This window comes from Mesorhizobium sp. B3-2-1 (assembly GCF_006439515.1).
In the GTDB taxonomy this organism is placed as follows: Bacteria; Pseudomonadota; Alphaproteobacteria; order Rhizobiales; family Rhizobiaceae; genus Mesorhizobium.
On the sequence record NZ_VFTI01000004.1, the window covers coordinates 1 to 111,296 of the forward strand.

At 63.7% G+C, this 111,296-nt stretch carries 113 protein-coding genes, 1 tRNA gene and 1 riboswitch (1 of these 115 running past the window's edge); of the genes, 54 read left to right on the forward strand and 60 right to left on the reverse strand.

Annotated elements, in window-relative coordinates:
• Positions 1-441: 441 nt before the first annotated feature.
• Positions 442-2,412: a M23 family metallopeptidase gene (locus FJW08_RS05095; protein ID WP_181182842.1), complete on the forward strand. Its 1,971-nt coding sequence runs from the start codon at positions 442-444 to the stop codon at positions 2,410-2,412.
• Positions 2,413-2,415: 3 nt separating this feature from the next.
• On the opposite strand, the gene FJW08_RS05100 is transcribed toward FJW08_RS05095, so the two are convergent.
• Complete coding sequence (locus FJW08_RS05100) at positions 2,416-3,981, reverse strand: MFS transporter (protein WP_140809367.1); 1,566 nt, start codon at positions 3,979-3,981, stop codon at positions 2,416-2,418.
• A 151-nt stretch (positions 3,982-4,132) separates the two neighbouring features.
• Between FJW08_RS05100 and FJW08_RS05105 the strand changes: the two genes are divergently transcribed.
• On the forward strand, positions 4,133-4,765 hold the full coding sequence (locus tag FJW08_RS05105; RefSeq protein WP_140809369.1) for a TMEM175 family protein: 633 nt from the start codon (positions 4,133-4,135) through the stop codon (positions 4,763-4,765).
• Here the strand turns inward: FJW08_RS05105 and FJW08_RS05110 are convergent.
• The 8 genes from FJW08_RS05110 to FJW08_RS05145 form a co-directional block, all read right to left on the reverse strand.
• A complete protein-coding gene (locus FJW08_RS05110) occupies positions 4,739-6,250 on the reverse strand; it encodes a L,D-transpeptidase family protein (RefSeq protein WP_140809371.1) in 1,512 nt (503 codons plus the stop codon). The genes FJW08_RS05105 and FJW08_RS05110 overlap by 27 nt on opposite strands.
• A gap of 150 nt (positions 6,251-6,400) precedes the next feature.
• On the reverse strand, positions 6,401-6,766 hold the full coding sequence (locus FJW08_RS05115; RefSeq protein ID WP_140754182.1) for an MmcQ/YjbR family DNA-binding protein: 366 nt from the start codon (positions 6,764-6,766) through the stop codon (positions 6,401-6,403).
• 137 nt (positions 6,767-6,903) lie between these two features.
• Complete coding sequence (gene clpB / locus FJW08_RS05120) at positions 6,904-9,510, reverse strand: ATP-dependent chaperone ClpB (protein WP_140754184.1); 2,607 nt, start codon at positions 9,508-9,510, stop codon at positions 6,904-6,906.
• A gap of 220 nt (positions 9,511-9,730) precedes the next feature.
• A complete protein-coding gene (locus FJW08_RS05125; protein ID WP_140754186.1) occupies positions 9,731-10,726 on the reverse strand; it encodes a DUF4167 domain-containing protein in 996 nt (331 codons plus the stop codon).
• Between the two features lie 302 nt (positions 10,727-11,028).
• Positions 11,029-11,907, reverse strand: coding sequence for a peptide chain release factor N(5)-glutamine methyltransferase (gene prmC / locus FJW08_RS05130; protein ID WP_140809373.1), 879 nt, complete (start codon positions 11,905-11,907; stop codon positions 11,029-11,031).
• The gene (gene prfA, locus FJW08_RS05135) at positions 11,900-12,979 is read right to left on the reverse strand and encodes a peptide chain release factor 1 (RefSeq protein ID WP_140809375.1); all 1,080 of its coding nucleotides are present in this window, start codon (positions 12,977-12,979) and stop codon (positions 11,900-11,902) included. Before prfA ends, prmC begins: the two co-directional genes overlap by 8 nt.
• Before the next feature lie 9 nt (positions 12,980-12,988).
• Positions 12,989-15,259: a phosphoenolpyruvate--protein phosphotransferase gene (gene ptsP / locus FJW08_RS05140; protein WP_140809377.1), complete on the reverse strand. Its 2,271-nt coding sequence runs from the start codon at positions 15,257-15,259 to the stop codon at positions 12,989-12,991.
• 81 nt (positions 15,260-15,340) lie between these two features.
• Positions 15,341-16,594: an aspartate kinase gene (locus tag FJW08_RS05145; RefSeq protein WP_015315600.1), complete on the reverse strand. Its 1,254-nt coding sequence runs from the start codon at positions 16,592-16,594 to the stop codon at positions 15,341-15,343.
• A 217-nt stretch (positions 16,595-16,811) separates the two neighbouring features.
• Here FJW08_RS05145 and FJW08_RS05150 point away from each other — a divergent pair, with 217 nt between their 5' ends.
• Together FJW08_RS05150 and ubiG are read left to right on the forward strand one after the other, a co-directional pair.
• Positions 16,812-18,674 (forward strand): CHASE3 domain-containing protein, encoded by a 1,863-nt coding sequence (locus FJW08_RS05150; protein ID WP_246682214.1) that lies wholly within the window; start codon positions 16,812-16,814, stop codon positions 18,672-18,674.
• A gap of 102 nt (positions 18,675-18,776) precedes the next feature.
• Positions 18,777-19,526: a bifunctional 2-polyprenyl-6-hydroxyphenol methylase/3-demethylubiquinol 3-O-methyltransferase UbiG gene (gene ubiG, locus FJW08_RS05155; RefSeq protein ID WP_140809379.1), complete on the forward strand. Its 750-nt coding sequence runs from the start codon at positions 18,777-18,779 to the stop codon at positions 19,524-19,526.
• 56 nt (positions 19,527-19,582) lie between these two features.
• On the opposite strand, the gene FJW08_RS05160 is transcribed toward ubiG, so the two are convergent.
• Positions 19,583-20,497, reverse strand: a complete 915-nt coding sequence (locus tag FJW08_RS05160) for a DMT family transporter (protein WP_140809381.1) — start codon at positions 20,495-20,497, stop codon at positions 19,583-19,585.
• 97 nt (positions 20,498-20,594) lie between these two features.
• Here FJW08_RS05160 and FJW08_RS05165 point away from each other — a divergent pair, with 97 nt between their 5' ends.
• Entirely contained in the window at positions 20,595-21,122 is a 528-nt protein-coding gene (locus tag FJW08_RS05165; protein ID WP_140809383.1) for a MarR family transcriptional regulator, read from the forward strand.
• Here FJW08_RS05165 and FJW08_RS05170 read toward each other — a convergent pair.
• The 4 genes from FJW08_RS05170 to FJW08_RS05185 are packed head-to-tail and all read right to left on the reverse strand — an operon-like array spanning position 21,085 to position 23,497.
• Entirely contained in the window at positions 21,085-21,510 is a 426-nt protein-coding gene (locus FJW08_RS05170) for a DUF1178 family protein (protein WP_140809385.1), read from the reverse strand. The genes FJW08_RS05165 and FJW08_RS05170 overlap by 38 nt on opposite strands.
• Entirely contained in the window at positions 21,507-22,367 is an 861-nt protein-coding gene (locus FJW08_RS05175) for a carbon-nitrogen hydrolase family protein (protein WP_140809387.1), read from the reverse strand. The genes FJW08_RS05170 and FJW08_RS05175 overlap by 4 nt, the downstream gene beginning before the upstream one ends.
• A gap of 10 nt (positions 22,368-22,377) precedes the next feature.
• Positions 22,378-22,647 carry a glutaredoxin 3 gene (gene grxC, locus FJW08_RS05180; RefSeq protein ID WP_140809388.1) on the reverse strand — a complete coding sequence of 90 codons (270 nt, stop codon included), beginning with the start codon at positions 22,645-22,647 and terminating at the stop codon, positions 22,378-22,380.
• A gap of 25 nt (positions 22,648-22,672) precedes the next feature.
• On the reverse strand, positions 22,673-23,497 hold the full coding sequence (locus FJW08_RS05185) for a ComF family protein (protein ID WP_140809390.1): 825 nt from the start codon (positions 23,495-23,497) through the stop codon (positions 22,673-22,675).
• 65 nt (positions 23,498-23,562) lie between these two features.
• On the opposite strand from FJW08_RS05185, the gene FJW08_RS05190 reads away from it, so the two are divergent.
• Positions 23,563-24,435 carry a methyltransferase domain-containing protein gene (locus FJW08_RS05190; protein ID WP_140809391.1) on the forward strand — a complete coding sequence of 291 codons (873 nt, stop codon included), beginning with the start codon at positions 23,563-23,565 and terminating at the stop codon, positions 24,433-24,435.
• Positions 24,436-24,455: 20 nt separating this feature from the next.
• Here the strand turns inward: FJW08_RS05190 and FJW08_RS05195 are convergent, their stop codons facing one another.
• The 5 genes from FJW08_RS05195 to argJ all read right to left on the reverse strand — a co-directional run bounded on the left by FJW08_RS05195 (position 24,456) and on the right by argJ (position 27,616).
• On the reverse strand, positions 24,456-24,635 hold the full coding sequence (locus FJW08_RS05195) for a Flp family type IVb pilin (protein WP_140809393.1): 180 nt from the start codon (positions 24,633-24,635) through the stop codon (positions 24,456-24,458).
• Positions 24,636-24,745: 110 nt separating this feature from the next.
• A complete protein-coding gene (locus FJW08_RS05200) occupies positions 24,746-25,060 on the reverse strand; it encodes a hypothetical protein (protein WP_140809395.1) in 315 nt (104 codons plus the stop codon).
• A gap of 117 nt (positions 25,061-25,177) precedes the next feature.
• A complete protein-coding gene (locus tag FJW08_RS05205; protein ID WP_140809397.1) occupies positions 25,178-25,600 on the reverse strand; it encodes a (deoxy)nucleoside triphosphate pyrophosphohydrolase in 423 nt (140 codons plus the stop codon).
• The gene (locus tag FJW08_RS05210; RefSeq protein ID WP_140809739.1) at positions 25,593-26,345 is read right to left on the reverse strand and encodes a GNAT family N-acetyltransferase; all 753 of its coding nucleotides are present in this window, start codon (positions 26,343-26,345) and stop codon (positions 25,593-25,595) included. Before FJW08_RS05210 ends, FJW08_RS05205 begins: the two co-directional genes overlap by 8 nt.
• 29 nt (positions 26,346-26,374) lie before the next feature.
• The gene (argJ, locus tag FJW08_RS05215) at positions 26,375-27,616 is read right to left on the reverse strand and encodes a bifunctional glutamate N-acetyltransferase/amino-acid acetyltransferase ArgJ (protein WP_140809399.1); all 1,242 of its coding nucleotides are present in this window, start codon (positions 27,614-27,616) and stop codon (positions 26,375-26,377) included.
• A gap of 112 nt (positions 27,617-27,728) precedes the next feature.
• On the opposite strand from argJ, the gene FJW08_RS32305 reads away from it, so the two are divergent.
• Together FJW08_RS32305 and FJW08_RS05220 are read left to right on the forward strand one after the other, a co-directional pair.
• Positions 27,729-27,905 (forward strand): hypothetical protein, encoded by a 177-nt coding sequence (locus tag FJW08_RS32305; protein WP_181182843.1) that lies wholly within the window; start codon positions 27,729-27,731, stop codon positions 27,903-27,905.
• 16 nt (positions 27,906-27,921) lie between these two features.
• Entirely contained in the window at positions 27,922-28,518 is a 597-nt protein-coding gene (locus FJW08_RS05220; RefSeq protein WP_140809401.1) for a TetR/AcrR family transcriptional regulator, read from the forward strand.
• Positions 28,519-28,594: 76 nt separating this feature from the next.
• Here FJW08_RS05220 and FJW08_RS05225 read toward each other — a convergent pair whose 3' ends face one another.
• Positions 28,595-29,521, reverse strand: coding sequence for a peptidylprolyl isomerase (locus FJW08_RS05225; RefSeq protein ID WP_140809403.1), 927 nt, complete (start codon positions 29,519-29,521; stop codon positions 28,595-28,597).
• A gap of 260 nt (positions 29,522-29,781) precedes the next feature.
• On the opposite strand from FJW08_RS05225, the gene secA reads away from it, so the two are divergent.
• From secA to FJW08_RS05240, 3 genes are all read left to right on the forward strand, one after another.
• Positions 29,782-32,514: a preprotein translocase subunit SecA gene (gene secA, locus FJW08_RS05230; RefSeq protein ID WP_140809405.1), complete on the forward strand. Its 2,733-nt coding sequence runs from the start codon at positions 29,782-29,784 to the stop codon at positions 32,512-32,514.
• Positions 32,515-32,876: 362 nt separating this feature from the next.
• The gene (locus tag FJW08_RS05235; RefSeq protein ID WP_140809406.1) at positions 32,877-34,277 is read left to right on the forward strand and encodes a lipopolysaccharide biosynthesis protein; all 1,401 of its coding nucleotides are present in this window, start codon (positions 32,877-32,879) and stop codon (positions 34,275-34,277) included.
• Positions 34,277-35,557, forward strand: coding sequence for a GNAT family N-acetyltransferase (locus FJW08_RS05240; RefSeq protein WP_140754228.1), 1,281 nt, complete (start codon positions 34,277-34,279; stop codon positions 35,555-35,557). The genes FJW08_RS05235 and FJW08_RS05240 overlap by 1 nt, the downstream gene beginning before the upstream one ends.
• Positions 35,558-36,099: 542 nt before the next feature.
• On the opposite strand, the gene FJW08_RS05245 is transcribed toward FJW08_RS05240, so the two are convergent.
• Entirely contained in the window at positions 36,100-36,693 is a 594-nt protein-coding gene (locus FJW08_RS05245; protein WP_140809408.1) for an SOS response-associated peptidase, read from the reverse strand.
• Positions 36,694-36,950: 257 nt separating this feature from the next.
• Here FJW08_RS05245 and FJW08_RS05250 point away from each other — a divergent pair, with 257 nt between their 5' ends.
• On the forward strand, positions 36,951-37,154 hold the full coding sequence (locus FJW08_RS05250; RefSeq protein ID WP_140754230.1) for a CsbD family protein: 204 nt from the start codon (positions 36,951-36,953) through the stop codon (positions 37,152-37,154).
• A gap of 201 nt (positions 37,155-37,355) precedes the next feature.
• On the opposite strand, the gene FJW08_RS05255 is transcribed toward FJW08_RS05250, so the two are convergent.
• Positions 37,356-37,595, reverse strand: a complete 240-nt coding sequence (locus FJW08_RS05255) for a hypothetical protein (RefSeq protein WP_140754232.1) — start codon at positions 37,593-37,595, stop codon at positions 37,356-37,358.
• Between the two features lie 325 nt (positions 37,596-37,920).
• Positions 37,921-38,005: transfer RNA gene (locus tag FJW08_RS05260), tRNA-Leu, on the reverse strand.
• 231 nt (positions 38,006-38,236) lie between these two features.
• Here FJW08_RS05260 and FJW08_RS05265 point away from each other — a divergent pair.
• Positions 38,237-38,830 (forward strand): YqaA family protein, encoded by a 594-nt coding sequence (locus FJW08_RS05265; RefSeq protein ID WP_140809410.1) that lies wholly within the window; start codon positions 38,237-38,239, stop codon positions 38,828-38,830.
• A gap of 79 nt (positions 38,831-38,909) precedes the next feature.
• Positions 38,910-39,428, forward strand: coding sequence for a disulfide bond formation protein B (locus FJW08_RS05270; protein ID WP_140809412.1), 519 nt, complete (start codon positions 38,910-38,912; stop codon positions 39,426-39,428).
• Between the two features lie 152 nt (positions 39,429-39,580).
• Here FJW08_RS05270 and FJW08_RS05275 read toward each other — a convergent pair whose 3' ends face one another.
• Complete coding sequence (locus tag FJW08_RS05275) at positions 39,581-40,138, reverse strand: HNH endonuclease (RefSeq protein WP_027143453.1); 558 nt, start codon at positions 40,136-40,138, stop codon at positions 39,581-39,583.
• Positions 40,139-40,326: 188 nt separating this feature from the next.
• Complete coding sequence (locus tag FJW08_RS05280) at positions 40,327-40,968, reverse strand: DNA-3-methyladenine glycosylase (protein ID WP_140809414.1); 642 nt, start codon at positions 40,966-40,968, stop codon at positions 40,327-40,329.
• Positions 40,969-41,043: 75 nt separating this feature from the next.
• On the opposite strand from FJW08_RS05280, the gene gluQRS reads away from it, so the two are divergent.
• Positions 41,044-41,919, forward strand: a complete 876-nt coding sequence (gene gluQRS, locus FJW08_RS05285; RefSeq protein ID WP_140809416.1) for a tRNA glutamyl-Q(34) synthetase GluQRS — start codon at positions 41,044-41,046, stop codon at positions 41,917-41,919.
• A gap of 150 nt (positions 41,920-42,069) precedes the next feature.
• Positions 42,070-42,966, forward strand: coding sequence for an EamA family transporter (locus tag FJW08_RS05290; RefSeq protein WP_140809418.1), 897 nt, complete (start codon positions 42,070-42,072; stop codon positions 42,964-42,966).
• A 104-nt stretch (positions 42,967-43,070) separates the two neighbouring features.
• Here the strand turns inward: FJW08_RS05290 and FJW08_RS05295 are convergent, their stop codons facing one another.
• Positions 43,071-43,922 (reverse strand): YihY/virulence factor BrkB family protein, encoded by an 852-nt coding sequence (locus FJW08_RS05295; RefSeq protein WP_140754244.1) that lies wholly within the window; start codon positions 43,920-43,922, stop codon positions 43,071-43,073.
• A gap of 58 nt (positions 43,923-43,980) precedes the next feature.
• Here FJW08_RS05295 and FJW08_RS05300 point away from each other — a divergent pair, with 58 nt between their 5' ends.
• From FJW08_RS05300 to FJW08_RS05330, 7 genes are all read left to right on the forward strand, one after another.
• Positions 43,981-44,847 carry an SDR family oxidoreductase gene (locus FJW08_RS05300; RefSeq protein ID WP_140754246.1) on the forward strand — a complete coding sequence of 289 codons (867 nt, stop codon included), beginning with the start codon at positions 43,981-43,983 and terminating at the stop codon, positions 44,845-44,847.
• Positions 44,848-44,874: 27 nt separating this feature from the next.
• Positions 44,875-45,066: a twin transmembrane helix small protein gene (locus FJW08_RS05305; RefSeq protein ID WP_140754248.1), complete on the forward strand. Its 192-nt coding sequence runs from the start codon at positions 44,875-44,877 to the stop codon at positions 45,064-45,066.
• A gap of 18 nt (positions 45,067-45,084) precedes the next feature.
• Positions 45,085-45,666: a cob(I)yrinic acid a,c-diamide adenosyltransferase gene (locus tag FJW08_RS05310; protein ID WP_140809420.1), complete on the forward strand. Its 582-nt coding sequence runs from the start codon at positions 45,085-45,087 to the stop codon at positions 45,664-45,666.
• Positions 45,667-45,696: 30 nt separating this feature from the next.
• On the forward strand, positions 45,697-46,497 hold the full coding sequence (locus FJW08_RS05315) for a rhomboid family intramembrane serine protease (protein WP_140809422.1): 801 nt from the start codon (positions 45,697-45,699) through the stop codon (positions 46,495-46,497).
• 236 nt (positions 46,498-46,733) lie between these two features.
• A complete protein-coding gene (locus FJW08_RS05320; RefSeq protein ID WP_140754254.1) occupies positions 46,734-47,483 on the forward strand; it encodes an electron transfer flavoprotein subunit beta/FixA family protein in 750 nt (249 codons plus the stop codon).
• Positions 47,484-47,641: 158 nt separating this feature from the next.
• On the forward strand, positions 47,642-48,571 hold the full coding sequence (locus FJW08_RS05325) for an electron transfer flavoprotein subunit alpha/FixB family protein (RefSeq protein WP_140809423.1): 930 nt from the start codon (positions 47,642-47,644) through the stop codon (positions 48,569-48,571).
• Positions 48,572-48,779: 208 nt separating this feature from the next.
• A complete protein-coding gene (locus tag FJW08_RS05330) occupies positions 48,780-49,658 on the forward strand; it encodes a 3-hydroxybutyryl-CoA dehydrogenase (protein ID WP_140809425.1) in 879 nt (292 codons plus the stop codon).
• Between the two features lie 9 nt (positions 49,659-49,667).
• Here the strand turns inward: FJW08_RS05330 and FJW08_RS05335 are convergent, their stop codons facing one another.
• The gene (locus FJW08_RS05335) at positions 49,668-50,177 is read right to left on the reverse strand and encodes a GGDEF domain-containing protein (RefSeq protein WP_246682226.1); all 510 of its coding nucleotides are present in this window, start codon (positions 50,175-50,177) and stop codon (positions 49,668-49,670) included.
• Between FJW08_RS05335 and FJW08_RS32860 the strand changes: the two genes are divergently transcribed.
• Positions 50,085-50,285: a hypothetical protein gene (locus FJW08_RS32860; protein WP_246682216.1), complete on the forward strand. Its 201-nt coding sequence runs from the start codon at positions 50,085-50,087 to the stop codon at positions 50,283-50,285. The genes FJW08_RS05335 and FJW08_RS32860 overlap by 93 nt on opposite strands.
• Before the next feature lie 35 nt (positions 50,286-50,320).
• On the opposite strand, the gene FJW08_RS05340 is transcribed toward FJW08_RS32860, so the two are convergent.
• Both FJW08_RS05340 and FJW08_RS05345 read right to left on the reverse strand, forming a co-directional pair.
• Complete coding sequence (locus FJW08_RS05340; RefSeq protein ID WP_140809427.1) at positions 50,321-50,959, reverse strand: NrsF family protein; 639 nt, start codon at positions 50,957-50,959, stop codon at positions 50,321-50,323.
• A 1-nt stretch (position 50,960) separates the two neighbouring features.
• Entirely contained in the window at positions 50,961-51,512 is a 552-nt protein-coding gene (locus FJW08_RS05345) for a sigma-70 family RNA polymerase sigma factor (protein WP_140754260.1), read from the reverse strand.
• A gap of 227 nt (positions 51,513-51,739) precedes the next feature.
• Here FJW08_RS05345 and FJW08_RS32310 point away from each other — a divergent pair, with 227 nt between their 5' ends.
• The 6 genes from FJW08_RS32310 to FJW08_RS05370 all read left to right on the forward strand — a co-directional run bounded on the left by FJW08_RS32310 (position 51,740) and on the right by FJW08_RS05370 (position 58,318).
• On the forward strand, positions 51,740-51,877 hold the full coding sequence (locus FJW08_RS32310) for a hypothetical protein (protein WP_181182844.1): 138 nt from the start codon (positions 51,740-51,742) through the stop codon (positions 51,875-51,877).
• Positions 51,878-51,950: 73 nt separating this feature from the next.
• Positions 51,951-52,997, forward strand: a complete 1,047-nt coding sequence (locus tag FJW08_RS05350; RefSeq protein WP_140809429.1) for a hypothetical protein — start codon at positions 51,951-51,953, stop codon at positions 52,995-52,997.
• A gap of 9 nt (positions 52,998-53,006) precedes the next feature.
• Complete coding sequence (locus tag FJW08_RS05355; protein WP_140809431.1) at positions 53,007-54,359, forward strand: hypothetical protein; 1,353 nt, start codon at positions 53,007-53,009, stop codon at positions 54,357-54,359.
• A gap of 120 nt (positions 54,360-54,479) precedes the next feature.
• Complete coding sequence (locus FJW08_RS05360; protein WP_140809433.1) at positions 54,480-55,487, forward strand: iron ABC transporter substrate-binding protein; 1,008 nt, start codon at positions 54,480-54,482, stop codon at positions 55,485-55,487.
• Positions 55,488-55,703: 216 nt separating this feature from the next.
• On the forward strand, positions 55,704-57,239 hold the full coding sequence (locus tag FJW08_RS05365) for an iron ABC transporter permease (protein WP_246682228.1): 1,536 nt from the start codon (positions 55,704-55,706) through the stop codon (positions 57,237-57,239).
• Positions 57,236-58,318, forward strand: coding sequence for an ABC transporter ATP-binding protein (locus FJW08_RS05370; protein ID WP_140809437.1), 1,083 nt, complete (start codon positions 57,236-57,238; stop codon positions 58,316-58,318). Before FJW08_RS05365 ends, FJW08_RS05370 begins: the two co-directional genes overlap by 4 nt.
• A 42-nt stretch (positions 58,319-58,360) precedes the next feature.
• Here FJW08_RS05370 and FJW08_RS05375 read toward each other — a convergent pair whose 3' ends face one another.
• The 5 genes from FJW08_RS05375 to FJW08_RS05395 all read right to left on the reverse strand — a co-directional run bounded on the left by FJW08_RS05375 (position 58,361) and on the right by FJW08_RS05395 (position 63,778).
• Entirely contained in the window at positions 58,361-59,461 is a 1,101-nt protein-coding gene (locus FJW08_RS05375; RefSeq protein WP_140809439.1) for a sn-glycerol-3-phosphate import ATP-binding protein UgpC, read from the reverse strand.
• A gap of 14 nt (positions 59,462-59,475) precedes the next feature.
• On the reverse strand, positions 59,476-60,390 hold the full coding sequence (locus tag FJW08_RS05380; protein WP_140809442.1) for an ABC transporter permease subunit: 915 nt from the start codon (positions 60,388-60,390) through the stop codon (positions 59,476-59,478).
• A gap of 7 nt (positions 60,391-60,397) precedes the next feature.
• Positions 60,398-61,282: an ABC transporter permease subunit gene (locus FJW08_RS05385; protein ID WP_140754279.1), complete on the reverse strand. Its 885-nt coding sequence runs from the start codon at positions 61,280-61,282 to the stop codon at positions 60,398-60,400.
• A gap of 103 nt (positions 61,283-61,385) precedes the next feature.
• Positions 61,386-62,738 (reverse strand): extracellular solute-binding protein, encoded by a 1,353-nt coding sequence (locus FJW08_RS05390; protein WP_140754281.1) that lies wholly within the window; start codon positions 62,736-62,738, stop codon positions 61,386-61,388.
• Positions 62,739-63,082: 344 nt separating this feature from the next.
• Positions 63,083-63,778: a TlpA disulfide reductase family protein gene (locus FJW08_RS05395; protein WP_140754283.1), complete on the reverse strand. Its 696-nt coding sequence runs from the start codon at positions 63,776-63,778 to the stop codon at positions 63,083-63,085.
• A 35-nt stretch (positions 63,779-63,813) separates the two neighbouring features.
• Here FJW08_RS05395 and argH point away from each other — a divergent pair, with 35 nt between their 5' ends.
• The 5 genes from argH (at position 63,814) to FJW08_RS05420 (ending at position 70,631) form a co-directional block, all read left to right on the forward strand.
• On the forward strand, positions 63,814-65,214 hold the full coding sequence (gene argH, locus FJW08_RS05400) for an argininosuccinate lyase (RefSeq protein ID WP_140809444.1): 1,401 nt from the start codon (positions 63,814-63,816) through the stop codon (positions 65,212-65,214).
• Positions 65,215-65,307: 93 nt separating this feature from the next.
• The gene (locus FJW08_RS05405) at positions 65,308-65,514 is read left to right on the forward strand and encodes a lipoprotein (protein WP_015315543.1); all 207 of its coding nucleotides are present in this window, start codon (positions 65,308-65,310) and stop codon (positions 65,512-65,514) included.
• A gap of 64 nt (positions 65,515-65,578) precedes the next feature.
• Positions 65,579-66,847, forward strand: coding sequence for a diaminopimelate decarboxylase (gene lysA, locus FJW08_RS05410; protein ID WP_140809446.1), 1,269 nt, complete (start codon positions 65,579-65,581; stop codon positions 66,845-66,847).
• A 28-nt stretch (positions 66,848-66,875) separates the two neighbouring features.
• Positions 66,876-67,817: a threonine/serine dehydratase gene (locus FJW08_RS05415; protein WP_140754289.1), complete on the forward strand. Its 942-nt coding sequence runs from the start codon at positions 66,876-66,878 to the stop codon at positions 67,815-67,817.
• A 216-nt stretch (positions 67,818-68,033) separates the two neighbouring features.
• On the forward strand, positions 68,034-70,631 hold the full coding sequence (locus tag FJW08_RS05420; RefSeq protein WP_140809448.1) for a TIGR02302 family protein: 2,598 nt from the start codon (positions 68,034-68,036) through the stop codon (positions 70,629-70,631).
• Positions 70,632-70,657: 26 nt separating this feature from the next.
• Here the strand turns inward: FJW08_RS05420 and FJW08_RS05425 are convergent, their stop codons facing one another.
• On the reverse strand, positions 70,658-71,533 hold the full coding sequence (locus tag FJW08_RS05425) for a LysR substrate-binding domain-containing protein (protein ID WP_140809450.1): 876 nt from the start codon (positions 71,531-71,533) through the stop codon (positions 70,658-70,660).
• A 222-nt stretch (positions 71,534-71,755) separates the two neighbouring features.
• On the opposite strand from FJW08_RS05425, the gene FJW08_RS05430 reads away from it, so the two are divergent.
• Entirely contained in the window at positions 71,756-72,703 is a 948-nt protein-coding gene (locus FJW08_RS05430) for a DMT family transporter (protein ID WP_140809452.1), read from the forward strand.
• On the opposite strand, the gene FJW08_RS05435 is transcribed toward FJW08_RS05430, so the two are convergent.
• From FJW08_RS05435 to FJW08_RS05445, 3 genes are all read right to left on the reverse strand, one after another.
• The gene (locus tag FJW08_RS05435; RefSeq protein WP_181182846.1) at positions 72,704-73,075 is read right to left on the reverse strand and encodes a response regulator; all 372 of its coding nucleotides are present in this window, start codon (positions 73,073-73,075) and stop codon (positions 72,704-72,706) included.
• A 75-nt stretch (positions 73,076-73,150) separates the two neighbouring features.
• Positions 73,151-73,693 (reverse strand): hypoxanthine phosphoribosyltransferase, encoded by a 543-nt coding sequence (gene hpt, locus FJW08_RS05440; protein ID WP_140809456.1) that lies wholly within the window; start codon positions 73,691-73,693, stop codon positions 73,151-73,153.
• Between the two features lie 23 nt (positions 73,694-73,716).
• Entirely contained in the window at positions 73,717-74,361 is a 645-nt protein-coding gene (locus FJW08_RS05445) for a hypothetical protein (protein ID WP_140809457.1), read from the reverse strand.
• Positions 74,362-74,614: 253 nt separating this feature from the next.
• On the opposite strand from FJW08_RS05445, the gene ftsE reads away from it, so the two are divergent.
• The 3 genes from ftsE (at position 74,615) to FJW08_RS05460 (ending at position 77,088) form a co-directional block, all read left to right on the forward strand.
• Entirely contained in the window at positions 74,615-75,274 is a 660-nt protein-coding gene (gene ftsE, locus FJW08_RS05450; RefSeq protein ID WP_010911739.1) for a cell division ATP-binding protein FtsE, read from the forward strand.
• On the forward strand, positions 75,267-76,253 hold the full coding sequence (locus FJW08_RS05455; RefSeq protein WP_140809459.1) for an ABC transporter permease: 987 nt from the start codon (positions 75,267-75,269) through the stop codon (positions 76,251-76,253). Before ftsE ends, FJW08_RS05455 begins: the two co-directional genes overlap by 8 nt.
• 109 nt (positions 76,254-76,362) lie before the next feature.
• Positions 76,363-77,088 carry a YdcF family protein gene (locus FJW08_RS05460; RefSeq protein ID WP_140809461.1) on the forward strand — a complete coding sequence of 242 codons (726 nt, stop codon included), beginning with the start codon at positions 76,363-76,365 and terminating at the stop codon, positions 77,086-77,088.
• 7 nt (positions 77,089-77,095) lie between these two features.
• Here FJW08_RS05460 and FJW08_RS05465 read toward each other — a convergent pair whose 3' ends face one another.
• The 3 genes from FJW08_RS05465 to FJW08_RS05475 form a co-directional block, all read right to left on the reverse strand.
• Positions 77,096-77,728 (reverse strand): pyridoxamine 5'-phosphate oxidase family protein, encoded by a 633-nt coding sequence (locus FJW08_RS05465; RefSeq protein WP_140809463.1) that lies wholly within the window; start codon positions 77,726-77,728, stop codon positions 77,096-77,098.
• 25 nt (positions 77,729-77,753) lie between these two features.
• Complete coding sequence (locus FJW08_RS05470) at positions 77,754-78,224, reverse strand: DUF1348 family protein (protein ID WP_140809465.1); 471 nt, start codon at positions 78,222-78,224, stop codon at positions 77,754-77,756.
• A 61-nt stretch (positions 78,225-78,285) separates the two neighbouring features.
• Positions 78,286-78,837, reverse strand: a complete 552-nt coding sequence (locus tag FJW08_RS05475) for a carboxymuconolactone decarboxylase family protein (RefSeq protein WP_140809467.1) — start codon at positions 78,835-78,837, stop codon at positions 78,286-78,288.
• Between the two features lie 101 nt (positions 78,838-78,938).
• Between FJW08_RS05475 and FJW08_RS05480 the strand changes: the two genes are divergently transcribed.
• Together FJW08_RS05480 and FJW08_RS05485 are read left to right on the forward strand one after the other, a co-directional pair.
• Positions 78,939-79,844: a LysR family transcriptional regulator gene (locus tag FJW08_RS05480; protein WP_140809469.1), complete on the forward strand. Its 906-nt coding sequence runs from the start codon at positions 78,939-78,941 to the stop codon at positions 79,842-79,844.
• Positions 79,845-79,921: 77 nt separating this feature from the next.
• On the forward strand, positions 79,922-80,710 hold the full coding sequence (locus tag FJW08_RS05485; RefSeq protein WP_140809471.1) for a 1-acyl-sn-glycerol-3-phosphate acyltransferase: 789 nt from the start codon (positions 79,922-79,924) through the stop codon (positions 80,708-80,710).
• Between the two features lie 19 nt (positions 80,711-80,729).
• Here FJW08_RS05485 and FJW08_RS05490 read toward each other — a convergent pair whose 3' ends face one another.
• The 3 genes from FJW08_RS05490 to FJW08_RS05500 form a co-directional block, all read right to left on the reverse strand.
• A complete protein-coding gene (locus FJW08_RS05490) occupies positions 80,730-81,356 on the reverse strand; it encodes a LysE family translocator (RefSeq protein ID WP_140809473.1) in 627 nt (208 codons plus the stop codon).
• 93 nt (positions 81,357-81,449) lie between these two features.
• Positions 81,450-82,397 carry an aldo/keto reductase gene (locus tag FJW08_RS05495; protein ID WP_140809475.1) on the reverse strand — a complete coding sequence of 316 codons (948 nt, stop codon included), beginning with the start codon at positions 82,395-82,397 and terminating at the stop codon, positions 81,450-81,452.
• 119 nt (positions 82,398-82,516) lie between these two features.
• Complete coding sequence (locus FJW08_RS05500) at positions 82,517-83,038, reverse strand: gamma-glutamylcyclotransferase (protein ID WP_140809477.1); 522 nt, start codon at positions 83,036-83,038, stop codon at positions 82,517-82,519.
• A gap of 134 nt (positions 83,039-83,172) precedes the next feature.
• Here FJW08_RS05500 and FJW08_RS05505 point away from each other — a divergent pair, with 134 nt between their 5' ends.
• Positions 83,173-84,171 (forward strand): DUF2125 domain-containing protein, encoded by a 999-nt coding sequence (locus FJW08_RS05505; RefSeq protein WP_140809479.1) that lies wholly within the window; start codon positions 83,173-83,175, stop codon positions 84,169-84,171.
• Positions 84,172-84,293: 122 nt separating this feature from the next.
• Positions 84,294-85,223, forward strand: a complete 930-nt coding sequence (locus FJW08_RS05510) for a sugar kinase (RefSeq protein WP_140809481.1) — start codon at positions 84,294-84,296, stop codon at positions 85,221-85,223.
• Here the strand turns inward: FJW08_RS05510 and FJW08_RS05515 are convergent.
• Entirely contained in the window at positions 85,220-86,155 is a 936-nt protein-coding gene (locus tag FJW08_RS05515; protein WP_181178206.1) for a prephenate/arogenate dehydrogenase family protein, read from the reverse strand. The two genes, FJW08_RS05510 and FJW08_RS05515, sit on opposite strands and share 4 nt — an antisense overlap.
• Positions 86,156-86,160: 5 nt before the next feature.
• Positions 86,161-87,270 (reverse strand): histidinol-phosphate transaminase, encoded by a 1,110-nt coding sequence (hisC, locus tag FJW08_RS05520; protein WP_140809483.1) that lies wholly within the window; start codon positions 87,268-87,270, stop codon positions 86,161-86,163.
• Positions 87,271-87,407: 137 nt separating this feature from the next.
• Positions 87,408-87,485, forward strand: a riboswitch (SAM riboswitch).
• Positions 87,486-87,604: 119 nt separating this feature from the next.
• Between hisC and FJW08_RS05525 the strand changes: the two genes are divergently transcribed.
• Both FJW08_RS05525 and metW read left to right on the forward strand, forming a co-directional pair.
• Positions 87,605-88,774: a homoserine O-acetyltransferase gene (locus FJW08_RS05525; protein WP_140809485.1), complete on the forward strand. Its 1,170-nt coding sequence runs from the start codon at positions 87,605-87,607 to the stop codon at positions 88,772-88,774.
• A gap of 118 nt (positions 88,775-88,892) precedes the next feature.
• Complete coding sequence (metW, locus tag FJW08_RS05530) at positions 88,893-89,507, forward strand: methionine biosynthesis protein MetW (protein ID WP_140754331.1); 615 nt, start codon at positions 88,893-88,895, stop codon at positions 89,505-89,507.
• A gap of 20 nt (positions 89,508-89,527) precedes the next feature.
• Here the strand turns inward: metW and FJW08_RS05535 are convergent, their stop codons facing one another.
• Positions 89,528-89,848, reverse strand: a complete 321-nt coding sequence (locus FJW08_RS05535) for a DUF1330 domain-containing protein (RefSeq protein ID WP_140754333.1) — start codon at positions 89,846-89,848, stop codon at positions 89,528-89,530.
• A 373-nt stretch (positions 89,849-90,221) separates the two neighbouring features.
• Between FJW08_RS05535 and FJW08_RS05540 the strand changes: the two genes are divergently transcribed.
• On the forward strand, positions 90,222-91,145 hold the full coding sequence (locus FJW08_RS05540; protein ID WP_140754335.1) for a glycosyltransferase family A protein: 924 nt from the start codon (positions 90,222-90,224) through the stop codon (positions 91,143-91,145).
• Between the two features lie 9 nt (positions 91,146-91,154).
• On the opposite strand, the gene FJW08_RS05545 is transcribed toward FJW08_RS05540, so the two are convergent.
• From FJW08_RS05545 to FJW08_RS05555, 3 genes are all read right to left on the reverse strand, one after another.
• The gene (locus tag FJW08_RS05545; protein ID WP_140809487.1) at positions 91,155-91,958 is read right to left on the reverse strand and encodes a DUF1194 domain-containing protein; all 804 of its coding nucleotides are present in this window, start codon (positions 91,956-91,958) and stop codon (positions 91,155-91,157) included.
• 99 nt (positions 91,959-92,057) lie between these two features.
• Positions 92,058-93,875, reverse strand: a complete 1,818-nt coding sequence (locus FJW08_RS05550; protein ID WP_140809489.1) for an ABC transporter ATP-binding protein/permease — start codon at positions 93,873-93,875, stop codon at positions 92,058-92,060.
• A 137-nt stretch (positions 93,876-94,012) separates the two neighbouring features.
• Positions 94,013-94,789, reverse strand: a complete 777-nt coding sequence (locus FJW08_RS05555) for a methyltransferase domain-containing protein (protein ID WP_140809491.1) — start codon at positions 94,787-94,789, stop codon at positions 94,013-94,015.
• Positions 94,790-94,951: 162 nt separating this feature from the next.
• Here FJW08_RS05555 and gloB point away from each other — a divergent pair, with 162 nt between their 5' ends.
• Together gloB and FJW08_RS05565 are read left to right on the forward strand one after the other, a co-directional pair.
• Complete coding sequence (gene gloB / locus FJW08_RS05560; protein ID WP_140809493.1) at positions 94,952-95,719, forward strand: hydroxyacylglutathione hydrolase; 768 nt, start codon at positions 94,952-94,954, stop codon at positions 95,717-95,719.
• 22 nt (positions 95,720-95,741) lie between these two features.
• Complete coding sequence (locus FJW08_RS05565) at positions 95,742-96,170, forward strand: cupin domain-containing protein (protein ID WP_140809495.1); 429 nt, start codon at positions 95,742-95,744, stop codon at positions 96,168-96,170.
• On the opposite strand, the gene FJW08_RS05570 is transcribed toward FJW08_RS05565, so the two are convergent.
• Genes FJW08_RS05570 through FJW08_RS05580 form a run of 3 tightly spaced genes read right to left on the reverse strand, consistent with a single transcriptional unit; the run spans position 96,167 to position 98,606 of the window.
• Positions 96,167-96,841, reverse strand: coding sequence for a lysoplasmalogenase (locus FJW08_RS05570; protein ID WP_140809497.1), 675 nt, complete (start codon positions 96,839-96,841; stop codon positions 96,167-96,169). The two genes, FJW08_RS05565 and FJW08_RS05570, sit on opposite strands and share 4 nt — an antisense overlap.
• Positions 96,838-97,773, reverse strand: a complete 936-nt coding sequence (locus FJW08_RS05575; RefSeq protein WP_140809499.1) for an EamA family transporter — start codon at positions 97,771-97,773, stop codon at positions 96,838-96,840. The genes FJW08_RS05570 and FJW08_RS05575 overlap by 4 nt, the downstream gene beginning before the upstream one ends.
• A gap of 44 nt (positions 97,774-97,817) precedes the next feature.
• The gene (locus FJW08_RS05580) at positions 97,818-98,606 is read right to left on the reverse strand and encodes a DUF3108 domain-containing protein (RefSeq protein WP_140809501.1); all 789 of its coding nucleotides are present in this window, start codon (positions 98,604-98,606) and stop codon (positions 97,818-97,820) included.
• A gap of 259 nt (positions 98,607-98,865) precedes the next feature.
• Here FJW08_RS05580 and rpmB point away from each other — a divergent pair, with 259 nt between their 5' ends.
• The 3 genes from rpmB (at position 98,866) to FJW08_RS05595 (ending at position 100,687) form a co-directional block, all read left to right on the forward strand.
• Positions 98,866-99,162 carry a 50S ribosomal protein L28 gene (gene rpmB / locus FJW08_RS05585; RefSeq protein ID WP_027143515.1) on the forward strand — a complete coding sequence of 99 codons (297 nt, stop codon included), beginning with the start codon at positions 98,866-98,868 and terminating at the stop codon, positions 99,160-99,162.
• Positions 99,163-99,325: 163 nt separating this feature from the next.
• Positions 99,326-100,009: a queuosine precursor transporter gene (locus FJW08_RS05590; protein ID WP_140809503.1), complete on the forward strand. Its 684-nt coding sequence runs from the start codon at positions 99,326-99,328 to the stop codon at positions 100,007-100,009.
• A gap of 3 nt (positions 100,010-100,012) precedes the next feature.
• The gene (locus FJW08_RS05595) at positions 100,013-100,687 is read left to right on the forward strand and encodes a hypothetical protein (RefSeq protein ID WP_140809504.1); all 675 of its coding nucleotides are present in this window, start codon (positions 100,013-100,015) and stop codon (positions 100,685-100,687) included.
• Between the two features lie 21 nt (positions 100,688-100,708).
• Here FJW08_RS05595 and FJW08_RS05600 read toward each other — a convergent pair whose 3' ends face one another.
• From FJW08_RS05600 to FJW08_RS05625, 6 genes are all read right to left on the reverse strand, one after another.
• A complete protein-coding gene (locus FJW08_RS05600) occupies positions 100,709-101,194 on the reverse strand; it encodes an SRPBCC family protein (protein ID WP_140754359.1) in 486 nt (161 codons plus the stop codon).
• A complete protein-coding gene (locus FJW08_RS05605) occupies positions 101,191-101,559 on the reverse strand; it encodes a metalloregulator ArsR/SmtB family transcription factor (RefSeq protein ID WP_140809741.1) in 369 nt (122 codons plus the stop codon). Before FJW08_RS05605 ends, FJW08_RS05600 begins: the two co-directional genes overlap by 4 nt.
• Before the next feature lie 173 nt (positions 101,560-101,732).
• Complete coding sequence (locus tag FJW08_RS05610) at positions 101,733-102,752, reverse strand: esterase-like activity of phytase family protein (RefSeq protein WP_140754361.1); 1,020 nt, start codon at positions 102,750-102,752, stop codon at positions 101,733-101,735.
• Positions 102,749-104,647 (reverse strand): cobaltochelatase subunit CobT, encoded by a 1,899-nt coding sequence (cobT, locus tag FJW08_RS05615; RefSeq protein ID WP_140809506.1) that lies wholly within the window; start codon positions 104,645-104,647, stop codon positions 102,749-102,751. Before cobT ends, FJW08_RS05610 begins: the two co-directional genes overlap by 4 nt.
• A gap of 11 nt (positions 104,648-104,658) precedes the next feature.
• Entirely contained in the window at positions 104,659-105,645 is a 987-nt protein-coding gene (cobS, locus tag FJW08_RS05620; protein WP_140809508.1) for a cobaltochelatase subunit CobS, read from the reverse strand.
• A 123-nt stretch (positions 105,646-105,768) separates the two neighbouring features.
• Entirely contained in the window at positions 105,769-106,398 is a 630-nt protein-coding gene (locus FJW08_RS05625; protein WP_140754367.1) for a J domain-containing protein, read from the reverse strand.
• A 176-nt stretch (positions 106,399-106,574) separates the two neighbouring features.
• On the opposite strand from FJW08_RS05625, the gene FJW08_RS05630 reads away from it, so the two are divergent.
• Complete coding sequence (locus tag FJW08_RS05630; RefSeq protein ID WP_140809510.1) at positions 106,575-106,877, forward strand: BolA family protein; 303 nt, start codon at positions 106,575-106,577, stop codon at positions 106,875-106,877.
• Between the two features lie 31 nt (positions 106,878-106,908).
• Here the strand turns inward: FJW08_RS05630 and FJW08_RS05635 are convergent, their stop codons facing one another.
• Positions 106,909-108,462: an acetolactate synthase large subunit gene (locus FJW08_RS05635; RefSeq protein ID WP_140809512.1), complete on the reverse strand. Its 1,554-nt coding sequence runs from the start codon at positions 108,460-108,462 to the stop codon at positions 106,909-106,911.
• Positions 108,463-108,780: 318 nt separating this feature from the next.
• On the opposite strand from FJW08_RS05635, the gene FJW08_RS05640 reads away from it, so the two are divergent.
• Positions 108,781-110,730, forward strand: a complete 1,950-nt coding sequence (locus FJW08_RS05640) for a PrkA family serine protein kinase (RefSeq protein ID WP_140754373.1) — start codon at positions 108,781-108,783, stop codon at positions 110,728-110,730.
• Between the two features lie 19 nt (positions 110,731-110,749).
• Positions 110,750-111,296, forward strand: the start of a protein-coding gene (locus FJW08_RS05645; RefSeq protein ID WP_140809513.1) for a YeaH/YhbH family protein. Its footprint extends 767 nt past the window's final position; 547 of the gene's 1,314 nt are visible here — the first part of the coding sequence; it begins with the start codon at positions 110,750-110,752; its stop codon lies off the right edge, out of view.

Genomic DNA, 111,296 nt, shown 5'->3' on the forward strand with positions numbered 1-111,296 from the left:
GCCCTCGTTCGTGAGGCGTATATAGTCGCCACCCCGACAAACTGTCAACACCGCTTTCTCAAGTTTTTGAACTTTTTACGACAGAAATTTCGAGCGGGTCCTGTCGATAGCCGACTGCCGTAGGGGAACTGGGCACAACAGGAGGAGGAGGCACGAAGGAGCCCTATTGCCGCCGCATTGCCGTTCGACACCAAGGCCAACAAAGAGGCGCGAGCACAGCCGTGCAATGGCCTCTTTATGAGCCTCGTAAGGAAGCGCGCGACAAGCCTCATAGATAAAGGCACACCGCCCGCTTTTCACAGCGCTCTATAAGAGAAGTGCACGAGGGGAATTCGACCGGGGCCTGAGGCTTCGTTGACTTAACCTGCCGTGACAGGCAAATGTCATGGCCACAACAAAAGCGACAAGCCGTTCCGCCCGGGGAAGAAGCAGCCTTTCTGGATGCCAGATACGGAAGATGTCATAGCCGAACTCGGCAATGAGCCGCCGCTTATCGCGGACGGTCGCAGCGGCCCGCCCGATCGGCGCGAGGTTTCTGCGCGCTGGCTGTCGGGTACATTCCTCACTGGCGTGACCTCGAGCGTTCTGATGGGCGTCGCGCTGTTTGCCGCGCTTGACGGGCGCCAGCAACTGGCGACCCCACCCGAGATCGCGGAACTGATCGGCCTCGCCAGCAATGGCGATTCCGGCGAAGTGGCAAAAACGACCAGACTGGTGGCGCCGCGTCAGATCGCCAAGGCCAAGGACCGTCGTCGCATGGAAGTGTCGATGGTCACCAAGGTCGGCGACCGCGATGTCATCCACACCATGCCTTTCGTGCAGATCAAGATGGCACTCGCCGCCGGCCACACCACCAGCCGGCCCTACCCGCCTTTCGACCCGATGCAAGTGTTCGGCGACGACGGCGACGATACATCGGCGCAACCGGCGACGGCCTCGGCCGCTTCCGGCCAGATCTACGGCGCCAAGGTCGAAAGCGAAATGAGCCTGAAGACCGTCGACTTCCCGATCGAGACGGCTTCCTTCGACGAAAAGAGCGACCTGTCCGCCGACGAGGTGGAAAAGGTGGTGCGCGAGGCCGGCACCGACCTCAGCGACGGCGCCGTGCAGGTGGCTTCACTCCATTATGTCGATCCGCAGCGATTCGGCGAAGCCTTTGCCGAGAGCATGGCCGGCTCCTACGACGTGAAGATCGTGCCGGAAAACGTCTCCGTGTCGCCGCGCGCCAACGCAGACGACAAGGCGCCGGCTTTCGCCGAGGAAATCATCCCCTTCACCAAGGACACCGACCTCACCGAGGCCTTTGCCGACTCGGGCTATACGGGCGACGATGCCACCGGCATGGCCGAAGCGATCGCCAAGCTGCTCAACGCCCCGGCGCTCAAGGCAGGAACCGTGCTGCGTGTCGGTTTGGAGGTTCATGGCGACGCCGCCAAGGTCGTGCGCACCAGCGTCTACGACAAGACCACGCACATCGTGACCATCGCACTCGACGACCGCGGCCAGTACGTGCCGGCGCAGGAGCCGGAGCCCAATCCCGAATTGCTGACGGCGTTCGATGATTCGTCGGCGCCGGTGGTGGTGCGTGGCAATCTGCCCAACGTCTATGACGGAATCTACCGCGCCGCCTATTCCTACGGCATGTCCAAGGCGATGACCCAGCGGCTGATCAAGCTCCTGGCGTCCGATGTCGACTTTCAGTCCCGACTCAATCCCTCCGACCGCCTTGAAGTGCTGTTCTCGCAGCCTGATGGCGACGACCAGACGTCGGACAATTCCGAGCTTCTCTATGTCTCGGCGACGTTTGGCGGCACGACGCGCAATTTCTACCGCTTCCAGATGCAGGACGGCAGCACGGACTATTTCGACGAAGACGGCTCGAGCGCTAGGCAGTTCCTGCTGCGCAATCCGCTGCCCGCCGGAAAATTCCGCTCCGGCTTCGGCGCCCGCAAGCATCCGATCCTCGGCTATGTCCGCATGCACACCGGCGTCGACTGGGCAGCTCCGATCGGCACGCCGATCATCGCCGCCGGCAATGGCGCCATCGAGAAGGTCGGCTGGGCCGGCGGCTATGGCAAGCAGATCATCATTCGCCATGCCAATGGCTACGAGACCTCGTACAATCACCAGAGCGCCTTTGCCAAAGGTATGGAGCCCGGCGTGCACGTGCGTCAGGGCCAGACCATCGGCTATCTCGGCCAGACCGGCCTCGCCACTGGCCCGCACCTCCACTACGAACTGATCGTCAACGGCACCAAGGTCGATCCGATGCGTGTGCGTCTGCCGGTCGGCAAGGTGCTGAAGGGCGACGATCTCGTCGCCTTCAAGCGCGAGCGCGAGCGCATCGACGATCTGCTGAAACAGGAAGATGGCAATTCGCTGAAGGTCGCCAGCGCCAAGATCGAAGGCTGAGTCTCAGCCTTCGTCCTGCCGAGGTTCGGCGCGCCGCGACCACGGCAGCGCTTCGCCGGAAATGGTCGTCCATGCAACGACAGCGGAAAGTAGGCACAGCAGCGCCGTCACCGAGGAGACGGCGGAAAAAGCCGCGTCGCTGGCTGCGATCCTCGTCGCATCGAGTGCCGGCGAAAGTCCTGCTGGTGGCAGTTCGCCGAAACCAGGCACGCCGGGCGCGGCATTTGCCTCCAGAGCATAGGCGTAGATCCAGGCAGCAAGCGACCCCATCGCCGCCACCGCGATCAGACCGCCGATGCGTGAGACGGCGTTGTTGATGCCGGAAGCCGCGCCGGTGTCCTTGTCTTCCACCGCCGTCATGATCGCGGTCGACAATGGCGACACGACCAACGCCATGCCGAGCCCCATCAGCGCCATCAAGGGAAAGATGCCCGTCCAGAAATGGTGAAAGCCGGCATGGGCGAGCAAGGCAAGCCCGGCGAAGGCAATCGCCACGATCAGGCTGCCGCAGGCAATCGGCAAACGTGGCCCGATCCTGTCCGACAGCTTGCCGACGGGTCCCGACAAAAGCGCGATCGCTGCAGACAGCGGCAGGAAGATGAAGCCGACCTCGGCCGTGCTCACCTCCCAGCCGGCGATCAGCAGCATCGGCAAGTAAAAAAGATTGGCCGACAGCGCGAAATAGAGGAAGAAAGTCGCGACATTGGCGCCTGCGAAAGCACCGATGCGAAACAGGCTGAGGTCGATCATCGGCTCGCGTTGCCGCCGCTCGAACAAGATGAAGACGACAAGCAGCACGGCGCCGGCGGCAATGCTTGGACCGGCCATGCGGCTCTCGCCGCTGGCGCTCATCGAAGTCAGCCCATAGGCGAGCGCGCCGAAGGCCAGCGTCGCAAGCGCACCACCGGCAAGGTCGAGGCTGCGTTGCTCCGTCGGCGCATCGGCCGGAATCTTGGCAAGCAGCAGATAGATCGAGATCAGGCCGAGCGGCAGGTTGACGGCAAAGATCGCCCGCCAGATGCCATCGCCGAAGGCCGACAGCACCAGGCCGCCGAGCACGGGGCCGAGAGCGGTGGTCAGCGCCGAGGCCGCCGCCCAGATGCCGATCGCGCGGCCGCGTTCCTTCTTGGGATAGGCCTTGGCAATGATGGCGAGACTACCTGGCACCATGATCGCGGCACCGATGCCCTGGAGCGCGCGAAACGCGATCAGCACGACAGCGTTCGGCGACAGCGCGCAGGCAAGCGAGGTGGCGACGAACAGCGCAATGCCGGCAACGAAGGCTCGGCGCAGCCCGAACCGGTCGCCCGCGGCACCGCCGGCGAGGATTAGCGCCGAGAGCGTCAGCGCGTAGGCATTGGAAATCCACTGTGCCTCGACAAGGCTGGCGCCGAGGTCGACGCGGATCGCCGGCATGGCGATCGCCAGGATCGATCCGTCGATGAAGCCGAGCGCCGAGGCCAGGATCGCCGCGATCAACACATAACGCCGCTGCGATTGCGGGCAGAACGTGCCGTTCGCGACCGATGCGGTCAGCGGAATGGCGGCGGCTTTATCGGGTGAATGCATGCCATCCTAATTAGATTGCCGGCGCGCCGGCAACAACCAGCCAGAGGCTTGTTGTCCTTGAAACCAGCCATATTGCCAGGGATCGCATCTGCCCCGATGCAAACCGCGGCAGTCATGCTAGTTTCCCAGGAGCCGCGGGCAGGAGAAATCGATGAAGCGTCCACTCGAAGCATCGGTTGAAGGGCGCGGCCGTATTGTCGGTATCACCGATGGCGTGTTCGCCATCGCACTCACGCTGATCGTGCTCGAGATCAGGGTGCCGGCACATGAGGCCATCCATTCCGAACACGATCTTCTCGTCGCCGTCGCGGCATTGGCGCCCCGCTTCCTCACCTATGCCTTGAGCTTCCTGACCCTGACCATCTTCTGGTTCGGCCAACAGGCGCAGCATGGTTTGATCGCCAAATCCGACAGACGGCTGGCCACGCTGAACCTGTGCTTTCTCGCCTTCATCGCGCTGTTGCCGTTCTCCACCGATCTGCTGGCCGATTTCCTCGAATTCCGGACCGCGGTGCTGGTTTACTGGCTGAACCTGCTGATGCTCGGCATCACTCTGTTCGCCAGTTGGCACTATGCGGTGAAGTGCGGCTTTGTCGCGGAAGATGCCGGCGCGGAAACGAAACGCACGGTCTACCTGCGCATCGTCAAGGCGCAGGTTCTGTGGGCGGTCGGGACCGCACTCTGCCTGATCAACCCTTTGCTCAGCGTCGGCTTCATTCTGGTCGTGCAGTTGATCTATGCCGCGGCGCTACGCGGCTCATTGCTGCGCAACGTCATCGGCTGAAGGTCCGCCAACGAATTCCACGGTAACGCCTGGCGACACTAGCTTGGCGAGCTCGCGCGCGTCCCAGTTCGTCAGGCGCACGCAGCCATGGCTTTCAGTCTTGCCGATCTTCGACGGCTCGGGCGTTCCGTGGATGCCGTAGGTCGGTTTGTCCAAGGCGATCCAGACCGACCCGACAGGTCCGTTGGGGCCTGGTGGAACGGTAAGAATCTTGTCGTTCTCGCCCTGCTTGAAATTGATGTTCGGATTGTAGGTGTAGTTCGGGTCGAGCGCGATGCGCGACACGGCGTGGATGCCGGTGGGCGACGGCGTGTCCGCCGAGCCGATGGTGGCGGGATAGGCTGCTACCAGCTTGCCGCCCGCATCGTAGGCGTACACCTCCTTCTTGGTCTTGTCGGCGACGATGCGCGCGACCGGCGTCGACACCAGCTTGCCGAAATTGGCGACCTTGATGATCGTGCCGGGGCGGTTGAAGTCGAGGCCCTTGTTGATCGACTTCAGATAGTTCTCGTCCATGTGGAAGCGCTCCGCCAGCGCCTCGGTGACAGAGGTGTAGCACATGCAGTTGAGCTGCGCCTTCTGGCTGTAATCTTCCGGTATCGACGCGACATAGGGACCGGCTGCATCCTCTGCCGTGATGGTATAGTTGGCGAACGCGTCGCCGCCGGATTGCGAGAGTGCCGACTGGATGCCGACCGCATCGGTCGATTTGAGGCTGCTGCCGTTGATCTGGTTGTAGGCCGCCAGCGCCTTGTCGACATTCGAACCGAAGCGTCCGTCGATGACGCCAGGCGAAGCACCACCCCGGTCGAGCAGCACCTGCAGTGCCGCGACATCCTGGCGTGCGCCCAGCGAAAGCGACGGATCGACCGACGTCTTGCCGCCAACATTTGGCGGTAGTGCCGCCTGATCGGAGGGCGCCGCCTCTTCCGTCGGAACTGCCGGCTGGAGAGGGTTTATCGACGCCTCGTTCAGCGGCTGGCGCTGGATGGTGTGCGGCTGCGGCGCATCGGGATAGTTGCTGTCGTAGTTGCCGTCGTCCTGCGGCGCCGGCGGATAGGCATCGACGGAATTGTTGCTGTCAGGATCATATTCGTCGGCTGGCGGCGGGATGACTCGTCCTTCCTCTTCCAGTTGCTTGCGGCGGAAGCGGGCCATGTCCTGGGGATCGTCGAGATAATAGCGGTCATCGGCGGGGGCACGGCCTAGTTGACGCAGCCTTGTCTCGCGGCGTAGCGCCCGGCGGTCAAGCCGTGTCTGCGGCGGCTGGATGGCGATTACCTTGCCGGTATCCGCATCGACGATGACGCGATTGCCCCTGGCGTCGTAGTAAATATCGAGATTGCCGTCCTGGGCGAGCAGAATGCCGCCGCCCTCGGCCGTGCAGACAGGCTGGGCAGCGCCGTCATGCGTCGGCGCCGCGAACGCGTTGGAAAACACCAGTCCCGCAACAAGCGCCGAAAGGGTGAAGATAGTGCGCAGCATAGTGGCGAAACTCTCCGGTCCGTATGTGCCGCCGCCCGGCATTGTGCAGTTCGGCGAACCCCTTCGCCAGCAAACCAGTTGCCCACCATATGGTTCCAACATGAACCGGGCATGAAGATGGCGGTTTGCCAGCGCCTCGAGGAATATCAGCTAGCCTGCCGCCAAGCCCAATTCCTTGCGCGCCTGCTTGGTCAGCTTCAGGGCAACCAGGCGATGACTCTCGCGCAAATAGTCCTTCAGCGCACCATCATCCATGCTCTGGCTTGTCTGACGCTGGATCCACTTCATGCCGCGGGAGGCAAGATAAGGCGCTGGCCGCAGGCCTGGCTGCTCCTTGAGCACGTCATAGGCGATGTCGGAACATTTGAAAGTGACGAAGAGCTGCCGACCCTCATCCCAGCCACCGATCGCGAAAACCTTGGTCCCGACCTTCCAGACATGGGCGCCGCCCCATTGCACCACGTGGTTCGTTGCAGGCAGCGAGGCACAGAAGCCGTTGTAGTCGTCCAGCGTCATCCGGGCTCCAGTGACATGAAAACGCCGCGTGCCCACACTGGGCACGCGGCACTCTAAAGCGCGGCGCGCTGCAGATCTTTGGTTTAATGCATGTCGTCGTCCCAAAACCGAGGTCGCTTTTGGGCAACATGCACCGATCAGGCCGCCGCCTCGGCCGCCACGATCGTCGGCTTGGAGCGGAAATTCAGCCGGTCGGAACCGGCCGTGACCTTGACCGTCGAGCCGTCCAGGATCTCGCCGAGCAGGATCTTTTCCGCCAACGGATCCTGCAGCTCCTTCTGCATCACCCGCTTCAGCGGCCGGGCACCATAAGCGGGGTCGTAACCCTTGGCCGCCAGCCACTCGATCGCCTCGGGATCCAGGGACAGCGTGATCTTGCGATCAGTCAGCAGGCTCTCCAGCCGCTTGAGCTGGATCTCGACGATACGGTCCATGTCCTTGCGGCGCAGCCGGTGGAACAGAATGACCTCGTCGACCCGATTGAGGAACTCCGGCCGGAACGATGCCCTGACCACGCCCATCACTTCGTCACGCACGGCGTCGACATCCTGGTCCTCGCCGAGATTGACCAGATATTCGGCGCCGAGATTCGACGTCATGATGATCAGCGTGTTGCGGAAGTCGACGGTGCGGCCCTGCCCATCGGTGAGTCGGCCGTCATCGAGCACCTGCAACAGAACGTTGAAGACATCGGGATGCGCCTTTTCGATCTCGTCGAACAGCACGACCTGATAGGGCCGGCGCCGCACCGCTTCGGTCAGCGCACCGCCTTCCTCATAGCCGACATAGCCCGGAGGCGCGCCGATCAGCCGGGCGACGGAGTGCTTCTCCATGTACTCGGACATGTCGAGGCGCACCAGCGCCGTCTCATCGTCGAACAGGAAGTTGGCCAAAGCCTTGGTCAACTCCGTCTTGCCGACGCCGGTGGGCCCGAGGAACATGAACGAGCCGATCGGCCGGTTCGGATCCTGCAGGCCCGCGCGGGCACGCCGCACCGCCTTGGAAACCGCCTGCACCGCCTCGCCCTGGCCGACGACACGCTTGCCGATCTCGTCTTCCATGCGCAACAGCTTGTCGCGCTCGCCCTGCAGCATCTTGTCGACCGGAATGCCGGTCCAGCGCGACACGATATGGGCGACGTGGTCGGGTGTGACCACTTCCTCGACCATGCCGGCCTTGCCGTCCTGGGCCTCGGCCGCCTTCAGCTTCTTTTCCAGTTCCGGAATCTTGCCATAGGCAAGCTCGCCGGCGCGCTGGAACTCACCCTTGCGCTGGGCAATGGCAAGGTCGTTACGCGCCTCGTCGAGCTGCTTCTTCAAATCGGCCGCAAGCCCAAGCTTCTGCTTCTCGGCCTGCCACTTCGACGTAATCTCGGTCGATTCTTCCTCCAGGCCGACAAGTTCCTTTTCCAGGCGGGCGAGCCGGTCCTTCGAGGCTTCGTCCGTCTCGACCTTCAGCGCCTCGCGCTCGATCTTGAGCTGCATGATGCGGCGGTCGATCTCGTCCAGCGCCTCAGGCTTGGAATCGACCTGCATGCGAAGCCGCGAGGCGGCTTCGTCGACCAGGTCGATCGCCTTGTCCGGAAGGAAGCGGTCGGCGATGTAGCGGTTGGACAGCGTCGCCGCCGCCACTAGCGCCGAATCGGAGATACGCACCTTGTGGTGCTGCTCGTACTTCTCCTTCAGGCCGCGCAGGATCGAGACCGTGTCCTCCACCGTCGGCTCGTCGACGAAGACGGGCTGGAAACGGCGGGCAAGTGCGGGATCCTTCTCGACATGCTTGCGGTATTCATCGAGCGTGGTGGCGCCGACGCAGTGCAGTTCGCCGCGCGCCAGGGCAGGCTTCAGGAGGTTCGACGCATCCATGGCGCCGTCCGCCTTGCCGGCGCCGACCAGTGTGTGCATCTCGTCGATGAACAGGATGATGTTGCCACTGGCCGAGGTGACTTCGGAGAGCACGGCCTTCAGCCGCTCCTCGAATTCGCCGCGATATTTGGCACCGGCGATCAGCGCGCCCATGTCGAGCGCCATCAGTTGCTTGTCCTTCAGCGATTCCGGCACGTCGCCATTGACGATGCGCAGCGCCAGGCCTTCGGCGATCGCCGTCTTGCCGACGCCCGGCTCGCCGATCAGAACCGGGTTGTTCTTGGTGCGGCGCGACAGCACCTGAATGGTGCGGCGGATCTCGTCGTCGCGGCCGATGACCGGATCGAGCTTGCCCGCGCGTGCGTCCGCGGTGAGGTCGCGCGCATATTTCTTCAGCGCGTCATAGCCTTGTTCGGCACTCGCCGAATCGGCGGTGCGCCCCTTGCGGACGTCGTTGATGACCTGGTTCAGCGCCTGTGCGGTGACGCCGGCCTTGGCCAGGATTTCGGCCGTCTTTGCCGATTTCTCCATGGCAAGCGCCTGCAGCAGCCGCTCGACGGTGACAAAACTGTCACCGGCCTTCTTGGCCAGGTCCTCTGCGGTCGAGAACACCTTGGCCAGCGGCTGCGCCAGATAGAGCTGGCCATTGCCACCCTCCACCTTGGGCATCGCCTCGAGCGCCGTCTCGACGCCGAGTTTGACGTCACGGACATTGCCGCCGGCACGCTCGATCAGCGACGCGGCCAGACCCTCGTCATCGTCGACGAGGACTTTCAGAATGTGTTCGGGAGTGAATTGCTGGTGGTTCCGGGAGAGCGCCATCGTCTGCGCGGACTGGATAAAGCCGCGCACGCGCTCGGAGTATTTCTCAAGGTTCATATTTGTCTCCTTCCATCACCGGCCCGCTTTGCGGCACCGGATCAGATTGCGGTGACGGATCCGCCCATTCGAGCCGGATCCTGTTCAGGCCAGATATGGTGCATAGGACGGGGTGTCTCAAGACGCCTTGATGTCGGTCAATCCATATTATTCCCCGAGCATCCCAACCAAAACGGCGGAGATTGCTCCCCGCCGTTCGATGTCCTGCAGTGCCGCTCGATCAGTTGTCGATGTCGGCGATCACGGGTTCAGCGCTACCGCTTTCGCCCGGAGCCGCGGTCGTCTCACCGGCATCCGCATTGTCGCTGCCGCCCTCGACCTGATCGGGATTGGCGCGCGGACGGCGCGGGCGCCGTGGGCGGCGGGCCGCACCGCTCTCGGCGGCCGCCTCATTGAGTTCGGCCTGGGCGGCCAGACCGGCTGGCGAGAAATTCTCGAACCGTGGAGCCGGCTCTGCTGCCGCGACAGTCTCGGACGGTGAAGCGGGCACTGCCTGGACTTCTGTCTGCCCCGAGGCCTCGTTGCGCTGCTGCTGGCCGCCTTGTTCGGCTGAAGAAGCATAGTCGCGCTGGCTGTTTTGGCCGTAGCCGCCGTTAGGGCGGCGATCGCGATGACGCCCGCCATCGCGGCCGCCATTGTTGCGCCCGCCACCGTCACGCCCGCCACCGTCACGGTTGTCGCGACCGCTTTCCCGGTTCAGCGCAACTTCCGCCGGCATGCCCTCGATCACTGGCTGCGGGCCGGCGCCATGGTTGACCACCGGAATTTGCGGATCGGAACCGGCGTTGCCGCTGCTATTGCCCGCCCCGCTATTGCCAGCCCCGCTGTTGCCGGCCCCGCTGTTGCCGGCATTGTCGAACTCGTCGCGATCCTCATCGCCGTCCTCATCGAACTCGTCGCGCGACTGCTGGACGTTCTGGATCGGCATCTGCGCCTGTGCGGCGGCAATGATGCGGTTGTAGTGTTCGGCGTGCTGGAGGTAGTTCTCCGCCATCACCCGGTCGCCGGAGCTTTGCGCGTCACGGGCCAGGGTGGCGTATTTTTCGGCGATCTGCTGAGCCGATCCCCGGATCTTCACGTCCGGGCCGTTGCTCTCGTAATTGCGCGTTAGCGGATTCGGGCCCTTGCGGTTGTTGTTGTTGTTATTGTTGTTCCCACCGCCGCCGCCATTGTTGTTGCGACCGCGCATGCGCCTGTTCTGCTGTTGTGGCCTCATTCGACTCTCTTCATCTTGAAATTTTCGAAAAACTCTTCACGAACGGAGGCGCTCATGCAGCCAGCCGTTTCGTTTCTTCACCGGCGTTCGCCCGCATCGATTGCGTTGGCGCCACGTGCCATCCTGTTCCGGTTACATCACTTGCCGGACGATTCCCGCACGAAGCTTGGGCGTCGTTTGCGCAAGAAGGCAGCTATATCCAAGGAAACCGAATCGCTAAGAGCACTGCCTGCTTCGTCTCATCCGGTTAGGCGACCCTAGCCGCATTCCCCGGTATTGCCAAGCGCTTTTTTTGCACTGCGTCAAGACGTTGCCCGCTGAAAAACAAGAACCCTGTCGTTTCCGCCGAGATCGCCAAACACCTCGCCGCCCGCGTAACCGGCCGCGCGAAATATATCGTCGACGTCGTTGCTTTGTGTGTGGCCGATCTCGACCGCAATTCTGCCTTCGGCTTCCAGAAATCTTGCCGCCTCTGCGGCGATGACCCTATAGGGGTTCATCCCATCAACGCCACCATCCAGGGCAACATGCGGGTCGAAATCGCGGACCTCGTCCTGCAGATTTCCAATCTCTTGAGTTGGTATATAGGGAGGGTTTGCGGCAATTACATGGTACCGCCCGGAAACTTTTTCGAACCAGTCCGATTGGACCGTCGTGAACCGATCGCCGAGCCCGAGCTGCCCGGCATTGCGGGCCGCCATTGCCAGCGCGCCGGCGGAAATGTCGACACCGGTGGCCGTCGCGGCCGGCACGACGCTCAGCAGCGCCAGGGCGATGGCGCCCGTCCCGGTGCCGAGATCGAGGATGCGGCATGCACCCTCCCGCGCGACCATTGCCTTGACGAAGGGCAGCACCGCCTCGACCAGCGTTTCGGTGTCCGGCCGCGGCTCCAGCGTCTCCGGCGACAGCGACAGCCGCAAACCGTAGAATTCGCGATAGCCGAGGATGCGATGCACCGGCTCGCCACCGGCTCGCCGTCTCAGGGCGCCGTCGATCGCGGCGACGGCGCCGCCGTCGATCTTGCGCTCGGGGTCGGCAGTGGCCTGCGTGCGCGTCGTGCCGGAATAATGCTCGACGATCAGCCGCGCATCGAGCGCGGCATCATCGATACCGGCCGCGGCAAGCCTGGCCCGCGCCTTCCGCAGCAGCGGCCCCAGCGCCTCGGGCGGATGGTCAGCCATCGAGGCCTATATCGGCCAGCAGCTTCGACTGGTGATCGGCAATCAGCGCATCGATGACTTCATCGAGTTCACCCATCATCACCCGGTCGAGCTTGTAGAGCGTCAGGTTGATGCGATGGTCGGTGACGCGGCCTTGCGGAAAATTATAGGTGCGGATGCGCTCCGAGCGGTCGCCGGAGCCGACCTGCGACTTGCGCGATTCGGAACGCTCCTCGTCCGCCTTGCTGCGCTCCATGTCATAGAGCCGGGCACGCAGGATCTGCATGGCCTTGGCCCGGTTCTGGTGCTGCGACTTCTCCGCCTGCACCACCATGATACCGGTCGGCAAATGGGTGATGCGAACCGCGGAATCGGTGGTGTTGACGTGCTGGCCGCCGGAGCCTGAGGCGCGCATCGTGTCGATGCGGATGTCCTCGGCCCTGATGTCGATGTCGACCTCTTCCGCTTCCGGCAGCACGGCGACTGTGGCGGCGGAGGTGTGGATGCGCCCGCTGGCCTCGGTTGCGGGCACACGCTGGACCCGATGCACGCCGGACTCGAATTTCAGATGGGCAAACACACCCTTGCCTGAGATCGTGGCGATGATTTCCTTGAAGCCGCCGGCATCGCCGTCGCTTGCCGATACCGTTTCGAACCGCCAGCCGCGTTCGGCGGCGTAGCGCTCATACATACGAAACAGGTCGCCGGCGAAAAGTGCCGCCTCGTCGCCACCGGTGCCGGCGCGGATTTCGAGGATGGCGTTCTTGTCGTCGGCGGCATCCCTGGGCAGGAGCAGGATCTGGATGTCCTTCTGCAGCGCCTCGATGCGCTCCTCGACGCCGGATAGATCGGCTTCGGCGAGCGCCCGCATCTCGGCGTCGGTGCCCTTGTCGGCGAGCATCGCTTCGAGGTCGGCCTGCTCATGCTCGGCCGAGCGCAATTCCCTGACCTTGGCCACCATGTCCTGCAATTCGGCATATTCGGATGCCATCTTCACATAGGCATCCGGCGCCGGTCCGGCCGACATCTGCGCTTCGAGCATCTCGAAACGCTTGACGACTTGATCCATACGATCGCGGGGCAAATTGACCATGATGACGTGCTACAACGGGATCGAGCGGTCGTCGGCAAAGGCCTGCAGCAACGCTCGCATCGGCAGCCCTTGCGCCGGCGCCATCAGATTGTCGTCGAAGAAAGCCTCCAGTTCCTCCAGCGGCAGCTCGGTCAGCATCGCCTTGACCGGGCCGATCGAGGCTGGCGACATCGAGATCGAGCGGAAACCAAGGCCGATCAGCGCCATCGCCGAGATCGGCTTGCCGGCGAGTTCACCGCACAGGGTGACGGGCGTATGGTTGCGGGCGCCGGCGTCGGCGATCTGCTTGAGCACGCGCAGGAACGGCGCCGACAACGTATCGAAGCGGTTTGCCAGTTGCGTGTTGCCGCGGTCGACCGCCATGACGAACTGGAACAGATCGTTCGACCCGACCGAGACGAAGTCGACCGCCTTCATCAATTCGTCGAGCTGGAACAGAAGCGACGGCACTTCCAGCATGGCGCCCAGCTTGAGACTGGTCGGCAGATGGTGGGCGAAGCGTGAGAGGTGCCGCACCTCGCGGTCGACGATTTCGCGCGCCTGGGCGATCTCGCCAAGCTCGGTCACCATCGGCAGCATCAGCTTGAGCTCGCGCCCGCCGCTGGCCTTGAGCAAGGCGCGGATCTGGGTGCGCAACAAGCCCGGCCGGTCGAGCGTCAGGCGGATCGCCCGCCAGCCGAGCGCCGGATTCTCTTCCTGGATCGCGCCCTTGAAGTAGGGCAGCACCTTGTCGCCACCGATGTCGATGGTGCGGAAGGTGACCGGCTTGCCGCGCGCGGCCTCGAGCACGTCGCGATAGAGTTTTTCCTGGGCTTCGGCGCGTGGAAAGGTCGAGGCGACCATGAACTGCAGTTCGGTGCGGAACAGGCCAATGCCGGCAGCGCCCGACTCGACCAGCTGCGGCAGGTCGACGGCAAGCCCGGCATTCATCAGCAGATCGACCTGGACACCGTCCCTGGTCGTCGACGGCTTCTTGCGCAGCTCGCGGTAGACCTCCTGGCGACGCGCCCGGAACCGCACTTTTTCGGCATAGGCGGCTTCGAGATCGGATTGCGGCCGCAGATGGATCGCGCCTTCCTCGCCGTCGACGATGATGGGGTCGCCGTTTTCCGCCATGGAAACGGCGCCCTTCATCTGGCCGGCGACGGGTATTCCCATGGCGCGAGCGACGATGACGACGTGGCTGGTCGCCGCGCCATCCTCCAGCACCAGGCCGCGCAGCTTATCGCGGGGATAGTCGAGCAGTTCAGCGGCGCCCATCGAGCGGGCGACGATGATGGCGTCCTTCGGCAGCGAGGCCGCGACATCCTCGGGTCCACGTCCCATCAGCTGGCGCAACAGCCGGTTGGCGAGATCGTCGAAATCGCTCATCCGCTCGCGCAGATAGGGATCGGTCATGTGCAGCATGCGGGCGCGCATGTCGCTCTGCACCTTTTCCACCGCCGCCTCCGCTGTCAGGCCGTTGCGGATCGCCTCTTCCAGGCGTCGTACCCAGCCGCTGTCGTTGGCGAACATCCGGTAGGCTTCCAGCACCTGGCGATGCTCGCCCTCGAAGGCGACATCGCGGCGCTCCAGCATGTCGTCGATCGAGAGCCTGAGCGAACCGAGCGAGGCTTCGAGCCGCCGGACCTCTTCCTCGCTGTCCTCGTTGAACAAATTGGTGACGACGATGCGCGGCTCGTGCAACACGACATGGCCAAGCCCGACGCCGTCGTTGAAAGACAGGCCGGTGAAGCTGACGGGCCGGCGCAGGTCGAGTTCGAGGCCAGGCCGGGTCAGCCGCGCCAGATCGCCGGTGGCGATCATCTCGGCGATGACCATGGCGGTGGTTTCCAGCGCCTCGACCTCGTCGTCGCGGTAATGGCGCATGGTCTTGTTCTGGACGACCAGGACGCCCAGCGTGCGCCCTGCCCGCAGCACCGGGACGCCGAGGAAGGAATTGTAGATCTCCTCCCCGGTCTCCGGCAGGTAGGCGAAGGCCGGGTGTTCCTGCGCGTTGGACAGGTTGAGCGGCCTGGCACTTGCCGCGATCGTGCCGACCAGGCCTTGCCCCAGCCGCAGCTGCGCCAGGTGGACGGCGTTCGGGTTCAGACCTTCGGTGGCGTAGAGTTCGAGCACCGAATCGGCGCGCAACACGTAGAGCGAGCACACTTCGGCGACCATATTGGAGGCGATGTCGCGCACGATACGGTCAAGCCGCTCCTGCGGCTCCAGCGGCTCCTGCATGAGCTCGCGGAGCCGCTTCAGCAAAACGCGCGGGCCGCTGGCCTGGTCACGCATCGCGGCTTCTTCTCCAATGAAACACCTGCCGGCGCAGTTTCCGCCGCGGCCGGCATGCACGCAACAACTGATTCAGTCTTGCTACTGCTTATCCAGACCGTAGACGGAATGCAAAGTGCGAACCGCAAGTTCCGTATACGGACCGTCGATCAGTATCGAAATCTTGATCTCGGAGGTGGTGATGGCGCGGATGTTGATCGCCTTGTCCGCCAGCGCCTTGAAGGCGGTGGCGGCAACACCCGCATGGCTCCTCATGCCGATGCCGATGACCGAAACCTTCGACATGCCGGCCTCCGACTGCACGACATCGTAGCCGATCTCGGCTTTCAGCCGGTCGAGCACGGCCAGCGCCTTGTCGACATCGCCCGACGGCACGGTGAAGGTCATGTCGGTCAGCTTGCCGTCCTCGGAGATGTTCTGGACGATCATGTCGACATTGATGTTGGCCTCGGCCAGCGGGCCGAAGATGCCGGCGGCGACGCCTGGCCGGTCGCCGACACGGCGCAACGAAATCTGCGCCTCGTCCTTGGCGTAGGCAATTCCGGTGACGACCTGCTGTTCCACGATCTCTTCCTCGTCGCAAATGAGCGTTCCCGGAGGATTGAGCAAATCCCCCATTCCGGGCGCATCGGGATCGTCGAAGGACGACCGCACGAAGGTGCGCACCCTGTGCACCATGGCAAGCTCGACCGAACGCACCTGCAGAACCTTGGCGCCGAGCGAGGCCATTTCAAGCATTTCCTCGAAGGAGATCTTGGCCAGCCGGCGCGCCTTGGGCTCGATGCGCGGATCGGTGGTGTAGACCCCGTCGACGTCGGTGTAGATGTCGCAGCGGTCAGCCTTGACCGCCGCGGCTATGGCAACGGCACTGGTGTCGGAGCCGCCGCGGCCAAGCGTTGCGATGCGGTTGTCTGGCCCGATGCCCTGGAAACCGGCGATGACCGCCACCTGCCCTTCGCCGAAGCGCTTGACCAGGAAGGCGCCGTCGATGTCGAGAATGCGCGCCGCGCCATGGGCGTTGTCGGTCTTGATCGGGATCTGCCAGCCCTGCCAGGAGCGCGCATGCACACCCATGTTCTGCAAGGTGATGGCAAGCAGGCCGGCGGTGACCTGTTCGCCGGAAGCGACGACCGCGTCATATTCGCGTGCGTCATGCATCGGTGAGGCTTCGCGCGTCCAACCAACCAGTTCATTGGTTTTGCCGGCCATCGCCGAAACCACCACCGCCACCTCGTGGCCGGCGTCGACCTCGCGTTTGACGTGACGCGCCACATTGCGGATGCGGGCGATGTCGGCGACGGAGGTTCCGCCGAATTTCATCACGATACGCGCCATGGAAGCGAAATGCCTTTGACTGGAGTCGGCCCGAGGCCGAAAACGGGGAAAAGCGCCCGGCTGGCGCCGGCCGCTGAATGCGCGGCCTCCTTAACCAAATGAGGAAGGTTTCGCAAGGCTGACGGCGAATTGCGTAACAAAACGGCATATTGCCTTCCAGGCCGGCGCCGCTTACCAAATGCTGCCCGGGGGAATTCCTTTTGGTTCGGCATAACAGATGATTGCTCGTCTTCGGCGCGCCATTCGATTGCAGCCGCTCCCGATTATTGCCGGCTTCGCCACGCTGGCGCTGATCGTCGGCGCCCGTGCCGTGCTCGTCGAGAGCCAGAGGGCCAATCGTGCCGCCGCACGCGACACAATCGAATACCAAGAGCAGCTTTCCGGGCTGCTTTCACTGGCGCAAGACGCCGAGAGTGGTGAGCGCGGCTACCTGCTGACCGGTGAAAAATCCTATCTGGAGCCTTACCGGAGGGCCGTCGAGGCAATTCCGGGACAACTGGCACGGATCGACAGCGCGACTGCTCCCGACGATCAGATCGCCCAGCAGATCGGCCACATCAAGGCCGCGCTTTCAAAACAGCAGGCTGAGCTGGCCGAGACCATAGCTCTCTACGATCGAGGCGATGCGGCAAAGGCCCTGCAATTGGTCCGCAGCGGCCAGGGCAAGTCAGCCATGGACGACATCCGCGCCAGCATGGATACGATCCGGCGTATTGGCGCCGCCGCAGTGGCCGCGCGCGACGAGCATACCGACCAGGTCGAGGCCTGGTTGCGCATCGGCTCGCTGGCTGCGTTGCTGGGGATTTTCCTGCTTGGCGTCTACACCATCCGTCAATCCCGCCGCCGCTTCCGCGAGGTGGTCGTCGCCCAGGAAGAGCTGATGCGCAAGAACATCGAGCTCGGCAACGAGATCCAGACGCGTGAAAAGGCGGAATCCCAGATACGCCAGATGCAGAAGATGGAAGCCGTCGGGCAGTTGACCGGCGGGATCGCCCACGACTTCAACAACATGCTGGCGGTCATCCTCAGCGCCATGAACCTTGCCCAGCGCAAGCTGAAGCGAGGCGAACATGACATCGAAAAGCTCGTCGAAGCCGCGACGGACGCGGCCAGCCGTGCCGCCAACCTGACCTCGCGCTTGCTTGCCTTCTCCCGCCTGCAGCCTCTGGCGCCGCAGGTTGTCGACACCAACCGGCTGTTGACCGGCATGTCCGATCTTCTGCGCCGTGCCCTGGGTGAAGGCATCAGCATCGAAACCGTGCTGGCGGGCGGCCTGTGGAAAATCCACGCCGATCCCAACCAGCTCGAGAACGCGATCCTCAATCTGGCCGTCAATGCCCGCGATGCCATGGAGAATGATGGCAAGCTGACCATCGAGACCGTCAACAGCCACCTCGACGAGGCCTATGCATCGACGCACGCCGACGTCGCGCCTGGCCAATATGTGATGATCGCGGTTACCGACACCGGTGCGGGCATGTCGCCTGAGATCATCACCAGGGCCTTCGAGCCCTTCTTCACGACCAAGCCGGTCAGCAAGGGCACGGGACTTGGGCTGAGCCAGGTGTTCGGCTTCGTCAAACAGTCGGGCGGCCACGTCAAGATCTACTCCGAGCCCGGCGAAGGCACGACGATCAAGATCTATCTGCCCCGATTTTTCGGACCGGGAGAGCCGGCAGCGCCCGCCGGGCGCGAGAAGAGCGCTGTCAAGATCACCGAGACGATCCTCGTCGTCGAGGACGACGCCCGCGTGCGGGCTTCCACGACGGACGTCATGCGCGAACTCGGCTACACCGTCATCCATGCGGCGAGCGGACAAGAGGCCCTTCAGAAGCTCGCCGCGACACCCGGCATCGCCCTGCTTTTCACCGACATCGTCATGCCGGTGATGAATGGCCGCAAGCTCGCCGAGGAAGCGCTCGCGCGCAAGCCCGGGTTGAAAGTGGTCTTCACCACAGGCTTCACCAGGAACGCCGTGGTCCACAACGGCGTGCTCGATCATGACGTGCACTTCCTGGCCAAGCCGTTCACCATCGAGCAACTGGCGGCGAAGCTGCGCGAAGTGCTGGACACGAAATAGGCTGGCCTTTGGTTGGTCCAGTCACTTTGTCAGCATTCAAAATTGTTGCCTTGACATTCGATGCCTCACGCCCGACTTCCTAGCGTCCGAGGAGACCAACCGATGCCTGAGCCCCGACGATCGACGATCGATGCCGGAGAAGTGGAACGCTTTTCCGCCCTTGCCGCCGAATGGTGGAACCCGAACGGCAAGTTTCGTCCACTGCACAAATTCAATCCGGTTCGGCTTTCCTATATCCGCGACCAGATCGCGGCGCGCTTCGGTCGCGACCCGCGGGCTGCGCGGCCTTTCGAGGGCCTACGTATCCTCGACATCGGCTGCGGCGGTGGCCTTTTGTGCGAGCCGATGGCGCGACTCGGCGCCGATGTGGTCGGAGCGGATGCCTCCGGAATAAACATAGAAGTGGCGAAACTGCATGCCGCCGAAGGCAATGTGAGCGTGGACTATCGCGCTACGACGGCAGAAGATCTCGCCGACGCCAGCGAAAAATTCGATGTCGTCCTCAACATGGAAGTGGTCGAACATGTCGCCGACATCGACCTGTTCGTCGCCAAATGCGGCGAGATGGTCAAGCCCGGCGGCATCATGTTCGTGGCCACCATCAACCGCACGCTGAAGGCGCTCGGCCTGGCCATCATCGGCGCCGAATATGTGTTGCGCTGGTTGCCGCGCGGCACCCATCAGTTCGGCAAGCTGGTGCGCCCGGAGGAGCTGGAAAAGGCGCTTGGCGCCGCCGGCCTGACCATCATCGACCGCACCGGCGTCTCCTACAATCCGCTTGCCGACCGCTGGTCGCGGTCGAAGGACATGGACGTCAACTACATGGTGCTGGCGGAGAAGGGATCGGTCTGAACAGCCAATCCTCCCGCCGATACCCACGGCCGGAGCCGGAGGCGAGCTAAAGAAGCTTAGGCGGCCTGGTTCTGCGCCCTCGCAGCGGTCTGGCTCTGCGCCTTTGTGGTGATGAACACGCCGGCTGTGATGATGACGGCGCCGATCCAGGTCAGCGGCTGATAGTTTTCGCCAAGGAAGATCGTACCGGCAAACAAGCCGACGGCCGCCGCGACATAGCCGATCTGGCTGAGATAGACCGGACCGCCCACTGCCTGCAGCCGGAAGAAGAAAGCAAACATCGCCGATGCCGATGCCATCTGCGCCACTGCGGTGAGCGGCACGGTGCCAAGTTCGATGAAGGCCTTGCCTCCCAACAAGGTCAGGATGCCGACGAGCAGCATCGCCGCCGACGCCAGATGGCTGCCGACCGCGAGTTCGATAGGACCGGTCCCTTCCGGCCAGTCGATGGTGCGGTAGATGTTGCCGGCAGCGAGACTGACGGGAATGAGCAGGCCAATGATGACCCAGACGATTTCCGCCGGCTGGCCGGCCTCGCCACGCGTCGCCGCCACCATGACCGCGCCAACGAAGCCGACGGCGATGCCGGCGATGCCCAGCATGTTGGGGCGCCGGACACCGAGCAGGATCGAAAACACCAGCGTGACGACCGGCGACAGCGTGAACATGATCCCGGTGTAGCCTGCGCCCAGATGTGGAATGGCCGAAAACATCAGGAGATTGGGGACGGCATAGGACACGGCGGCGGTGACGAAGAAATAGCGCAGTTTATGCGCGGTGAGCCGGATGCGCTGGCCGCGCAGCAGCAATACGATAAGAAGCACGCCGCCGGCGCCGAGCGAGATGACGAAGGCCCAGACCATGGCCGGCACGCCGGCCGCCGTGGCGAGCTTGCCGAAAGGCAGCGTCAGGCCAAGCAGGCCGCCGGTGACGACCAACAGGCCGAGCGCCGAATCCCAGAGAAGTTTCATGATCGAGCCTTGTCGCGTGCGGCCCTTGGCCGGCATTGTGTCTTGGGGTAAGATAATGCAAAGATTCTTAACGTCAAGATACATTATGGTGAGATAGATGGATCGTGCAGGGAAAGCCATCGAGCAATGGCAGCGGGAACGGCCGGATCTCGACGTGTCGCCGATGGCGGTGATCGGGCGCTTGAACGAGGTCGCCTCGCTGATCGCGCGCGAGCGCCTTGCGCCGCTGTTTGCCCGTTTCGGACTGCAAGCCGGAGAGTTCGATGTGCTGGCGACGCTGCGCCGCTCCGGCTCGCCTTATGCGCTGACGCCGACAGCGCTCTACGAAGCCACGATGGTCACCTCCGGCGCCATGACCAACAGGCTGGACCGGCTCGAAGCATCCGGATTGATCCAGCGCGCGCCACACCCCAACGACCGGCGCGGCATCGTCGTTCGGCTAACCGAAAAAGGCCTCGCACTGATCGACGAGGCTGTCACCGCCCATGTGGCGAACGAGCACGAAGTTCTCGCGGGCTTGACGCAGGCGGAACGGGAGACACTTTCGCGCCTGCTGGAAAAACTGATTAGCAGCGTGAGCCAAGCGCTCAGTGCCGGTCCTCCGGAAACACCGGAATCGGCATGAAATCGACGCCGTCCTCGGCAAGGCCCTTGGCCTCTTCCAGCGTCGCCTCGCCATAGATGCCGCGCGCATCGGTTTCGCCGAAATGGATCTTGCGGGCTTCCTCGGCGAACTTGTCGCCGACATAGTCGGCATTCTCGCGCACCTTCTCGGCCATCGCCTTCAGTTGCGCCATGGCCTGCTTCTGCGCCTCGCCCATCGCAAGGGCTATGGTTTCCTGCTTGCGGGCCGTGGAAACGGCGGGTGCCATCAGAGCCTTCTCAACCTTGTGCGAGCCGCAGCTTGGGCAATCGACAAAGCCGCGCTTCTTCTGCGTGTCGAAATCGTCATTGCTGCGAAACCAGCCCTCGAACTGGTGCTCGTTTTCGCAGATGAGGGAAAAACGGATCAAGAGGCGGCACCCCTGAGACGCGGCGCCTCGCCGGTATTGATGGTGAAATCCCGCGCATTTTTCAAATTGGGGATCTTCTTGCGCGCGGCAATCGACTGCGCCGGGTCGATCTCGGCAACGATCACGGCAGGCTCGTCATGCGCGGCTTCCGCGATGATGCGGCCCCACGGATCGACGATCAGCGAATGCCCATAGGTCTCGCGGCCGTCCTCATGCAGGCCACCCTGCGCGGCGGCGACGACAAAGGCGCCGTTCTCGATGGCGCGCGCTCTCAGCAGCACGTGCCAGTGCGCCTCGCCGGTCTGGCGGGTGAAGGCGGCGGGCACGGAAAGCAGGTCGGCGCCGGCCATCGCCTCGGCGCGGAACAATTGCGGAAAACGCAGGTCGTAGCAGACGGCAAAGCCGAGCTTCGCGCCCCCGATCCCGGTGACGACGGCCTCCGTGCCGGGCTCGTAGGCGGCCGATTCACGCCAGCTCTCGCCATTGTCGAGATCGACGTCGAACATGTGGATCTTGTCGTAGGCCGCGAGCGTCGCGCCATCGGGGCCGAACAGGAGCGCGCGGTTGGCGAGTTTGCCGTCGGCGCGCAGGATCGCGGTCGAGCCGATATGCAGGAACACGCCGAGCTCGCGCGCCAGCCCGCGCGCGGTCGCGACGATGATGTCCTTGTCCTCGGAGGTGAAGGACGCGGCGCGCGCTTGCCTGTCGCGGATCAGCGCGCCGGTCATCTCCGGTGTCTGGATATAGGTCGCGCCCTGGCCGGCCGCCTCGCGCACCAGCCACTCCATGTCGGCCGCATTGCGCTCGGGACTCTCGCCCGAACGCATCTGCACTGCCGCCGCCTTGAAAACACCCATTGTCATACCCTCAAATCGACGAGCCGTTGGCGAGCAGTTTGTCCAGTCGGCCTTCTGCCTCCAGTTCGTGGAGGTCGTCGCAGCCGCCGACATGCGTGTCGCCGATGAAAATCTGCGGAAAGGTCGTGCGCCCGTGAGCCCGCGACATCATCTCCCGGCGCAGTTCCGGTGAGAAGGAAGCGTCGTGCTCGGTATAGGCAACACCCTTGCGCTCCAGCAGCCGCTTGGCCGCCGTGCAATAGCCGCACATCATGCGCGTATAGATCGTGACATCGACCATGACGAATTCCGCTTCCGTTGCCGACTTATATAGTCGCGGACTCGTCCGCCCGGAAGTCCCCCGGCAACACGCGGGCAAAGGTCAGCACGTCGACGGCGGCGGCACCTCCCTTTTTCAGCGCCTTGGTGGCGGCACGCACGGTGGCGCCGGTGGTGTAGACATCGTCGATCAGAAGCACCCGGCGGCCGGCAATCTCGATCTCGGCCTCGGCGGGTACGCGAAAGGCGGCGCGCACGTTTTCCTCGCGCTCCTGCCGTTCCAGTCCGACCTGCTGGCGGGTGAGTTTGACACGCCGCATGGCGGAAGGCGCGAAAGACAGCCCGCTGAGTTCGCAAACCGCGCGCGCCAGTTCCGCCGATTGGTTGAACCGCCGCCTGAAAAAACGGCGCCAATGCAGCGGCACAGGCACCACCACATCCGCGTCGGCGATGAGGTCGGCGCCCACGCGGACCATCCACCGCGCCATCCAGGGAGCGAGATCGGTGCGGTCCTGGTATTTCAGCCCTTGCACCATCTGACGGGCAACACCGGAATAGGCGACCGCAGCCCGCGCCCGTTCGAAGGGCGGCGGATCGGCGATCGCCTCCGCCGACAGAAAGCCTTCGCCCATGTGGTGAGTGAACGGCGTGCCCATCACCGGGCACCAGGGCCGCTCCAGCAGCCGCAGCTTCGGCCAGCAGGCGCCGCACAGCACGCCGGGCTGCGAGACCTGCCGGCGGCAACCGGCGCAGACCGGCGGAAACAGGATCCTCGCTGGCCAGCCCAAAACCGAGCGAGCTGCCGACCGGGCTGCCGACCCGGCCAGCTTCCTGATCTCGTCGGACTTGATCTTAGGCATCGGATCGGCCACGTGATTGGTTTCTCGTCGCCACTATACGAACCATATCAGGGCGCGGACATACAAGGACCCATCCCTTGCAGCCTATAATGGATACCTCTCTATGGATGGCGCACAAGCGGCGCGCGCTGATCCATCCGGTTGACGGTGCCGACTTCCTCATGCATCGCGCCGCCGAGGACCTTGCCGACCGGCTGGGCGCCGTCGAGCGCAGGTTCGCCAAGGCGGCGGTGCTGTTTTGCCAGACCTCGGCCGCGGCCGATGTCCTTGCGCGGAGCGGCAAGGTAGCGGACATCGCCCGTGTCGAGACGGACGCGGCTTTCCTGAATGGTGCCGCCGGTTTGATTGCACCGCTGGAGACCGTGCCGTTCGAGCCGCAGGGTCTCGATCTGGTGGTGTCGCTTTTGTCGCTGCAGGCGATGAACGACATCCCGGGCATGCTGATCCAGATCCGCCGCGCCCTGCGGCCGGACGGACTTTTCCTGGGCGCCTTCGCAGGCGCCGGCACGCTTTCGGAACTGCGCGAAAGCCTGCTTGCCGCGGAAACCGACATCTACGGTGGCGCCAGCCCGCGCGTCATCCCGTTCACCGATGTGCGCGACGCCGGCGCACTGCTGCAGCGCGCCGGTTTCGCGCTGCCGGTCGCCGACGTCGAGACGGTGACCGTGCGCTATGCCAACCTGTTTGCGCTTATGGCCGATCTGCGTGCCATGGGCGAAACCACCGCGCTTGCCGATCGTAGCCGGCGGCCAGGCTCACGCAGGTTGTTTGCCCGCGCCGCGGAAATCTACGCCGAACGCTTTTCCGATCCCGATGGTCGCATCAGGGCAAGCTTCTCGATTGTCTGGATGTCAGGCTGGGCGCCCGACGCGTCGCAGCAAAAGCCGCTGAAACCCGGTTCGGCCAAGGTTTCGCTAAAGACTATATTGGAGGATCCTGAAGGACATTGACCCGTTCGCGGGCACTAGCTCTAGGGGGCGAAGGCGTTGGCAAGTTTGCTGGAATCGTCGCTGAACAACCAGGTGATCGAATTGAAGACCTGGCTGATACCGCCGATGATCGTCAGCGACAACACGCAGACAATCAGGCCGTATTCGACGGCCGTGGCGCCGTTTTCGTCCTTCAGAAAGCGCAGCAGCACTGTTTTCATCACTCAATTCCCTCTTGCCGCGACCTTACCGCCGATCTGTTAAGAAAGGTTAACGGCAAAGGCTTAACAGGCGATGAAATCGCCGCCTTTCGGAAATGTCTTAACCTTTGTCAGCAGTCGCCACTGCGTTTGCCATCGGAGCGGATAATACAGACCCCATCGGGCGCGGCCTGCAGCACGCTGCGGCGCACCGTATAAGTGCTGCGATGGCCGATCGAACCGGTGGCCGTCATATCGAGGCCGGGGAAGTCATCGCGAGCCGTTTGCGAACGCGTCTGGCTGTCGAGGAAAGGGGTCGCGATCAGCGCCAGCGCCACCGCCGCCGATCCGAACAGCAGCGTGACCCGCAGGACCCCCATGCCAGCATCGGCGGCACGAAAACCGCGGTCGGGCCGGATCGAATCCCAATCCCTGTCCAGGCTCATTCTATCGCTCCCCAACGAATGGCGGCTGCCGCACGAAAACGGCCATGCATCAATTTTTCATGATGAGATAAATCTTCCATTAACGCTGGCCGATATGGACCGTGGTCCGGTCAGACCTCAAAGAAGATCGATGAGGAACGGGATCAATGGCGCATCGGCCGGCGGCATCGGATAGTCGCGCATCTGTTTCGGCCGCACCCATTTCAGCGCCTGCCCTTCCCGCGGCTGGGCGATGCCGCGGAAGCGGCGGCAGACGAATAGCGGCATCAGCAGATGGAAGTCGTCATAGGAATGGCTTGCGAAGGTCAGCGGCGCCAGGCAGGGGATCTCGGTTTCGATGCCGATCTCCTCATGCAGTTCACGGACGAGGCATTGCTCCGGCGTCTCGCCGGCTTCGACCTTGCCGCCGGGAAACTCCCACAGGCCGGCAAGTTGTTTGCCTTGCGGTCGCTGTGCCAGCAGCACGCGGCCGTCGGCATCGACCAGCGCGCATGCGGCGACCAGGAGCAGGCGCTTGCCGCCGGATGCCAGATCATTCATGTCCGGGCGGCCGGCGGTAATGATAGCGATAGACTTCTTCGAAGCCGAGCGCGTGGTAGAGTGCCAGCGCAGGCGCGTTACCGGCCTCGACCTGCAGCCAGGCTTCCCGCGCGCCGCGCAGCCTCGCCCATTTCAGCGCCGACAGGATCAGGTTGCGGCCGTGGCCCTTGTTGCGCGCCGCCTTGTCGGTGGCGATCTCGAACAGGCCGGCGAGATCGCCGTCATGCACGCAGATCAGCGTCGCCAGCGGCTCCGCTCCATCCTCCAGTGCGAATAGCCCGGCCTCGGGCTGGATAGCGCCGATGATCTCCGACAGGCCCGGCCGCAGCGATACATCCGAGCCGCTGACCTTGAGCGATGCGCCGATGAAGCGGCTGATGTCCTTGAGCGGGATCTGGTCCATGGCGGCGTCGAGCCGCGCGTCGGCCAGCGGCAGCCGCATGACGAGCGATTCGTCGAACCGGCTCCAGCCCTCCTTGTCGAGATGGCTGGCAAGATCGGGACCGGAGAGTGGCGACATGCGGAACGTCAGCGGCCGGCCGTACGCGTCGAAACGGCGGCCCGCGCGACCGATGCGGTCGGCCATGTGCTGGATGTCGCCGGGATCGAGCGGATTGACCGAGTTAAGCCGCTTTGCCGGATGGCCGGCGGTCAGGCGCACCACCCAGGTGCCGTCATAATGGACGGCGGCCGCGGGCCAGGCGCGAAAACCGGCCGCCTCGTAGCGGCGCACGGTCGCGAGCATGCTTGCCGGATTGCGCGAAACCAAGGCGATCAGCTCCGATAGTCGCCATTGATGGCGACATATTCCTTGGTGAGATCGCAGGTCCACACCGTCGCCTTGCCGCGGCCGATGCCGATATCGGCGCGGATACGGATGTCATCGCGCTTCATGTAGGCCGAGGTCGCGGCCTCAGAATACGCGGGATCGCGCTGGCCCTCATGTGCCAGTCTGTTGTCGCCGAACCAGATCGACAGAAGGTCGCGGTCGGCGGGCTCGCCGGCCTTGCCGACGGCCATGACGACACGGCCCCAATTGGCGTCCTCGCCGGCGACCGCCGTTTTGACCAGCGGCGAATTGGCGATCGACAGCGCGATGCGCTTGGCCGAACGGGCCGACTTGGCCCCGGTGACGGTGACCTCGACCTGCTTGCGGGCGCCCTCGCCGTCGCGCACCACTTGCAGCGCCAGCGATTTCAGCACCTTGCCGAGCGCCCGGCGGAACTGACCAAGGCGGGCATCTCTGGGATCGGTGATTTCAGGCGCGCCGCGCTTTGCCGCCTTGCCGGTGGCGAACAACAGCAGCGTATCGCTGGTCGAGGTGTCGCTGTCGACGGTCACCGCATTGAATGTCTTGGCCGTGCCCCGCGACAGCAGGTCCTGCAGGACCGGTGCCGCGATCGGTGCGTCGGTGGCGATGAAGGAGAGCATCGTCGCCATGTCGGGCGCGATCATGCCCGCGCCCTTGGAAATGCCGTTGATGATGACATCGGCATCGCCGAGCTTGACCGTCTGCGTCGCCACCTTCGGATAGGTGTCGGTGGTCATGATGGCCTTTGCCGCTTCGGTCCACAGGTCCGGCTTGCCGTCACTGACCAGCCCTGCGAGCAGATGGCTGAACTTGGTTGTGTCGAGCGGCTCGCCGATGACACCGGTCGAGGCCAGGAAAACCTCGCCTGGCGTGCAGCCGACGGCCTTTGCCGCAGCTTCGCCCGTCATCGCGGTGGATTCGCGGCCTTTCTTGCCGGTGAAGGCGTTGGCGTTGCCGGAATTGACGACCAGCACCCGCGCCTTGCCGGCGCCAAGGTTCTGCCGGCAGAAATCGACCGGCGCCGAGGGGCATTTCGACTTGGTGAACACGCCGGCGACCGCGGTCCCGGCGTCGAACACCATGGCCAGCAGGTCCGTGCGGTTCTTGTACTTTATTCCCGCTTCGGCGGTGGCGATGCGCACCCCCTCGATTTCAGGCATCTTGGGGTATTTCTTCGGCGCGAGCGGCGAAATCGTCGTGGACATGGGACCTCGGGCGGGAAAATCGCAAGGGGAAGGCCGGTTTGCCCGATACGGCGCGCCGGTGCAAGCGCGTTTTCGTCGCTCCCGCCAGGGGCCAACCCGTTCAGGATGAAGCTTGCATTTCAAATCTGTTGGCGTCGCCGGGGTCCTGCGCGACGACTACCTGTCGCCGGACGTCGAGGACATGCACGCCACCGTCAAGCGCCTTTATGACCCCTCCGCCAACATGACCTTCTCCAAAAACGGGTCGTTTCGTTTCATCGCCGGATCACTTATCATGCCGACGACTTGAAACGAGGACGACAGGAATGGCCGAGGCGGATACGGCGCGCAAATCGATCGGTGCGCGGCGCAATCCCGACAGTGCGGACGCCATTCTGGAGGCCGCCGAGGCCGTCCTCGTCGAAGCCGGTTATGCCAGTTTTTCGATCGAGGCGGTGGCGCGGCGCGCGCGCGCCGGCAAGCCGACCATCTACCGCTGGTGGCCGAGCAAGGCGGCCCTGCTGCTGGAGGTCTACCAACGCCAGAAGCGCGTCGACGTGCCCGATACGGGAAAACTGGAAGAGGATCTCGTCGGCTTCCTGATGAACCTGTTCACGCACTGGCGCGAGACATCGTCGGGCAGCGTGTTCAGGTCGCTGATCGCCGAGGCGCAGTCGGATGAAACCGCGGCCGAAGCCCTTGCCGATTATGCCGGAGGACGCCGGACCCACACCGGCCAGATCATCGAGCGCGCCAAGGCAAGGGGCGAGATCACCAGCGACATCGATCCGGGCGTGGTCGCCGACCTCGTGGCGTCCTACGCCTGGCGGCATCTCCTGACCAACCGGCTCGACGAATCCGAAGCGACGATCCGCAAGGTGGTCCGCTACCTCCTGCAAGGCATAGCGGCACCCGACAGGTAGGCATCGCTGGCACGTGCCAACGAAAAAGGGCGCGGCGCCTTTTGGCTGCCGCGCCCTTCTTTCGAGCCGTTCGGGCTTACTTGGCGCTTTCCAGCGCGTCGACGGTCTTCTTCAATTTGGCGTCGGGGATCTCGACCTTGGCGCCGGCGCGCAGCGACTTGACCAGCGCGAAATACTTGTCGCGGATGACGGCCTGCTTGGCCTGGTCCTTGACGTCGTCGAAGGCCGGCGGCTGCTTGGCGCGCTTGTCCTCGAGCTTGATGACATGCCAGCCGAACTGCGACTGCACCGGCTGCTCGGTGTACTTGCCGACATCGAGCGCGAACGCCGCCTTGTCGAATTCCGGCACCATCTGGCCAGGTCCGAACCAGCCGAGGTCGCCGCCATTGCTCTTGCCGCTCGGATCTGAGGTGTGTTCGTTGGCAAGCTTCTGGAAGTCGGCGCCGCCATCGAGCTGCTTGATGATCGCCTCGGCCTCTTCCTTCGTCTTCACGAGGATGTGACGGGCATGCACCTCGTTTACCGGCGGCGTGTTGGCGATTTCCTGGTCGTAGCGGGCGCGAACCTCGGCGTCGGTGACTTTGTCGACGACGCCCTTCTCGACCATTTCGCCATGCAGCGCGCGCTGCTGCAGGAAAGCCATGCGGCGCTGGAAGTCGGGATCCTTGTCGAGGCCAGTGGCGACCGCCTGGGCGGCCATGACGCGGATTTCGATGGCCGCCGAAAGGGCCGCCGCGCGGCGCTGTTCAGCCGGCAACTGCGCGAACTGCTGCGACAGCTCACCTTCAGCGAGCACCAGATCGGCTTCGGTCAAAGGCTGGCCGTTGACGGTGGCGACCACGGCATTCGGGTCGACCGGCGCCGCGGCAGGTGCCGCCGCATCCGCCGGGGCGGCCGGTGCGGGAGCGGTCTCCTGCGCCATCGACGGTGACAGGCAAAGAGCCGACAGGCCGAGGACCAGGCCAAGGCTGGCAAGCGACGCACGGCTGAACAACAAGGACATAAGGATGACTCCGGTGAGGGATTGTAAGGAGGCGGCTTCCAGATCAGCCAGATTGTGGCGGAATTTGGCGCGACCGGCAGGGCCAGCGCGGCGTTGACATCAGTTGAGCCCCCTCTTATCTGTCCATCGACTTGGCGTCCAGAACCGTTTTCCGGGCGCTTTTTGTGTTTGCCCGTATTCAGGCGGTGCGTTCACGTGGATGTGATGGGGCCGGCCGGCGCCTGTCTCAAGATTGAGAATTCTATCGAAAGGACCATTGGATGGTCAGTCTCGGCGGTCTCGCCCGTAAGGTTTTCGGCTCCTCCAACGACCGTCGGGTCAAATCGACCCGCCCCCGCGTCGAGGCGATCAACGCCATGGAAAACGAGATGCGGGCGCTGTCCGACGCCGAGCTTGCCGGCCGCACGGAAAAATTCCGCCAGGACATCGCCAACGGCGCCAGCCTTGACGATCTGCTGATCCCGGCCTTCGCAACCGCCCGCGAAGCGGCGCGCCGCGTGCTTGGCATGCGCCCCTTCGACGTCCAGTTGATCGGCGGCATGGTGCTGCACAATGGCGGCATCGCCGAGATGCGTACCGGCGAGGGCAAGACCCTGGTCGCGACGCTGCCGGTCTATCTCAACGCGCTCGCCGGCAACGGCGTCCATGTCGTCACCGTCAACGACTACCTCGCCACCCGCGACTCCGAATGGATGGGCCGCGTCTACAAGTTCCTCGGCCTTTCGGTCGGCGTCATCGTCCACGGCCTGTCGGACGAGGAGCGCCGCGTCGCCTACGCCTCCGACGTCACCTACGCCACCAACAACGAACTCGGCTTCGATTATCTTCGCGACAACATGAAGTACGAGCGCGCCCAGATGGTGCAGCGCGGTCACAATTACGCGATCGTCGACGAGGTCGATTCCATCCTGGTCGACGAGGCGCGCACGCCGCTGATCATTTCCGGTCCGCTCGAGGACCGTTCGGAAATGTACAACACCATCGACACCTTCATCATCCAGCTGCAGCCGCAGGATTATGAGATCGACGAGAAGCAGAAGACCTCGATCTTCACCGAGGAAGGCACCGAGAAGCTCGAGAACATGCTGCGCGATGCCGACCTGCTCAAGGGCGAGTCGCTCTACGACGTCGAGAACGTCGCCATCGTCCATCACGTCAACAACGCGCTGAAGGCGCATCGGCTGTTCCAGCGCGACAAGGACTATATCGTGCGCAACGGCGAGATCGTCATCATCGACGAATTCACCGGCCGCATGATGCCCGGCCGCCGCTATTCGGAAGGCCTGCACCAGGCGCTCGAAGCCAAGGAGCACGTGGCGATCCAGCCGGAGAACCAGACGCTCGCCTCCGTCACCTTCCAGAACTATTTCCGCCTCTACAAGAAGCTTTCCGGCATGACCGGCACGGCGCTGACCGAGGCCGAGGAATTCGGCAACATCTACGGTCTCGAAGTCACCGAGATCCCGACCAACCTGCCCGTTATCCGCAAGGACGAGGACGACGAGGTCTATCGGACGGTCGAGGAGAAGTACAAGGCCATCGTCAGGGAGATCCGCGAAGCCAGCGCCAAGGGCCAGCCCACACTGGTCGGCACCACCTCGATCGAAAAGTCCGAGCAGCTGGCCGAGCGCCTGCGCAAGGAAGGTTTCAGCGATTTCGAGGTGCTGAACGCCCGCCACCACGAGCGCGAGGCCGCGATCGTCGCCCAGGCCGGCAAGCCTGGCGCCATCACCATCGCCACCAACATGGCCGGCCGCGGCACCGACATCAAGCTCGGCGGCAATGCCGAGATGCGCATCGCCGAGGAACTGGGGGACATGCCCGAAGGTCCCGAGCGCGAGGCGCGCGAACAGGAAATCAATGCCGACGTCGAGCGCCTGAAGGAAAAGGCGCTGGCCGCCGGCGGCCTCTACGTGCTCGCCACCGAGCGCCATGAATCGCGCCGCATCGACAATCAGCTCAGAGGTCGTTCGGGACGACAGGGCGACCCCGGCCGCTCGAAATTCTTCCTGTCGCTGCAGGACGACCTGATGCGCATCTTCGGCTCCGAGCGCATGGACGGCATGCTGCAGAAGCTCGGCCTCAAGGAAGACGAGGCTATCATCCATCCCTGGATCAACAAGGCGCTGGAAAAGGCGCAGAAGAAGGTCGAGGCGCGCAACTTCGACATCCGCAAGAACCTGCTGAAATATGACGACGTCTCCAACGACCAGCGCAAGGTGGTGTTCGAGCAGCGCATCGAGCTGATGGACGGCGAAGGCCTCTCGGAAACCATCGTCGAGATGCGCGAAGGCGTCATCGACGAGATCGTCGCCAAGGCCATTCCCGAAAACGCCTATGCCGAACAATGGGACGTCGCGGGCCTGAAAGCCGAGGTCGCCGAATTCCTCAATCTCGACCTGCCGGTCGAGGACTGGGTGAAGGAAGAAGGCATCGCCGAGGACGACATCCGCGAGCGCATCTCTGCCGCCGCCGACTCCGCCGCCAAGGAACGCGCCGACCGTTTCGGCCCCGAGGTGATGACCTATGTCGAGCGCTCGGTGGTGTTGCAGACGCTCGACCATCTGTGGCGCGAGCACATCGTCAATCTCGATCATCTGCGCTCGGTGGTCGGCTTCCGCGGCTACGCCCAGCGCGATCCGCTGCAGGAATACAAGGGCGAGGCATTCGAGCTGTTCCAGGCGATGCTCGGCAATCTGCGCCAGGCCGTCACCGCGCAGCTGATGCGCGTCGAACTGGTCCGCCAGGCCGCCGAAGCGCCGCCGCCGGAAGCGCCCGACATGTTCGGCAGCCACATCGACGGCACCACCGGCGAGAATGATTTCGAAGGTGGCGAGACCGCCCTCCTGGTCCGTCCGGAGCAGAATGTCATCGTCGCCCCCGAGGATCGCGACCCGAACAACCCTGCCACCTGGGGCAAGGTCGGCCGCAACGAGGCCTGCCCCTGCGGCTCCGGCAAGAAATACAAGCACTGCCACGGCGCGTTCGCCTAAGGGCGCGCTCTTTCTTCTCCCCGTTTCACGGGGAGAAGGTGGCCCGAAGGGTCGGATGAGGGGCGGCGCCAAGTTCGGCAATTAGCGTTTGTTTGTGGCAAAAACGATGCCTCGCCCGCTCCCCCGCGAGCCGGTTCGTCCGCAGATGGTCTTCCTTCCTCTTCCCGCCTCAGCGCAAAATCTCCGAAACCCGGCGCCGCCCCTCATCCGCCTGCCCGTCCTCCGCAGCAGCTGCGGAGGTGGACCGGCACCTTCTCCCCCTTATAGTGACGGGTAGAAGGAAGCTCCTCACCCAACCGTTTCTTAAGGTGTCTTCGCTACACCAAAGCCTGAAAAGAGGCGGAAAACGGAGAGAAATCGGGGTGCGCTTTTCCGCGGCCACGACTGCCGGGCGGTTCTTGCCGCAGCGTTTGGCGCTGCGCGTGGGGCCGCTGCTTGACCGCATCGATGCCGCGCTGTTCACCGCCGATGAACGCGGCGAGGCCGGCCGCATGTCTGTCATCGCCTTCTCCATCCGCATCGTCAGCGCCGTCATCGCCTTCATCAGCCAGGTGTTGATGGCGCGCTGGATGGGCTCGTTCGAATACGGTATCTTCGTGCTGGTCTGGGTGACGATGGTCATCGTCGGCAACCTCGCCTGCCTCGGCTTCCACACATCGGTCATCCGCTTCATTCCCGAATACCGCGAGCGCGGCCTGATGGACGAATTGCGCGGCATCGTCGTGGCCAGCCGCCTGTTCGTGCTGATCGCCTCGACACTGATCGCCGGGCTCGGCGCCCTCGGTGTCTGGCTAGCCGCACCCTGGATCGAAAACTACTACGTGATACCGTTCATCCTCGGCGTCATCTGCCTGCCGATGATCGCGCTGTCGGATTTGCTGCAAGGGCTGGCGCGCGCCAATTCATGGGCATTGTTCGCGCTGTCGCCGACCTACCTTATACGGCCGGTGCTGATCCTGCTGTTCATGGCGCTGATGCTGTGGGCGGGCTACGCCCCCGACGCGCGGACGGCGATCTTCGCCTCGATCGCCGCTACCTACGTCACCACGCTAAGCCAGCTCATCGGCATCACCCAGCGCATGGAAAGGCAGATACCGGCCGGCCCGATGAAGGTGCATTTCGCGCAATGGTTCGTCGTCTCGCTGCCGATCTTCCTGGTCGAGAGCTTCTTCTTCCTGCTGACCAATGCCGATGTGCTGATGGTCGGCGCCTATATGGATCCCAACGACGTCGCCGTCTATTTCGCCACTGTCAAGACACTGGCGCTGGTGCATTTCGTCTATTTCGCGGTCAAGGCCGGCGTCGCCCAGCGCTACGCGCAGTTCACCCATGGCGAGCCGGAAAAGCTTGCCGTCTTCGCCCGCGAGACGGTGTCGTGGACATTCTGGCCCTCGCTGCTGATGGCGTTCCTGGTGCTGGCGCTGGGCGAACCGATGCTGGTGCTGTTCGGCCCGGAATTCACGTCCGGCTATCCGCTGTTGTTCCTGCTCGTCTTCGGCGTCGTGGCGCGTGCCGCCGTGGGTCCTTGCGAAAGCCTGCTCACCATGAGCGGCAACCAGAATGTCTGCGCCGCCGTCTATGCCATGACACTCGCCTTCAACATCGGGCTCAACGTGGTGCTGATCCCGCTTTTCGGCCTGTGGGGCGCGGCCATGGCCACCGCCTTTGCGATGATCTTCGAGGCCGGCGCGCTGTCCTTCACGGTCTGGCGCAAGCTCGGCATCGTCATGGCGATCTTCGTGCCTGCCAAAGGAGCCGCCTGATGGCCGCCATCCCCTTGCTCGAGGAAACCAGCGGCGGTCCCGCCGGCGCCATGGTGTCGGGCCTTGCCGGGCTGGCGCGCGATGCCGACCCGGCCCATATCGAGATCCTCGCCAACAACCGGCCCGAGCGCAAACTGGCCATCTACCCGGCATCGGCCGGCTTCGACCTGGTCGAGGAACTGGACTATCTCTGCGCCCGCACGATCGAGCCGAACGTCTTCTTCAACCCCCGCTTCCTGGCGCCGGCCATGCCCCGGCTGGAAGACCGCGAGGTGCGTCTTGCCGTGATCCGCGACGGTGATGAATACCGCAACCGGCTGCGCCTGCTGGTGCCGATCTCGGTGGAACGGCCGGTGGTACCGCTGGGCGTGCCGGTCATGCGCACATGGTCGAGCCCGTTCGGCCCGCTCGGCACGCCGCTGATCGACCGCGACGATCCGGTCGGCGTGGTCGAGGATTTCTTCTCGATGCTGTCGCGCCCGCATTTGAAGCTGCCGAAAGTCCTGGTCCTGCCCGACATCAGGCTGGACGGTCCTGTGGCGAGCCTGATCGGCACCGTGGCCGAGACGCGCGGCCTGATGCTGGTCACCACCGGCCAGACCCCGCGCCCGGTGCTGGAGAGCGAGCTCGAGGGCGACGATTATCTGAAGGCTTCGCTGCGCGCGCACCATTACCGCGAGTTCCGCCGCCTCAAGCGGCGCCTCGGCGATCTCGGCAAGCTCGAGCATGTCGTGGCACGCGGCCCCGAGGAGATCCGCCACGCCATCGAGCACTTCCTGACGCTGGAAGCGTCCGGCTGGAAAGGCCGCGAGCGCACCGCCATGGCGATCGACCGTTTCCGCGCCGCCTTTGCGCGCGAGGCGGTGCACCGGCTGGCCGAACAGGACATGTGCCGCATTCATTCGCTGACGCTGGACGGCCGCACCATCGCTTGCCTGATCGTCTTCGTCGAGGCCGGCGTCGCCTATACCTGGAAGACCGCCTATGACGAGACGCTGGCCGTCTATTCGCCCGGCACGCTGCTGATGATCGAGGTCACCAGGCAGCACCTCGACGACCCCAACATCATGATGACCGATTCCTGCGCCGTGCCCGACCACCCGGTGATGAGCCGGCTATGGAGCGAGCGCAAACCGGTCGGCACGCTGGTGATCGGGTTGACCAGGGACTCCGACCGTCTCGCCCGCCAGGCCGCCTCGCAACTGCACCTCTACCGCGAGACGCGCAACATGGCGCGCCTGCTGCGCAACCGGATGAAGAGTTTGCTGAAAAGGCGGTAGTGCCATCGAGAGCATGGATCGGCCGCGGGAGGAAGTTTGGGTGCCCTTGCAAGGCATAGATTGGTGAATTCCCTTCTAGCGCTATTCATCCCGCCAGATCACGCGGCGCACGAATTTGATCCCAACCAACCGACGGTATCGAACTCTAACCGCCTCCTCACCGACAAGGTGGAGCAATTCCGCATCTATGCTCTCGCTCGTGCGGCATATCTGGCAGGTCATCCTGCCGCGCAGCGCCTCGATCGGTACATTCCCGTAGACTTCTCTCAACTCTGCCGGCTTGAAGAACCGTTTGATGTTGCAGTTCCGGCAACGAATGAGCGCGACCTGCCCCGCATTGTGGGCATGCATAAGGGTCCATGGGGCGCCTTTGTGCCATCGTTCGGGTTGGTCGGGCATACGGCAGAAAGAGGAACATATTCCTCTCTCGTCAAGAGTGGGGTTGCCACTTTGTACCAGTTTCGTTCACTTTGCTAAATTAGCCGCAGGAGCCATCCCGTCTCATGCTCGAGATGGTTTGACCGGTGATCGGCCGTCGCTCGTCACGAGCGTTCGGATCGAACTGTCTCCACGGAAAGCGACCCGGCCGGAAGCGGCTGTAAAAGGTCGGCCTCGGGCTCCGTCAGATTGATCCAGGCGGACCACTTCTCTGGCTGGAGCACCACGACCTGGCGATTGTGGTACGGCGCGACGTCTGGTCCCGGCTCAGTCGTCAACATCGTAAATGTCGGCGGCTTGTTGCCGGTCCCTTCGCGCCACAAGCCTGCAATCGCCATGAATGGCGCGCGGTTCAGCGTGAACCGATGCTTTGCCTTGGGGTACTTCGTGCCCGTGAATTCGAAGAAGCCCGACGCCGGCACCAGACAGCGCTGGCTATTCCCGAATTGCCGGCCTTCCGAGCGGAAGTTGAAGACAGGGCCGCCCCTTGGCCCGACCGGTGGAAATCCGAACGCCATCGAAGCCAGTTCTACCGCGTCGCCGGCAGCGCGCATGATTGGTGCCGGATCGTTAATGTGGATGTCGTCCACCCTTGGCAAATCGAGTTCACTTTGATGATCCGGGACTTTGAGCGCCAGCGACGCCATCGTGCGGCAATATTCGGCCCAAGCGACATGTTGCTCGTAATCGTTGCACATGAATGGCTCCGGAGCGCTCACCGCCACCTAAAACTACGGCGCGAGCCCGAAATGGCAAGCAGGTCACCAACGACGTCGGCTTCGGTCTCGGCGTTAACAAATGCAGCGCGCGCCCGCGCGACGCGACCCAACAGGTCCTGGTTACCGGCAACTGAATATAGGCAAGCTATTCCGGAACATTTTAGCAGAGCTGGATGTTGGATGTCATGACGGGGCCATGCTCGCCCTGCTTTGGACAGAGCATCGAGGAGAGAACCATGGATTGGAACCGCATCGAAGGAAACTGGAAGCAATTCAAGGGCAAGGTGAAGGAACAGTGGGGCGATCTCACCGACGACGATCTCGACCAGATCGCCGGGAGGCGCGACCAGCTGGAGGGCAAGATTCAGGAACGCTACGGCATCGCGAAGGATCGCGTTCGCCAGGAGGTCGACGACTGGTATCGCCGCCAAACCTGGTAGTTCGTTCAAACATCCATTTTGCTGAGAGGGCGCCGGCATGGGCCGGCGTCCTTTTTTTCCGTCCTGGGCAGACGGCTGCGGTCCCCTCAGCTTGGTCTTGCAGATCGAGAACTGGCTGACGCTGGCAAAACTCCGGCCACACCGGCGCCTTCCGCTTTGAAAGCCTTCCGGGCGCAACCTCCGGTGACTGCTTGCTGAACTTCAAAGGGCGTATTGGTCGCGATGATCAAAACAAACGGCCATGGTCCGACCAATTGCGAAATTGACCACCGCCTCCACCAGGGCATCATCGCTGCATGGCCAGTCCGGCGCCAGGCGTCGAACCTCCGCGATCACTTCCCGGGTGGAGACTATCGCAAATGCCTCCCGCCCTAATAGCGTTATGGAAACAAGCTCTTCGCTTGTCAGGCGAGGTAAGATCCGATGCCGCGTCATGTTCACCGCGTTTCCTCCCAACGATGAACGTTAAAGATAGAGCCTAGCGCGAAGCCCTGAGGTCAGCGAGCTAAAATGTGGTCTGACCAAAATGGCTCACGCCCTCGGTCTTATTGACACCTCACAACTCACCCCGCGCGACGCCAATGTCTGCTCCACGATGTACCTTCCGATCGTTCGCGAACACGCGTCCTTGACCTTTCCCACGCTATGGTGATTTCACCTTTACCTGCCGGCGCATTATTTTGGCTGGACCACGATCCACCTCGATGACCCGCCTCGGACGGCAGCTAAGTTGACAATTGACTTCATGGACCTACCGGGCGGCCCGTGGTGCCCCTAGCCGGGATCGAACCAGCACTCCTTGCGGAACTCGATTTTGAGTCGAGCGCGTCTACCAATTCCGCCATAGGGGCTCAGGCCGGGCGGCCTGGATGGGCGCGGACTATACGGTCGGGGGCCTGTTCGTCAACTGGCCAATTCTCGGTATCGCACTGGATGCGACCAATCTTCGCCTTTTTGATTTCGTGGCGCTGCTGCCATTGTGCAGCGCGGAAAATCTTTCTAGACAGGCTGCGCATCAAAGCACGGCGTGTCTGGAGACATGGGTGCGGCGCGGTTTTGGGTCACATGCACTAGGAGAGCCGATGCTTCGCGGACTGTACGACTGGACCCTGTCGCTGGCGGCCCGCAAATCCGCCGAATGGTGGCTGGCCTTCATCGCCTTCGTCGAAAGCTCGGTATTCCTGGTGCCGGCCGACGTGCTCTATCTGCCGATGGCATTGTCGCGGCCGGATCGCGCCTATCGCTACGCCTTTATCGCCACGGTCGCCTCGGTGTTGGGCGGCATTGCCGGCTGGTTCATCGGCCACTACGCCTATGACGCGGTGGCGCGGCCTATCCTGGAGTTCTACGGCAAGTATGACGAGTTCGAGCAATTGCGCTCCTCTGCGGGCATAAGCATCGAGTTCATTGCCCTGATGCTGGTCACCTCGGGTGCCGCGCATCTGCCGCCCATCAAGGTGGTGACGATCCTGTCCGGCGCCCTGGGCGTCAACCTGGCGCTGTTCATCGTGCTGGCCATCATCGCGCGCGGCGGCCGCTTCCTGCTCCTGGCGTGGCTTTTGCGCCGCTATGGCGAGCCGATCCGCGAATTCATCGAAAAGCGCCTGGGCCTGATCGCCGGCGCCGCCGCGGTTGCCCTGATTTTGCTCTATATTCTGATCAAATACGCTCTCTGAGGCTCTCTCGAAACCGGGTGACGGTTTGGAGAGGGGCAAGCAGACCTGGCGGACGGCGAACACAGTGGACGAGAAACCGATGACAGCGACCATGAATGCCGATACCGGACGCCAGCGGACGCGAGCAGCCTTGTTTCTCGCGGTCGCGATGGCCGCGACCGTTGGTTCGGCGCTCGGCTTCCAGCACATTGGCGGCTACATCCCCTGCCATCTCTGTCTGGAACAGCGCACGCCATATTACATCGGCGTGCCCTTGATGGTGCTGGCAGCGATCACATCGATGCTGCGAGCACCGGCATGGGTGACGCGCGGCCTGCTGGCCATCGGCGGCCTCTTGATGCTCTACGGCCTCTATCTCGGCGTCTACCACTCCGGCGTCGAATGGGCATGGTGGCAGGGTCCGGCCGATTGCACGGCAGGCGCCGGCCCGGTCGACACCGGCGGCAAGGGCGTGCTCGACGCGCTCGACAAATTCGTGCCGCCCTCCTGCGACAAGGCGGCGCTGCGCATCCTCGGCCTGTCACTGGCCGGCTGGAACGCCATCGCCAGCCTGATCCTCGCCGCCGTCGCCTTCCGCGGCGCGCTGGCCCGCGATTAAACCAGCGCGACGCAGAGTTCGTCCAGAAATTCGGCAGGCTGAATCGAATGGCGCGGCTTCCGAGAACCGGAGCGGAGCGTACTTAAGTACGTGACCACCGGAAGCGCAGAAAGCTGAGTCAGGCGGCCAGCATGGCGGATTTCTGACGAACTCTATGGCTCCAGTTCGACATCCCAGTATAGATAATCCATCCAGCTTTCATGCAGATGGTTGGGCGGGAACAGCCGGCCGTTGTTGTGCAGATCGTGCACCGTCGGCTGGTACGGCTTCTGCAGAGGCCACATCTTGGCTTGCGACGGCATCATGCCGCCCTTCCTCAAATTACAGGGCGAACAGGCGGCGACGACGTTCTCCCATGTCGTGGCACCGCCGCGATGGCGAGGGATGACATGGTCGAAGGTCAGGTCGTCGGGCGTGCTGCAATACTGGCACTGGAAACGATCGCGCAGGAAGACGTTGAAGCGGGTGAAGGCCGGATGCCTGGACGGCTTCACATAGGCCTTCAGGCTTACCACGCTCGGCAGCTTCATCGAGAAGGTCGGCGAGGACACTGCGTGTTCGTATTCGGCCACGATGTTCACCCGGTCGAGGAACACCGCCTTGATGGCATCCTGCCAGGACCAGAGCGACAAGGGGTAATAGCTGAGCGGACGGTAATCCGCATTCAGCACCAGCGCTGGAAGCCCATCCGGAGATACGGCAACCGTCACCTTGTTGACCTCCTTGGTTCGCACATGACCCCGAAAATCGAATTCGACTTTCGGAAAGGGTCACGCGCTGCTTCAAAAGCCCGACCGTTCGGCGCGGATACTGTAAGCCTGACATGACAGGGATGTGAAGCGGATTGTCGCTCGCGCGACGTGCCAAAAAAGCATGTTCTTTATGCTTTTTTGCGGATTCAGGCCGGCGGTGCGGCGTCCCGGCCCCTGGTTTCGCGATAATAGGACCAGAAAAGCCGCGATGCGACACCTCGCCACGGGCTCCATGATTCGGCCAGCTCGATTAGCGTTTTCTCCGCTGGACGCGGGTCGATGCCCAGCGCGTGGCCGACAGCGCTCTGCAGGGCGACATCGCGCGCCGGGAAAATATCGGGGTGCCCGGCGGCAAACAAAAGATACACTTCCGCCGTCCAGGGACCAATGCCGGGCACGGCGGTCATCCTGGTGATTGCCTCCCTGGCGTCGAGCGAACAAAGGTGATGCAGGTCGAGCCCGTCGGCTACGGCCTGCGCGACCGCGATGAGGCCGCGCTGCTTGGGCCGCGACAGGCCGGCCTCGCGAAACATGTCCTCGCCGGCGGCCAGGATCGCCTGCGGCGTCAGCGGATCGACTAGCTTTGTCAGCCGGCCGAAGATGGCATCGGCGCTGGCCCGCGACACCTGTTGCGAGACGATGATCGAGGCCAGGCTCCTGAAACCGGGCTCCGAAAGCCTGAGCGGCACCTCGCCGGCCATGCCGCGCACCTTTTCCAGCCGTGGGTCGAGCGCGCAGAGCGCATCGAGCCCCCGCTCAACGTCGTCCAGTGTCGCGATGCGCTCCATGGTATCCTTGTCCGCGAATGTGCAGCAAAGTAGCAACCGCCAAAACCACAGCACAACCCGATTGCCGCCCGAGACATGACGCTCCTGACATTCCGCTTCGCGCCCAGCCCCAACGGCGAACTGCATCTCGGCCACGCCTATTCGGCGCTGCTCAATCAGAAGCTGGCGATGCATGCGGGCGGCCGCCTGCTGCTGCGCATCGAGGATATCGACACGGCGCGCTGCACGCCGGAGTTCGAGGCGGGCATGCTTGCCGACCTGAAATGGCTGGGCCTGGGCTGGGAAGCGCCGGTGCGCCGCCAGTCGGAGCATTTCGCCGAGTACGGGACGGTGCTGAAGCGGCTGATCCGCGAGGAACTGGTCTATCCCGCCTTCATGAGCCGTGGCGAGATCAGGGCTTTCATCGCCGACACCGAAAAGCGCGGGCGCGACTGGCCGCGCGATCCCGATGGTGTGCCGCTCTATCCGCCGGCGGACAAGGCGCTGCCGATCAGGGAACGCAAGCGGCGCATCGCCGAAAATGCGCCGTTCGCCTGGCGTCTGGACGTCGGCGCCGCCATGGCGCGTGCCGGCAAGGACCTCGCATGGGCCGAATTCAGCGGTGAGACGCTCTCCGCGACGCGTTCCGTCGAGGCTTGCCCGCAGGACTGGGGCGACGTGATCGTGGCGCGCCGCGACATCCCGACCAGCTATCACCTCGCCGTCGTCGTGGACGACGCGCTGCAAGGCGTCAGCCATGTCGTACGCGGACAGGACCTGTTTTCCGCGACCGGGGTGCAGCGGCTGCTCCAGGAGATTCTTGGGTTGCCGCAGCCGGCTTATTTCCATCACCGGCTTATCCTCGGGCCGGACGGGCGAAAACTGTCGAAGAGCCTCAAGGATACCGGCCTCGGCGCCTTGCGCGACGCGGGCGCTTCGCCTCACGACGTCAGAAGGATGGTCGGGCTTTGACCAGTACCATGTCTGGAGAAACGCTCCCCGGACGCGCGACACGTTCAATTCCCGTGACGCATGGATCAATCGTTTCGTTTTGCGCGCCGGGTTGAACAGGATTAGAGCATCGTCACGGTCAATTCTCACCAGCGTGGCGGTTTCCGGAAAATGTCCAGCATCAAGCGGTTCATCCCCGCCACCTTCGTCGTCCTTTGGGCGACCGGCTTCATCGGCGCGCGTTACGCCATGCCGTGGGCGGAGCCGTTCACCTTCCTCGCCGCGCGTTTCGTGCTGGCCGCCATCTTGCTGGCCGTCCTGACGCTTGTGCTAGGCTCGAAACCAGCTACCCGCACCGAGGCGCTGCACGCCGCCGGCGCCGGCGTGCTGATGCAAGGCATCTATCTCGGCGCGGTCTTCTGGGCCATTCATAGGGGCATGCCGGCCGGTTTTTCGGCGCTGATCGTCGGCCTGCAGCCGCTGATCACCGCGGTGCTTGCCGGCAAATTTCTGGGCGAAGCCATCCTGCCGCGCCACTGGCTTGGCCTTGCTATCGGGCTGATCGGCATCGTCATCGTGCTCTGGCCAAAACTCGGAGCGCTCGGCGGTGGCGTGACGGCGGCGACGCTGAGCGCGTCGCTGGTCTCGGTGCTCGGCATGAGTGCCGGAACCGTCTGGCAGAAGCGTTTTGCTTCCGGCGGCGACCTTGTATCGGCCACCATGTGGCAATATGTCGGCGGCGCTTCGCTGATGATCCTGGCTTCACTCGCCTTCGAAACGCAAACCGTCGTCATCACTGGCGAATTGATCTTCGCCATGGCCTGGCTGCTGCTGGTGCTGTCGCTCGGCGCCATCTTGCTTCTGATGGTGATGATCCGCGACGGCGAGATGTCGAAAGTGGCGTCGTTGTTCTACCTGGTGCCGGCGGTGACGGCCATCATCGCCTGGGCCCTGTTCGACGAACAGCTCAACGCACTTCAGATCGCCGGCATGGCGATCACCACGTTCGGCGTCGGCCTGGCAACGGCTCGACAGACCAAGGGAAGAATTGAGGAATTGAGGAATTGAGGAAAATCGGCCTATCTGGCGCTGTGTACTTCTTCTCAACTCATTAATTCTCCAGTTCTTCAATTCCCCATTTCTTCAATTCCTCAATTCTTCAGCTCGGCCGGTCAACCGACTCGGGCACGCGCCTCCAAATAACGGCTGATCGCGGCGTTGAGCTCGCCGCCCAGGATGAAGATCGCCGAGACGATGTAGAGGAAAACCACCGCGATCATGATCGAGGCGAGACCGGCATAGGTCGTCACATAGGACGAGAAATGGTCGAGATAGGTGGCGAACATCGTCGAGCCGATAAGCCATGCGGCCAGCGTGAAGACGATGCCCGGTATCAGCGAGACGAACCGGCGCTTGCCGGCCGGCAGCCAGTAGTGGACGGCGAAAAGTCCGCCGATGATGACAGTTGAGGCAATGACGTAGCGCCACAGCGTGATCGTACCCGTATAGGGTTTGATCCACACGAAATGGGCTTCCGCCAGCCGCGCCAGCAGGGGCGCGAACACCAGCAGCACGCTGATAGCCAGGAACCCGGCGGTCGCGATCAGCACGAAGAAGATGCTCTGCACCCGGCGATAAATGATGCCGCGCGTCTCCGTGACCCGATAGGCGCGGTTGAGCGACGTGCGCAGCGCCTCGATGCCGTTGGAGGCAAAGTAGGCGGCAAGCAGCACGCCATAGGTCAACAGGTCGGTGCGCCTGACGGTCAGCACGTTCAGCACTTCGCGCGCGATAGGCTTGGCGATCTGCTCGGGCCATGTGTCGAAGACCAGATGCACGGCTGTGTCGGCAAAGGCCTGGGCGCCGAGGAAGCTGGCCAGCGTCGTGGCGAAGATCAGGAACGGAAACAGCGCCATCAGCGAGGTGATCGCCAGATGGCTGGCCATCGCCCAGCCGTCATCGGTGTTGAAATGGCCGAGCGCGTCGTAGAGCACGCGGCGCAGGGCGACAATATTCCGCAGCAAGAACGCGCGCTCCCTTCGATTGTCTCGACGCCGCGAATATGGGAAGGGAATGCTGCAAATGGCAACCCTTCGTCAGACCTCGAATTCTCCAGCGGCAGAGTTGCGCACCATCATCGTCACCGGTGCGTCTTCCGGCATAGGCGCCTATTGCGCCCGTGCATTGAAGGCCGAGGGCTGGCGGGTGTTCGCGACGGCGCGCAAGCCGCAAGACATCGCCGCACTCGAAGCGGACGGAATCGAGGCTTTCTATCTCGATTACACTGAACCGGCATCGATCGCCGCCCTGGTGACCGCAGTGCTCGACCGCACCGGCGGCAAGCTCGACGCGCTGTTCAACAATGGCGCCTACGCGCAGGCAGGCGCCGTCGAGGATCTGCCCGTTGCGGCGCTCAAGGAGCAGTTCGAGGCCAATTTCTTCGGCTGGCACGACCTGACCCGCCGTCTGGTCCCGGTGATGCGCCGCCAGGGCCACGGCCGCCTCGTCCATTGCTCATCGATCCTGGGTCTCGTGCCGGTGCGCTTCCGCGGCGCCTATTCGGCGTCCAAGCATGCCTTGGAGGCCTTGATGCTCTGCCAGCGCCAGGAACTGGCCGGCAGCGGCATCCATGTCTCGCTGATCGAGCCGGGGCCGGTGAAATCGAAGATCGCCAGCAATGGCCTGCCCTGGTTCCTCGGGAATATCGACCACGAGAATTCCGTGCATCGCGCCGACTATGTCGCGCAGCTGGAGCGCATGCGCGCCGGCGGCAGTCAATCGGCCCTGAAGCCCGGGCCGGAAGTGGTCCACAAGGTGCTTTGCCACGCACTTCTGTCGCGGCGCCCACGCCCGCACTATGTGGTAACAATGTCGGCCAAGATCGGTACCATGCTCAAACGCATCCTGCCGGCAACGATGCTCCACCGCCTGCTCGCCAAGCGCGCCTGAACAAGAAAAGAACTGGAAACGCAAAAAATGACCACCGTCTTCAAGATCCTTGCCATATTGGTCATGGCCGCCGTGGTGGTCGTTCTGATAAGGGGCCTCATCAACATGATGCGCGGCGGCTCCGGTATGACCTCCAACAAGTTGATGCAGACCCGCGTTCTGCTGCAGGCGGTGGCGCTGGCGCTGATCCTGCTGGCCGTGTATTTCACCCGCAAGTGAGGCCTTTCGGGAGGCGATGTGGTCAAGCTCAACAAGATCTACACCCGCACCGGAGACGACGGCACAACCGGGCTCGGCACTGGTGAGCGGCGGCTGAAATCCGATCTCAGGGTGGACGCCTATGGCACGGTCGACGAAGCCAATGCCTGCATCGGCATGGCTCGCGTGCACACCGCACAGAGCTATCAGGCGATCGACGCCATGCTTGCCCGCATCCAGAACGACCTTTTCGACCTCGGCGCCGATCTCGCCGTGCCTGATGACGGCAAGCCGCTTGGCTACGAGCCGTTGCGCATCGTTGCCGCGCAGACCGACCGTGTCGAGCACGACATCGACCTCCTCAACAAGGAACTCCAGCCGCTGAAATCCTTCGTGCTGAACGGCGGCACGCCGGCGGCGGCTGCCCTCCATCTCGCCCGCACCGTGGCCAGGCGAGCCGAGCGGCTGATGGTGGCCCTGGCTCAGGACCCGGCCGAACACGTCAACCGCGACGGGCTGAAATACATCAACCGCGTCTCGGATTTCCTGTTTGTCGCCGCCCGGGCGGTCAATGACAATGGAAATGCCGACGTGCTATGGGTTCCCGGCAAGAACCGCTGAACGGACCGAAAGGCGGGGGGCCGACGACAAATGTTCATCCCGCTTTACGACACCAACAGGTTGCGCCATATCAGGCTGCAATATGTGACGATCGGGCTGATCGTCGCCAACGCCGTGGTCTATTGCGCCACGGCGCTCGGCGGCGAGAACTTCACCAATGCCGCCGTGCTCGGCCTCGGCTTCATCCCCTCCGTCGTTCACGACACGGCCGAGCTCGACCCTCGCTTTGTCATCATCCCCGAGAGCCTGAGCTACCTCACCTACTCTTTCCTGCATGCCGACATTTTCCATCTCGGCGGCAACATGCTGTTCCTTTGGGTGTTCGGTGACAATGTCGAGGACGCGCTCGGCCACATCCGCTACCTGATCTTCTATCTCCTGTGCGCCATCGCCGGAGCCGCTTTCCAGGGGCTCGTCGCCTGGGATTCGCAAGCGCCGCTGATCGGCGCCTCGGGCGCCATTGCCGGCGTGGTCGTCGCCTACCTGATCCTCTATCCCAGGGTGAAGGTGTGGGTGCTTGCCTTTGCCCGCATCCCCTTGCGCATACCAGCCTTCATCCCGCTCGTCCTGTGGGTGCTGTTCCAGGTCGTCATGTTCGCGGCCGGTGGCGAGGATCAAATCTCCTGGGCCTGCCACATCGGCGGCATCATTGCCGGCGCGGTCCTGGTGCTCGTCCTGCGCAGTCGCGGCGTGCCGCTGTTTGCCCCCGCTGACGAGGATGCCGTGGTTCCGACCCCCGAACAGCAGCCGGCAGTTGGCGAATCGGCGACGCCCGAAACGTCCACCACTGCGGCGCGCTGGGGTCGCGGAAACCCTTCTGGCCCAAACTGAACCGATTTGAGCTTGCTTCCAGCGTATTGACGACAAGGGTTGCCACAATTACGGAAACGTCTCCGTCGCAGCCCAAGGCGGTTAAGGAGCAGCCCCAAGGCGGGCAAAGACCAGAATTTCCATCCGGCCAGAATTCCGTCTGGCCGGAATTCAGTCAGGAATGTCGGCTTTCGACAACTCAGAAAGGGCGCAGGCTGCTATAGCGCGCCCGATTAGCGTGAAGAGGTGACAGGCAAATGAAGATCCTTGTGCCCGTGAAGCGGGTTGTGGACGCGAATGTGAAGGTTCGCGTGAAGGCCGATGGTTCGGCGGTGGAACTCGCCAACGTCAAGATGGCGATGAACCCGTTCGACGAGATCGCGGTCGAGGAAGCGATCCGGATCAAGGAAGCCGGCAAGGCCGAAGAGATCATCGTCGTCTCGATCGGCCCGCAGCAGGCGCAGGAAACGCTGCGCACCGCGCTCGCCATGGGCGCCGACCGCGCCATCCTGGTCAAGACCGACGAACAGACCGAGCCGCTCGGCGTCGCCAAGGTGCTGAAGGGCGTGGTCGAGGCGGAGAAGCCAGGCCTTGTCATTCTCGGCAAGCAGGCGATCGACGACGATTCCAACCAGACCGGTCAGATGCTGGCCGCTCTGCTTGGCTGGGCGCAGGGCACCTTCGCTTCCAAGGTCGTGCTCGAGGGCGACCATGCCAAGGTGACGCGCGAGGTCGACGGCGGCCTGCAGACGGTGGAGCTGAAGATGCCGGCGATCGTCACCGCCGACCTTCGCCTCAACCAGCCGCGCTATGCCTCGCTGCCCAACATCATGAAAGCCAAGAAGAAGCCGCTGGACGAGAAGAGCCCGGCCGATTACGGCGCCGACGTCAAGCCGCGCCTCAAGGTCATCAAGACCGAGGAGCCGGGCGGCCGCAAGGCAGGCGTCAAGGTCAAGAGCGTCGCCGAACTGGTCGACAAGCTCAAGAACGAAGCCGGCGTTTTGTAAGGAAATCCAATGAGGCCGGCCTGCAAACGGCCGGTCTCAGCGCTCGCCGAGGCGACGTACTGAAGTACGCTCCGCTCCGGTTCTCGAAACCAACCGTTTTCGGCTCTGCCTGACCGGATTTCAGGGAGCTTCGAAGACGAAAGTCAGGGACAGAACAAATGGCAATTCTCCTCATCGCCGAACACGATAACGCCACGCTTTCCGACCAGACCGCCAAGGCGCTTTCGGCCGCCCTGCAGATCGGCTCGGACGTCCATGTGCTGGTGGCCGGCAAGGGTGCCAAGGGTGCGGCTGATGCCGCCGCCAAGCTCAAGGGCGTGAGCAAGGTTCTTTTGGCCGAGGCCGACGAACTCGCCGAGCGCCTGGCCGAGCCGGCGGCGGCACTGGTCGTCTCGCTGGCTGGCGCCTACGACACGATCATCGCGCCGGCGACATCCGCCGGCAAGAACGTCGCGCCGCGCGTGGCGGCACTCCTCGATGTCGCGCAGGTCTCCGAGATCATCGAAGTGGTCTCGCCGGACACCTTCAAGCGTCCGATCTATGCCGGCAACGCCATCCAGACGGTGCAGTCGAGCGACGCCAAGAAGGTCATCACGGTGCGCACCGCCTCCTTCCAGGCGGCACCCGAGGGCGGCTCGGCTTCGGTCGAGACGGTTCATGCGGCGGCCAATCCCGGCCTGTCCACCTTCGTCGAGAACAAGCTGTCGGAGACCGACCGTCCGGAGCTGACCTCGGCCAAGATCATCATCTCGGGCGGTCGCGCGCTCGGTTCCTCGGAAAAATTCCAGGAGGTCATCCTGCCGGTCGCCGACAAGCTCGGTGCCGCCGTCGGCGCCTCTCGCGCCGCCGTCGATGCCGGTTACGCCCCGAACGACTGGCAGGTCGGCCAGACCGGCAAGGTCGTCGCCCCCGATCTCTACATCGCGGTCGGCATCTCCGGCGCCATCCAGCACCTTGCCGGCATGAAGGACAGCAAGGTCATCGTCGCCATCAACAAGGACGAGGAGGCACCGATCTTCCAGGTTGCCGACTATGGCCTGGTCGGCGACCTCTTCGTCATCCTGCCGGAGTTGCAGAAGGCACTTTGACGCTTCCGCGCAACCGTATTAAATTGCTAGGGGTGGGGTAGACGAAGTCACCCCGCCCTTTTAGTTTGCATCGCACAATAAGCAGGCCACAAGGCTGAGAGCAATTCCAGCGGCAGTGCGCAGGGTTTTTGCGCCGGGAACTGCTGGAAAACAAAGAGATGGGGCGGTTCGCGATTCTGGCGAAAAACGCTCCGGACGGGATTGGGTAATGAGCAAGATCGAGACGATCGGCATCATTGGTGCGGGCCAGATGGGCGGCGGCATTGCCCACGTCTCCGCGCTTTCGGGCTACAAGGTGCTGATCTACGATATTTCGCCCGACCGTATCGAGAAGGGCATCGCCACCATCAGCGGCAACATGGCCCGTCAGGTGGGGTCCGGCAAGCTCGACGAGAAACTCCGTAACCAGGCCATGGCACGCATCGCGTCGGCACCGGCGATGGCCGATCTTGCCGGCGCCGATCTGGTGATCGAGGCGGCGACCGAGGACGAAACCGTCAAGCGCAAGATCTATGCGCAGCTGTGCCCGCAGCTCAACCCCGAAGCGATCCTGGCGACCAACACCTCGTCGATCTCGATCACGCGGCTAGCCGCGCAGACCGACCGGCCGGAGCGGTTCATCGGCATACATTTCATGAACCCTGTACCGCTGATGAAGCTGGTCGAACTGGTGCGCGGCATCGCCACCGAGGACCAGACCTTCGAGGCGGCGAAGATCTATGTGAAGCAGCTCGACAAGACTATCACGGTCTCGGAGGATTTCCCGGCCTTCATCGTCAACCGCATCCTTCTGCCGATGATCAACGAGGCGATCTACACCCTCTATGAAGGCGTCGGCTCGGTCGATGCCATCGACACCGCCATGCGGCTCGGCGCCAACCATCCGATGGGACCGCTGCAGCTTGCCGATTTCATCGGCCTCGACACCTGCCTGTCGATCATGCAGGTGCTTCATGACGGCCTGTCGGATTCGAAGTACCGTCCCTGCCCGCTGCTGGTCAAATATGTCGAGGCTGGCTGGCTCGGCCGCAAGACCGGACGCGGCTTCTACGACTATCGCGGCGAGCACCCCGTTCCGACGCGCTGACGCGTCCGCTCACGAGGCCGCAGCGAGCGGCCTGGGCGTTTCTGACTTGTCGATCTTGCCGTCCGGCACCACGCAAACGCATCCGCGGCCGGCCGCCTTGGCCGCATAGCAGCCGGCGTCGGCCCTTGCGATGATCTCGTCGACTTCGCCGCAATTGGCGCAGATGGCCGTCAGCCCGATGCTGGCGCCGATTGCATGCGGCCACCCCTCCCAGGTGAAGCTGAGGCCGGCTATCGCATCGATGATCGAGCGCGCCGCGATCCTCGCGCCAGCGGCCGAACCGGACTTCAGGATCACAACGAATTCGTCGCCACCCAGGCGCGCAACGATGTCTTCAGAACCAAGCACGCCGCGCAACGCCTCCGCGACCCGCTTCAGCAGGGCGTCTCCCGTAGCGTGACCGCCCGTGTCGTTGACCCGCTTGAAATGGTCAAGGTCGATGAACATGAACTGATGGCGGTCTCCAGCCGTCGTGCAGTCCTTGCGCGCCTGATCGACCAATCCCTCCATGGCGCGGATGAAGCTCGAGCGATTGGCAAGCCCGGTCAGCGCATCATGGGCGGCGGCATGGGCAAGCTGGCGCTGCAGGCACCGGCGACATGGGAAACCGGCAAACTGCCGGCATGATTAAGGATCGGTATTCACCGGGCGCGGGTATCCTGCTACCAGCGCACGAAAAACCGCCCCCCGAGCGCGCCAAGCAAAGCGAGAGCCGCGATGGCGATCGTGTACCAGGTGGCAACGAAAAGCGGAGAATCGTCGAAGCAGTGCGCGGCATAGAAGGTCGCCGCCAGCCCGCCGGCAAGCAACCCCGCGACCGCGCCGGCAAGCACCGGCCGCGTCGGCGCGCCATAGCGCAGCATCCACAGGAAGATGGCCAACGGGCCGATGCCGATCAGCGGGATGAAGCTCATGCAGATCATCATGTTAGAGCCGATCATGCGCGTGCCCCACAGCGCCTGCGGCACCGCGAAGAGCTCCAGCACCACCGCCACCGCGACCAGCAGCGGCGCGGCGATCATTGCCGCCATTGCCCGGCCTGTCGCCGCACCCGGCGTCGACAGGGCTCGGATCAGGGCGAAGGCGCTGATGGCGAGCATGATGGTGAAAACAAACTTGGACAGGAAGCGCATCGTGTGCGCGGCCGCCATGAAGTCGGGGCGCGGCCCGATCGTCATCATGAAAACAGCGGCCGCGACGACGACGGCCGCGCCAGCCGCCAGCCACCAGGCGGAGCGCAATGGCATGACTTTGCTGCGGGTATCGGCGTCGAGCGCCTTGATGAGATCATCGGTCTTCATGTCATTCCCGCCCGAACCGCCCCTGTCCGAATCGCTTGGCTATGGCGGTGAGTCCCCGGTGCAGCGACACACGCACCGCCGTCTCGCTGATGCCGAACTTCGCCGCCGTCTCGCCGATCGAGCGGCCCTCAACGGACACGGCCGAAACCACGGAACGCTGTGCCGGCGGCAGCCCGTCGAGCGCCCGGTTGATGTCGCGCTCGCTGACCGTCTCGGTTTCCGGCTCGGCAAAAGTCTCGGCGATGTCGTCGACATCGATTTCAATGCGCCGCCCGCGCCGCCGGAACGCGTCGATCAGCTTGAAACGGGCAATCGCATAGATCCAGGGCAGCACCGGCGCGTCCTGGCGCCAGGTGTGTCGTTTCACATGAATGGCCAGCAAGGTTTCCTGCACGACATCCTCGGGGTCGACCCCGCCCTGCACGATCTTGCGCCTGGCAAAGCCGCGGATCAGCGCGGCAATCCGGTGGAGAAAGTCGGCATAGGCCTTTTCATCTCCCGCGATCGCGGCCCGCATCAGCCGGGAAAGCTCGGCCTCGTCCTTGCCGCTCACAAGAGTTCACTCCCCGATCTTCGCACCTCGGCACCGATTTGTTACGTGGCCGGCGAAATAATGTCCAAGCCAAACTGCGGGCAAATCACGAAAGTTTGCCGATGGCCCGCGAAATTCCCCGACGGGTTCCCTGGTTCCCGGCCCGAGCGTTGGGAACAGCGCGGGCCAAGCTTTGATTGACGTAAGGTAAACCCTTCTGTAGCGTCAAGGATCGGAGGGAGGCCGAAATGGATTTCATTGAACGCATTTTTGGATTTTCTCCCGACAATGGCTCGGGAACTTTCGAGAGCGGCCTTGTCATTGCGGCCATAGTCTTTGTCGCCGCCATCTACTTCTACAGAAGACAGGGATCACTGAAGAAATAGCCGGGAGAACCGGTGGGGACACGTCCGCCAGGAAATCACTACCGTTGCGTCCTCTCAGCGTGGGAAACACGACATGGCAGGATCTCTGGTCAATCACGTCAGAACCGCGGCACTGCTGTTGTTCGCCGCCGAATTCTGGAAGCGTCTTGCCGTCGGGCTGAAGATGCTATTTGCGACGATTCGCATGCTGCTGTGCCGGCTGGCCAAGCGCCAGCGGCTGCCGAGCCCGGCGCAGAACGATTGCTGTATCCAGCTGCCGCCCGACATCTACAAGCGCGCCGATCCTCTTCTCTATGCCCAGTACTATCTGATGGCGCAGGGTCTCGCGGTCACCTGGGACAATCCCGACATCGACATTTTCGACGGCGCCGCACCAGTCACCGGTGCGCTCCAGCCCTCTCGTACCTATCGCGTTCGCGTGCGTGTCTGGAACGGATCCTATGATGCGCCCGCCGTCGGCGTTGGCGTGGCGCTGTCCTACCTGTCCTTCGGCACACAGACCGTTTCCCGTCCGATCGCCAACGCCGCCGTCAATCTCGGGGCCAAGGGCACGATCGATTGCCCTGCCTATGCCGAGTTCAGCTGGACCACGCCCGCCACCGGCGGCCATTATTGCCTTCAGGCACAGCTTTCCTGGGGCGATGACGCCAACCCCAGCAACAACCTTGGCCAGAAGAACGTCAACATTGCCGAGACGCGCTCCCCGGCGAAGTTCGTCTTCAGCGTCCGCAACGAGGCCTCGGTCGTCCGGCGTTTCCAGATCGAGGCGGACTGCTACGGCCTGCCGAAGCTGCAGCCATGTGCCCCGCGCGGCCAAGGTCGAGACGAGCGCACGGACACCCCGCAGCCGCGGCTCGCCGAGAGCAAGGCGCGCTGGGCCAAGGCGCTCGAGGAACAGGCCTATGGCCGGTTTCCCGTTCCGGACGACTGGTCGGTCAGGATCGTTCCAAGAACGCTTTCACTGCAGCCGCGCCAGATAACCGAGATCACCGTCGAGATCGAACCGAGGGACGCAGGCTTCCGAGGCTCAAAGGCCTTCAACGTCCATGTCTTCGCGATCGGCGAAAGAGGATCGCGCACCATGACCGGCGGCGTGACGCTCACCGCCACGAAAGGCTGAGGCGTTCCGATGGCTTACAAGCACTATACGAGCTGCTTTCTCTATCCGTCTGGCGGGAAGCCCTACAACGAGGACGACCGGTTGGCTTTCCTCGCCGGCCAAGCGCTGCAGATCATCGTCATCACCGGGCTGGCAGCCGCCTTCGGCTTGCTGCTGGGGCCGGTCGGTGCAGCACTTGCCGCGGCAATCGCGTTCCTGACGTCCGCCACCGCGACGATCGACAAGGCCGCCGGGGAATGGCTCAACCATCGCCTGGTCTGCCTCGACAAGGACAACCCGAAATGCGCCGTCGGCATCGTCTCCTACAATCCATTCCGCAGCGATCTCGGCGCCTTCGACAACGACCAGTATTTCGACGTCATACTGATGCCGCATCCGACGACCGAAATCCTCAACGCCGAAACCAACGAGGCGGCTTTGGCCGCCGCCAATCGCTACAATGCCGACGGCACCGTCGTCGCTGAATTCGCCGCCAGCATCACGGCCCATCCGGCGAACGACATTCACAATGACGGCTTTCAGGGTCATGAGCTGCTGTTGCCGCGCGATGACCTGAAGACGGATCTGGGCTACGCACCCGCCGACGATCATGCCCGCTGGGGCTTGCACTGCGAGGCCGAGGGCGACTTCTGGATCAAGATGCGCCAATGGGCGCCTGCCATCGTCATCCTGTTGACGGCGGCCCTGGTCGTCACGGCGGCCGCGGCGGCCGCCGGCGCCAGTGTCGGAGCGGCTGTCGGCTGCGCCATAGGGTCGTTCTTCCTGGGTGCGCTGGGCTGCGCCATCGGCTCGTTTCTGGGAGGATTGCTCGGAGCGGCCATTGGCGGCGCCATCGGCGGCGCGGCGTCCTACTTCGGTGGGGTCAAGCCGGTCCTGCAAGGGCTGTTCAACTGGAACCCCGGCAACGTCGAGGACGCCAATGTCGGCGACAAGGCGCTCGGCCCCATCAGGATGGGCGATCATGTCGCCGTCCTCGGCGAACATGTCTATGACGGCTATCACAAGGGCTGGCACGAGTTTCATCCGCTGATGGCGGTGGTCAAATTCGATGCGGCCGCTGGTGTCGATGCAAAACACTATCTTCAGTGGGCCCCGGACTTTCCCGACACGGGCACGGCCCCGCCCAAACCGCCGGGCGAGACCACCGACCTCACCGCGCAGGATATGCGTGACGGGCTTGGCAGCGCCGCGTTCAGGACACGCTGCGAAAACCTGCGCAGAACCTGGTGCGCCATGCTGAACGAAGCGTTCGATCCGGACACCAAACGAACACAGCAGGGGCTGGACCAGCGCTGGACCATTCATCCGATGGTCGATGGTTGCATCCCGCAGGAGAAGCCACCAGCACCGCATGTCGGGTGATGCCATCGGCGTCCGACACGCGAAACCGTGATGACGTCGATTGCCTTTCAATCTTGACTAACCCATTCATGAATTGATACTCGGACGCACCCGCACCGCGGGCAACCCGAGGAGTACCTTATGAAATCCCCCTTTCTTGCCTTGGCCAGCGTAGCGGCGCTTGCAATCAGCCTGGCCGCCGGTCCGGCGACGGCCGAAGATGCCGGCATCATCGTCTATAACGCTCAGCATGAAAGCCTGGCCAAGGATTGGGCCGAAGGGTTCACCAAGGAAACCGGCATCAAGGTCACCTTGCGCAATGGCGGCGACAGCGACTTCTCCAACCAGATCGTCGCCGAAGGCGCCGCCTCGCCCGCCGACGTGTTTCTGACGGAAAATTCGCCGGCTATGGTGCTGGTCGAAAATGCCGGCCTGTTCGCGCCGGTCGACGCCGACACGCTGGCTCAGGTCCCGCGGGACTATCAGGCATCCAGCGGCAGATGGGTGGGCGTCGCCGCGCGCAGCACCGTTTTTGCCTACAACACGACCAAGCTCAAGGCCGATCAGTTGCCCAAGTCGATGCTCGATCTCGCCGACCCGAGCTGGAAGGGCCGCTGGGCCGCCTCTCCCTCGGGCGCAGATTTCCAGGCCATCGTCAGCGCGCTGCTGCAGCTCAAGGGCGAGGCCGCCACAGCCGACTGGCTGAAGGCGATGAAGGAGAACTTCACCGCCTACAAGGGCAACAGCACCGTGATGAAGGCGGTCAATGCAGGCGAGATCGAAGGCGGCGTGATCTACCACTATTACTATTTCGGCGATCAGGCCAAGACCGGCGAAAACTCCAGGAACGTCGCATTGCACTATTTCAAGAACCAGGATCCGGGCGCTTTCGTATCGGTCTCCGGCGGCGGCGTGCTCGCCTCGAGCAAGCATCCCAAGGAAGCCCAGGCCTTCCTGAAATGGGTCACCGGCAAGGGTGGCCAGGACGTGTTGAAGAACGGAACCTCCTTTGAATACGCGGTCGGCAAGGGCGCGCAGTCCAATCCGAAGCTGGTGCCTCTGGCCGACCTGCAGGCGCCGAAGGTCGACGCCACGACGCTGAACTCCAAGAAGGTCACCGACCTGATGACCGCAGCCGGCTTGCTTTAGTCGTCGTTCTTCCTAATAAGGACGTCAAACCGTGCTCCTGCGGGAATTCACCTTCCGCGGGAGCGTTTTGTTCCGAGATGCATTCGTCCATGACGACACGCTGCTTATCCGACCGCGACCGTGGTCCCCTGCTTGCCGCCTCCGGGCGGCAATGGCGCGGCGTGTGAGCTGATGCAGTCCGCGGTCGATCTCGCACGCTCGGGCTTGCCGCCCAAGATGCGCCGAAGGACGCAGCGGCGGGCGGCGCCCTGGCTTGTCGCCGCCGCCATATCAGTCTCCCTTCTGGCGTTGGTGCCGCTCGCTTTCATCATCTGGATCGCGGTGCAGACCGGCTGGGAGACCGTCTCGGCACTGGTCTTCCGGCCACGTGTCGGCGAACTGCTGGTCAACACCGGCCTGCTGGTGCTGCTGGCCGTGCCGATCGCCATCACCTTGTCGGTGACGCTGGCCTGGCTGACCGAACGCAGCGACCTGCCCGGTGCCCGGTTCTGGTCCTGGCTCTGCGTGGCGCCGCTCGCCATCCCCGCTTTCGTACACTCCTATGCATGGATCACCATGGTGCCGGGGCTGCACGGCCTGTGGGCCGGTGTGCTGGTCTCCGTCATTGCCTATTTCCCCTTCCTCTATCTGCCGGTGTCGGCGGCGCTGCGTCGCCTCGATCCTGCCCTGGAGGATGCCGCGGCGGCACTCGGCCTCGGACCCTGGCGCGTGTTCTGGCGTGTCGTGTTGCCGCAGCTCAGGCTCGCCATCTGCGGCGGCTCGCTGCTGGTCGGCCTGCATCTGCTGGCCGAATATGGCCTCTACGTCTTCATTCGCTTCGACACCTTCACCACCGCGATCGTCGACCAGTTCCAGTCGACCTTCAACGGTCCGGCCGCCAACATGCTGGCCGGCGTGCTGGTGACCTGCTGTTTCGTGCTGCTCGGCCTCGAAGTGCTGGTGCGCGGCGAGGAGCGTTATGCCCGTGTCGGCTCGGGTGCCGCGCGGTATCAGCAGCGGATGAGCCTCGGCCGCGTCACCCTCCCCAGTCTGCTGCTGCTCGTCGTCACCACATTGCTGGCGCTTGGCGTTCCGTTCGTGACCATCGGGCGCTGGCTCCTCGCCGGCGGCGCCGATGTCTGGCGCTTCGACGAAATCGGCCTGGCACTCGGCCAGACGCTGTTCCTGTCGCTTGCCGGCGCGTTGCTTGCCACCGTCGCGGCGATGCCGATGGCCTGGATCTCGATCCGGGCGCCGGGACCGCTGCAGCGCCTTCTGGAGGGATGCAACTACATTGTCGGCTCGCTGCCGGGCGTCGTCATTGCGCTAGCGCTGGTCACCATCACGGTGCGCATCGCGCTGCCGCTTTACCAAACCCTGTTCACCATCCTGGTCGCGTACTCACTGATGTTCCTGCCGCGTGCCCTGGTCAGCCTGCGCGCGTCGATCGCGCAGGCCCCGGTCGAGCTCGAGCGCGCCGCGGCCAGCCTCGGCCGGCGGCCGCTCAACGCGCTATGGTCGACGACAATCCGCCTGTCGGCGCCGGGTGCCGCGGCCGGCATGGCGCTGGTGGCGCTCGGCATCATGAACGAATTGACCGCCACCCAGATGCTGGCGCCGAACGGCACCCGCACGCTGGCCATGGCGTTCTGGTCCTACAGCGGCGAGATCGATTACGCCTCGGCGGCCCCTTACGCCTTCATCATGGTGGCGATGTCGCTGCCCCTGACCTGGCTGCTCTATGTCCAGTCGAAACGGATGGCCGGGCGATGAGCTTTCTCGAACTCGCCAATCTGCACAAGCGCTACGGCCCGGTCGCCGCACTGGCCGGCGTCGACCTGAACGTCGCCAGCGGCAGCCGCACCGCCATCGTGGGACCTTCCGGCTGCGGTAAGACGACTTTGCTGCGGCTGATCGCCGGTTTCGAGGCGCCCGATCAGGGCCGCATCGTGCTCGACGGGCAGGTGCTGGCCAATGGTGGCGCCGCTGTGCCGGCGCATCGCCGCGGTATCGGCGTGGTGGCGCAGGACGGCGCCCTGTTCCCGCATCTGACCATCTCGGACAACATCGGCTTCGGCATGGCACGGGACGACGACAAACGCGCCGAGCGCATCGTCGAACTTGCCTATATCGTTGGACTGGACAAGGCGATCCTCAAACGCCGTCCGCACGAGCTCTCCGGCGGCCAGCAGCAGCGCGTGGCGCTGGCCCGCGCCATGGCGATGAAGCCGCGGCTGATGCTGCTCGACGAGCCGTTCTCGGCGCTTGACACCGGCCTGCGCGCCTCGATGCGCAAGGCGGTGGCCGAGCTTCTGGAGGCGGCCGGCATCACCACAATACTGGTGACTCACGATCAGGCCGAGGCGCTGTCCTTCGCCAGCCAGGTGGCGGTGATGCGCGACGGGAAATTTTCCCAGGTCGGCACGCCGCGCGAGCTTTATCTCAAGCCGAAGGACAGGATGATCGCCGAGTTCCTCGGCGATGCCATCATCCTGCCGGCGAGCATTTCGGGCGGCTTCGCCAGTTCGCCGCTCGGCCGCATCGCCGTCGACGCGCCGGACAGTCGCGATGTCGCCCGCATCATGCTGCGGCCGGAGCAGATCGGGCTCAAACGCACCTCGCGCGAGGGCATGTCGGGCACGCCCGATATGTTGTTCGGCGAGGTGACGGAATCCGAATTCGCCGGCTCGACATGCACGATTGCGGTGCGGCTCCTGAACAGTCCCGATCCGCCGGACGCTGCCGCGATCGGCGGCACGCCGCTGATCCTGCGCAAATCCGGCATGGACGCACCAGCGGTCGGCGAGATCGTGCGGCTGACCGTATCGGGCAAGGCGCACGTCTTCGCTTAAGCTCGAAGGCTGAAGGCGCAGAACCCACGCGCGTATCGGAAATCAAAGCGCCGGTTCGGGCACGGAAGCCTTGAAGACATCGAGACGGGTGCCTGTCTCCGACGAGAAGAAGTGCATGTCGTCCGGCGAGATCTTCAAGCCGACGGTGCTGCCGGGCGCGGGGTGAACGGCCTCCGAGGTCATCACCGAGAACGGCGCGCCGTCGAGGTCGACATAGATGACCCGCCCCGCGCCAAGTTCCTCGACGAGGTCGACAGTGGCATCGAGCGCACCGGCTGTTCCCGGTGCCACTAGCCGCACCGCTTCCGGCCGGATGCCCATCGCGACCTTCGTGCCGACCGGCAGGCCGGCGCGGGCCATGGCCAGGCGGCGGCTGCCGCCGAGCAGCGACAGCCCGTCGAGTTCGACCGTGCCTTCAAGGATGTTCATGGCCGGCGCGCCGACGAAAGTGGCGACGAAGCGGCTGGCCGGGCGGGTGTAGATTTCACCTGGCGTGCCGACCTGTTCGACCCGTCCGCCATTCATCACCACCAGCCGGTCGGCCAGCGTCATCGCCTCGACCTGGTCGTGGGTGACGAAGACGGAGGTGGCGTTCAGCCGGCGATGCAGCTTGCGGATTTCCGAGCGCATCTGCACGCGCAGCTTGGCGTCGAGATTGGACAGCGGCTCGTCGAACAGGAAGACCTTTGGCTCGCGGATCATCGCGCGGCCCATGGCGACGCGCTGCCTCTGGCCGCCGGAAAGCGCCATCGGCTTGCGATCGAGCAGATGCTCGAGCTCCAGCGTGCGGGCCACCGCCTGGATGCGCTGCGTGCGCTCGGCCGAGGGAACACCGGCGACCTTGAGCGAATAGCCGATGTTCTGGGCCACGCTCATATGCGGATAAAGCGCGTAGTTCTGGAACACCATGGCGCAGCCGCGTTCGCGCGGCTCGAGCTTGTTGACTACCGTGCCGTCGATGGCGACCGTGCCCTCGGAAATCTCCTCCAGCCCGGCGATCATCCTGAGCAGCGTGGACTTGCCGCAGCCGGACGGCCCGAGGATGACGACGAATTCGCCAGAGGCGAAGTCGAGATCGACGCCATGCACGACCTGCGTCTTGGCATAGTTCTTCTTGACGCCGCGTATTGCGATGGAGGCCATCTTTTGTCTCCTTGTTACTTCTCGGTGGCGATCAGGCCGCGCACGAACCAGCGCTGCATGAGCACCGCGACGATCAGCGGCGGCAGCATGACGATAAGCGTTCCGGCCATGGCGATGTTCCATTCCGGAATGCCGCCGACATTGGGGATGAGCTGCTTGAGTTCGGTGACCGCCGTCGCGTGCGACTGGTCGGTGGTGATGAGCAGCGGCCACAGATACTGGTTCCATGCCCACAGGAACATGATGGTGCCGAGCGCGGCCATGTTGTTGCGCGACAAGGGCAGCAGGATGTCGATGAAGAAACGCAGTGCGCCGGCGCCGTCCATGCGCGCCGCCTCGGTCAGCTCGTCCGGCACGGTCAGGAAGAACTGCCGGTAGAGGAAGGTGCCGGTGGCGGTGGCGATCAGGGGCAGGATCAGCCCGGTATAGGAATTGAGCAGCCCGAGGCTGAGCGAAACCTCGACGCCCGAGACCTTCCCGATCAGCCAGCTCAGCCCGGTGAGGTCGAGGATGGTCTGGTAGGGCGACAGCACATTGGCGACGACCGCGTAGGTCGGCACGATGCGCACTTCCAGCGGCAGCATCAGCGTAACGAAGATCAGCCAGAAGATGAAGGTGCGGCCGGGATAGCGGAAATAGACGATCGAGAAGGCGGTCAGCGCCGAGATGATTACTTTGCCGGCCGCGACCCCGGCAGCCATGATGAAGCTGTTGAGCAGCTTGGGGCCAAGGTCGGCTGTCGTCCACGCCGTCTTGATGTTTGTCCAGAAATCGTTGCCCGGCAGCAGCGACATCGGCACGTCGTTGACATCCCTGAGGTTGTGCGACGCGGCCACGGCCACAACCACGAACGGCGCGATGCAAAGTACAAAGCCGACAAACAGGATCAGATGGGTGAAGAAGTTGAGAAACGGGGTGCGCTCGACCATATCAGTCTCACCTGTAGTGCACGCGCCGCTCGATGAAGCGGAACTGGAAAATGGTCAGCACGACGATGAGCAGCATCAGGATGATGCTCTGCGCGGCGGCGCCCGAATAATCGAGGCCTTTGAAGCCATCGGAATAGATCTTGTAGACCATCAGATTGGTGGCATTTGCCGGGCCGCCCGCCGTCATGATGTCGACGATGCCGAACGAATCCTGGAAGCTTTCCGTGATGTTGATGACCAGCAGGAAGAAGATCGTCGGCGTGATCAGCGGGAACTGGATGTCCCAGAAACGCCTCATGACCCCGGAGCCGTCCATCGCGGCGGCTTCGATGAGTGAGCGCGGGATGGCCTGGAACGCGGCGAGGAAGAAGATGAAGTTGTAGCCGACATATTTCCACGAGAAGGCGATGATGATCGAAGCCATGGCATCGGTGCCGTCGAGGCCGGGATCCCAGAAGCCGGGCCAGACCTGGTTGACCACGGCCATGAAGCCGGCTTCCGGCGCCAGGATGAAGCGGAACGCCATCGCCAGGGCCGGTGCGGCGATGCCGTAGGGCCAGATCAGCACCACGCGATAGAGACGCGAGCCGGCAAGCTGGCGGTCGGTGAGCGCGGCGAGCACGAGCGCGACGAACATCGCAAGCCCTGTGCTGATGCCGGCAAAGACAAGGCTGGCGGTAATCGAGTTCCAGTAATCGGCGTTGGCCAGGATCGAGCGGAAATTGTCGAGCCCAACCCAGATGTTGCCGCCGCCCCAGGGCTGCTGCAGCGTCAGTGACCAGTATACGGCCTGGCCGGCAGGCCAGTAGAAGAACGTGAAGATCAGGAGGAGCTGCGGCACCGCGAAAAGGATGCCGATCGTCCAACTGCCGAAAGTGACGCGTTTTTCCATCGGTCCGCCGTGGCCGCGGAACGGCCAGCCCAAAGCAAGATAAGATTATATACGAAACGGCCGCCCGTCGAATCTCGGCGGGCGGCCTCGGCAATCTTTGAAATCAGGGCAGGGTCTTGCCCGGATAGGTCTGCTGGAAGCGGGCGAGGATGGCGTCGCCATTCTTGACCAGCGTGTCGAGACCTTCCTGCACGCTGACCTTGTTGGCGAAGATCGCCTGCATCTGCGTGCCGAACTCGGCGCGGATCTGGGTGAAATTGCCCAGGCGGATGCCGCGGGTGATTTCGGTGGGCTCGGACGCGGTCAGGCTGGCGATCGCGACTTCGCGGCCCTTGTAAGGCGCCTTGTCGTAGAAGCCCTGGGCCTTCATGTAGTCGAAGCCCGACTTCGTCACCGGAATGTAGCCGGTGTTGGTCGACCAGAACAAGGCGGTCTTGGGATCGTGGATGAAGTTGAGGAACGCGGCCGCGCCCTTGTACTCGGCGTCCGACTTCCCGGAGAGCACCCACAGCGAAGCGCCGCCGACCAGCGAATTCTTGCGCTCGGTACCGGCATAGACCGGCAGTTCGGCGACATCCCACTTCATGCCTTCCTTCTGCGTCTTGCCGACAGTGCCGTGATCGCCGACCGAGGTCATGATCACCTGGCAGGTGCCCGAGGCGAAGGCCTGGACCATGTCCTGGCCGAGGTCCTTGGACTTGATCTTGATCAGGCCGGCGTCATACCACTTCTTGAGGTCGGTGACGTACTGGACGAACTTGGTCTTGTTGACTTCGAGTCGCGCATCGAGGCCGTCATAGCCGTTGTTCTTGGTGGCGATCGGCTGGTTGTGGATGGCCGAGAACTGCTCCATCAGCTGCCAGCTTTCATTGGCCGAGATGTTGATCGCCATCGGGCATTCATAGCCGGCGTCCTTCATCGCCTGGAGGTCGGCGCCGACGTCTTCCCAGGTCTTGGGCGCCTCGGTCTTGCCGATCTTGGCGAAGGCGTCCTTGTTCCAGTACATCAGCGCGGTCGAGGAATTGAACGGGAAGGACAGCATCTCGCCCTTCGAGGTCGCGTAGTAGCGGGCGATGCCGGGGAAGTAGTCGGCGTAGTCGATCTTGTAGCCGTTTTCTTCCATCAGCTTGTCGGCGGGCTTGTAGGCGCCCGACAGCATCATCGTGGCGGTGCCGACGTCATACACCTGCACGACGGCGGGCTGTTTGCCGGCGCGGAAGGCGGCGATGGTGTTCTGCAGCGTGGCGTCGTAGTTGCCCTGGCTGGTGCAGACGACTTCATAATCGGACTGCGAAGCGTTGAAGTTCTTGCACAGCGTATCGACGACGCGGGCGAGGTCGCCCGACAGGCCGAACCAGAAGTCGAATTTTACCGGCTCCGCAAAGGCAGGAACCGCGAGCGCGGTGCTGAGCGCGCCTGCGGCAAGGGCAGCGAGGCCCCGCTTGATGATCATCATGGTTTCTTCCCTCTTGAATGACTGTTGACAAGGGTCTTGCGCAAGTCCTTGCCCGCTCTCTTAGAGAAGGTATGTGACAGTTCTGTTGTGGCCTCCCGGGCCTGTGGACAGCTGGTCTTTCCTCCCCCTCGGCGGTTGCGCCAGCATGAAAGCGTTACACCGGCGCCTTAGGTAGCTAGGGCGGCTCTCGCGGACGTAAAGACCGTTATGGTTATCCGGCTAAAGGGACGACGAAGTGCTGGTGAGATGAGACCTGACCGGCCACGGCAAGCGCACTGCGATGCGCACCGACCGCCATGATGGCAGCCTCGTCCTGCTCGAGCCGAGCGGGCGCTCGGTCTAGCTCACGACCCGAGCGCCGTCTCGACCAGCCGCTTGGCGTCGGGCCCGGACCATTCGGCCGGACCGTTCATATGGGCGATCAGGCAGCCTTCGCCGTCGATCAGCATCGTGACGGGCAGGCCGAGCGCCAGACCGCGCGTCTTGAGATCGTTGAACAGCGTCATCGTCGAATCCCGGTAGTAGCCGAGCGTGTGCACACCGGTATCGGCGAGAAACTTCTTCGGCTTCACATCGTCGCCGGCATCGACGTTGACGGCGACGACCTGAAAGGCGTCGCTGCCTTTCTCCTTTTGCAGCGCATCGAGCGCCGGCATTTCGGCACGGCATGGCGCGCACCACGTAGCCCAGAGATTGAGCAGCACCGTCTTGCCGGCATGGTCGGCGATCGTCATCGGCTTGCCGTCCGGACCGTTGAAGGCGAGGCTCCTCATCGACTGCGGCGGATCGGCCGGCAAAAGTGCCGCGACCTCGCCGGTGGCCGCGGCCGCGACCTTCTTGGCGCGATCGCTCTTGGCGGCGCAGGCGACGTCGTCCTTGCTGCTGCTTGCGGCTACTTGGGGCGCGGCGTTTTGGGGCGCGGCGTTGTTGCCAGACCGGCTCTCGCTGACATATACCGCGACCGCGCCGGCCAGCGCTCCCGCCACCAGGGCGGCGAGGATCAGGCGCGGGGTCGGGAAAAATCTGTTTCCGTCTGCCATGTTATCAAAACTGCTCCGAAGCACGGGTTATAGCCATGAGCGACAAAAAGACCAGCAACCAGATGTGGGGCGGACGATTTGCCTCGGGTCCGGCCGCGATCATGGAAGCGATCAACGCGTCGATCTCGTTCGACCGCAAACTCTACGCGCAGGACATAAGAGGCTCGATCGCCCATAGCGAGATGCTGGCGCAAACGGGCATTATTTCGGCGTCCGATCAAGAAAAAATCGCTCACGGGCTGAACACGATCCTGAAAGAGATCGAAACCGGCAGCTTCGAGTTTTCGACGAAGCTGGAAGACATCCACATGAATGTCGAGGCCCGCCTCGCCGATCTGATCGGGTCGGCGGCCGGCCGGCTGCACACCGCGCGTTCGCGCAACGACCAGGTGGCGGTCGATCTGAGGCTCTGGGTCAAGGACGAATGCTTCCGTGTCGCCGAGGCGTTGAAAGGCCTGATCATGGCCCTCCTGGCGCGAGCCGAGGAACATGCGGCGACCGTCATGCCGGGCTTCACCCATATGCAGGCGGCGCAGCCGGTGACCTTCGGCCATCATTGCATGGCCTATGTCGAAATGTTCGCGCGCGACCTGTCGCGCGTGCGCGACGCCATCGAACGGATGGACGAGAGCCCGCTCGGCGCCGCCGCCCTTGCCGGCACCAGCTTCCCGATCGACCGCCACCAGACCGCCAGGGCGCTCGGTTTCCGCGAGCCGATGCGCAATTCGCTAGACAGCGTCTCCGACCGCGATTTCGCGCTGGAGTTCCTCGCCATGGCCGCGATCTGCGCCACACACCTGTCGCGGCTGGCGGAGGAGATCATCATCTGGTCGACGCCCCAATTCGGCTTCATCAGGCTGTCGGACAGCTTTTCCACCGGCTCCTCGATCATGCCGCAGAAGAAGAACCCCGACGCCGCCGAACTGGTGCGTGGCAAGACCGGCCGCGTCAACGGCCATCTGATCGGCCTGCTGACGGTGATGAAGGGCATGCCTTTGACCTATGGCAAGGACATGCAGGAAGACAAGGAATCGGTGTTCGACGCCGCCGAGACGCTCGACCTGATGCTGGCGGCGATGACCGGCATGGTCGCGGACATGACGGTGAACGCAGTCGCAATGAAGAAGGCCGCCGGCTCCGGCCACGCCACCGCCACGGACCTCGCCGACTGGCTGGTGCGTAGCCTGGGTCTGCCGTTCCGCGAGGCGCATCATGTCACCGGCCGCGCGGTGGCGCTGGCCGAAGACAAGAAGGTCAGCCTGGAGAAGCTTTCGCTGGAGGATCTGCAATCGATCAACCCCGGCATCACACCCGACATATTCTCGGTGCTGGCGGTGCAAAACTCGGTCAAGAGCCGCACCAGCTTCGGCGGCACCGCGCCATCGGAAGTGCGGAAGCAGATACGCGCCTGGAAAAAGCGTATCGCCAAGGCGTGATCCCCGATTTTGCGATCAGCAATATGCGGGGTGCAATACGCTGAGAACTCGGCTAAAAGCGGCGGCTGGCAAACGTTTCGGACGGATGGATCGATGACCGGAAGCAGGATTTTGGTGACGCTGACGCTGCTTGCGGCGCTTGCCTCCGTGACCGCCTGCGGCCGCAAGGCCGGTCTCGACACGCCCTACGAGGCGGCCGTCCAGGCGCGCAAGGATGCCGAAAAAGCCCACCAGCCCGTGCCGCCGGAACCGGAAAAACCGGTCGTGGACAAGAAGTTCATCCTCGACCCGCTGATCTAGCGCCGATGAAGGCGGGTCTTTCCAAACCCGATCGCATCGTGCCCCAACTTCCGGAACCACTCTCGTGAACCATTTCGACTACCGCGACGGCGTGCTGCATGCCGAGGACGTGGCGATCCCCGATATCGCCGCACAGGTCGGCACGCCGTTCTACTGCTATTCGACGGCGACCCTGACCAGGCACTACCGTGTCTTCATGAAGGCCTTTGCCGGGCTCGACACGCTGGTCTGCTACGCCATGAAGGCCAATTCCAACCAGGCGGTGCTGCGTACCCTGGCCAGGCTCGGCGCCGGAGCCGACGTGGTCTCGGAAGGCGAACTGCGCCGGGCGCTGGCCGCCGGCGTCCCACCGAGCAAGATCCTGTTCTCCGGTGTCGGCAAGACGGCGCGTGAAATGGACTTTGCGCTGGAGGCCGGCATCCTTTGTTTCAACGTCGAATCCGAGCCGGAACTCGAACTTCTGTCGGCACGCGCCTCGGCTCTCGGCAAGGTGGCGCCGGTCTCGCTGCGCATCAATCCCGATGTCGACGCCAGGACCCACAAGAAGATCTCAACCGGCAAGGCCGAGAACAAGTTCGGCATTCCGTGGCAGCGGGCGCGCCAGGTCTATGCCCGCGCGGCTACGCTTCCGGGCATCAGGATCACCGGCATCGATACCCATATCGGCAGCCAGATCACCGATTTGCAGCCCTTCGACGACGCCTTCGCCCTGCTTGTCGACCTGGTCGGCGCGCTGCGCGCCGACGGCCACGCCATCGAGCATATCGACCTCGGCGGCGGCCTCGGCATTCCCTACCGCGTCGACAACAACCCGCCCCCGTTGCCCGACGCCTATGCCCAGATCGTCCGCAAGCATGTGACCAAGTTGGGCCTGAAGGTGATGTTCGAGCCGGGCCGACTGATCGTTGGCAATGCCGGCATCCTGGTGTCGGAAGTAATTTTCGTGAAAGAAGGCGACGCCAAGAACTTCCTCGTCGTCGACGCCGCCATGAACGACCTGATCCGACCGACGCTCTACGACGCCTTCCACGAAATCAGGCCGGTCGTGCAGCCGCCGGCCGATACGCCGCGCATGATGGTCGACGTGGTCGGCCAGGTCTGCGAGACCGGTGACTATCTCGGCCTCGATCGCGACCTGCCCAGGCTGAAGGCGGGCGATCTCGTCGCCGTTTCCACCGCCGGCGCCTATGGCGCGGTCCAGGCCGGCACCTACAACACCCGCCTGCTGGTCCCGGAGGTGCTGGTCGACGGCGACCGTTTCCATGTCGTGCGTCCGCGGCTGACCTATGAAGAGCTGATCGGCCTGGATTCCGTGCCGGACTGGCTTGCATAGACCGGAAACTCTGTACGGGGAGGAAATCATGTCGCAGGGCAATACCGTCACTCGCGAACGCATTGCCGCGATGGAACCGCGCATCCGCCCCTATATCAGGCACACGCCGGTACTGCGCGTCGACATGGCCGACTTCGACCGGCCGCCATTGGCGATCGACCTCAAGCTCGAATGCCTGCAGCATTCCGGCTCATTCAAGGCGCGCGGCGCCTTCACCAACCTTATGGAGCGGTCGGTTCCCGAGGCTGGCGTCGTCGCCGCATCGGGCGGCAACCATGGCGCGGCGGTCGCCTATGCCGCCATGCGGCTTGGCCACAAGGCGACCATCTTCGTTCCCGAAGTGAGCCCACAGGCCAAGCTGGACCGCATTCGCGGCTACGGTGCCGACCTCGTCATCGGTGGCGCCCGCTATGCCGAGGCGCTGGCGGCCAGCGAACGTTTCGCCGAGCAAACCGGCGCCTTGCAGATTCACGCCTTCAACCAGGAGGAAACGCTTGTCGGCCAGGGCACGCTCGGGCTCGAAATCGAAAGCGATCTGCCTGAGATCGACACGCTGCTGGTCGCCGTCGGCGGTGGCGGCCTGATCGGCGGTATCGCCGCCTGGTATGCCGGCCGCATCCGCATCGTCGCCGTCGAGCCCGAGGGCGCGCCGACGCTTCACCGCGCGTTCGAGGCCGGCCATCCGGTCGACGCTCCGGCCGAAGGCATCGCTGCCGATTCGCTGGCGCCAAAGCGCGTCGGCGAAATGATGTTCCCGATCGCCGAAGCCTTCGTCGAACGCTCCATCCTGGTCAGCGACGACGACATCATCGCCGCCCAGAAGGCGCTCTGGAACCGCGTGCGCATCATTTCGGAACCAGGTGGTGCCGCCGCCTTCGCCGCGATCCTGTCCGGCCGCTACGCGCCGGCGCCGGGCGAACGGGTCGCAGTGCTGGTCTGTGGCGCCAACGCAAACCCCGCCAATTTCTGATTGCAACCATTTCGGCCGGTTTCACGTTTTCTCAAACTGCCTCGCCTTTGCCGTGTTTGCTGGTATTCTTCTTCGAGTCATGAGGCTTGGGCTATCCTGCCCCGCCTCGCAGCATGATCCCGAAAAGTGGAGTCCGGTTTTCGGAACAGATCATGCTCAAAGAGATAGAGCCCCATTCCGGTCCTTTCAGGACGGAACAGGCTCTCGGAAGGGCCGATGACGCAACGACCCATCTTCAGCACCGATCGCGGCCTGGCCGGACGCCTGGCATTGAGCCGGATGGCAACGCGGGTCTCGATGATGGTCGAGCGCGGCTGGCCGCTGCTGCTCCCGCTCATTGTTGTTGCCAGCCTGTTCCTCAGCGCCTCCTGGTTCGGCATTTTTCCCCGGCTACCGGATGTGGTGCGCATCGGCCTTGTCGCCGTGTTCGGCCTGGCAGGGCTGGCCGCGCTTTATCCGCTGCGCTTTTTCCGCATGCCAGGCGCCGCCGAGGTCGATCGCCGAATCGAGGCCGCCAACAGACTGCTGCACAGCCCCGTGCAGGTGCAGAGCGACCGACCCAGCGGCCACGAAAGCAGTTTCTCGCAGGCGCTCTGGCGCGAGCACCAGAAACGCATGGCTGGAAGGCTCGACAGTCTCGGCGCCGACCTGCCGCGCACGCGCGTGCCGGAACGCGACCCCTGGGGACTGCGCGCCGTGGCGGCGCTCCTGCTCGTCAACGCCTTTGCCTTCTCCTTCGGGCCGACCGGCGGCAGGCTGAGCGATGGGTTCAGCGCACATGGCACGCTCGACGCCGTGCCGCCACGCATCGACGCGTGGGTGACGCCGCCGGCCTATACCGGCAAGCCGCCGATCTTCCTGACCGCCGATGCCAACCAGGCGACGCCGACCTTCACCATTCCGGAAGGCAGCGATGTCTCCTTGCGTGTCACCGGAGGCTCGGGCGAGGAAACGCTTGCCTATGCCGACAAGGATGGCAACGCACGCGCCATCGACCCGCAAGCCGCCGCCAAGCCGGCAGCAAGCCCGGCGGTGCCGTCCCCCGCCTCGTCTTCGAAGATACGCCAGTTCATCGGCAAGCTGACCGGCGACGGCACGCTGACGCTGAAGTCCGGCGACGACCAACTCGGCCGCTGGGCCTTCGCCGTGTTGCCGGACAAGCCGCCGCAGATCCGCTTCGTCGGTGAGCCCAAGCGCGCCGCCAACGGCGCCTTTGAGCTCAACTACCAGATCGATGACGACTACGGCGCCGCGACCGCCAAGGCGGTCTTCGCGCTGGCCGATCCGCAGGCGCCAGGTGCGCATCCGCTCTACGGCCCACCTGACATGCCCCTGACGCTGCCACGCCGCGGCGGCAAGTCGAATGCGGCCCGCACCACGAAGGATCAGACCGAGCATGTCTGGGCCGGCAGCAGCATCAAGCTGACGCTGGTCGCCACCGACGACGCCGGACACACCGCGTCCAGCGAAACCAAGACACTGGTAATGCCCGAGCGGCCGTTCACCAACCCGCTGGCGCGCGCCGTGATCGAACAGCGCCGCCTGCTCGCGCTCGACGCCAAAGCCAAGCCGCGCGTGCTCGATCTGATGGAGGCCATCACGCTGCGGCCCGAAGACACGTTCGGCAACATGTCCCACTACCTCGCCATCATGAGCGCGATGAGCCGGCTGAAACTGGCCGGGAACGACGATCAGCTGCGCGGCGAGGTCGCCTATCTCTGGGAAATCGCGCTCGGCATCGAGGAGGGCAACCTTTCTGCCGCCGAAAAGCGACTGCGCCAGGCGCAGCAGGCGTTGCAGGACGCCATCAAGAACGGCGCCAGCGACGCCGAGATCGAGAAGGCGATGAAGGAACTGCGCGAGGCGATGAACCAGTTCCTGCAGGAGTTCGCCGAACGCGCCAAGCAGAACCCGAACGCCCCGCAAATGCAGCAGAACGGCCAGGAACTGCGCCAGAGCGACATCGACCGCATGATGGACCAGATCGAGAATCTGGCGAAGTCGGGCGATCGCGACAAGGCGCAGCAATTGCTGTCGCAGCTGCAGGACATGATGAACAATCTCCAGGCCGGCCGCCAGCAGCAGGGCGGTGAGCAGGACAGCCAGATGCGCCAGCAGATGGACAAGCTCGGCGAGATCCTGCGGCGCCAGCAGGAGATGATGAACGACACTTTCCGCATGGACCAGATGCAGCGCGGCGAGCGCCAGCGTGGCGAGAACCGCGACGAGCAGCTTGGCCAGGGCGGTGGCGAGAACCAGGACAAGCCGGGCGTTGGGCAGGGCCGCGATCCGCTCGCCAGGCCGAAACCGATGACGCCGCAGGAATTCGCCGATGCGCTGAAGCAGTTGCAGGAAGGCCAGGGCCAGCTGAAGAGCGATCTCGAACAGCTGAAGAAGGGCCTCGAAGGCATGGGCATGGAGCCCAATGAAGGATTTGGCGAGGCCGGCAAGTCCATGGGCAGCGCCGAGAAGGCGCTTGGCGAGGGTCAGGGCGACGAGGCTGTCGGCCACCAGGGCCGGGCGCTCGAGGCGCTGCGCAAGGGCGCCAAGGACATGATGAAGCAGATGCAGGCCATGCAGGGCGACCAGGGCGGCAGCCAGGAAGGCGGTCGTCAGCAGGGCGCCGACCGTGATCCGCTCGGCCGGCCGCGCGCCAGCCGGGGTCCCGATTTCGGCGATTCGGTCAAAGTGCCCGACGAGATCGACGTGCAGCGCGCCCGCCAGATCCTGGAAGCGATCCGCAAGCGGCTCGGCAATGCGCTAAGCCCCGATATCGAGCGCAGCTATCTGGAACGGCTGCTGGAGCTGAAATAGCAAGCGGCGGGAGCAACCGGCGACATCTATGACGCGGGTTGGACCTGCCTGTTGACGAACGCCTCGCGGATCGCCTCCTGCATGCCGTCGATCGCCTCGCCTGACACGTTCGGGTTGCGATGCATCACCACATTGGAGGAATCGATGTCGCCGAACCCGTCGGCGGCCGTGAGTTCGCGGCAGTCCACCGGGATGTTGCTGCGCGAAATCGGCGCGATCGCCAAGCCCGAGGTGACAGCAAGCTTCAGGCCGCCGGTGGTGTCGCTGGTATAGGCAACGCGATAGGCAAGGCCGCGCTGCTCCAGCGATTTGATGGCGAAATCCTTGCACCAGCTGGCCCGGTTGTAGAGCGCGATCGGCACCGGACGTTCCTCATGCATGTGATGCAGGTTCGACGTCACCCAGACCGTCGGATCGTGCATCAGCACTTCGCCGCCAGATGGGTCCTGCCATTCGAACACCACGCACAGATCGAGTTCACCAGCGAGGAGTGCCGCGATCTGCGCCTCCGAATGGGCGTAGCGCACGGTGACCTCGACCTTGGTGTGGCGCTTCGAGAATGCGCCGAGCGCGCGCGACAGGATGGCGTGGCCATATTCCTCCGGAATGCCGATGCGCACGGGCCCGCCCAGCGGCGCCGCCGTCATCGAAGCAGCCGTCTCATCGAGCAGCGAGACGATACGGCGGGCATTGACGATGAGTTCGCCACCACGCCGCGTCAACGCGACACCGCGTGAACCGCGCTCGAACAGGCTGTCGCCGACCAGCTCTTCGAGCTTCTTCATCTGCATCGACACGGCCGACTGGGTGCGGCCGGCCTGCTCGGCGGCCCTCGTGAAATTACCGGCCTCGGCGATGGCGACGAAGGTGCGCAGGAGATCGCTGTCGAGGGTTGGCCGCATCGCATCCATCATAAGCAAATTTGATTGCTGGCATCATTCCAATTCGTTTGCAACATGTCAAACGCCGGACGATAGTCGCCCCACCCATTGGATATGCAGCCGCGAAATCGGCTGCGGACCAACCAAAGAGTCCTCACTCGTGCCCGCTGCCCGAAAACGGTGGCGGGTTCTTTTTGATCTGGAGAGGATCGCCGGATCATATGCGCGGGAGCCTGAACGCGGATGCAGAATAGGATGGTACGCGGCATCCTGAGCCTGTGCCTGGGCGTCCTGGTCTTCTCGCTGCAGGACCCGCTCGTCAAAGCCGTGTCGAGCGGCTACCCGGTGACCGAGGTGATGGCGATCCGCTCGATCATCGCCCTGCCGATCCTGATCCTTCTCGTCCATGCCGATGTCGGGCTGCGCGCCATCCTGTCGCGGCGCTTCGGCATGCTGACCATGCGCGCCTTCATCCAGTTCACGTCCTACACGGTCTATTACCTGGCCATCGCCGCCCTGCCGCTGGCCGACGCCGTGGCGCTCTATTTCATGGCGCCGCTCTGCATCATGGCGATGGCCGGTCCCTATCTTGGCGAGCGTGTTTCCTGGCAGACCCTGGCAACCGTGCTGATCGGCATGCTTGGCGTCCTGGTGATGCTGCGCCCCGGCGCCGGACTGTCCGATTGGGCGGCCTTGCTGTCGCTGGGCTCGGCCGTGCTCTATGGCTTTTCGCAATTGATGGCCCGCAAGATCGGCGACACCGAATCCTCCACCGTGATGGCCTTCTACCAGAACGGCGCCTATCTGACCGGCGCGGCCGTGGTCGCCGGCACGTTCCACCTCGCCGGCATAACCCACGCCGTCCACCCGAGCCTCGAATTCCTGGTGCGGCCGTGGATCTGGCCGACACTGCCGGATTTCCTCAAGATGGCCGCGTGCGGTTTCGTCGCTTCGGCCGGCATGATCCTGCTCTCGCAAGGCTATCGGCTGGCGCCCGCCAATCGCGTCGCCACATTCGAATATACCGGCATCCTGTGGTCGCCGCTGTGGGGCTTCCTGTTCTTCGCCGAGGTGCCACGCTCGGCGACCGTGATCGGCGCGGCGCTGATCATCGGCGCCGGCCTGCTGGCGCTCAACACCGGGCGGCGGACCGGCCCGGCGCCGGCGCTTGTCGCCAGGGATCCGGCCTGATCAGGCGAAGCAGATCAGCGCCCATTCGACGCGTGAACGGATCTCGGCCAGCGTGAAGGGCTTTTGCACGACGTCGAGGATGATGCCGTTCAATTCCTCGGCGCGCTCGCGCTGGTCGGCATAGCCGGTCATCAGCATGATCTTCATCGCCGGGAAAAGCGCTGCGGCCGCAACCGCCATCTCGATGCCGTCCATCTCCGGCATGCGGATGTCGGAGACGACGAGATCGTAGCCGCCGTTTGCGGCGCGGATCAGCGAAAGCCCCTGCGCGCCGTCGGCGGCGATATCGATTGCGTGGCCGGCGCGTTCGAGCGCGCGGGCTGCGAGGGTGCGGACGGACTCATCGTCCTCGACGATCAGAAGCTTTGCCATGGCCGGCATATTTGGCGGGCAAAAGTTGACTTTTCCTGAAGGCGGAAGAGGTCGGCAAGTCTTTTTGGAAGTCGTTCAAGCATCGCCTTTGACGACGCCCACGAACGGCAGTTCGCGGAACGCATGCGAGACGTCCATGCCGTAGCCGACGACGAAATAATCGGGGCAGTCGAAGCCTACATAGTCGGCATTGAGCGCGGTCTGGCGGCGCATGCGCTTGTCGAGCAGCACGGCGATGGAACAGCTTTTCGCGCCACGCGACAGCATCAGGTCGCGCGTGAAGCTCAGCGTCTTGCCCGATTCCAGAATGTCGTCGATCAGCAGTACGTCGCGCCCGGCGACTTCATTGTCGATGTCGCGCAGCACCCTCACCTCGCCACTGGTGGTGCCGGCGCCGTAACTGGAGATGAAGATGAACTCGACCTCGGGCGACAGGCCGACATCGTGCATGGCGCGGATCAGGTCGGCTGCGAAGATGAACGAACCCTTCAGCACCGAAATCACCAAGAGATCGTGATAGTCGTGCGCGGCGATCTCCTTGGCGAGTTCGAGATTGCGCCGCGCGATCGCCGATGCCGAAAACAGGACTTCGATGTCCTTGCCGCGTACGATTGGCATTGCTGGTCTTCTCCGGTGATCGCCTACTCGGCGAAAGTAACCAAAACGGTTCTAACGCCGTTCTTAGGCACGTCGAGCCGGCTGGCAAAGCCGAATCTTTCGCCCGATGCCAGCGAGCGGCCGGATGTCCCCAACGTATAGCGGGTCGTGCGTCCGTCATTGCCCGTCACCCGGATTTCGAGCGGCGGCATTGTCGCCGGCCTCGTCCCATCATTGGCGGCCTCGCCATCGAGGAACAGCACCGGATTGGCGCCCGAGGCATCGACGCGTGAGGTGACGCCTGAAATGGTCAGCGCCGACGCTTGCGTGCCGGCCAGGAACGGCGCCTGCCGCACCAGCGCATGACCGCCGGAGACCCAGAAGGCGGCAAGGGCGGCACCGATGCCGGCGATCCAGAAGATCGGCCCTCCGCGTGATGCCGGCAGCCGTTTCGCTTGTGCTTCCGGCTTGCGCAGCATGTCCATGCCCTCGATGGGCGGGGGGACGATCGCACGCGGCGGCGGTGAATCGCTTTCCACCGTAGGGGCAAAGCGCGGCATCACTTCGTAGTCCGCATCGATGATATCGGCCGCCGGACCGCGCACGATCCGGTCCGCCATGGCAATTGCCGGCGGTTCGGTCATGATTTCGCCGGAAACCGGGCGCGCGGTTCGTTCCTCAGCCATCATGGCCCCAGCATTGCGGCACGTTCGCTTTTCGTTTCTTTTGCGTAAACACAAATGGTTAACGCTTCCCCACCGGAGCTCACGTGACGCGCCGAAACAGCCCAGGAATTAACCGCCGGTTAACCATGCCGGCCGATGGTCTTTTCGCAGAACAGGCCGGCTCGCCCCCGGCTCTAAAAGAGACAGAGCATGATGTCGCCCGAAAACCGCGTCACACTTTTCGGCATCATGCTCCAGGAAATTCAGGTCGCCGAAATTGATTCGCTTCGAAAATGTCGGCCTCCGCTATGGCATGGGTCCGGAAATCCTCCGCGACATCTCCCTGCACATACCGGAGCGCTCCTTCCAGTTCCTGAGCGGGCCTTCGGGTGCCGGCAAGACGACCTTGCTGCGCCTTTTGTTCATGTCGCTGAAGCCGACGCGCGGGCTGATCACCATCTTCGGCAAGGACCGCTCGCGCATTTCACGCACCGAACTGCCGCATCTGCGCCGCCGCATCGGCGTGGTGTTCCAGGATTTTCGCCTGCTCGACCACATGACCACCTATGAGAATGTCGCCTTGCCATTGCGCGTGCGCGGGCGCGAGGAAGCGAGCTACCGCACCGACGTCACCGAGCTGTTGAAATGGGTGGGGCTCGGCGAACGCATGCATGTGCTGCCGCCGGTCCTGTCAGGCGGCGAGAAGCAGCGCGCCGCGATCGCGCGCGCCCTGATCGAGCAGCCGGAAATCCTGCTCGCCGACGAGCCGACCGGCAATGTCGATCCGCCGCTGGCGCGACGCCTGCTGCGGCTGTTCATCGAGCTCAATCGCCTCGGCACCGCCGTGGTGATCGCGACCCACGATCTTGGCCTTATGGAACAGGTCGACGCGCGCCGCATGATCCTGGCCGGCGGAAGGCTTGATATCTATGACTGAGCTATCGGCCGACCATTTCGAGCAGCAGGATGCCGAGGCGGTCGAGGCAAGACCGCGCGCCCAGCGCAAGATGGCGCCGATCGTGCCGGCGCAGAACATTGCCGGCCGCGCACTGGTGCTGGTCATCGCCATCATGACCTTCCTGTCCTGCCTGACCTTCGGCGCGGTGACGCTGGTGCGCGACACGGCCTCGGTCTGGGAAAACCAGATCTCGCGCGAGGCGACGATCCAGATCAAGCCGGCCGACGGCCTCGATATGGAGGCGGCGCTTAGCCAGGCCTCGCAGATCGCCGCCGAATTCCCGGGCGTGAAGTCGACCCGGATCATCGACCGCGAAGCGACCGCCAGGCTGTTGGAGCCCTGGCTGGGATCGGGCCTCAACATCGACGACCTGCCGGTGCCGCGCCTGATCATCGTCACCATCGACGAGAACAGCCCGCCCGACTTCGCCGCCATGCGCGCCGCGATCACGCCGAAACTGCCGAGTGCATCGCTCGACGACCACCGTACCTGGGTCGACCGGCTGGTGGCCATGGCCCGCACCACGGTGACCATCGGCATCGCCGTTCTGGCCTTGATGCTGTCGGCAACGGTGCTGACCGTGGTATTCGCGACCCGTGGCGCCATGGACGGCAACGGCCACATCATCGAGGTGCTGCATTTCGTCGGCGCCGAGGCGCGCTTCATCGCGCGCGAATTCCGCCGGCACTTCCTGGTCACCGGGATGAAGGGCGCGGCCGCCGGCGGAGCGGCGGCGGTGCTCGTCTTCATCGTGTTTTCATGGTGGTCGTCGCGTAACATGGCAACACCTCAGGCCGATCAGGCGACCGCTTTATTCGGTAACTTCGCCATCGGCTCCGCGGGTTATCTGGGCGTCGTCCTGATGGTGCTGGTGATTGGCGCGCTGACGGCGGCGACCTCGCACGCCACCGTCGTCGCCTATCTTAGCGACATCGACGTTCGTCAACCCGACGCATGAAAGGAACTCGTCTTGGCGCGGATGGAAACACGGCGATCACGGATCGAGAATTCGCGTAACGCAAAGTGCGTCTTTTAGCTATCAAAGGCCGCATTTCGGGATTAACCATATGGCCATGGACGTGCGGGACTCGACCGGGACGGCTGGACAGCTGCCAGTGGTGGTTTCCCGTTGGCGCGCCCACGGCAAGGTTGGTCATTTAAGGACCGCCGTGCGCCTCTCCGCTCTTTCCCTGCTTGTGCTCGCAATGGTGTTCGCTGGCGGCTTCGGCTGGTTTGCCAGCAAGGTCAGTCATCTGACCACGCCCACCAACCCGGCCAAGGCCGACGCCATCATCGTACTGACCGGCGGCCAGTCGCGCCTCGACGCTGCGATGGAGCTGCTGGCGTCCGGCAAGGGCGAGCGGCTTTTGATCAGCGGCGTGCATCCATCGGCCAGCCGTCGCCAGCTTCAGGCGGCGACCGGCGGCGACAAGAAGTTGTTTTCCTGCTGTGTCGACATCGACCGCGCCGCGCTCGATACGATAGGCAACGCGGAGGAAAGCGCCAAATGGGTGGAAAACCACGCCTATGGCACGGTGATCCTGGTCACCAACAATTATCACATGCCGCGCAGCCTGCTGGAGATGGGCCGGCTGCTGCATGGCGCCAAGCTCGAACCCTACCCGGTGGTCAATTCCAACCTGGATAATGGCAGTTGGCTGACCAAGCCGCGGGCCGTGCGCGTGCTGTTCACCGAATACACCAAATACCTGCTGGCGCTGGCTCGCGGCATTATCCCGGTGAAGCCGACGCCCGAAGGCATCGCGCTGGCCGAGACCGCCGCCGGCGGCTGAGCCCGCATCATTGCTTGGCGCCAGCCCCTGAAACGCCCTTGAGGCGCGCGATCTCCCGTTCAAGGTCTTGGATGCGCCGGTCGCGTTCGCCAAGCGCCGCTGCCACATCAGCCGCCTCGAAGCGCTGCGGTATATGTTGCGGGCAATTGGCATCCCATGCCGAGACGGTGAACAGGATGACCTGCTCGGGACGCGCCTTGTAGTCCGGCGGCATCAGCCGCGTCATCATCTCGGCGTCGTCTTCGACAACGCGCGCCGTACCCCAGATCTTGATGCGCTGGCGCATCATGTAATCAATCAGGAACAGAAAGGCTCTCGGATTGTCGGCCAGGTTGCCCTGTGTGATGAACTGCCTGTTGCCGGAAAAATCCGCGAAGCCGATCGTCTTCTCGTCGAGCACCTTGAGAAAGCCGGCAGGGCCGCCGCGATGCTGGATGTAGGGCTGGCCATCGCCATTGGCCGTCGACAGGAAGACGCTGGTCTGCATTTCGATGAAGGCGGCAAGGTCCGGTGTGATCGCCGACTGCCAGCCGCCTCGCTCCTCGACGCGGGCATAGGACTGGCGCGAGCCCTTGCGCGCCTGGATCGCCTTGACCGTCGGCGTGAAGGCGACATCGCTCGCAAATGCGTGTGCGTTCATCGAAACCTCCTTGCGTGAAACGTTTCTAAAGGCCGAGCTCCGACAACGTCGGATGGTCGTCCGGCCGCCGACCGAGCGGCCAGTGATATTTGCGCTCGGCATCGGCGATCGGCAGGTCGTTGATGCTGGCGATGCGCAGGCGCATCAGCCCGTGCTCGTCGAATTCCCAGTTCTCGTTGCCATAACTGCGGAACCATGAGCCGCTGTCGTCGCGCCATTCATAGGCGAAGCGCACCGCGATGCGATTGCCGTGAAAAGCCCAGACCTCCTTGATCAGCCGATAGTCGAGCTCGCGTGTCCATTTGCGCGTCAGGAACGCCTGGATCGCATCGCGCCCCTGCAGGAACTCGGCCCGGTTGCGCCAACGGCTGTCCGCCGTATAGGCGAGCGCCACCCGCGCCGGATCGCGCGAGTTCCAGGCATCCTCCGCCATGCGCGCTTTCTGCGCTGACGTCTCGGCGGTGAAGGGGGGAAGCGGCGGGCGGCTATCAGACATGGGATCTCCTCTGCGGCATGAAGGGTTGGGGCCGGCGGGCACCGCCGCCCCCTTTCCGGATTCAGGCAGCATCGCGCGCGGAAACAACTGGAAAATCGATCTCCGTCTGTGCAACCTCGTTGATATAGTTGGTCCAGACGTTCAGGACGACATGCTGGACGATCTCGATGATCTCCCCGTCGTCATAGCCCGCGAGCCTGACAGCGGCGAGATCCTCCTGGCCGACATGCCCGCGGCTTTGCGCAACCTTGGCGGCAAAACGCACCGCCGCGGCTGCCTTGGGATCCGAGGAGCCGCCATGGCGGTTGGCGATCATCTCGGCATCGTCGAGCCTTGCAAGGTTCTTGCCGAGATAGGTGTGGGCGGAAAGACAGTAGTTGCAGCCATTGATCTCGGCGATCGCCAGCGCGATGCGCTCGCGGGTCGGCGCTGGAAGCCGGCCCTTGGCCAAGGCTCCCATCATGCCGAGATAGCCTTCCAGCGCGGCCGGACTGTTGGCGACCATCCGAAACAGGTTCGGCACGACACCAAGCTGTTTTTCCACCGCCTGCAGCATGGGCTGCGAGGCGGCGGGAGCGGCTGCGATGGACGAAGGCGTGGCAATGCGGGGCATGAAGATCTCCTTGTTGAGGTACCACGCCCATATGCAGCCTTCCATGTTGCGGATGTAGATGCCATATTTGCAATCAACCCTTCCATTTTCTGGAAGAAATGATGGATCGTCTCGAAGCCATGTCCCTTTTCGTCGCGGCAGCGGAAGGCGGCAGCCTTTCCGCCGCCGCGCGCCGTTCGGACGTTCCGCTGGCAACGGTCAGCCGCAAGGTCTCCGAGCTGGAGCGCCACCTGAAGACACGCCTGTTGAACCGCTCGACGCGGCGGCTGACACTGACCGACGCGGGCCATGCCTATCTCGCTGCCTGCCGCCGCATTCTCGAAGAGGTCGGCGACGCCGAACGCACCGCCGGCGGCGAATACAGCGCCCCGACGGGAGAACTGATCATCACCGCGCCGATCGTCTTCGGCCGCCTTCACGTGTTGCCGGTTGTCACCGAGTTCCTCGCCGCCTTTCCCCTGGTGGATATCCGGCTCACGCTCGGTGACAGGATAAGCCAGTTGGCCGAGGACCATATCGACCTCGCCGTCCGCATCGGCAGGCTGCCGGATTCGCGCATGGTCGCCATCAGGGTCGGCTCGATCGGTCATGTCGTCTGCGCAAGCCCAGCCTATCTGGCCGCGCACGGCATTCCACGGACCCCGGGAGAGCTCGAGACACACAGATGCATCACCTTCGAGGGTCTTGGCTCGCTTGCCGCCTGGACCTTCACGGTGGACAAGGCTGATTTTGTCGTGCCGGTCCGCTCAAGGCTCCGGGTCAACACCGCCGAGGCGGCGATCGATGCGGCGATCGCCGGGGTCGGGTTGACCCGGGTGCTTTCCTACCAGATCGTCGCCGCCATACGATCAGGAACACTGCGCCCCGTGCTCGGGGATTTCGAACCCGAGCCTTGGCCGGTTAACCTGGTGCATGCGGGCCAGGGCCGGCTGCCGGTGAAATTGCGCGCCTTCCTCGACTTCGCCGCCCCGCGCCTGAGGGAACGCCTGGCGCAGGCGACCTGGTAGAACGGGCAGCATCGCACTGTTTCCTTTTTCCCTGCGCTTGGTGTAACCAACGCACACTTCCTCACCGGACCTCCCCCATGCTCTATGTCAGATCGCTGGCGTTCAATTTCGTCTTCTACGTCAATCTGATCGTCCAGATGATCCTCTGGACCCCGTACTATTTCCTGTCGCCCCGTCACCGCGCCTGGTTCGTGCCGAAATTCTGGTCGCGCACCTCGATGTGGCTCTATGACAAGATCGCCGGAACGAAGAACGACATTACCGGGCAGGAAAACCTGCCCGAGGGCTCCTTCATCCTGGCGCCCAAGCACCAATCGTTCTGGGACGCGATCGCCTTCTTCCCGTTCCTCCAGGACCCGCTTTACATCCTGAAGCGCGAGTTGACCTGGATCCCGTTCTTCGGCTGGTACATCTTGAAGATGCGCATGATCCCGGTTGATCGCGGCAGCCGCTCCAAGGCGCTGAAGGCCGTGGTCGCCGCGACCAGGGAAGAGATGGCGCGCAACCCGCGCCAGTTGATCATCTATCCCGAAGGCACGCGCCGGGCGCCGGGCGACGAGCCGGCCTACAAATACGGCATCGTCGAAATCTACACGCAGCTTGGCGTTCCGGTCGTGCCGGTCGCCCATGTCGCCGGCCTCTATTGGCCGCGCCGCAAGTTCCTGCGCTATCCCGGGACCGTCAAGGCACGCTTCCTGCCGCCCATACCGCCGGGTCTGGGCAAGGAAGAGTTCATGGCGCGGCTGATCGGCGAGACCGAGGCTGCCTGCGACCAACTTCTCGTCGAGGCATCCCGCGCCCCCAATCCACCGGCCCTGCCGCCGACGGCGATCAAGCGGCTTCGGGATCTGGGCAGGAAGGCCTGAAGGCTCTCCGGCCAGGCAATCAGCCGTAAACAGCCAGCACCGTGGTCAGCACCAGCGTCGCGGCAAAGATCAGATTGATGATCCGCGAGGCGACTGGCCTGCGCAGCAAGCGCGCGAACGCCGCACCGGCAAGAAGCCACGCGGCGTGGATGACAACGATCATCACCGCGAGAACGGTCAGTTTCGTCCACAGCCGGAGCCCGGCATCGCCCGCGCCTGACGAGGCACCCGCGAACACGGCGGCGATCGCCACATAGGCTTTCGGGTTGGCCACCGCGAGGAGAAAACCGGCCAGCCATGTCGGGCGCGACGCCTCGGCGGCACGTGCAGCCAATGGCGGCGCGGTGGCGATCTTGAAGGCGAGGTAGAGTATGTAGGCCGCGGACGCGACAACCAGCAATGGCGCCAGCTTCGGCATCGAAGCCAGCGCCGCCATGACCCCGGTCGCCAAGACCAGCAGAACGGCGGTCGTGCCCAGGACAATGCCGCCGGCGTAGCGCAGCGAGTCGCGCAGGCCGAAGGCAGCGCCGACGGCGGTGACGCTTATCGTCGCCGGCCCCGGGCTGCCCATGACGACGGTGGCGGCCAGCAACAGCGCAAGCAATTGGCGCCAAAGCTCCGGCTGCGAAACATGCGGTCCGGCCATCTGATCCTCGCCCTGCACCCCTGTGCGAAGGGACGGTATGGCAAGACATGAGTATCGTCTTGGACGTTCGTGCGTCCCGCGTTACCGGCAGCCTCAGGCGCTGGCTCTGTCGAGTTCGGCCATGTCGTCCGCGCTCAACTTCAACGACATCGCCTTGATCAGGCTGTCCATCTGGCTCGGCTTTGTGGCGCTGGCGATCGGTGCGGTGACGCCCGGCCGCGCGATAACCCAGGCAAGCGCCACTTCCGCCTGCTTGGCCGAATGCCTGGCCGAAATGGCGTCGAGCGCCGCCAGAATGCGCATGCCGCGTGGATTGAGATAGCTGCCGACATCCTCGCCGCGCTCGCTCTTGCCGAGATCGGCTTCCGTGCGGTACTTGCCGCTGAGAAAACCCTTGGCCAGGCTGAAATAGGTGATGACGCCGATATCCTCGGCCACGCAGAGGTCGCGCAGCGGGCCATCGAAGGAAGAGCGGTCGTAAAGATTGTATTCCGGCTGCAGCACCTCATAGCGCGGCAGGCCGCGCAGGCTTGCCACGTCCAGTGCCGCGCGCAACTGGCCGGCATCGAGGTTCGAACAGCCGGCATAGCGGATCTTGCCCTTGGCGAGCAATTTCTCATAGGCGCCGAGCGTTTCCTCATAGGGCGTGGTCGGATCCGGCCAGTGCGACAGATAGAGATCGATGAATTCGGTCCGCAGCCGCTTCAGCGATGCGTCGACGGCCTTTTCGATATAGGCGGCGGACAGGTCCTTGTGGCCCTGCCCCATGTCCGAGCCGACCTTGGTGACCACCACGACCTTGTCGCGGTTACCCCGATCCTTCATCCATTTGCCGATGATGGCTTCCGATTCGCCGCCCTTGTTGCCGGGCACCCAACGCGAATACGCGTCGGCCGTATCGATGGCATTGAGGCCCGCGTCGACGAAGCGGTCGAGCAGGTCGAAGGAGGTTTTCTCGTCAGCGGTCCAGCCGAAGACATTGCCGCCCAGAACCAGCGGCGCGATGGAAAGGTCGGTGCGACCGAGACGGCGTTTCTGCAAGACTAATCTCCGTGGATTGGATCGGCGGACGGCGCCCGCAGGCTAAGGTTCGGAGCTTAAGCTAGGTCTTGCGGCATCGAGGTCAAAGGCCTGGCCGCCTTTTCCGCAGAGCCAGCGCTTCACAAAGTCGCTATCCGGCGCGCCACATCCTCCAGCCAGTGGTCGCGGATATCGAGCGCTTCCAGATGCTTCAGCGTGCTCAACACATAGTCCTCATTGTTGCCGGATCGGCCGACCGCGCCGCGCACCACGGTCGCCGCATCCGCCGTATCCAGCGCACCGGCATATTGCTCATGCCTGCGGTCGACGATGTAGGCCACGGCCTCGACCGCACCGCCGCCGTCGAGACGAACCTTGAGCGTCCGCTCGAGATAGACGCTGGTGACAAGTTCGCGCTCGCGCAGGTAGGCGATGACCTCGTCGCGCAATTCGCCGGGCACTCGGAAGGCAAGGCCGACGCAGGAACCGCCATGGTCGAGGCCGAGCACCAGTCCCGGTCGCTGACGCGTGCCACGGTGCACGAAGGAATAGACGCAGAGCGAGCGGCGATAGCCATGCAGGTGGGCACGCCGTGTCTCGACATGCGCGAAACCCGGTCGCCAGATCAGCGAACCATAGCCGAACACCCAAAAATCGCCCATATCACCGCCCCTGATTGCAAAAAGAATGGCAACACCGCACCGGAAACCGGTGTTTTTTCCGCCCGTGTCCGTCTACCTAGTGTTCGGAATCGAGAATCCGTCCACACCATCCATGCGTTAATGAGAGCCAAAGCATGACGTCAAGTGACGAACGCCAACCGGGTAACCGTCGCCGCCTGTGGTGGCTTGCCGCGTTGATCCTCGTGCTGTTCGCCCTTTACAGTGCCGGCTGGTTCTACCTGGCCAGCAGGGTCAGGACTGAAGCCGACAAGACGGTTGCCACGCTCAACAAGAGCGGTATCCAGGCCGGCTGCGCCAACCTCCAGGTCAGTGGCTATCCCCTGAGCTTTGCCGTCTCTTGCGACAACCTCGCCTATGAGGACGATGCCAAGAACATTGCCGCCTCGGCCGGTAGTTTCAATGCCACCGCCCAGATCGTCCAGCCCTTGTCGCCGGTTGCCAATCTGCGCGGTCCGCTCCGGACCTCCGTCCCGGGCATGATGCCGCTCTGGATCGACTGGGACAATCTGCAGGCCAACGTCAAACTGTGGTACCCGCTGCCGCGGCGTATAGCGCTGCAGGCCGAGGGCCTGTCGGGCCAGACCGACCCGGCCGACGACACCGATCCAGTCGAACTGTTCAGTGCCGGCAAGGCATCAGGCCAGTTGCAGCCGAATGGTGGGGATCTCGACTATGTCGGCAGCTTTGGCGATCTCGAGATCGATTCCGACGCGATCGGCGGGCGCGTGCTGCCGGCGCTCGATGCCAGCGGCGACGTGACACTGAAGAACGGCGTCGCATTGGTCGGCACGCAGGTGAAAAGCCTGCGTGGCCAAAAGATCGAAATCCGCAACCTCGATCTGTCGTCGGGGACCGCGCGTGTCACCGTTTCCGGCCCGCTTTCGGTCGATGCCGAGGGCCTGGTCGATGCCGATCTGATGATCAGGATCAAGGATCCCAAGGCCGTGGCATCTATCCTTGCCGGCGCCATACCCGAGCAGAAGAATGCGATTGAGCAGGGTTTTGGCGCCTTGGCCCTGCTCGGCAGCGAACCGTCGATGCCGCTGAAAGTGGTCAAGGGCAAGGCCTCGCTCGGCTTCATCCCGCTGGGCAAGATCAAGCCGGTGCAATAGAGCATGATCCCGAAAAGTGGGAACCCGTTTTCGCGGACAAACGGTTTCCGTTTGTCCAGAGATCATGCTCCAACAAAGAGATTGATCGGGATGACGAAACGTCATCCCTATCTAGTCCCGCCATGGCAAGACCCGTGAGGCTCCTGAGTGTCGGGGCGCTGACGCTGGATACCATCCTGCGTGTCGATACTTTGCCCAACCATCAGGGAAAATTCATCGCCTCCGACGGCGTCCAGATCGCCTCGGGCATGGCCACGAGCGCTGCCTGTGCCGCGCACCGTCTCGGCGCCGAGGTATCACTATGGGCGAGCGCCGGCGACGATCCGGTCGGCGATCAGCTGATTGCGGGAATAGAGGCCGAGGGTGTCGATTGCAGCCATGTGCGCCGCGTCGGCGGCGCGCGCTCGGCACTGGCCTCGATCCTGGTCGATGCGCATGGCGAGCGTATCATCGTGCCGTTCTACGACACGCGCGCGCAGGCTGATCCCGAGGCTTTGCCGTTCACCGACGTTACGGCATTCGACGCCGTGCTGGCCGACGTGCGCTGGCCGGGTGCCGCGGCACTTGCCTTGAAGGCGGCGCGAGCCGCTGGCCGTCCGGCGATCCTCGATGCCGATACCGCGCCGCTGGCGGTGCTGGAGCAATTGTTGCCGCTGGCCTCGCACATCGTCGCCTCCGAGCCGGCGGTCCGTATCATATGCGGCCACGCGCTGGATCTGGAGAGCGCTTGCACGGACCTCGCCTCGCGTACCGACGCGTTCGTTGCGGTTACCGGCGGCGCGGCCGGTACCTGGTGGTTCGATCGAAGCGCCGGATCATCCCGCCATGTCGAGGCCCCGAGGATCAAGGCGGTCGACACGCTGGCCGCCGGCGATGTCTTTCATGGCGCCTTTGCCGTCGGGCTGGCGGAAGCCATGCCGGTCGAGCAGGCCTTGCGTTTCGCAAGTGCGGCCGCCGCGCTCAAATGCCTGCGCTTCGGCGGCAGGCTGGGCGCGCCGTATCGGGCCGAGACGCTCGCCATGATGGCAGCGACCTGGCCTGAAACAGCTTAGCTCTTTGCCGGATGCTCGACCGCCTGGCGGCCAAAGTCGGGCACATCGATATCCTGGCCGGCCTCGATGATCGAGCGGCGCACGGCGCGCGTGCGGGTAAACAGGTCGAAGAGCTTGTCGCCGTCGCCCCAGCGAATCGCGCGCTGCAGGAACGCCAGGTCTTCGGAGAAGCGCGCCAGCATTTCGAGGATGGCGTCCTTGTTGTGCAGGCACACGTCCCGCCACATGGTCGGATCGGATGCGGCCAGACGCGTGAAATCGCGAAAACCGGAGGCGGAATATTTGATCACTTCCGTCTTGGTCACCGACTCCAAATCGTCGGCGGTGCCGACGATATTGTAGGCGATGATGTGCGGCAGATGCGAGACGATGGCGAGCGTCATGTCGTGATGCTGCGGGTCCATCGTGTCGATGTTGGCGCCGCAGCGGCGCCAGAATTCCGACAGCCGTTCCAGCGCTTCCGGATCAGTGCCCGGCACCGGCGTGAAGATGCACCAGCGATTGTCGAACAGATCGGCGAAGCCGGCGTCCGGGCCGGATTTTTCGGTGCCCGCCAGCGGATGGCCGGGAATGAAATGCACGCCGTCAGGCACATGCGGCTGCATCTGCGCGATGACCGAGGCCTTGGTCGAACCGACATCAGTGAGGATCGCCCCTTTTTTCAGCGCCGGCGCGATTTCCTGTGCCACGGCGCCGGACGAACCGACAGGCACCGAGACGATGATCAGATCGGCATCACGCACCGCTTCCCTGGCATCCGTGGTGTAGAAATCGCCGAGGCCGAGTTCCTCGGCTCGCTTGAGCGTGGCCGCGCTGCGGGTCGAGATGGCGACATGGCGAGCCAAACCCTCGCGGCGGATGACGCGGGCAAGCGACGACCCGATCAGGCCAATGCCGACCAGCGCGATCTTTTCGAACATCGGTGATGTCATGGCTTCTAGCTTTTCAGAAATGTCGTGAGCGCGGCGACAACGCCGCGATTGGCCTCTTCGGTGCCGACGGTCATGCGCAGCGCGTTGGGAAAGCCGTAGCCTGAAACGCGCCGCAGAATATAGCCGCGCGCGCTCAAATACTCATCAGCAGCCGCTGCGGAATGCTTCTGGTCGTCGGGAAAATGGATGAGCAGGAAATTGCCGACGCTGGGTGTCACGCGCAGCCCGAGCCCGGTCATCTGCTCACTCAGCCAGGTGAGCCAGGTCTCGTTATGCGCCACGCTGCGCTCGACATGAGCGCGGTCGCGGATCGCAGCGATGCCGGCCTCGATCGCCGTCGCATTGACGTTGAAGGGACCGCGCACGCGGTTGATCGCGTCGACGATGTGCATCGGACCATACATCCAGCCGATGCGCGCGCCGCCAAGGCCGATCTTTGAGAAGGTGCGCGTCATCACCACGTTTTCGGCGCTGCCAACAAGTTCTATGCCGGCTTCGTAATCGTTGCGGCGGACATATTCGGCGTAGGCCGCGTCGAGCACCAGAAGCACGTTTTTCGGCAGTCCGGCGTGCAGGCGACGCACCTCCTGGAACGGCACATAGGTGCCGGTCGGGTTGTTGGGATTGGCCAGGAACACGATTTTCGTGCGCGGCGTCACGGCCGCCAGCATCGCATCGATGTCGGCGCGCTCGTCGGTCTCGTTGACCACGACCGGTGTGGCGCCCGCCGACTGGATGTAGATCTTGTAGACCATGAAGGCGTGTTCGGTGAACATGGCCTCGTCGCCGGGCGCCAGATAGGTCTGCGCCAGTAGGCCGAGGATCTCGTCGGAACCGTTCGAGCAGATGATGTTCTGCGCGTTGAGGCCATGCACCTCGGCGATCGCCTCTCGCAACCGCCTGGCGGTGCCGTCGGGGTAGACGTCGAGCCTGCCGGCGACTTCGCGCGCGGCCTCGATCGCCTTCGGCGAGGGCCCCAGCGGATTCTCATTCGACGACAGCTTGTGGACCTTGGCGACACCGGCGGGCGCCGTGCTCTTGCCGGGCACGTAGGCGTCTATGTCCATGATGCCCGCGCGCGGGGTTGGACGTGCCTGATCGAGTGTCTGGTTCATATCTTGCAAAATCCGTCAAAAATGCCTCCATCCGGAAGCCGCTGCGGAAATACAAGCCGCGGCAGGCAATGTCGAGGGGCGGCAGTGGTGCCAGCGGCTGCCATTGACGGCGAGGCGGACGAGTTCTAGAAGGACGGTGACAGTTCCGTGGTGATTTGGCCGGTCGGCTTGCAGCCACGTTAAACAATTCGCTAAAGGGCCGTTTGCGTGACGTAACCGGCTTTGCGAAGGCAATGCCGGTTTTTTGTTGTCCGCGACCGGCCGGACGAACGCATCGGCGGCGCGGAGATCGGCAGCGATTTCCGCAAAAGCACGGTGCAGCAAGAGAGACGTGATGGCTGCTCTGCGTGCAGGAAAGACCAACAACGAGGCCGACCAACCGTCGAGCCCGGTGTTGCGTTTCGGGCTCGACAAGCCGCTCAAGCTCGATGCCGGCACGCTGCTGTCGCCATTCCAGATCGCCTACCAGACCTATGGCACGCTGAACGACGCCCGTTCCAATGCCATCCTCGTCTGCCATGCGCTGACCGGCGACCAGCATGTCGCCAGCACCAATCCGGTGACCGGCAAGCCGGGCTGGTGGGAAGTGCTGATCGGCCCCGGCAAGATCATCGACACCAGCCGTTTCTTCGTCATCTGCTCCAACGTCATCGGCGGCTGTCTTGGTTCCACCGGGCCGGCCTCGACCAATCCCGCCACGGGAAAGCCCTTTGGGCTCGACCTTCCGGTGATCACCATCCGCGATATGGTGCGTGCGCAGCACATGCTGGTCGACCATTTCGGCATCGAGAAGTTGTTCTGCGTGCTGGGCGGTTCGATGGGCGGCATGCAGGTGCTGCAATGGGCGTCGAGCTATCCCGAGCGCGTGTTCTCGGCGCTGCCGATCGCCACCGGCGCGCGCCATTCGTCACAGAACATCGCCTTCCACGAAGTCGGGCGGCAGGCCGTGATGGCCGATCCGGACTGGCACGGCGGCAAATATTTCGAGCACGGCAAGCGCCCGGAAAAGGGGCTGGCGGTGGCCCGCATGGCCGCCCACATCACCTATCTGTCGGAAGCCGCCCTGCACCGCAAATTCGGCCGCAACCTGCAGGACCGCGAAGCGCTGACCTTCGGCTTCGATGCCGATTTCCAGATCGAGAGCTATCTGCGCCACCAGGGCATGACCTTCGTCGACCGTTTCGACGCCAACTCCTACCTCTACATGACACGTTCGATGGATTATTTCGACCTTGCCGCCGACCATGGTGGCCGGCTGGCGGACGCCTTTGCCGGCACCAAAACCCGCTTCTGCCTGGTGTCCTTCACGTCGGACTGGCTGTTTCCGACCGAAGAGAGCCGTTCGATCGTGCACGCGCTCAACGCCGCCGGCGCGTCGGTGTCCTTCGTCGAGATCGAGACCGACCGCGGCCACGACGCCTTCCTGCTGGACGAGCCGGAACTGTTTGCCGCCATCAACGGCTTCATCGGCTCGGCCGCGCGCGCCAGGGGGCTCGGCGCATGACCCCGAAAAGTTGCAGACTTTTCGGATCAAGGTCATGCGCCAAACAGAAAGGCGAAGCCATGAGCCCGAAAAGTTGCAGGCTTTTCGGACGGCCATGCGCCAAACAGGAGGCGAAGCCATGAGCGTCAACGGCAGCCAGCGCGTCGACCTCGAGGTCATCGCCAATCTCATCCCGCCGCAATCGCGCGTGCTCGACGTCGGCTCCGGCGACGGCTCGCTGCTCGAATTGCTGCAGGAGACCAAGCAGGTCGACGGCCGTGGGCTCGAGTTGTCGCAGCGCGGCGTCAATGAATGCGTGGCGCGCGGGCTCTCGGTCATACAGGGCGATGCCGACAAGGATCTCGAATTCTATCCCGACAAGGGTTTCGACTTCGTCGTCCTGTCGCAAACCCTGCAGGCCACCCGCAATCCCAAACTGGTGCTCGACGAACTGCTCAGGATCGGCAACCGGGCGATCGTGTCCTTCCCCAATTTCGGCCATTGGCGGGTGCGCCTGTCGCTGTTCGTCAAGGGCCGCATGCCGGTGACCAAGGACCTGCCCTATTCCTGGTACGACACGCCCAACATCCACTTCTGCACCATCCGCGACTTCGTCAATTTGTGCGAGGAGCTCGGAGCGACGGTGGAGAAGGCGACCGCGCTCGACGCCAGCGGCCAGAAGATCGGCCTGTCGATGCCCTGGTGGTTCTGGAATTTCTTTGGCCAGCAGGCTGTGTTCCTGCTGAAGCGGTAGGCTTCCGCTCGGGCACGCCGCTATTTCAGGACGTCGGTGGCCTTGTGCGGATGTTCGACGCCGTCGGCGAATACCACGTCCGATCGCGAATTAGCGGTCCGCAGTGCCAGGATCGCCCGATAGGCCGGCGAATCATACCAGTCGCGCAGACGCTCCCTGTCAGGGAATTCAATGATGATGAGGTGGCCCGGCCAGTCGTTCTCCATCACCTCCAAATTGCCGCCGTGGACCAGGAAACGACCGCCGAAAGGCTCCAGCGTGGCATCGATTTTATGCAGATACTCGACGATCTGCGGCCCCATTGTAGCCTGGCGCATATGGGCAACGGCGTAGGCGGTCATGACGGTACTCCCTTTGATTTCGAGACCGGCCGGCCTGGTGAATGATCTTTTGCCCCAAGCACTCGCCAGGAAGCGATTACGCTCGAGGTAATGGAATGGACGCAGTCGCCAGAGCCTCCGCCAATCCTGGCGACGGTGACTTGCGCGTCCTTAGCAATGGAAATGGTGTTGCAGTTGAAGCGCTAAGAGCCGGAATTCATCACGCCAGGTCGGTCGAACCACGGCTCAATGGGTGACATAACAGGTTGTTTTTTGTAGCGTCGCACCGAATCCGATGAGGGCCATCCAGGGGGAAGTCCGATCCATTCAACCATCCTGCAGACCGAAAAGAGCTATCGGAAAGTGCATTTTCGCGCCGGAAACGGCTGACGCGATGGAGCATTTGCCCCTCATCACGGTCATCACACCGACCCACAACCGGCGCGAAACGGTGCTGCGCGCCGTGGAAAGCGTGCTTTCTCAAAGCATGACGCGGTTTGAGCATATCGTCGTCGACGATGGCTCGACCGACGGGACGGAAGCCGCGCTTGCGCGCATCCGCGACCCTCGGCTGATCTATGTCGGCGCGAAATGGCGCGGCGCCAATGCCGCCAGGAATGCCGGCATCGAGCTGGCGAGGGCGCCCGTGGTGACTTTTCTCGATTCGGACGATCTCTTCCTGCCGCACCGGCTCGAACGGACGCTGGCATGGTTCGACGACAATCCGGCGCTCGAAGTCCTGCTCTCTTCATATGTCTCGGTGAAGGGCGGCCGTGGCACCGCCTGCGTCAACCGCGGTGCTTTCCTCAGTCCGTCAATGCTGGAGCGGGCGGTGGTTGCGCAGACGGCCTTCATCGCCGGGTCGGCGATAACGGCCAGGCGGGAGGCTTTGCTGGCCATCGGCGGCTATGACAGCGACATTCCCCGGATGCAGGACCGGGAGCTTCTGCTGCGCTTCGCGCAGCGCTTCGGCGCCCAATTATCGGAAGATATCGACTGGACGAAGCACAATTCGCAGAATTCGATTTCGGGCCGCAGGGACGGCTATGTCGAAGCCTATGCGATCCTGATGAGCAAGCACCCGCACATCGCTCGCTCTTACCCCCATGTCCCACCCTTTATGATCGCGCGGCAGATCATCGCCGATATTCTCCGGGGGCGGATACCACAGGCATTTGCGGGATACATGGCCAACCGTTCGTCTGACGCGCTTGGTTATTCATTGCCGGAACTGGTCACCGGTTATCTTTACGGCCGTCGCTGGCGGCGCGATCTCTATGACGAAGTTCGCGGGAAGTTTGGAATTCCACCGGCCTGACGGCCAGGCCTATCGGTCCAGTTCCGGAAAATAGGGATCCGACAGGAACCGCCGGTCCCGTTCCCCCAGCAGGCAGTCGATCGGTGCGTCCATCTCGACGGGCGTGATTTTGGGCTTGTCCCGAACGCCGCTGACCTCAAGGATCAGCTTGCGCCGGATCGCCGTCGAAAACTCGTCGGCCGCATGGATCGGCAGCACGAAGGAACCAGGCCCGCCGGTCACGCACTGTGCATAATACTGATCGAGATGGCTGAAGGTCGGCGATGGCTTGATCACGATCGGCAAGCCGTTGATGACGATGCCCTTGGCAATGGCCGCATCACGCGTCACGGTGACCGGCGGCCCGATATTGTTGGGGCCGTCGCCTGATATGTCGATGACGCTGCGTTCGCCCGCGAAATTGGTGCCGTCGAAAAGCTCGGTGCCGAAGGCAAGCGCGCTTGAAATCGAGGTGCCGCGGAAACTCCTGAAGGGGCGGGCCGCGAGCTTGTCGGCAAAGCTGTTGGCACTCTGCGCGCTGTCGATGATCTGCCAGCCGATGACCGCGTCATCGCGCACCGTGCCGGCCCATTCGAAATAGGCGAGCGCAATGCGTCCCGTATGGCCGGAGCGGACCGCCTGGATGAAATCGGCATGCCGCAGCGCCTCGACGTAGCCGGCGCGTTGAAGGGCGAACTCGGTCTCGTCCATCGACAGGGAGATATCGACCGCCAGCACCAGTTCGACGTCGACGGGCAGCGTATCCGGCGCCGAAGGAACCGGAGCGGCCTCGGCGCAAGCCAGGCAGGCAAGCAGGCTCATTGTCTCAAGCATGGCCAGCACAAGCGATGTTTCGATCGCGACATTCGCTCGCGATCACGGCGAAATAAAGCTTGTCGCAGGCGCGCCCGGTCGGTCCGATTGCCGGCTGTTCTATGCCTTGCGCTGTACGGCGACTGGCGGCGGTTCGATGGCACCTGCCCTGACGGGAGCGGGTTTCAGCGCGGGTGCGCCGGTATCCTTCACGATCGTCAGGGACCGCGGAAAGAACTGATTGTTGTGCAGGCCGCGTCCGATATTGATGATCGCGGCGTCCTTCAGATGCTTATCCAGCAGCGACAGCACACGCCTCAGCGACGGGCCGTCGAATGCATCCATCGCTTCATCGATGATCACCCATTTCGGCTTCCGCAAAGCAAGCCTGGCGAAGGCGAGCGATCGCTGTTCGTCATCGCCCAACTCACGGCCCCAGCGGGCCGACCGGTCGAGCGAGGATGACAGCCGCCCGAGGCCGACTTCGGCAAGCACCGCCGAGATATCGGCATCGCTTGCCGGAGCAACGCCATAAGGATGGTCAAGGACCTCGCGCAGCGTGCCGGCCGGGAAATAAGGGACACGAGGCACGAAGATGGGGGCCTCTCCCGCCGGCATGCCGATCTTCCCGCTTCCCCATGGCCACAGGCCGGCAATGGCGCGGAAGAACAGCGTCTTGCCGGCGCCCGGCTCACCGGTGATCATCACGCGCTCCCCGGCACGGATTTCGACATGCTGGTCGGAGAGCTTCGTGCAGCCCTCTGGCGAGGCCACCTGGAGTTTCTCGAACGTCAGGCTGCCATTGGCGTTTTCATCGAAGGAGATACGCTTCTCCTTGTCGTGCAGCACATCGGTTTCATTGAGCGCGATGCGGAAGTCGGCGACGCGCATCAGCGTGGCGCGCCAGTCGGCGATGCTGCCGATGTTGTTGATGAACCAGCGCAACGACGAATGCACCTGGTTGAAGGCGCCGACCGCCATCATCAGTCCGCCAAAGCTGATATCGCCCGAGAAATAGACCGGCGAGGCGACCAGGATCGGCGCCACTACGGTGATCCAGCCATAGGTGTCGGTTACCCAGGACAGGTTGATCTGGGCGGTGTAGATGCGTCGCATGGCGCCCAGCACCGTGCCGAGGTCGAGTTCGAGCCGTCGCTTGGCATCATTCTCGCCGCGGTACAGCGCGATGGCATCGACATTCTCGTTGACGCGCACCATCGAGGACCGCAGCTCCGCTTCGCGCGTATAGCGGTCGCTGTTGAGACGGATGAGCGGCCGCCCGACCAGCCAGCTCAGCCAGGAGGCGGTGCCGGCATAGAGGAACGCCGCCCAGACCATGTAGCCCGGTATCGCCAGCGACCAGCCACCAACGTGGAAAACGAAGCCCGCAGACAGCTCCCACAACACGCCGACGAAAGACACGAGCAGTATGAGGGACTGCAGCAGGCCGACACCAAGATCGGTCGACAGGTCCGACAGGTGCGCCGCATCCTGCTGCATGCGCTGGTCGGGATTGACGCCGATGGCGCCGGCATTGGCCAGCCGGAAAGCACGCGCCGGCCGCATCCACTGGTCGATCAAATCCAGCGTCAGCGCCTCGCGCAACTTCAGCCGGATCATCTGGTTGAGCCAGGTTTGGCCGATGTTGAGCACCAGCAGCCCGCCGGCGATCATGGCAAAGACAAGAAGCTGATGCAGGAAGGCAGCCATGTCGCGGCGCGCGAGCGCGTCGTAAAAGGGTTGGTTCCAGCGATTGAGCAGAACCTGGCCGATCGACGTCGCGACGATGACGGCCATCATGCCGACCGACGTCCATAGCAACCATTTGCGAACCGGCGATTCTATCAGCGCCCGCTTGATCGTCGCCACCTGATCGCGCAGGCTGCTGACCACGGCGACCGGCTGAACGGTGGCCTGATTGTCCAGTTGATCAGCCATAGCCGAGGTCCTTGCGTTCAGGTGCGAAGCTCAAACCGGGTGAAGAGAGCCGACGACGGCAGCCTGTCAACCACTCAGCCAGTCCAGCACGACAGATAGGTCGGAAAGATGCCGCGCGATGCAAGTTTCCATCGCGATCACGAAGGTGTCACTTGCCGAACCGACGATGCTTCGGCGCGGCGGCCGAGCCGTGTCGCGCCATGCGGCGACAGCACCGGCACGAAGACGCGGCGAGACGCGCGCTGGGCCACCGGCACGCCTTGGTAAAGCCGCTTCTGCGCCTCGACGACGATGACGCCGGAGAAGATCGGCCAAAGCCGCCGGCCGGCGCGCTCCAGCACATTGTGGAAGCGCATCATGAAGCGCCGCCGCGATGGCGGGAAAAACAGGGCATCGGACCACGCGGCGGGCGTGAAATTCGCCTCGCGCAGCAGTTCGGTGAGCTGCCCGCGTGAGAAAGGCCGCCCGTTGCCGAACGGCGTATGTTCGAAGCGCGCCCAGACACCGCGCCGGTTGGGCACGACGATGACGACGCGCCCCGCCGGCGACAGTACCCGCCAGATTTCGTTCAGCGTCTCGCGCGGGTTCTCGACATGTTCGAGCGAATGGACGAGCAGCATGCGGTCGATGCAGGAATCGACCAGCGGCAGTTCCTCGTCGAAGACCAGTGCCGTTGCCGTCGGCCCCGTCGCCGGCCAGACCACGGCGCCCTGGGTCGCCGGCATGAAGGCGAAGACCCGCTCGGCATCGGAGCCGAAGCGCTCCAGCCAGGGCAAGGTGTAGCCGAGGCCGACCAGCCGCTCATTGGGCACAGCGGCCCATATCGACGACAGCGCCATGGTGATCGAGCGCTCGGCGAACCGGCCGAGCGTTGTCGAATAGAAGGAGCGAAGGTCGACGATGTCGGAATGCATGTCAGGGATGTAGCCGTGATATCGGCCGGATTCAATAAAAGGCCCAAAGCGGCCGGCACGGCGGATCTCAATTTGACATCCCAGGATGACATTGGCTTTGTCATCCGGGATGACATTCACGCAGCGGCGCCCTATGTCTCCGGCGGTAAATGGAGAGATGCGATGCCGGTCGAAATCGAACAGTTCATGTGCCGCACCGACAATTTCGGCGTGCTGGTGCATGATCCCAAAAGCGGCCAGACCGCGATCATCGACGCGCCCGAGGAAGCGCCGATCCTGGCCGCGATCAAGCGCACCGGCTGGACGCCGACGATGATCCTGACCACGCATCATCATGTCGACCATGTCGAGGCCAATCTGGCGCTCAAGGAGCGCTTCAAGCTGCGCATCGTCGGGCCGGAGGCGGAAAAGGCCAAGATTCCCGGCATCGACGAAACCGTCGAAGAAGGTTCCGTCCTTCATCTCGGCGATGAGCGCATCGAGGTGATCGCCACGCCCGGACATACCGCCGGCCATGTCTCCTACCATCTGCCGGCATCGAAAGTGGCATTCACCGCGGATACGCTGTTCGCGCTGGGCTGTGGGCGGCTGTTCGAATGCAAGCCGCCGGTGATGTACGAATCGCTGAAGAAGCTCGTGGCCCTTCCCGCCGAGACGACAGTCTATTGCGGCCACGAATACACGCTCGCCAATGCCCGTTTCGCGCTGAGCGTCGACCCCACCAACTCGGCATTGAAGGAGCGCGCCGCGCGGATCGAGGCGCTGCGGCTCGACAACAAGCCGACGCTGCCGACGACGGTCGGCCAGGAACTGTCGACCAACCCCTTCCTGCGCTGGCACGATCCGGCAATCCGCAAGCATCTGGGCATGGAAAAGGCTGGAGACGCCGAGGTCTTCGCCGAGATTCGCAAGCGCAAGGACAATTTCTGAGCAACATGCGAGCTTTCTGCCGATGACCAGTTCCGCAGAGATCATAGCAACGCTCGCACTGAAGCCGCACCCGGAAGGCGGCTGGTACGCGGAAACCTTTCGCGACGAAGCCGGCGGTGCGCGCGACCATTCGACCGCCATCTATTTCCTGCTGGAACAGCACCAGCTTTCCGCCTGGCATCGGGTCAGAGATGCCGCCGAGGTCTGGCATTTCCATGCGGGTGCCCCGCTTGCGCTGTCGATGTGGGAAGAAGGCAGCGCCATCATCGAGCAGGTTCTCGGCATCGACCTCGCGGCGGGCGAACGGCCGCAAATCGTCGTGCCGGCCGGCTGGTGGCAATCGGCGCGCAGCCTGGGCGAGTGGACGCTGGTCGGCTGCACGGTCGCGCCGGGTTTCGATTTCGCCGCCTTCGAACTCGCGGAGCCGGGCTGGCGGCCGAAGCCGCTTTAACCCAGCAGGAAACCCAGGGTAATTGCCAATTGGGCGGCGTAGTACAGCACCCAGACGGCTAGGCGCATCCAGGCGCGATGCGGCGAGATGGCCGGCACTAAAAATTTCTCCGTGGCGAGCAGCCCGTCCGATGCCATGAACAGCACGGCACCGCCGATCACCCAGGTACTGTCTATCGTCAGCGCCGACATGCCCATCGCCAGGATCGCAAGGACATAGACGGCAATCGGAATACGCAGGCCGGGACCGACACGACGCCAGAGCGCCGCCAGCATGACAATCGCGAACGCCGCCATGGCCAGTGCAATCGCGCCGCGCCAGGATTCGGCGGCAAGCAACTCCAATCCGCCGCCGCTGCGCAGGAACAGCGCGACATAGACGGTGTGGGCGACGAGAAAGCTCGCCAGCCCGCCGAGAAATGCCTTTTCCCCGTCGCGCGACAGGAAGGCGTCACCAACCGCGCTCAATCCAAGGGCGGCGACCAGCAACGGCGGGCCGCCCTGCTTTGCGGCCAGCACGGCAAGCATGGCCACGGCGAGTGTCTTTGCCGCCGAGCGGGCCAGCGTCGGCGGCATGCCAAGCGTGAAGGCATAGATCACCGCCGCCACCAGCGAAAAGATCAGCGTTGCATTGGCGTTGGCGTCGATGCCGCCGGCAAAGGGCATCGTCATGCCCGGGCTCCGCCTTCGGATGCCCGGGCTCCGCCTTCGGATGCCCTGGCTCCGCTTTCGGATGCCGCCGGCTTGCGCAGGAACAGCGACTTTGCCGCCAGCGCCGCGCCGCCAGTGATGAGCACGCAGGCGGCTAGAATGCGCAACGAAGGCTCGGCGACGCCGGCCGAGATCATCACCAGTGTCGACAAAAGCGGTGCCGCGTAGCTTGCAGCACCCAGCACCTGGATGTTGCCGCGCTTGACGCCGATATCCCAGGCGTAGAAGGCCGCGCCCACCGGCATCAGGCCGAGCCCGAGCACGGCCAGCCACTGGCCGGCGCCGTCAGGCAGCACTGTTTCCTCGAGTGCCAGGTGGCAGGCGAGCGACAGCACGGCGGTTGCCGCGCAGAACCAGGTGACGATGCTGGTCGGCACCGACGGGAAACGTCGCGACAGCAGCGAATAGGACGACCATAGCAGGGCGCAGACGGCGGCCATGGCGTAGCCGAAGGTATAGCGGGCGTCGAAGGCCAGGCCGCCGCCCTTGGTGACGATCAGCACGGTGCCGGCAAGGCCGAGCAGGGCGCCGACGACATGGTTCCACGCCAGTTTTTCGCCCGGCATCAGCGCCGAGCCCAGCACGATCAGCAGCGGCCAGAGATAAGCGATCAGGCTCGCCTCCACCGCCGGCGCGCTGCGCAGCGCGGTAAAGTAGAAGAAGTGGTATCCGAACAGGCCGGCAATGCCGACTACCCAGACCTGCGGCGGGATCTTCTGGCTCCTGTCGGTGACCGGCATGAACAGTCGTGCGACAAGCCCTACGCCCGTGCCGATCGAGAAAGTGATCGCCGACAACAGGAATGGCGGCACCTTGCCGGACGCATCCGTCAGCAACGCCAGCAACGCCCACATGGCGACCGCCGAAAAGCCGATCAGTGTCGCGCGCGCCATTCCGCCCCCAGTGGCGCGCCCCACTCTGTCCCCGGTGGCGTGCCTTATTGTACCGCTTCGAAACGCCCGGCGCTGATGGTCAAGGTGCCGATCTGCGTTCCAACCGTTGCGTGGATCGGCGCATATACGCCGGTTTGGCCAAGCGGTGCAAACGTCACCATCATGCGGCTTTTGTTCTTGAGATAGTTGAGCGCCTTGCGGCCCTTGCGATAGCCAGCCACCGGTTCGAAACCCATCTGGCAGGTAACGGTGTCGCCCTTGTAGCCCGGCACCGAGATCGTTCCTTTCGAGGCATAGGTCAGTGTCAGGTCCGCGCGCATCTCGCCATCGTAGAACTTGACCTTGCGGCCGCAGACTTGGTCGAGGCTATCGGCATGGATGACGGTCGCGGCCATCGGATCGAGCACCGATGCCAGGTCGCCGGCGCCGACCGGCACCCAGGCCTTGGGATCGCGCTTGCCCGGAGCGGGGATGACCTGCGTCGAGGTCACGTTGCCATTGGTAAAGCGGATGTCGATCGCGGACGCTTTCTTGCCGGAAGTGTAATCGGCACGAAACGCCTGCGGCACCATCTTCTGCCCGGAGATCGTACCCTTGGACGAGATCGTGCCACGCGTATCGTCGAACAGCTTGGCCAGACCCGCTGCTGAGACGGTGCCATTGATCGCATAAACCCCGTTCTGATAGTTGCTGGAGAAAGTCGATCTCGCGATCGAGAGGCCAAGGAACGACACCGTGTATTCGCCCTTGAACGACTGCGGCGAAGCAGCGGACGCGGCGGACGGCAAGGCGATGGCAAGCGCGGCAACCAGCGCGTGAGACGAACGAGGCATGGCGGGATCGGATCCTTGATTTTCGGCCGGAGGCGGGCGACTCCGGTCTGGCATGTCCCTATGAGACCGCTTATAGGAGGAAATCCGGCCTTAATATGAAATGCCGGGCGCTTCCTTAGGGAAGCCGGAGCTTGACGCCCCGGTGAAATGCAACTATGGAACGCCAACTTTTTCCATAAGGCCGCCTGACCAGAACCGCGCGCCACCCGGCGTGGGCACAAAGGTTTGGCAGGTCACGAGAGAACTGAAGGTTAGAACCATGTCCCGCACCTGCGAACTCACTGCCAAGGCAGTACAGACCGGCAACAATGTGAGCCACGCCAACAACAAGACCAAGCGTCGCTTCCTGCCGAACCTCGTCAATGTGACGCTGATTTCGGAAGCGCTGAACCAGAATGTGCGCCTGCGCATTTCTGCCAACGCGCTGCGTTCGGTCGAACATCGCGGCGGCCTCGATGCCTTCCTGGCCAAGGCCGACGTCAAGGAGCTGTCGCAGCGCGCGCGTCTCTTGAAGAAGCAGATCGCCAAGAAGACCGCCGAACAGGCTGCGGCTTAATTCGTCTTTCGGGCGGGGGACAACCGCCCTGGCCAACCTCTTGTTGGCCCACTGAGCATCGGATCGAGATCGCGAAGCGGCCATGGATTCGATGCTCGAACAAAGCGAGCGTGATCCGGTTTCGGCAAAACTCTCCGCTGGTTCCATTACCCAGGATAAAAAAATGTCTTCCTTCTCACGATATTTGCCCTTTGTGGCCGCCATGGCGCTTGTCGTCGTGGCTTCGAACATCCTCGTGCAGTTCCCCATGCAGGGCCAGATCGGCGGCCTGTCGCTTGCCGACGTTTTGACCTGGGGCGCCTTCACCTATCCCTTTTCCTTCCTGGTCACGGACCTCGCCAACCGCCGCTACGGACCTGCGGTGGCGCGCCGGATTGTCTTTGTCGGCTTCATGACGGCGGTGGTCTGCTCCATCCTCGTTCCGCCCTTCCTGTTTCGCCATGGCTTCATCGAATTCGAGACATCAGCCGACCGGCTGGTGCGCATCGCGGCGGCTTCGGGCGCTGCCTTCCTCACCGCACAGCTGCTTGACGTCACCGTGTTCAACCGGCTGCGCCGGCAGAGCTGGTGGCGGGCACCGATCGTCGGCACGCTGGTCGGATCGGTGTTCGACACCGTCGTGTTCTTCGGCGTAGCCTTCTCTGCCGCTTTTGCCTTTGTCGGTCCAAGCGATAGTTTCGCGCTCGAAAGCGCCCCATTGATGGGCGTGTTTCATGTCTATGCCATGCGCTGGGTGTCCTGGGCGCTTGGCGACCTCAGCGTGAAACTGATCATCGCTGTCGTGGCACTGATCCCCTACCGGCTGCTCGCCGCGCGCTGGAGCCAGCCGGCCGTTGCCGCGGTCTAAACCGTGATTCCCTGGATCCAGCTGGACTCCGCGAAAACGCCCGACGGCCGGCAGGAATTGCGGCTGAAACGGCGCGGTTCCGAATTCTCGATCATGCTCGGCACCAACGAGCTGATGAACAGCCGGCTGAGCGGCTCCGAGGAAGCGCTGGCGAAACTGTCCTGTCAAAGGATTGCGGGCCATCTTCAGCCGAGAATCATGATCGGCGGGCTTGGCATGGGTTTTACGCTGCGCGCTGCTCTCGCCGAACTGGGCAACAATGCCGAAATCATTGTCGCGGAACTGGTGCCGGCCGTCGTCGCCTGGGCGCGGGGCCCGATGGCCGAGATTTTCGCCGGCTCGCTCGATGATTCCCGCGTCACCATCCGCGAAACCGATGTCGGCCAGTTGATACGGTCCGAGGCCGGAGCCTGGGACGCGATCCTGCTCGACGTCGACAATGGCCCCGAAGGCATTGTCCACAAGGGCAATGACGCCCTCTACAGCGCGGCTGGCCTCTCCGCCGCGCGTACCGCCCTCAAGCCGGGGGGTGTGCTGGCGGTGTGGTCGCAGGGGCCCGATGCCGGCTTCACGCGGCGGCTGAAACAGGCAGGCTTCGCGGTCGAGGAAGTCAACACGCGCGCCTACGGCAAGCGCGGCGCGCGCCATGTCATCTGGATAGCCACCAAAGCCTCATGATCTTGGCCACGGCGGCCGCGGCTAGTTTGATCGCTGAAGTTCGGCGGCAAGGGCCTCCAGCAGCCCACGAGTCCCCTCCTCCCGTCCCTTGGCGGAATCGATACCGTCGAAGAAGGCGCCTTGCTCGGTGTAGGTCAGCCTCGTGCCATCGCCCGACGGCGTCAGTTCCACGGTGGTGAGCGATGCCGACATGGGCTGCGGCCCGATCGCCATCCTGTAGGAAAACACGATGCGTTGGTCGGCGACGATGTCCTGGAATTGCGCGTCGAGCCTGACCTCCGGGCCGCCGCCATAGCTGAAGCGAGACACCTCGCCGCCGCCGACGCGAAAGTCGAAGCTGAATTCGGCAACGGCAAAACCATCGCCTTCCACGCGCCAGCGCCGCACCGTCGCCTTGTCGGCGAAGGCATGGAAGACACGTGACGGCGATTGCGGGTAGGTCCGCTCGATGGTGAAGGTGGAGTGGATGACGGAATGCTCGTCCTTGACGGGGGCGATCTGGTTCATTGCTGTTCGTCCTTTTCCTGATCCTGACTTATCTTGGGGGATTGGTCTGTCTCGGCCAGAATCTGGCCAAGACGGTCGAGATGGCGTTCCGCCGGGGTGCGGCGTTCGGCAATCCAGTCGGCGAGCGGGGCGAGCCCGCCCGGTTCGATCCGGCAGGTGCGCACCCGCCCGATCTTTTCGCTGCGGATCAGACCGCAGGCCTCCAACGCCTGGAGATGCTGCAGCACGGCGGCGAAGGTCATGCCGAACGGCTCCGCCAGCTGGCTGACGGTGGCCGGTCCGCTGCCCAGCCGTTCCAGGATCTGCCGGCGGGTGGGCTCGACAAGAGCGCGAAGGATGCTGTCGATCTCTGAATGGTTAAGCATGGACTTGAGTATTGCCCACGCACCTTCATTTGTCAAGTCGAGACTAAAGTGTTTCCGCAAACGCTGTCATGGCCGAAACCCGGTCCGATTCAGTGGCTTGTCAGGGACAACGCTGGGGAATGGCCAACGCAATGGACAAGATTGCCAATGCACATCGCGCAGGAAGCTGCCACTCAATCCTGGTGCAGGATGAATTCCAGGTAGAGATTTCGCTGCAGGATCGAGTGGTTGTCGTCGGAGATCAGCGACACCATCAGCGCGCCGTCATCGCGGGTCCAGACGTCGAGGCCTTCCATATTGTCGATCTGGTAGCCCATGTCGGCTTGCAACAGCACCGGCCCGTCGGCAACGGCGCCCTTCTCGACGCTTTCACCATGGATGCGCCGCAGCCGCATCCTGAGGCCGCCCGCCATGGTGAAACTGCGCTCCAGCAGCAAAAGATCGCCATCGGGCAGAAAGGCGCCATCGGTAATGTCGAAATCGTCGTTGCGCCTGACGGTGAAGACGCCCTTACGCGGCCCGTCGATGATGGCGGCGTAGATGTTGCCTGATTTGTCGAGGCTCTTCTCCGAGACCACGACCAAGCCGCCTCGATGCTGGCCGTTGGCATTTGAATGGGTGACTGTCTCGAAGCCGCGGTTCTGCCGCAGTTCCCGCGCCGGCACCAGGAAATCCAGCTGCCTGAACGGCGCTTTCATGTTGTCCGGGTCGATCTTGAACTGGACGACGCGGTGGTTGCGCTCGAAACCGACAGTGGCGATGCCGTCCTTGACCGCGAGGCCCTCGGCGTCGACTTCCCATTTTTCGTCGATCGGCTGGCCGCTCTGGTCCACCATTTGCTGCATGCGAAAATTCTGGATGCCGACGGGTCGCCTGTCGGCGTCTCGGGCCACCGAACCGAAGAACCAGTAACCGGTATCGGCCACACCGATGAAATCGCTGCCGGCTTTCAGAAATCGAAAGGCCGACAGCGCGCCGAAATCGCGTGATGGCGAAGTCATTTCCAGCCCGCCCACGAATTCGAGCTGGCCAAACTGCTCGTCGGTACGGTCGATATGGAATTCGGTGATCGGGCGGGCCGAGACTGCGACAGGCTCAACTGCAGCCGGGCCGGCTGACGCCGAAGCCATGCCGGCAAGCAAGGCGATGGCGGCGAAAAGCGCGTGCCGAAACCCGCCTCGCGAAAAGATCATCCGGCGCGCCGCATGCCGCCGCGGCGCGTATCCTTCGCGCTTTCCTCGGCAAACAGCGAAGCCAGTTGCTCGGTCATGGCGCCGGCCAGTTCCTCGGCGTCGACGATGGTGACGGCCCGTCTGTAATAGCGGGTCACGTCATGGCCGATACCGATGGCCAGCAACTCGACCGGCGAACGCGTCTCGATCAGTTCGATGACGGCGCGCAGATGGCGTTCGAGATAATTGCCCGGATTGACCGACAGCGTCGAATCGTCGACAGGCGCGCCGTCCGAGATCATCATCAGGATCTTGCGCTGTTCGGGCCGGGCGATCAGCCGGTTGTGCGCCCACAGCAGCGCCTCGCCATCGATGTTTTCCTTGAGCAGGCCTTCGCGCATCATCAGGCCGAGATTGCGCCGCGCCCGCCGCCACGGGTGGTCGGCCGACTTGTAGATGATGTGGCGCAGATCGTTCAGCCGGCCCGGGTTCGGCGGCTTGCCGTCCTTCAGCCACTTCTCGCGCGCCTGTCCGCCCTTCCACGCCCGCGTGGTGAAGCCGAGGATCTCGACCGAGACGCCGCAGCGCTCCAGCGTGCGCGCCAGGATGTCGGCGCAGGTGGCGGCGACCGTGATCGGCCGTCCGCGCATCGAGCCGGAATTGTCGAGCACCAGCGTCACCACCGTGTCGCGGAATTTGGTGTCGCGCTCCTGCTTGAACGACAGCGGCTGCATCGGATCGATCACCACGCGCACCAGCCGCGCCGGATCGAGATAGCCCTCTTCCAGGTCGAAATCCCAGGACCGATTCTGCTGCGCCATCAGCCGCCTCTGCAGCCGGTTGGCGAGCCGCCCGACGACGCCGGACAGATTGGCGAGCTGCTTGTCGAGGAAGGCGCGCAGCCGGTCGAGCTCTTCCTCTTCGCAGAGTTCCTCGGCGCCGACCGTCTCGTCGAAAGCTGATGTGTAGACCTTGTAGTCGATTTCCTTCGGCAGATTGGTGAAGGGATTGTCGTTGCGGCGCGCCTCGCCGGCGGTCTCGGCATCGGCATCATCTTCGTCCGACAGATCGTCGGCCGTCGCGTCGGAGGCTTCGGTCTCCGCCGATTGCTCGTCGTCCGCCGATGCCTCGGCGTCCTCGGACTGCGACTGCTCGGAGCCGGAATCGTCTTCGCCGCCCTCCTCGCTCTGTTCCTCGCCTTGCGGCTGGTTGTCGTCATTGTCCTCGGAGTCTTCGGTCTCCTGGTCGTCGCCGAGTTCCTCGGCCATTTCCATGGAGGCGAGCATCTCGCGCACGACGCGGGCGAAGGCTTGCTGGTCCTCGAGCTTCTCCGACAGGCCGTCGAGGTCGGCCTTGGCCTTCTCCTCGACCCACGGCCGCCAGAGTTCGACCAGCCGCTCGCCGCTCTTCGGCACCGGCCGGCCCGTCAGCTTCTCGCGCACCATCAGCGCGAGCGCCTCCTCGATCGGCGCGTCGGCCTTGTCCTTGACGTCGACGAGATTGGCCTTGGCGTATTTGTCCTCCAGCATCGAGCCGATATTGTCGGCGACGCCCTGCATGGCGCGGCTGCCGATCGCCTCGACGCGGGCCTGCTCGACCGCATCGTAGATGGCGCGGGCAGCCTTGCCTTCCGGTGCCAGCTTGCTGTGGATGCGAACATCATGGCAGGCGCGCTTCAACGCCATGGAATCGCCGAGCCCACGGGTGATCGCGATATCGGCCTTCGATGCCTTCTTGGGCAGTTCGGGCAGCCGCGCGCGGCTGCCCGCCAGCGCCGGCCTGTCCTTGGCGAAGCCGACCTCCATCTCCTTGTCGCCGGCGATGGCGCGCATGCAGACGGTCACGGCGCGCTTGAAGCTGTCGGCTTCAGACCCCGTCTTCGACTTGTTGCGCGTATTGTCGCCCGGACCCGCCATCGAGGCTCTGCTTAGCCCAGCACCACGTTGGCCGCGCTCTCGGGCAGATCCTGGCCGAAGGCGCGCTGGTAGAACTCGGCGACCACCGAACGCTCCAGCTCGTCGCACTTGTTGAGGAAGGTCAGCCGGAACGCCATGCCGATATCGCCGAAGATCTCGGCGTTCTCGGCCCAGGTGATGACGGTACGCGGGCTCATCACCGTCGAGAGGTCGCCATTGATGAAGGCCGAGCGCGTCATGTCGGCGACGCGCACCATCTTGTTGACGATGTCCTTGCCCTTGGTGTCGCGATAATGCTTGGCCTTGGCGAGCACGATGTTCACTTCATTGTCGTGCGGCAGATAGTTCAGCGTGGTGACGATCGACCACCGGTCCATCTGCGCCTGGTTGATCTGCTGGGTGCCGTGATAAAGGCCGGTCGTGTCGCCAAGCCCGACCGTGTTGGCGGTCGAGAACAGCCGGAACGCCGGATGCGGGCGAATGACCCGGCTCTGGTCGAGCAGCGTCAACCGGCCCGACGATTCCAGCACGCGCTGGATGACGAACATCACGTCCGGACGGCCGGCATCATACTCGTCGAAGCAGAGCGCGACATTGTGCTGGTAGGCCCAGGGCAGGATGCCGTCGCGGAATTCGGTGATCTGCAGGCCGTCCTTGACCACGATGGCATCCTTGCCGACGAGGTCGATACGGCTGACATGGCTGTCGAGATTGACGCGCACGCAGGGCCAGTTGAGGCGGGCGGCCACCTGTTCGATATGCGTCGACTTGCCGGTGCCGTGATAGCCCGACACCATGACGCGGCGATTGTAGGCGAAGCCGGCGAGGATCGCCAGGGTCGTCGCCTTGTCGAACAGATAGTCGGGATCGATGTCGGGCACATGCTCTGATGTCACCGAATAGGCCGGCACCACCATCTTGGACTCGAAGCCGAATTTCTCCTTCACCAACACCGTCGTGTCGGGCAGATTGGCGATGTCGCGATCGACCTTGTTCATATCTCTCAACGTCTCCACGGGCGAAACGTCGCGTTTCGCCGGCAATCCATTTTGTTCGGGGGCGGTCTTAGAGCGTTTTCCAACCTTATGAAAGTTGGAAAACGACACAAACCGTAGGGTCGCTCAGCACAGGCCTGCCTGTTTGAGCACGCGATAGGCCTGAAGCACATCACGGAACCGGTCTTCCGAACCTCTGTCGCCGCCATTCGCATCCGGATGGTGACGCTTCACCAGTTCCTTATAGCGCGCCTTGATATCCTTGCCAGTCGCCTTTGTATCAAGGCCAAGCGTTTCCAGCGCCTTGGCCTCAAGCGGCTTGGCCTTGCGCTCGCGCGCCTCGCGCGGATCCTTCGGCCCCTTGAACAGGTCGAACGGGTCACGCATGCGGTTGTAGTAGCCGGCGCGGCCGGAGCGCATCTGCGCCATATCGGGCGACGATCGCGTCGAGGCGCCGTTGGCGCCCATCTTCCAGGTCGGCCGGTGGCCGGTCATAGCTTCCTTCTGGAAGCGCGCGACCTCGGTGTCCGGCACGCCGGAGAAGTAGTTGAAGCCCTTGTTGTACTCGCGCACATGGTCGAAGCAGAAGCGGAAATACTCGCCCTCCTTCATGCGCCCGACCGGCGCGCGATGCGTGCCCGCCTCCTTGCAGCCATCCCACTGGCAGATCGGCGCGTGCGACTTCACCTCCGCGTCCTTGTCGGGGCGGACGCGAATCTTCTCGAAATATTTGGGATACGGCTTCATCTCACCCATTTATGGGGCGTTCGCAGATGCGAAACAAGAATTGACATTTTCGCGATCATCGCCCTAACCGCTGAATCGCGGCATAAAGCGGGCGAATGACTGATTTTGTTGCGCCAGCGGCCTTGTGAAACCGATTTTTGGTTTTCACGGGCGGCGCCAACCATATGTGGTGAAGGGAGAAGACGATGTCCATACAGGCGACCATGGAAGACAAGCTCAACAAGGCATTTGCGCCCGAGCGGCTGGTCATCCTCAACGAAAGCCATCTCCACGCCGGCCATCATCACGTGGAATCCGGCCACCACGCCGAGTTCGACGGCACCGGCGAGACGCATTTCCGTGTCCGCATCGTCTCGCCGAATTTCGCCGGCATGAGCCGCATCGACCGTCACCGCGCCGTCAACGAGCTGCTGGCCGACGAGTTGAAGGCGGGCGTGCACGCGCTGGCGATCGAGCCTGCGGCGCCCGGCGAACAGACGCGCTGGTAAGGCCGTTTCCGTCGCCGCTTGGCGGCGGCGGTCAAATCACGGCTTCGATCAGGAACGGCCCGCGCCGCGACAAAGCATTGTCCAGCAGCGCGTCGAAACGTTCGCAGGTATCCGCACGCGCCGCCTCCACGCCCATCCCTTTGGCCAGCGAGACCCAGTCCAGCGCGGGATGGTCGAGATCGAGCATGCGCCTGGCATTCTCGCCGATCGCGTTCACGCCGACATTACGCATCTCGCCATGCAGGATCGCATAGGTGCGGTTGGAAAAGACGATCGTCACCACGTCGAGATGTCCCCGCGCCTGCGTCCACAGGCCCTGCACCGTGTACATGCCGCTGCCATCGGCCTCGAGATTGATCACCTTGCGGCCGGGACAGGCAATCGCGGCGCCCGTCGCCAGCGGGATGCCGCCGCCGATCGACCCGCCCGTGCCCATCATGTAGTCGTGCGGTGCGGCAAAGGCCGACAGCGCGAAGAAACGCCGCGCCGAGGTGACGGCCTCGTCGCAGACGATCGCGTCGGCCGGCAGCTTTCTCGCGACGGACAGTGCAATTGCGTCTTCCGTCAGCCGGCCGTTCGGCGTTGCCTCGTCAGGAAAGGCGCTGGCAACCACTGTCTGCTGTGACGGCTTGACGCCCAGTTCGTCACGAAGTGCTTCCAGCGCCCCATGAAGGTCCTGCCCGTGGGCGGCCAGCATCAGCACCATGCAATCATCGCGGACAAGCCGCCCGGGCTTTCCCGGATAGGCGAAGAAGGCGACCGGCTCCTTTCCGCCGACCAATACAAGGACATCGAGATCCCCGAGCATCGCCGTCGCCGCGTCGACCGGATAGGGGATGCGCGTCGGCGCGACACGCCCACGCCCGCGCTGCATCCGTGCGATCAGGACCTCACTGAACAGCCTGACATCGCAGGCTGCTGAAATCTGACCCGCGATCTCGAGAGCATCGGCCCGTGCCGCCCGCCCACGAACAATCATGCCAACACGGCCCGGAGCCGCGCGGATCGTCGCGGCGATCGTTCGCACGGCCCCCGTGTCGACGGCCGGCGGTGGCGCGAGTTGCACCTTGGCGGGCGAAACCGCGTCGGCCTCGCCCCAGGCGGCATCGGCCGGGAGGATCAGCGTCGTGACACCAGGCGGTGTCAGCGAGGCGCGAAAAGCCGCCTCCGTGGCCGGCTGGACATCGGCGGGCCCTTCGATGCGTCGAACCCAGTTGGACATCGGCGCCGCGAGGCCCTCGATATCGCTGGTCAGCGGCGCGTCGAGCGGCAGATGGTATGAGGCGTGGTCGCCGACGATGTTGATCATCGGGCTCCTGGCGCGTCGGGCGTTGTGCATGTTGGCAAGACCGTTGGCCAACCCCGGCCCGGTATGCAGCAGCGTCGCCGCGGGACGGTCGGCCATGCGCGCATAGCCGTCGGCCGCACCCGTCACCACGCCCTCGAACAGGCCAAGCACACAACGCATCTCGGGCTTGCGGTCGAGCGCGGCGACGAAATGCATTTCGGATGTGCCGGGATTGGCGAAGCACACTGTCACATCATTGGCCAGCAGCACTTCGCACAGGACATCGGCGCCATTCATGCAAAATTTCTCCCATTCACGAAGGGCAGTTGCACCCGCGGACGTCCGCACGGCAATATCCCGCCGCCGCTTTTGGCATGATCCAGCCACGCAGCGCGGTGGCTGTCAGCGCGTCCCATCCCTGCCGAGGTCGCGGTCGATCTCCAGATCGCAAGAGTCTCCGCGGACGCTGCGAGCGTTCAATCAGGATAGGGCAGCCATTCGGGCCGGAGCGATGCCAGGATTTTGATGCCAGATGCACGCGCGCCGACGGAACAAATAATGCCATCCCGCAGTTGATACGTGGGCCCCGCCAGAATGGCTCTGAAGGCAACGATCATGCGAGAGAACCAATCCGACGTCTTCCACCTCTTTTCGGAAATTTATGCAAACGCCGCCCAGGAGGAAATAAGCCTCCAGCAATATCTGCTTGCCTGCCGCGAGGACAAATCGATGTATGCCTCGGCGCCGGAACGAATGGTCGAGGCGATCGGCGAGCCTAACCTGGTCGACACCAGCAAGGACGAGCGGCTCGGCCGCATTTTCTCGAACCGGACCGTCAAGATATATCCCTCCTTCTCCGAGTTTTACGGGATGGAGGATACGATCGAGCGCATCGCCGGATATTTCCGATATGCCTCTCAGGGCCTCGAGGAACGCAAGCAGATCCTCTACCTCTTGGGTCCGGTCGGCGGCGGCAAATCTTCCTTGGCCGAACGGTTGAAAAAATTGATGGAGGAGCGCCCGATCTACACGCTCAAGGTCGGCAACCAGATCAGCCCGGTTTTCGAATCGCCGCTTGGCCTGTTCCATCCCGATCGCATGGGCGATCTCCTGGAGGACAAATACGGGATAGCCCGGCGCCGCCTCAACGGGCTTATCTCGCCATGGGCGGCCAAGCGCCTCGACGAATTGTCCGGCGACATCTCCAAATTCAGCGTCGTCAAACTGATGCCGTCGCGGCTGCGCCAGATCGGCATAGCCAAGACCGAGCCTGGCGATGAGAACAATCAGGATGTCTCGGCCCTGGTTGGCAAGGTCGACATCAGGCAATTGGAAAATTTCAGCCAGTCCGACCCCGACGCCTATTCCTACAGCGGCGGACTGAACCGGACGACGCAGGGTCTGCTCGAATTCGTCGAGATGTTCAAGGCGCCCATAAAGGTGCTGCATCCATTGCTGACGGCGACCCAGGAAGGCAGTTACAACGGCACCGAGAATTTCGGCGCCTTTCCCTATCAGGGCATCATCGTTGCCCATTCCAATGAATCCGAGTGGCAACAGTTCAAGAACAACAAGAACAATGAGGCGTTTCTCGATCGCATCCTCGTGGTCAAGGTGCCGTATTGCCTGCGTATCACCGAAGAGAGGCAGATCTACGAAAAGCTGCTGCGCGAGAGTGAATTGGCCGCCAGCCCCTGCGCGCCCGAGGTGTTGGATATCCTCAGCCGGTTCAGCGTCTCGACCCGCCTTGCCGAGCACGACAATTCGCCGCTGCACACCAAGATGCGCGCCTATGACGGCGAGAACTTGAAGGAGATCGACCCGAGGGCGAAGTCAGTCCAGGAATATCGCGACGCCGCCGGCGTCGACGAAGGCATGACCGGCGTCAGCACGCGCTTTGCCTTCAAGATCCTGTCACAGACGTTCAACTATGACACCGCGGAAGTGGCCGCCGATCCTGTGCATCTGATGTACATACTGGAAGAGGCGATCAAGCGGGAGCAGTTTCCGAAGGAGATGGAAGCCGCCTATCTCGAGTTTATCAAGTCGGAACTGGCCGCCCGTTACGCCGAGTTCATCGGCCACGAAATCCAGAAGGCCTATCTGGAATCCTATAGCGAATATGGCCAGAACCTGTTCGACCGCTACATCGCCTATGCCGATGCCTGGATCGAGGACCAGGACTACAAGGACCCCGACACCGGTCAGATCCTCAACCGCGAGGTGCTGGATAACGAATTGTCGCAGGTCGAAAAGCCGGCAGGCATCGCCAATCCGAAGGATTTTCGCAACGAGGTGGTGAAGTTCACGCTGCGGGCCCGGGCGCGCAACCACGGCCGCAATCCGTCATGGACGAGCTACGAGAAGCTGCGCGAGGTGATCGAAAAACGCATGTTCGGCCAGGTCGAGGACCTCCTTCCGGTGATCAGCTTCGGCTCCAAGCAGGATAGCGTCACCGAAAAGCGGCACACCGAATTCGTCCAGCGGATGGTGGAGCGCGGCTATACGGAACGGCAGGTGCGCCGGCTGGTCGATTGGTACATGCGGGTGAACAAGGCGGGCTGAGAGCAGCCCGAATGGTTGCATGCCGATCTTTATCGACCGCCGCCTGAATCCGAAGGACAAAAGCCTTGGCAACCGCCAGCGCTTCCTCAGGCGTGCCCGCGAGGAACTCAAGCGCAGCATTCGCGACCAGATCCGCAGTGGACGGATCGCCGACGTGGACGCGGAGCATGCCGTGCCGATGCCCGAGAGAGGCACCGGCGAGCCGACTTTCAACGACGCGAGGGACACCGGCCGGCGCCGGCACATCCTGCCGGGCAACCGGCAATTCGCCCAGGGTGATCTGATCCCCAAACCCGGCCAGGGCGGAGGCATGGGCGGTTCGTCACCGGGAAACACCGCATCCGAGGACGACTTTCGTTTCGTCCTGTCGCGCGAGGAGGTGCTCGATCTTTTCTTCGAGGATCTCGAACTGCCCGACATGGTGAAGCTCAATCTCAAGGAGATCCTTGCTTTCAAGCCGCGCCGGGCGGGTTTCGCCGCCACTGGTTCGCCGACCAACATCAATGTCGGCCGCACGATGCGCAACAGCCACGGCCGCCGCATTGCGCTCAGGCGCCCCAAGCAAG

What these genes read in the sequence shown, in the direction of transcription:
- FJW08_RS05095 (WP_181182842.1), top strand. Translation starts at nt 442, where the DNA reads ATGCCAGATACGGAAGATGTCATAGCCGAACTCGGCAATGAGCCGCCG.
- FJW08_RS05100 (WP_140809367.1), bottom strand. Translation starts at nt 3,981, where the DNA reads ATGCATTCACCCGATAAAGCCGCCGCCATTCCGCTGACCGCATCGGTC.
- FJW08_RS05105 (WP_140809369.1), top strand. Translation starts at nt 4,133, where the DNA reads ATGAAGCGTCCACTCGAAGCATCGGTTGAAGGGCGCGGCCGTATTGTC.
- FJW08_RS05110 (WP_140809371.1), bottom strand. Translation starts at nt 6,250, where the DNA reads ATGCTGCGCACTATCTTCACCCTTTCGGCGCTTGTTGCGGGACTGGTG.
- FJW08_RS05115 (WP_140754182.1), bottom strand. Translation starts at nt 6,766, where the DNA reads ATGACGCTGGACGACTACAACGGCTTCTGTGCCTCGCTGCCTGCAACG.
- clpB (WP_140754184.1), bottom strand. Translation starts at nt 9,510, where the DNA reads ATGAACCTTGAGAAATACTCCGAGCGCGTGCGCGGCTTTATCCAGTCC.
- FJW08_RS05125 (WP_140754186.1), bottom strand. Translation starts at nt 10,726, where the DNA reads ATGAGGCCACAACAGCAGAACAGGCGCATGCGCGGTCGCAACAACAAT.
- prmC (WP_140809373.1), bottom strand. Translation starts at nt 11,907, where the DNA reads ATGGCTGACCATCCGCCCGAGGCGCTGGGGCCGCTGCTGCGGAAGGCG.
- prfA (WP_140809375.1), bottom strand. Translation starts at nt 12,979, where the DNA reads ATGGTCAATTTGCCCCGCGATCGTATGGATCAAGTCGTCAAGCGTTTC.
- ptsP (WP_140809377.1), bottom strand. Translation starts at nt 15,259, where the DNA reads ATGCGTGACCAGGCCAGCGGCCCGCGCGTTTTGCTGAAGCGGCTCCGC.
- FJW08_RS05145 (WP_015315600.1), bottom strand. Translation starts at nt 16,594, where the DNA reads ATGGCGCGTATCGTGATGAAATTCGGCGGAACCTCCGTCGCCGACATC.
- FJW08_RS05150 (WP_246682214.1), top strand. Translation starts at nt 16,812, where the DNA reads ATGATTGCTCGTCTTCGGCGCGCCATTCGATTGCAGCCGCTCCCGATT.
- ubiG (WP_140809379.1), top strand. Translation starts at nt 18,777, where the DNA reads ATGCCTGAGCCCCGACGATCGACGATCGATGCCGGAGAAGTGGAACGC.
- FJW08_RS05160 (WP_140809381.1), bottom strand. Translation starts at nt 20,497, where the DNA reads ATGAAACTTCTCTGGGATTCGGCGCTCGGCCTGTTGGTCGTCACCGGC.
- FJW08_RS05165 (WP_140809383.1), top strand. Translation starts at nt 20,595, where the DNA reads ATGGATCGTGCAGGGAAAGCCATCGAGCAATGGCAGCGGGAACGGCCG.
- FJW08_RS05175 (WP_140809387.1), bottom strand. Translation starts at nt 22,367, where the DNA reads ATGGGTGTTTTCAAGGCGGCGGCAGTGCAGATGCGTTCGGGCGAGAGT.
- grxC (WP_140809388.1), bottom strand. Translation starts at nt 22,647, where the DNA reads ATGGTCGATGTCACGATCTATACGCGCATGATGTGCGGCTATTGCACG.
- FJW08_RS05195 (WP_140809393.1), bottom strand. Translation starts at nt 24,635, where the DNA reads ATGAAAACAGTGCTGCTGCGCTTTCTGAAGGACGAAAACGGCGCCACG.
- FJW08_RS05200 (WP_140809395.1), bottom strand. Translation starts at nt 25,060, where the DNA reads ATGAGCCTGGACAGGGATTGGGATTCGATCCGGCCCGACCGCGGTTTT.
- FJW08_RS05205 (WP_140809397.1), bottom strand. Translation starts at nt 25,600, where the DNA reads ATGAATGATCTGGCATCCGGCGGCAAGCGCCTGCTCCTGGTCGCCGCA.
- FJW08_RS05210 (WP_140809739.1), bottom strand. Translation starts at nt 26,345, where the DNA reads ATGCTCGCGACCGTGCGCCGCTACGAGGCGGCCGGTTTTCGCGCCTGG.
- argJ (WP_140809399.1), bottom strand. Translation starts at nt 27,616, where the DNA reads ATGTCCACGACGATTTCGCCGCTCGCGCCGAAGAAATACCCCAAGATG.
- FJW08_RS05220 (WP_140809401.1), top strand. Translation starts at nt 27,922, where the DNA reads ATGGCCGAGGCGGATACGGCGCGCAAATCGATCGGTGCGCGGCGCAAT.
- FJW08_RS05225 (WP_140809403.1), bottom strand. Translation starts at nt 29,521, where the DNA reads ATGTCCTTGTTGTTCAGCCGTGCGTCGCTTGCCAGCCTTGGCCTGGTC.
- secA (WP_140809405.1), top strand. Translation starts at nt 29,782, where the DNA reads ATGGTCAGTCTCGGCGGTCTCGCCCGTAAGGTTTTCGGCTCCTCCAAC.
- FJW08_RS05240 (WP_140754228.1), top strand. Translation starts at nt 34,277, where the DNA reads ATGGCCGCCATCCCCTTGCTCGAGGAAACCAGCGGCGGTCCCGCCGGC.
- FJW08_RS05245 (WP_140809408.1), bottom strand. Translation starts at nt 36,693, where the DNA reads ATGTGCAACGATTACGAGCAACATGTCGCTTGGGCCGAATATTGCCGC.
- FJW08_RS05250 (WP_140754230.1), top strand. Translation starts at nt 36,951, where the DNA reads ATGGATTGGAACCGCATCGAAGGAAACTGGAAGCAATTCAAGGGCAAG.
- FJW08_RS05265 (WP_140809410.1), top strand. Translation starts at nt 38,237, where the DNA reads ATGCTTCGCGGACTGTACGACTGGACCCTGTCGCTGGCGGCCCGCAAA.
- FJW08_RS05270 (WP_140809412.1), top strand. Translation starts at nt 38,910, where the DNA reads ATGACAGCGACCATGAATGCCGATACCGGACGCCAGCGGACGCGAGCA.
- FJW08_RS05280 (WP_140809414.1), bottom strand. Translation starts at nt 40,968, where the DNA reads ATGGAGCGCATCGCGACACTGGACGACGTTGAGCGGGGGCTCGATGCG.
- gluQRS (WP_140809416.1), top strand. Translation starts at nt 41,044, where the DNA reads ATGACGCTCCTGACATTCCGCTTCGCGCCCAGCCCCAACGGCGAACTG.
- FJW08_RS05290 (WP_140809418.1), top strand. Translation starts at nt 42,070, where the DNA reads ATGTCCAGCATCAAGCGGTTCATCCCCGCCACCTTCGTCGTCCTTTGG.
- FJW08_RS05300 (WP_140754246.1), top strand. Translation starts at nt 43,981, where the DNA reads ATGGCAACCCTTCGTCAGACCTCGAATTCTCCAGCGGCAGAGTTGCGC.
- FJW08_RS05305 (WP_140754248.1), top strand. Translation starts at nt 44,875, where the DNA reads ATGACCACCGTCTTCAAGATCCTTGCCATATTGGTCATGGCCGCCGTG.
- FJW08_RS05315 (WP_140809422.1), top strand. Translation starts at nt 45,697, where the DNA reads ATGTTCATCCCGCTTTACGACACCAACAGGTTGCGCCATATCAGGCTG.
- FJW08_RS05320 (WP_140754254.1), top strand. Translation starts at nt 46,734, where the DNA reads ATGAAGATCCTTGTGCCCGTGAAGCGGGTTGTGGACGCGAATGTGAAG.
- FJW08_RS05325 (WP_140809423.1), top strand. Translation starts at nt 47,642, where the DNA reads ATGGCAATTCTCCTCATCGCCGAACACGATAACGCCACGCTTTCCGAC.
- FJW08_RS05330 (WP_140809425.1), top strand. Translation starts at nt 48,780, where the DNA reads ATGAGCAAGATCGAGACGATCGGCATCATTGGTGCGGGCCAGATGGGC.
- FJW08_RS32860 (WP_246682216.1), top strand. Translation starts at nt 50,085, where the DNA reads ATGGTCAAGGTCGATGAACATGAACTGATGGCGGTCTCCAGCCGTCGT.
- FJW08_RS05340 (WP_140809427.1), bottom strand. Translation starts at nt 50,959, where the DNA reads ATGAAGACCGATGATCTCATCAAGGCGCTCGACGCCGATACCCGCAGC.
- FJW08_RS32310 (WP_181182844.1), top strand. Translation starts at nt 51,740, where the DNA reads ATGGATTTCATTGAACGCATTTTTGGATTTTCTCCCGACAATGGCTCG.
- FJW08_RS05350 (WP_140809429.1), top strand. Translation starts at nt 51,951, where the DNA reads ATGGCAGGATCTCTGGTCAATCACGTCAGAACCGCGGCACTGCTGTTG.
- FJW08_RS05355 (WP_140809431.1), top strand. Translation starts at nt 53,007, where the DNA reads ATGGCTTACAAGCACTATACGAGCTGCTTTCTCTATCCGTCTGGCGGG.
- FJW08_RS05360 (WP_140809433.1), top strand. Translation starts at nt 54,480, where the DNA reads ATGAAATCCCCCTTTCTTGCCTTGGCCAGCGTAGCGGCGCTTGCAATC.
- FJW08_RS05365 (WP_246682228.1), top strand. Translation starts at nt 55,704, where the DNA reads ATGCGCCGAAGGACGCAGCGGCGGGCGGCGCCCTGGCTTGTCGCCGCC.
- FJW08_RS05370 (WP_140809437.1), top strand. Translation starts at nt 57,236, where the DNA reads ATGAGCTTTCTCGAACTCGCCAATCTGCACAAGCGCTACGGCCCGGTC.
- FJW08_RS05375 (WP_140809439.1), bottom strand. Translation starts at nt 59,461, where the DNA reads ATGGCCTCCATCGCAATACGCGGCGTCAAGAAGAACTATGCCAAGACG.
- FJW08_RS05380 (WP_140809442.1), bottom strand. Translation starts at nt 60,390, where the DNA reads ATGGTCGAGCGCACCCCGTTTCTCAACTTCTTCACCCATCTGATCCTG.
- FJW08_RS05385 (WP_140754279.1), bottom strand. Translation starts at nt 61,282, where the DNA reads ATGGAAAAACGCGTCACTTTCGGCAGTTGGACGATCGGCATCCTTTTC.
- FJW08_RS05390 (WP_140754281.1), bottom strand. Translation starts at nt 62,738, where the DNA reads ATGATGATCATCAAGCGGGGCCTCGCTGCCCTTGCCGCAGGCGCGCTC.
- FJW08_RS05395 (WP_140754283.1), bottom strand. Translation starts at nt 63,778, where the DNA reads ATGGCAGACGGAAACAGATTTTTCCCGACCCCGCGCCTGATCCTCGCC.
- argH (WP_140809444.1), top strand. Translation starts at nt 63,814, where the DNA reads ATGAGCGACAAAAAGACCAGCAACCAGATGTGGGGCGGACGATTTGCC.
- FJW08_RS05405 (WP_015315543.1), top strand. Translation starts at nt 65,308, where the DNA reads ATGACCGGAAGCAGGATTTTGGTGACGCTGACGCTGCTTGCGGCGCTT.
- FJW08_RS05415 (WP_140754289.1), top strand. Translation starts at nt 66,876, where the DNA reads ATGTCGCAGGGCAATACCGTCACTCGCGAACGCATTGCCGCGATGGAA.
- FJW08_RS05420 (WP_140809448.1), top strand. Translation starts at nt 68,034, where the DNA reads ATGACGCAACGACCCATCTTCAGCACCGATCGCGGCCTGGCCGGACGC.
- FJW08_RS05425 (WP_140809450.1), bottom strand. Translation starts at nt 71,533, where the DNA reads ATGCGGCCAACCCTCGACAGCGATCTCCTGCGCACCTTCGTCGCCATC.
- FJW08_RS05430 (WP_140809452.1), top strand. Translation starts at nt 71,756, where the DNA reads ATGCAGAATAGGATGGTACGCGGCATCCTGAGCCTGTGCCTGGGCGTC.
- FJW08_RS05435 (WP_181182846.1), bottom strand. Translation starts at nt 73,075, where the DNA reads ATGGCAAAGCTTCTGATCGTCGAGGACGATGAGTCCGTCCGCACCCTC.
- hpt (WP_140809456.1), bottom strand. Translation starts at nt 73,693, where the DNA reads ATGCCAATCGTACGCGGCAAGGACATCGAAGTCCTGTTTTCGGCATCG.
- FJW08_RS05445 (WP_140809457.1), bottom strand. Translation starts at nt 74,361, where the DNA reads ATGATGGCTGAGGAACGAACCGCGCGCCCGGTTTCCGGCGAAATCATG.
- FJW08_RS05455 (WP_140809459.1), top strand. Translation starts at nt 75,267, where the DNA reads ATGACTGAGCTATCGGCCGACCATTTCGAGCAGCAGGATGCCGAGGCG.
- FJW08_RS05460 (WP_140809461.1), top strand. Translation starts at nt 76,363, where the DNA reads ATGGCCATGGACGTGCGGGACTCGACCGGGACGGCTGGACAGCTGCCA.
- FJW08_RS05465 (WP_140809463.1), bottom strand. Translation starts at nt 77,728, where the DNA reads ATGAACGCACACGCATTTGCGAGCGATGTCGCCTTCACGCCGACGGTC.
- FJW08_RS05470 (WP_140809465.1), bottom strand. Translation starts at nt 78,224, where the DNA reads ATGTCTGATAGCCGCCCGCCGCTTCCCCCCTTCACCGCCGAGACGTCA.
- FJW08_RS05475 (WP_140809467.1), bottom strand. Translation starts at nt 78,837, where the DNA reads ATGCCCCGCATTGCCACGCCTTCGTCCATCGCAGCCGCTCCCGCCGCC.
- FJW08_RS05480 (WP_140809469.1), top strand. Translation starts at nt 78,939, where the DNA reads ATGGATCGTCTCGAAGCCATGTCCCTTTTCGTCGCGGCAGCGGAAGGC.
- FJW08_RS05485 (WP_140809471.1), top strand. Translation starts at nt 79,922, where the DNA reads ATGCTCTATGTCAGATCGCTGGCGTTCAATTTCGTCTTCTACGTCAAT.
- FJW08_RS05490 (WP_140809473.1), bottom strand. Translation starts at nt 81,356, where the DNA reads ATGGCCGGACCGCATGTTTCGCAGCCGGAGCTTTGGCGCCAATTGCTT.
- FJW08_RS05500 (WP_140809477.1), bottom strand. Translation starts at nt 83,038, where the DNA reads ATGGGCGATTTTTGGGTGTTCGGCTATGGTTCGCTGATCTGGCGACCG.
- FJW08_RS05505 (WP_140809479.1), top strand. Translation starts at nt 83,173, where the DNA reads ATGACGTCAAGTGACGAACGCCAACCGGGTAACCGTCGCCGCCTGTGG.
- FJW08_RS05510 (WP_140809481.1), top strand. Translation starts at nt 84,294, where the DNA reads ATGGCAAGACCCGTGAGGCTCCTGAGTGTCGGGGCGCTGACGCTGGAT.
- FJW08_RS05515 (WP_181178206.1), bottom strand. Translation starts at nt 86,155, where the DNA reads ATGACATCACCGATGTTCGAAAAGATCGCGCTGGTCGGCATTGGCCTG.
- hisC (WP_140809483.1), bottom strand. Translation starts at nt 87,270, where the DNA reads ATGAACCAGACACTCGATCAGGCACGTCCAACCCCGCGCGCGGGCATC.
- FJW08_RS05525 (WP_140809485.1), top strand. Translation starts at nt 87,605, where the DNA reads ATGGCTGCTCTGCGTGCAGGAAAGACCAACAACGAGGCCGACCAACCG.
- metW (WP_140754331.1), top strand. Translation starts at nt 88,893, where the DNA reads ATGAGCGTCAACGGCAGCCAGCGCGTCGACCTCGAGGTCATCGCCAAT.
- FJW08_RS05535 (WP_140754333.1), bottom strand. Translation starts at nt 89,848, where the DNA reads ATGACCGCCTACGCCGTTGCCCATATGCGCCAGGCTACAATGGGGCCG.
- FJW08_RS05540 (WP_140754335.1), top strand. Translation starts at nt 90,222, where the DNA reads ATGGAGCATTTGCCCCTCATCACGGTCATCACACCGACCCACAACCGG.
- FJW08_RS05545 (WP_140809487.1), bottom strand. Translation starts at nt 91,958, where the DNA reads ATGCTTGAGACAATGAGCCTGCTTGCCTGCCTGGCTTGCGCCGAGGCC.
- FJW08_RS05550 (WP_140809489.1), bottom strand. Translation starts at nt 93,875, where the DNA reads ATGGCTGATCAACTGGACAATCAGGCCACCGTTCAGCCGGTCGCCGTG.
- FJW08_RS05555 (WP_140809491.1), bottom strand. Translation starts at nt 94,789, where the DNA reads ATGCATTCCGACATCGTCGACCTTCGCTCCTTCTATTCGACAACGCTC.
- gloB (WP_140809493.1), top strand. Translation starts at nt 94,952, where the DNA reads ATGCCGGTCGAAATCGAACAGTTCATGTGCCGCACCGACAATTTCGGC.
- FJW08_RS05565 (WP_140809495.1), top strand. Translation starts at nt 95,742, where the DNA reads ATGACCAGTTCCGCAGAGATCATAGCAACGCTCGCACTGAAGCCGCAC.
- FJW08_RS05570 (WP_140809497.1), bottom strand. Translation starts at nt 96,841, where the DNA reads ATGACGATGCCCTTTGCCGGCGGCATCGACGCCAACGCCAATGCAACG.
- FJW08_RS05575 (WP_140809499.1), bottom strand. Translation starts at nt 97,773, where the DNA reads ATGGCGCGCGCGACACTGATCGGCTTTTCGGCGGTCGCCATGTGGGCG.
- FJW08_RS05580 (WP_140809501.1), bottom strand. Translation starts at nt 98,606, where the DNA reads ATGCCTCGTTCGTCTCACGCGCTGGTTGCCGCGCTTGCCATCGCCTTG.
- rpmB (WP_027143515.1), top strand. Translation starts at nt 98,866, where the DNA reads ATGTCCCGCACCTGCGAACTCACTGCCAAGGCAGTACAGACCGGCAAC.
- FJW08_RS05590 (WP_140809503.1), top strand. Translation starts at nt 99,326, where the DNA reads ATGTCTTCCTTCTCACGATATTTGCCCTTTGTGGCCGCCATGGCGCTT.
- FJW08_RS05600 (WP_140754359.1), bottom strand. Translation starts at nt 101,194, where the DNA reads ATGAACCAGATCGCCCCCGTCAAGGACGAGCATTCCGTCATCCACTCC.
- FJW08_RS05605 (WP_140809741.1), bottom strand. Translation starts at nt 101,559, where the DNA reads ATGCTTAACCATTCAGAGATCGACAGCATCCTTCGCGCTCTTGTCGAG.
- FJW08_RS05610 (WP_140754361.1), bottom strand. Translation starts at nt 102,752, where the DNA reads ATGATCTTTTCGCGAGGCGGGTTTCGGCACGCGCTTTTCGCCGCCATC.
- cobT (WP_140809506.1), bottom strand. Translation starts at nt 104,647, where the DNA reads ATGGCGGGTCCGGGCGACAATACGCGCAACAAGTCGAAGACGGGGTCT.
- cobS (WP_140809508.1), bottom strand. Translation starts at nt 105,645, where the DNA reads ATGAACAAGGTCGATCGCGACATCGCCAATCTGCCCGACACGACGGTG.
- FJW08_RS05625 (WP_140754367.1), bottom strand. Translation starts at nt 106,398, where the DNA reads ATGGGTGAGATGAAGCCGTATCCCAAATATTTCGAGAAGATTCGCGTC.
- FJW08_RS05630 (WP_140809510.1), top strand. Translation starts at nt 106,575, where the DNA reads ATGTCCATACAGGCGACCATGGAAGACAAGCTCAACAAGGCATTTGCG.
- FJW08_RS05635 (WP_140809512.1), bottom strand. Translation starts at nt 108,462, where the DNA reads ATGAATGGCGCCGATGTCCTGTGCGAAGTGCTGCTGGCCAATGATGTG.
- FJW08_RS05640 (WP_140754373.1), top strand. Translation starts at nt 108,781, where the DNA reads ATGCGAGAGAACCAATCCGACGTCTTCCACCTCTTTTCGGAAATTTAT.